Here is a 115,343-nt window from a genome sequence, read left to right on the forward strand (position 1 = left end):
GTTCATTACGAGGATGAGGTCGGCTTCCCGAATGGTCGAGAGCCGGTGCGCGATGACGAAGCTGGTGCGGCCTTCCATGAGCGTGTTCATCGCACGCTGGATATGCGTCTCCGTCCGGGTATCGACGCTGCTCGTCGCTTCGTCGAGGATGAGAATGGCCGGATCGGCGAGGATGGCCCGAGCGATCGTGAGCAGCTGCTTCTGGCCTTGCGAGATGTTGCTGGCTTCCTCGTTCAGCACGGTGTCATAGCCATCGGGCAGCGTGCGGATGAAATGATCGGCGTACGCCGCCCGCGCCGCCCGCACGATATCCTCCTCGGTCGCGCCGGCTCGGCCATAGGCGATATTATCGCGGATCGTGCCGTTGAACAGCCACGTGTCCTGCAGCACCATGCCGAACAGGCTGCGCAGGTCGCCGCGCTTCAGCTGCGTAATATCGACGCCGTCGATCGTGATGCGGCCGCCGCTTAGCTCGTAGAACCGCATGAGCAGATTGATGAGCGTCGTCTTGCCGGCGCCGGTCGGGCCTACGATAGCGATCGTCTGGCCGGATCGGACGTCGATGTTCATGTCCTCGATGAGCGGCGCGTCCTCCTTATAGCCGAACCTGACGTGCTCGAAGCGCACGTTGCCATGCGGCACCAGCGCGCCTGCCGCCGCGCCCTGAACCGCCGATGCGCCTGCGGAGGCTCTGTGCGACGCGATGGCAATAGCATCCGCGGCTTCCGGGATCTCTTCCGTCTCGTCGAGCAACTCGAATACCCGCTCGGCCGATGCGATCGTGGATTGAATAATATTGGCGATCTGAGCCGTCTGCGTAATAGGCTGCGTGAACTGGCGCGAATACGAGATGAACGCTTGGACGTCGCCGATCGTAATCCGCTGGTGCAGCACGAGCAGGCCGCCGGCGACGCTGACGAGCACGTAGCCGATATTGCCGATGACGCCCATGATGGGCATGATCATGCCGGAGACGAATTGCGCCCGCCAGCCGGATTGGTACAGCCGCTCGTTCACGCCGTCGAATTTCGCGACGGACTTGCGCTCGTAGCCGAACGCCTTGACGACCGGATGGCCGGTGTACATTTCCTCGACATGCCCGTTCAACTCGCCAAGCGCGGCCTGCTGGCCTTTGAAATACGTCTGCGACTTGCCCGCGATCGCCTTGATCGCGATGAAGCTGAGCGGCAGCGTCACGATGGTAATCAGCGTGAGCAGCGGGCTGATGGTCAGCATCATGATGATGACGCCGACGAGCGTGACGATCGAGGTGATGAACTGGGTCAAGCTCTGCTGCAGCGTGCTGCTAATGTTGTCGACGTCGTTCACGGCCCGGCTCAGAATCTCGCCGTGCGTGCGGGAGTCGTAGAACTTGAGCGGCAAGCGCTCCAGCTTCTCGTTCACGTCCTTGCGCAGGCCGGCGACCGTCCGCTGGGCGACGCCGGCCATGACGTACTGCTGAATATAGCTGAACAAGGCGCTGATGACGTAAAGGACAGCCAGCACGAGCAGAATATCCGCGATATAGCCGTAATCGACGGCCGCGCCGGGCACGCCTTTGATTTTGCCCATCAAGCCTTCGAACAGCTCGGTCGTCGCCTTGCCCATAATTTTCGGGCCGAGAATGGAGAACACGGTGCTGAGCACGGCCGTCAGCAAGACGACCAAGAGTCTGCCGCGATAGGGCTTCAGGTAGCCGATCAGGCGGCGCAGCGTTTCTTTGAAATTCTTCGCCTTCTGGACCGGCATGCCCATGCCGGCCGGGCCGCCGCGGCCGGGTCCGAAGCCGAAGCTGCCGGGGCCCATGCCGCCTTGTGGTGGTTTGCCGGCGCCGCGCGGACCGCCGGGTCCGGGCGCGCCGCCGCGTTGTTGTTCACTCATGCGATCTCCTCCTCGGACAGCTGCGACAAGACGATCTCGCGGTACACTTCGCAATCCGCGAACAGCTCGCGGTGCGTACCGATACCGGCGATCCTGCCCTCGTCGAGCACGATAATCTGGTCGGCGTCCATGACGGTGCTCACCCGCTGCGCGACGATGATCAGCGTTGCGTCCGTCGTCTCGGTCTTCAGCGCCGCCCGCAGCTTCGCGTCCGTCTTGAAGTCGAGCGCGGAGAAGCTGTCGTCGAACAGGTAGATGGACGGCCTTCGGACGAGCGCGCGGGCGATGGAGAGCCGCTGCTTCTGGCCGCCGGAGACGTTCGTGCCGCCTTGGGCGAGGTGCGAATCGTAGCCTTCCGGCATGGAGCCGATGAAGTCGGCCGCTTGGGCGACGGCGGCCGCATGACGGATCTCCTCGTCCGTGGCGTCCTCCTTGCCGAAGCGAATGTTCTCCGCGATCGTGCCTGTGAAGAGCAGCGCCTTCTGCGGGACGAGGCCGATCGTATCGCGAAGCTGCTCCTGCGAGAGGCGGCGTACGTCCTCGCCGCCGATGCGCACGGTGCCTTCGGACGCATCATAGAAGCGCGGGATCAGGTGAATCAGCGTCGACTTACCAGAGCCGGTGCCGCCGATGATCGCCGTGACCTTGCCAGGCTCGGCCGTGAACGTAAGGCCCGAGAGCGCGGGCACTTCGGCGCCGGGGTAGTAGAAGGTGACGTTGTCGAACGCGACCGTACCGGCTTGTGCAGGCAGCGGCCGGGGGGCACTCGTATCTTGAATCGCCGGCTGCATGTCGAGCACCTCCTGGATGCGCGCGGCGGAAGCCGAAGCGCGCGGCACCATGACGAACATCATCGAGGCGAAGATCAGCGCGAACATGATTTGCCACGCATATTGAATGAAGGCGATCAGATCGCCGACGGCGATGCCCTCCGCCTCGATGCGCTTGCCGCCGTACCAGATAATCGCGATGCTGGCGAGGTTCATGACGAGCATCATGATCGGCATCAGGCCGGCCATCAGCCGGTTGACCGCGATGGACGTCTGCGTCAAATCTTCGTTCGCCGCATTGAACCGCTGCTGTTCGTGCTTGGTGCGGTTAAAGGAGCGGATGACGCGGATGCCGGTCAGGTTCTCGCGGAGCACCAGATTCAGCTTGTCGATCTTCGTCTGCATCGATTTGAACAGCGGGATGCTGCGCATGACGACGAGGAGGATAATAATCGCCAGTACCGGCACGACGCTGACGATGACGAGGGATAGCTTCACGTCCTTGGACATTGCCATGATGATGCCGCCGATACACATGAGCGGTGCCATGACCATGACGCGCATCAACATCGTCAGCACCATCTGCACTTGCGTAATATCGTTCGTCGTTCGCGTAATGAGCGACGCGGTGCCGATTTTGTCGAACTCGTTCAACGAGAATTGCTCGACGTGCGCGAAGACGCGACTGCGCAGATCGCGGCCGAAGGCGCCGGCGGACTTAGCCGACAGATAGCTGGCGCCGACCGCGCAGACGCCGCCGAGCGCGGCGATCAGGAGCATGAGCGCGCCGATTCGCCAGATATAGCCCGTGTCGCCGGTCACCACCCCGCGGTCGACGATGTCGGCCATAAGCGTCGGGAGATACAGGTCGGACAACGTTTGGAGAAACACGAGGACGAGCGTGAAAATAACGGCCGTGCGGTAAGGCTTCATGAAACGGAATAGCTTCAACATGGCGCTGCATTCACCTTCATTCGGATGGTTTGGGATCTGTGGCGCCGCCTGCGCAGAAGGGAGCATCCGTCTCTGCCGCGGCTTGCGCGCTGTAGTACTGAAAGACGTCTTCGAGCAGATCGACAAGCTGCCGCGTGCGATCATGGCCGAGATGCTGCATGAGCCCCTCGAGTCTGTGGTGCATCGCTTGATGGGCAAGCTCGGTCACGCGTTCGCCTTCGCCGGTCAGCGTAATGCGGACGGCCCGGCGGTCGGTCGGGTCGGCGGTGCGCGCCAGCGCCCCTCGCGCCACGAGCAAATTGACCATCTGAGTCACCGAGGGTGTGGTGATTCGCATATGTTGGCTGATCTCGGATGGCTTCAGGCCCCTGGGGTTGTCCTGCTGACAGCGCCGGACGCAGAACAGCAGCATCGTCTCGCCGGGAGTGTACCCCTCGATGGCGTGCTGACCTCGCCAATTGATATGGCGGAGCTGCCGGAATGCCCGGGTGAGGGCTAGGGCGTTCGCGTCGTTCTCGGCATTCATGGGCATCATTCCTTTGCGGGGGATATAGGGTGAACGACTCTCTTACACCGCGCGGTCGTTTGCGTATTGTTCACCTTATATCGATGTGTTATTTAGTTAGGTAACCTAATTATATATTTCTAAAATTGTTGGCGTCAATCGGTCCCGGGACGGACGCGCATCGCGTTCGAATCCGCCTTATGCCGGAGATGATTGCTTCTTAGGAATGAGACGCGCCGCGTCGCAAAGGGAGGATGACAGCCGTCTCGCCCAGGATTCGTGGAACTCCCTATTTATAATCTCCCGGAAAATTGTGTATTATAGTAGGATAGAAATTTAAGCCGGAAGGATTGGTCGCTGTGGAGAACAAGACATCATCTTCGAATTTTATCAAGAACATCGTCGAAGCCGACTTGAAGTCCGGCAAGGTGAGCGAGATCGTGACCCGTTTCCCGCCGGAGCCGAACGGCTACCTGCATATCGGGCACGCCAAATCGATCTGCCTGAACTTCGAGCTTGCCGATGAGTATAAAGGCCGGACGAACCTGCGGTTCGACGATACGAACCCGGTCAAGGAAGATACCGAATACGTGAATGCGATCCAGGAGGACGTGCGCTGGCTCGGCTATGAGTGGGATGAGCTGCGTTTCGCTTCCGATTATTTCGAGGAAATGTACGAGCGTGCCGTTCTGCTGATCAAGAAAGGCAAAGCGTACGTGTGCGACCTGTCGGCGGAGCAAATCCGCGAAACCCGCGGCACGCTGACCGAGCCTGGCAAAAACAGCCCGTACCGCGACCGCAGCGTGGAGGAGAACCTCGATTTGTTCGCCCGCATGCGCGCCGGGGAGTTCAAGGACGGCGAGCGCGTTCTTCGCGCGAAGATCGACATGGCGTCGCCGAATATCACCCTTCGGGACCCCGTGCTGTACCGGATCGCGCACGCGCATCATCACCGCACGGGCGACGCGTGGTGCATCTATCCCATGTACGACTACGCGCATCCGCTCGGCGACGCGATCGAAGGCGTGACGCATTCGATCTGTACGCTGGAGTTCGAGGATCATCGTCCGCTGTACGATTGGGCGATCCAAGAATGCGAGATGGAAGCGACGCCGCATCAATACGAATTCGCCCGGCTCAATGTGACGAATACGATCATGAGCAAACGCTACCTGAAGTCGCTCGTCGACGAGGGCGTCGTGGACGGCTGGGACGATCCGCGCATGCCGACGGTCAGCGGTCTGCGCCGCAAAGGCTTCACGGCGGAAGCCATCCGCGCGTTCTGCCGCGAGATCGGCGTGGCGCGGGCGTACAGCGTCGTGGATGAACGGATGCTGGAGCATTTCATCCGCGAAGACCTGAAGCTGAAGGCGCTGCGGACGATGGCGGTGCTGCAGCCGCTGAAGGTGGTCATCACGAACTATCCGGAAGGCCAAGTCGAGATGCTCGAGGCGGAGAACAACGCCGAGAACGAAGCGATGGGCACGCGCCAAATTCCGTTCTCCCGCGAGATCTACATCGAGCGCGACGACTTCATGGAGAATCCGCCGGCCAAGTATTTCCGCCTGTTCCCAGGCAACGAAGTGCGTCTGAAGCATGCGTACTTCATCACGTGCCAAGAAGTGATCAAGGACGCGGATGGCAATGTGATCGAGCTGCGCTGCACGTATGATCCGCAGACGAAGAGCGGATCGGGCTTCACGGGCCGCAAGGTCAAAGGGACAATCCACTGGGTGGAGGCGTCGCAGGCGATCAATGCGCAGTTCCGGCTGTTCGAGCCGCTGCTGGTCGACGGGGAGAACGACGACCGTCCGTTCCTGGAGCGTCTGAATCCGAATTCGCTTGAGGTGCTGGAAGGGTTCGTCGAGCCGAACATGAAGGAAGCGCAAGGTCAGGACAAATTCCAATTCTTCCGCCACGGCTACTTCAACGTCGATCCGAAGCTGTCGGGCGAAGGCGGCATCGTCTTCAACCGCATCGTGTCGCTGAAGAGCTCGTTCGATCCGGCGAAAGGATAACGACAACGAAAAGGTACGGCCAGTTGGCCGTACCTTTTCTGCTAGCGGTGGCGTCGGTCGTTGGCGCATCGCGCGAGTTTGACCGCCGACGTACGATCGAGCACCGCGCCGCCGCGCCACGCCGGAAGGCTTGCGCGGTTCAAACCCGGACCTAGGCCGGATTGCCGCCGTTCACGGCGAATACCTGCTCGACTGTCGCGATCGCCAAGTCCAAATCCTCGCGGCTGATCGTCAGCGGCGGGGCGAAACGGATCGTATGCTCATGCGTCTCTTTGCACAGCAAGCCGAGCGCCATGAGCTGCTCGCAATACGGGCGGGCCGCGACGCGCAGCTCCAGGCCGATGAACAGGCCGCGGCCGCGAACCTGGGCGATGTCCGGGTGAACGATGGCGGCGAGTCGCTCCAGCATGTAGGCGCCCAGCGTTCGTGACCGCTCGGCCAGTCGATCGTCTTCGGTGACGGCCAATGCGGCGAGCGCGACCGCGCAGGCGAGCGGATTGCCGCCGAAGGTGGAGCCGTGCGAGCCGGGTTCGAACAAGCCGAGCGTCTCGGGACCGCCAACGACGGCGGAGACGGGGAGCACGCCGCCTCCGAGCGCTTTGCCCAGCACGATCAGGTCGGGCTCGACGCCTTCGTGATCGCACGCGAACCGGTAACCCGTGCGACCGAAGCCGGTTTGGATCTCGTCGGCGATCAGGAGCACGCGCTGTCGCGTACAGATGTCACGCACTGCGCGCAGGTAGCCGTCCGGTGGAATGATGATGCCGGACTCGCCCTGGATCGGCTCGATCAGCACGGCGGCCGTATTCGGACCGATGGCGCGCTCGATCGCTTCGGCGTCTCCGTAGGGAACGAGCTTGAAGCCCGGCGTGAACGGCCCGAAGTGCGCTTGGTATTCGGGGCTTGCGGAGAAGGACGTGACGGTAATCGTCCGTCCATGGAAGTTACCGTCGCAGACGATGATTTCCGCTTCGCCGTCCGGCACGCCTTTCACTCGGTAAGCCCAGCGGCGGGCAGTCTTCAGGGCGGTCTCTACCGCCTCGGCGCCGCTGTTCATGATGAGCGCGAGCGGTTTGCCGGTGTAGCGGGCAAGCCGCTCGCACAGGGCGGCGAACGGTTCGCTATGGAAGGCGCGCGAGGTCAACGTGACGAGATCGGCCTGCGCCTTCAGCGCAGCGATAATGCGAGGATGCCGGTGGCCGGCGTTCAAGGCCGAATAGGCGCTGAGCATATCCAGATACCGGCTGCCTTCGGGGTCGGTTACCCAGGCCCCCTCGGCTTCGGCGATCACGATCGGCAGCGGGTGATAGTTGCGCGCGCTATAACGTTCCGCCTGCGCGATGGTAAGGCTGGAGCGGCTTGGCGCGCTCCCGGTCGAATCGGAATGAGAAGCATGATCGGACAATGGCAACTCCTCCTTTCCTTGTATGCATATGCGAGGGCGGGAGGTGCGCATGAATCGGTGGAGAGGGGTTTGATGCGTAAATGGAGGAGAAGATTGGCTTGGGAGGAAGCGGGCTTATATTAGCGGGCGGGTTAAGCACGCGGATGGGAACGGATAAAGCGGCGCTTGCGATCAGCGGGAAGCCGCTGCTCGTCCGGCTGGCGGAGGGCATGGCGGAAGAAGGCTTGCGTCCAATCGCGGTGTCCGTCGCGGATGAAGAGCGCGAAGCGGTCTATCGGGCCTTGCTGCAAGACAGTCCCGCCGCACGCCATGTGCATTACGTTCGGGATGCTTATCCGGGGAGCGGCCCGCTCGCAGGTCTGCATGCCGGCCTATCGAGCTTGCCGTCCGGCTATACGTTCGTGCTGGCCTGCGATATGCCGGTACTATCCGAGTCGCTGCTGCGCCGGATGGAGGCGGAGGTTGCCCGGCGGGAGCGGAGCGGCGAAGCGGGGCCGGACGTCGTGCTGGCGCCAGGGCAGCCGTTCCACGCCCTTTACCATACGCGCGTCGCGGCGCGAATCGAGCAGGTGCTGATCGCTGGCGACTTTCGGGTCATGAAGATGCTCGGGGATCTCGAGACGCTCGAAGTAGGCATCGCGGATGAAGAAACAGCGGCTTTCCTGAATCTGAATACGCCGGAAGCGTTCGGTGCTTACGTGGCCCAATTCGAGAATGGAAGACGGGCATGACAGGGTTGCCAATTATTACATACATCTGGTAGAGGGTTGGCAGGTAGACAGCTCCCAGTCCTCGTGATATAAAAGTATCAGGACTATTTACCTAAACTAACCTAACCGCATACCGAACTTGAGAAAAGCAAACTGCGTGAAAACGCACGACGCAAAGCTATAGGGGCTAATGGTTGAACCGATGCCTGCCAGCTGCCGCTTTGAGGATTAACGCGAAACCTTGAAGCCCAGGGGTTTCCTGCACTTCGCGCCAATCCTCTTAACCGGGAGCTGATCATTGTGTCCACCTCGTTGTTGTTTCCCGTCCTCAATCAATTGCTTCCCTTTCTATTTATCTTCTATATGGCGGTCGAAATTTTCGCCCGTAATCCAGGCAATCGTCTTCACTTGGTCACTTCCGCTTTATTCTTTTTTGTGGGTGTTGTCTTTCTAGGCGACTTTCTATTCGCCGCGCTGCCGTACGAGACGGCATACGAAGCGCTGCGGTTCATGAAGTTCCCGGCCGTCTTCCTAACGATGAGCGCGGCGCTGTATTTCTTTGTCATGATTAGCAAGCTTGGCATCAGCAGGCTATGGATGCACGTAATTTGCATGTTTCCCGCAATCGGGCTTATTCCGCTTGTGACTGACCCGTCGGCGGTAGCGGTAGGGCAGAGGGGTGCGGAGCGGACGGAGTTGTTCAGCGGGCCGTTCATGGCCGTCGAGGTCGTGCTCGTCTGTTATTGCTTGCTCGGTTCGTACTTCCTGCTCGTGCGGGCGGGGCGGCGAATGGCGGGGAAGAATTGGATGCAGAAGGAAAGGCAACGCATTCGGATCATCCTCGCGGGCTGTCTGTTGGTCGGGCTGCTGCTGGGCGGTGGGCTGCTGATCGGCGCTATGTTCGCGCGAGACGGGGAACGCATCTTCGATTTCGTCTCCTCGTACGGCGTGCTTGTCTGGGTATTCGCGATTCGGCATTCCATGATGAAATACGATCTGCTCTCCTTCGCGGGCAAGCGGTACGAGTTGGTGTTCGAGCTCTCGCCGAACGGTACCGTCGTGCTTGACGAGAAGGGGGCCGTCGTCGAAGCGAACAGCGCGTTTCGCAAGCTTGCGGGCGTGACGGACAACGAGCCGATCGAGGGGGTGTGTCTCTCGCGGCTTTTCGGCGTTAACCAAGCGTTTTTGGCGGCATACCGGCAATCGTTTCGCACCCAGACGCCCCTTGCGATGGAGCTTGCGATCATCAACAAAGCCGGGCGGGTCTTGGATGTCGAGTTAATTGGCGAATTCATGGAAATGGAAGAAGAGCAGCTCGCGTTCTTCATCGTGATCGATATGACCGAACGGAAGAGCGCCGAACGAATGCTGGCCAGACTGGCGTACGAGGATAAGCTCACCGGGCTCGGCAACAGCCGCAAGTTCTATCAGATGATCGAGGAAGAGCTGACGCGAGGGTTTGCGGAAGGGGACAGGCTTGCGCTCCTGTTGATCGACCTGGACCAGTTCAAGTGGATTAACGATACGCTCGGTCATAGCGCGGGAGACAGGCTGCTCCAACAGGTTGCGGACCGGCTGCGGGCGTCGCTTCCTTCCGGGGCGAGCGCTTACCGGCTGGGCGGCGACGAATTCGCCATCCTGCTTCCTACGGGAGTCGATGACGCGGATGCGACCGGTTATGCGGGGCGGTTGCTGACGATGCTCGCGGAGCCGATGCAGCTGCGCGGCAGCTTCTATACCGCATCGGCAAGCTTGGGCATCGTTATTGCCCCGGACGACGGACGGGAGGTCGAGATGCTCATTCGCCAAGCGGATACGGCGATGTATGCGGCCAAACAAGGCGGCCGCAATCGATATCATCGGTGCACGCCTGAGCTCAACGCGAATGCGCAGGAGCAGATGAAGCTCATTCATGGGTTGGCGGCGGCGCTGGAGCTTGCGCAGTTCGAGCTGCACTACCAGCCTCAGATGGATGCGCGGACGGGGAAGACGGTCAGCTTGGAGGCGCTCTTAAGCTGGTGCTCGCCGGAGCTTGGCCGGGTTGCGCCTGCCAAGTTCCTGCCGCTTGCCGAGGAGAGCGGCGCGATCATCCCGATTGGCAATTGGGTGCTGGAGGAAGTGGTGAGGCAGATCCGCGCGTGGCTGGATAAAGGGTGCGCCGGTTCGGGGATCACCGTGACCGTTAATATTTCGGCGCAGCAGCTGCGAGAATCCGGATTCGTAGAACGAATCGCATCGCTGCTTGAGCGTTACGACGTGCCGGCGCAGGCGCTTCGGCTGGAGATTACCGAAAGCACGATGATTACCGACATGAGACTGACGCAGCAGGTGTGCAAGGCGCTGATGGAACGGGGGATAACGCTCGGCATCGACGATGTGGGTTCCGGCTATTCCTCGCTCAGCATGCTGAATCGCTTCCCGTACCAGTATATTAAGCTGCACCACTCTCTGATCCAAGGCATTACGCAGAGCCGGGAGGATTATATCATTGTCCGCATGCTGGTCGAGATGGCGCGACAGCTCTGCAAGGACGTGATTGCCGAGGGCGTCGAGTCGGAGGAGCAGCTCGAGCTGCTGATCGATCTTGGATGCCGGGAGATGCAGGGGTATCATATCGGCGTGCCGATGAACGCTGCGGATATCGTCTATTATTTGAAGGGGAGCGGCGATCAGATGGCGCCGCCTGCCATATCATAAGAAGAAGCGCTTGAGCCGTCCGATCCTCCGGACAGATCAAGCGCTTCTTTGATTATCCGCGGCCGCGTGATTATGGCGTTATCGCGGCTGCGAGCGGGGAATCGGAGAGTGGCTGAGCTATTGGCGGCGCGGCGCTCGCGCTGGACGACGACGAAGCTGCGCTGGTATCAGCCGTGGTGCCCCACCAATCAACGGCGTCCAGCCACTCGAACGGTTCAATCGCGTCGAAAGCTTCCATAAGCGCGTCCCTCCTTAAGATGCGATGCTTGAGGCTTGGGTTGTGGCGCGAGCCTTGCCGTCATTGTCCAGGAACGATCGCTTCCAAGAGCCTTGGATGATGAAGATGAGCGCGACGCAAGCGAGCGCGATGCCGCTGACGATCAGGAAGCCAGGGCCGTAGGAACCGGTCGATTCCTTAAGCGAACCGAGAATCTTCGGCAGGAAGTAACCGCCGAGACCGCCAGCTGCGCCGACGATGCCCGTCACGATGCCGATCTCGTTCTGGAATCGCTGCGGGACGAGCTGGAAGACGGAGCCGTTGCCCATGCCGAGCGCCATCATGCCGGCGAACAGCAATACCGTGACGATGCCAAGGCTTGGTAGCGTGGAGATGCAAGCTAGCATGATGCCCGCGAATCCGTACAGCAGCAGAAGCATCCGGATGCCGCCGAGCTTGTCGGCCAGCCAGCCTCCGACGGGCCGGAAGAAGCTGCCCGCGATGACGCAGATCGTCGTGAAATCGGCCGCTCTTACCGGATCGAGGCCGTACTGCGTATTGAAGAAGATCGTCAGGTAGTTCGAGAGGCCGACGAACCCGCCGAACGTGACGCTATACAGAATGCAGAACATCCACGTGTCGCGCTGCTTCAGCACGGCGCCGTAATCCGAGAGCTTGCGCGGCGCGGGCTGATTCGGGCTATCCTTGGCCAGCAGCGAGAAGACGATGAAGACGATCGCGATCGGAATAAGCGCTAAGCCGAAGACGATCTCCCAGCTGCCGAAATGCTGAGCCAGACGGTTGGCGAACAGCGTCGTGAACACCGTGCCGCTATTGCCGGCGCCGGCAATACCCATGGCGAGACCTTGATATTGCGGCGGATACCAACGGCTGGCGAGCGGCAGGGCGGCGGCGAAGGAGGCGCCGGCGACGCCAAGCAGCAGCGCGACGATATACAGTTGGCTGAGCGAATTGACGAACAGCCAGCCCCAGACGAGCGGCACCATGGTGAGAATCATGCCGATTTGGCCGGTGCGCTTCGGGCCGATGACGTCCGTGAAATAGCCGAGCACGAGGCGGAGAATCGAGCCGCCAAGGATCGGCAGCGCGACGAGATTCGCTTTCTGCGCCGCATCCATCGGATAGTCGTTCATGATGATGACGGCTAGCGGGCCGAGCAGCACCCAAATCATGAAGCTGGTGTCAAAGTACAAAAACGCGCTGAGCAGTGACGGGGTATGCCCGCTCTTTAAGAAACTTTTTCGATCTGCCATTCGAATCTCTCCTCTCGACATGTGGGACTCCTATCCCGCGTGCATGGTCCTGCTGCCCCTTGATTTCTCTGTTTGGGTTCTTAAGCTGCATGGGATGAAAAAAAGCCGCATGACAGCCTTGGGGGCTGCAATGCGGCTTCGTTGCCGGACGGCTTTGCACAGCGTTGTGCGAAGCTCGATTCATTTCATCTGAATCACATCGTTGTGTTCATAGTTGAATTATAGGTGTGCTAAAACGACATGTCAACTATTCTCACATAATTTTTTGTGGAAATATTCTAATGATTATCGCCCGTGGAGGATGACTGGGGAGATTGATTGTTGAATATTCATAAAAAAGCGAAGGTTTTCGGTAAGCATCAGCAGAATTTCACAATAACTTTGCTGGAATAGACGGATTGAGTATGGATAATCAGGGTAGACAGGCTTAAGAAAAGCAGCGATGTTGTCATGAAAGATAACGTAACAGGCTTGAAATTAATGAAAAATAACGATGGAAAGCCGTTTATGTGAATAGTTCACAATGAAAACACGGGCGTATCATGTTAATATTGTTGACATGTCATAAAGGCGGGCTTATACTCAGATTAATTGAGGGGCAATCGTCCATGCAGGGCGGTACGGGCTGGCTTAATACCTATTTGCGTATAAGAAAAATTGATAGCCGCGCTTCTTGCCTGCCTAAGATTCAGGTGCAATAATGGGGTCACTGGAGCGAGCGTTTGATATGAGTGCATAACAGAGATATATCTTGGGGTCGTTGGTACGCGGGCGGCTTGCCGTCTGCCGGCCAGGCGATGATCGAGATGGATGAGGAGGGGCTTCCAATGTCCAAGCTGGATGGGGTGACGATCGCCGTCACCGGACCGCGCAAGGCAGATGAGATTAGCCGGATGATCGAGAAGTTTGGCGGGCGCGCGGTGATCAGGCCGACGCAGGGTACGGTCTTCCTGGATGATACCCGGATCGAAGGGCAGTTGGAACGATTGATCGACCAGCCGCCCGATTGGCTTATTTTGACGACGGGCGTGGGAACGGAAGCGCTGCTGCAGGCGGCCGAGGGGCTGGGCAAGCGGGATGCATTCGTTGGTATGCTCGGCAGAACGCGAATAGCCGCACGGGGGTACAAGACGGTGAACGTGCTGAGGAAGCTGGGGCTGGCGCCGCTGGTCAAGGATGATGACGGAACGACGGCGGGGCTGCTGCGCGGAATGGAGCCGTATGATCTGACGGGCGCATCGGTTGCGCTGCAATTATATGGTGATCCTGCTCCGAAGATTATCGGTCAGCTGATCGAACGCGGGGCAAACTGCGAGGAGATTCTACCCTATCGCCATATCCCGCCTGAAGGTGATGGCGTTCAAGCCTTTATTGAAGAGATTATATCGGGCGGCGTCGACGCGGTTGCGGCCACCAGCACCCCGCAGGTCCGTTATTTGATGCAGAAGGCGGGTGAGCTGGGGCGGCTTGAAGCGGTGAAGGCGGCTTTCGAGGGCCCGGTGCTGGCTGTGGCTGTCGGCAAAGTAACGGCGGAAGCATTCGTGGAGGAAGGTATCTTGAGGGTGCTCTATCCGGAGGAAGAACGAATGGGCAGCATGGTTGTCGCGATGAGCAAACATTTCGGTCGACAGGCATCCGAGGAATCGGCTGGCTAAAGCGGCAAGGGGGAAGCGTCATGTTCGGAAAAGTATACCTGACGGGAGCGGGACCGGGTGATCCTAAGCTCATCACGATTCGGGGACTGGAGACGATCCGCGAGGCCGACGTGATCATTTACGATCGGCTCATCGCGGAGGACTTGCTGAAGGAAGCTCGGGCTGACGCGGAGCTGCTTTACGTAGGCAAAGCATCAGGCCACCATACCCTTAAGCAGGAAGCGATCAACGCGCTCATTGCCGACCGCGCCATGCGGGGGTTGACCGTGACTCGGTTGAAAGGCGGCGATCCGTTCGTGTTCGGCCGCGGCGGCGAGGAGGCTCTTCATCTGGTGGAGCTCGGCATTGAATTCGAAGTGGTGCCGGGCATCTCTTCCAGTATCGCCGCGCCGGCTTATGCGGGCATTCCGGTCACCCACCGGACGCTCGCCGCGTCGTTCGCGGTCATTACCGGTCACGAGTCCGCCGAGAAGGAACGGGCGAGCGTGGACTGGTCTTGGGCAGCCGGCGCGGAGACGCTGGTCATTCTTATGGGGCTCTCGGCGCTTCCGCAGATCGTGGAGCGCCTCATGGCGCACGGCAAGCCGGGAGAGACGCCAATCGCGTTAATCCATAGCGGTACGCGCAAAGCGCAGCAGGTTGTGGTCAGTACGCTGGCTGCCGTCACGAACGACCCGGAAGCGAAGGCGCTGAAGAGTCCGGTCGCGATCGTCGTCGGTCCGGTCGTCCATATGCGCGATCAGCTGGCCTGGCGTAAGGTGGAGGCGGCGATCGGTTGAGGTTTGCGTAGGTATTAGAGTTATGATTTCGAACAAACACGGTTCTCGTAGAGGGCCGTGTTTGTTGTTTTTTATTTCTTGTGGCGTTGGGGCATATATAAAGGGACGGATTGTCAAACTTGGATACAAGGGGTGAGGTGCTCATGCGATAAAACACATAATTATTCACTGCATCGTATAACTTTACGAAAATCCGCCTTGAAATTACAAACTGTGACAAAAATCAGAGACAAAATTAACAGTTAATACCAATAATAATCTGATAATTATTAACTTTCTGTTACTTTGGGGCTAATTACTAAAAAAAATATATTGCTCTCAGTTGGACGAAAGTGTAATATATATCAGTAAGCGTTTGCAGTTAATTCGCACAATTTAGTGGTATAAAATGTCAGTTCTGTCTATCATAAGGCAGAAAAAACCTGACATAGCAATGACATATTAATCCATTAAATGGGATTTTAGGTCGAAAGAAATGAGAATTTCTGAGATTCTATTGTCATATCTATGTAAGGCTGATATAATTCCACGTATAACTCGTGAGAGAGGTGTAAGGTTGATGAAAGCAAAGCTAACACTGCTGCTCGTACTCGTTGTAGCAACGGTTGCTATCTTGTCCGGTTGCGGTAACAACAACGGCGGCAACGCTGGCGGCAACACTGCCGGCGGCAACGCAGGCGAAGCAAGCAACAGCGGGGGCGCTGACCAAGTATTCCGCATGAACCTGGGCGCGGAGCCGCCAACGCTTGATCCAGCTCTGATGCAGGACCAAGTATCGTCGACGGTTATGTCCGGTCTGTTCGAAGGTTTGACTCGCATGGAGAACGGCGAAGCCGTTAACGCTATGGCGGAAGATATCCAAGTAAGCGAAGATGGTCTGAAGTACACGTTCAAGATCCGTCCGGACGCAAAATGGTCCAACGGCGACGCGGTAACCGCGCACGACTTCGAGTACTCCTGGAAGCGTACGCTGGATCCGAACCTGAACCCACCAGCTCCATACGCTTACCAACTGTACTACATCAAGAACGCAGAAGAATATAACACGAACAAAGGTGCGACGGTCGATCAAGTCGGCGTCAAAGCGATCGACGACTCGACGCTTGAAGTCGAACTGAAGAACCCGACGCCTTACTTCAAAAGCCTGCTTTCCTTCTACACGTACTATCCGGTGAACAAAGCTGTCGTATCGGCTAATCCGGCTTGGGCGGCAGAAGCGGCTACTTATGTATCCAATGGTCCTTTCAAACTCGCTTCGTGGTCGCACAGCGACTCCATCGATCTGGTGCCGTTCGAGAACTACTACGGCAAAGGCGACATCAAGCTTTCGAAAGTACACTTCGTTATGATCTCCGACGCTAGCACGGAGTCCAACATGTACGATACGGAAGAACTCGACTGGTCCGGTAAGCCGACTGGCGCTATCCCGGTTGAGCAGCTCGCTATGCTGATTCAAGAGAAGAACCCTGAGCTGGTATCCCAGCCTCAGGCGAGCACGTACTACTACAACTTCAACAACACGAAGAAGCCTTTCAACAACGTGAAGGTTCGTAAGGCACTTGCTATGGCGATCGACCGTAAGGCGATCGTCGAGAAAGTCACCAAAGGCAACGAAGTGCCGGCATTCGGCTTCGTGCCGCCGGGCATCCACGGCGTAAACGGCGACTTCCGCGACGAAGTCACGACAGAATACTTCAAAGAAGATCCGGTTGAAGCGAAGAAGCTTCTGGCCGAAGGTCTTGCTGAAGAAGGCATGACGGCTATGCCGCAATTCGAACTGTCCTACAATGAAGGCGGCGTGCACAAGCCGGTAGCCGAAGCAATCGCTGACATGTGGAACAAGAACCTTGGCATTACGGTTAAGACTCAAACGGTAGAGTGGAAAGTCTTCCTGCAAAACCGTACTTCCCTTGCTTACGACGTGGCACGCGCTGGTTGGGGCGCCGACTACAACGATCCGATGACGTACATCGACATGTGGATCACGGGCGGCGGCAACAACGACACGGGCTTCAGCAATGCGGAGTATGACAAGCTCGTTAAAGAAGCTTACGCGAATAGCGACCAGAAGACTCGCGTAGACGCAATGGCGAAAGCCGAGAAAATCCTGATCGGCGACAACATGGCGATCATGCCAATCTTCTACTCGTCCGTCAATACGCTGGTTAAGCCTTACGTGAAGAACGTAACGATTGACTACAAAGGCGATATCGACTACACGAGAGCTTACATCGAGAAATAAATAGAAGGAACCGATCCTTCTTCGAACAAGTTAGTGGAAATACGTAGGTGACGTCGTATGACATTGCCTACGTATTTCTACGTTTCATAATCTGAATGGGAGGTGGTGGATCATGTTCCGTTATGTGCTAAGAAAGTCGGTCAATATCGTACTTTCGCTGTTCGTCCTGGCTACGGCAACATTCTTCCTCATGAAGGCGATTCCGGGAGACCCGTTCATGCAGGAGAAGAACGTTCCGGCGGCCGTGCGCGAGAACTTGATCAGATATTATGGGTTTGATAAGCCGCTCTGGCATCAATACCTCATTTACTTGAAGAACCTGCTTCATCTAGACTTAGGGATGTCCATGAGACAACAGTACCAGAGCGTCGTCGACATTATTTCACGTTCGTTCAAATACTCCATGCAGCTCGGTCTTGTCGCAATCGTCGTTTCGGTTATCGTCGGTATCGCAGTCGGCCTGATCGCCGCGCTGTACAACCGCAAGCTGATCGACCGCATTATCATGCTGTTTGCAACGATCGGCATCGCCGTGCCGAACTTTGTATTGGCGACAATGGCGCAGTATTACTTTGCGAACAAGCTTCGCTGGTTCCACGTAGCCGGTTTACATGGCCCAATGGATTACGTCCTGCCGACGCTGGCGCTTTCCGTGCTTCCGATTGCCTTTATCGCGCGATTGACCCGTTCGACGATGATCGAGGTGTTATCCGCGGACTATATCCGCACCGCGAAGGCCAAAGGTCTTGGCTCGCTGACGATTCTGATCCGCCATGCGCTGCGCAACGGTCTGCTTCCGGTCGTGTCGTACGTGGGTCCAATGACGGCCAATATTATTACCGGTTCCGTCGTCGTCGAATCTATTTTTGGAATCGCCGGCCTTGGGAAATTTTTCACAGACAGCGTCTCGAACCGCGATTATACGCTGATTATGGGCATTACGCTGTTCTACGCCGCCATTCTTATGTTATCTCGTTTCATAACGGATATCGCTTACGCTCTAATTGATCCGCGCATTAAAATTTCCAAAAAAGGAGGCTGAGGCCATGCAAACGACAAACATGGATGCGAACAAAGGGAACATCGATCCCGCCAAATTCGCCAAACTCGAGAAAAAGCCCAAGGACGTCGTCGAGTCCGGTTCCAAGAGTCGCTCTGCTGGTCAAGAGATTCTGTACCGCCTCTACACGAACAGCTGGGCAATGGTTTCATTAGGAATTTTGGTCATTATTATATTTTTCGCGGTTTTCGGTCCGGGTATGACCGAGCACAACTATTACTCCAACAACTTGGATTCTCAGAACCTCGGTCCATCCAGCGAACACTGGTTTGGCACGGATGGTCTTGGGCGCGATATTTGGGCCCGCGCTTGGATGGGAGCGAGAATCTCGCTTACCGTCGGTCTCGTTGCCGCATTGGCGGATTTGCTGATTGGCGTTTTGATGGGCGGCATGATGGGGTATTTCGGCGGCAAGGTCGACGAAGTCCTTAACCGCTTCTCCGAAGTCCTCTATGCGATTCCTTACCTGCTGGTCGTTATTCTGGTCAGCGTCGTCATGGGATCTAACATGTGGACAATCATTTTGGCGATGACAATAACCGGATGGATCAACATGTCGTGGATCGTCCGTGGACAAATTATGCAGCTTAAAAATCAGGAGTACGTGCTTGCGGCCCGTTCGATGGGCGCTGGCGGATTTCATATCGTGCTCCGCCATCTGATTCCGAATTCCCTGGGCCCGATCATCGTGACGTTGACGCTGTCGGTACCGTCGGCGATCTTCGCCGAAGCATTCCTTAGCTTCCTCGGCCTTGGCGTGCAATCGCCGGCCGCATCGTGGGGCGTTATGATCAACGATGCGATGAAGACGTGGAAGTACTTCCCGTGGCAGCTGCTCTTCCCGGCAGGCTTGCTCACGATTACGATGCTTGCGTTTAACATTTTCGGCGACGGCCTGCGCGATGCATTCGATCCGAAAATGAAGGTGTAACGGAGGTGACGGACATGAGTAAACAAGATACGGTATTATCCGTGAAAGACCTCGAGGTCGTGTTCAACACCCGCGGGGGCATCGTTCAAGCGGTCCGCAACGTCACGTTCGATCTAAAGCGCGGCGAAGCGCTTGCGATCGTCGGCGAATCCGGCTCCGGCAAGAGCGTCTCGGCCCAGACGATCATGCGTCTGATTCCGACCCCGCCCGGCAAGATCAAGAGCGGCTCGATCGTCTTTAACGGACAAGACATCTTGAAGATGTCGGAGAGGGAGATGGAGGCGGTTCGCGGCAAGGAGATCGGGATGATCTTCCAGGACCCGATGACCTCGCTGAACCCGACGATCACGATCGGCAAGCAAATTACCGAGGTGCTTATCAAGCACCAGAAGATGAATAGACAGCAAGCGAAGGAACGCGCGATCGAGATGCTGCGCCTGGTCGGTCTGCCGAACCCGGAGCAGCGCTTCTCGCAGTATCCGCACGAATTCTCCGGCGGCATGCGCCAGCGCGCGATGATCGCGGTCTCCTTGGCTTGCGACCCAACGCTGCTGATCGCGGACGAGCCGACAACTGCGCTCGACGTGACGATCCAAGCGCAAATTTTGGAGCTCATGAAAGATCTCCAGAAGCGTCTGGGCACGTCGATTATTATGATTACGCATGACCTTGGCATCGTAGCCGACATGTGCGACCGCGTCATCGTCATGTATGCGGGCAAAGTCGTCGAAGAAGGCACGAAAGAAGAGATTTTCAAAAATCCGAAGCATCCGTACACGCGCGGCTTGCTTCGTTCGCTCCCGCGTCTGGACCAGCCGAAGGACGAGCCGCTCATTCCGATCGACGGCACGCCGCCGAATATGATGCACCCGCCTATCGGCTGCGCGTTCTGCGACCGCTGCGGGGATGCCATGAAAATTTGCGCCGAGCAGGATGCGGAGATTGTGCGTCATAGCGACACGCACGCTTCGCGCTGCTGGCTGAACCACGTGGAATAGAAAGGAGGGCAACGCAAGATGAGCAAATCCAAGTCTGATGCACTTATCCAAATTGATGGCTTGAAGAAATATTTCAACGTCGGCGGCGGTACGCTGAAGGCGGTCAACGACTTGTCGCTGAGCATTCGCCAAGGCGAGACGCTCGGCGTCGTAGGCGAGTCCGGCTGCGGCAAATCGACCGCGGGCCGCACGATTCTCCGGTTATATGAGCCGACGGCCGGGTCCGTCATGTTCAATGGCGAGAACATCTACAAGATGAGCGGCTCCAAGCTGAAGGCGGCGCGCCGCAACATGCAGATGGTGTTCCAAGACCCGTACGCATCGCTGAACCCGCGCTGGTCCGTTGAAAGTATTATTGCCGAACCGCTGAAACTTCATAATCTGGCGGGGAGCCGCAAGGAGCTCCGCTACAAAATCGAGCAGCTGCTTGACGTCGTCGGCCTGAAGCCAGAGCATGCGGACCGTTATCCGCATGAATTCTCCGGCGGTCAGCGTCAGCGGATCGGGATCGCGCGCGCCCTCGCGGTCGATCCGAGCTTCATCGTGTGCGACGAGCCGATCTCCGCGCTCGACGTCTCGATCCAGGCGCAGGTCGTCAACCTGCTGAAGGATCTGCAGCGCGACAAAGGCCTGACGTATATGTTCATCGCGCATGACCTGGCGATGGTCAAGCATATCTCCGACCGTGTGGCGGTTATGTACTTGGGCAAGATGGTCGAGCTGGCCGACGCGGAAGAGCTGTACGCCGACGCGCGCCATCCGTACACGCAGGCGCTGCTCTCGTCGATTCCGATTCCGGATCCCGACGTGGAAGCGAAGAAAGAGCGCATCGTGCTCAAAGGCGACATTCCGAGCCCGGTCAATCCGCCGAGCGGCTGCCCGTTCCGTACGCGCTGCCCGGCTGCAACCGAGCGCTGCGCCTCCGAGGTGCCGGCGCTGCGCGAAGTGAAGCCGAACCACTTTGCGGCTTGCCATTACGCGTAAGTTGAATCGAGAAGTCTAGTCCATTAAGACGCCGTCCCTACCAGGGGCGGCGTTTTTGCATGATCGCGGGAATGGGCAGGTTAAGGGAATAATTCAGGATTGACGCCAACACGCTCGCGTGGTATCTTTAATACCAAGTAATTTGGTGTGAATTATTGGAATAAGGTGGTGCGGATGAAATGAATCATTCCATTACGATTCAAAGCGGCGATGTGCAGCTCTCCGGCGTTCTGCAATATCCCGATCTTCATAGAGAAACGCGCGGCACGCGCAAATACCCGATCGTCGTCATCTGCCATGGCTTCATCGGCAATCGGATGGGCACGGACCGGCTGTTCGTCGAAGCGGCTGAGCGGCTGACAGCGCAAGGCTATCTCGTCCTTCGGTTCGACTACGGCGGGTGCGGCGAGAGCACGGGAGACTACGGCAGCGGCGGCTTGGACGTCTTAATCGACCAGACCCGGACGGTGCTCGATTACGTCTCCGGCCTTGATTTGGTCGATCTGGACCGCATCATTCTGCTTGGGCATAGCTTGGGCGGGGCGGTCGCCGTCCTGACAGCGGCCCGCGACGCGCGGGTCAAATCGCTCGTCATGTGGGCGCCTGTCGCGCATCCGTACATGGATATCCGCAACATTATCGGCACGAAGGCGATTGAGGAAATCGAGCTCACGGGCAAAAGCGATCATATGCACTATGAGCTGACGAAGCGGTTTACCGATTCGCTGGCCGAGTATCAGCCTCTAACGGAGCTGCGCGGTTATTCGGGCGATGTGCTGATCGTGCACGGCACGGCGGATACGGTCATCCCGGTCGATTATTGCTTCTTGTATCAGAAAATGTTCTGGCTGCGCAAGGAAGGCAGCTGCGACAAAGAGGTTATTTTGCAGGCGGATCACACCTTCTCTTCGAAGGCGGCGCGCGATCAGACCTTCGATATTACGCTTCGCTGGATCGACGCCTTGGGCAAACGGCGTTCGGATTGGAGCTTGTGGACGATTTAACTAGAATGCGTGCGGGCATCCCCCCATATCCCTTGTGCAGGCTGATGAAGCTGCGCAGGGGATTTTTGTGTCGCTGCACGGTTCGCGCATTGGCAGAGAGGAGAAGTGGGGCTGTTCGGGGAATAGATGATTAGCCGTTAGGAAAGGGGATATTCAGATGCAGATGGTGGAGTTCGAGGAAGAGCGTCATTTGACGAAGGTGCATGATATCTATAACTATTACGTGGCGAATACGACGATTTCGTTCCATACCGAGGCGGTCACGCGCGAGGCGATGCGGGCGAACGTGCGTAATCCGAGTCCGCGCTACAAGACGTATGTCATCGAGGTCGAAGGTGAGATCGCCGGCTACGCCTTATTCACGCAGCATAAGAACAAGCAGGCGTACGACGTCACCGCGGAAGTGACGGTCTATCTGGCGCCTGAGCAGGTGGGCAAGCGCATCGGGCCCGCCGCCGTCGCGTTCCTTGAAGAAGAAGCGCGCCGAATCGGCTTCCATACGCTGGTGGCGACGATCTGCACGGAGAATGAGCGCAGCATCCGGTTGTTCGAGCGGCTTGGCTACGAGAAATGCGCGCATTTCCGGGAAATCGGGTACAAGTTCGGACGCTGGCTCGACATTGCGAGCTATCAGAAGGTGCTGGGCAAGGAGGCGTGAGCCGCACGACCAAAGCGGAGGTAAGCAACTTTTGGGAGACGTTCTTCGTCCACATACATACAGGCGAAGGCTTCGGCCGAGCGGCGGCACGTATGAACGAAAGGCCGCATCGCCGACAATGAAGCTAACGATGAGGACGGGAGCGATGCCGAACATGCGCGAACGAATGAGAAGAACGGCGGCTGCAGCCTCGGCGCTGCTGCTGGCGTCGGCTATAGCCGGATGTGCGAGTGGTGAACGGCAGGCGGGGGAGACGATCGGCAAGGGCACGAATGAAGCGGTTCATGCAACGAATGGGACGGCTGACAGCAACGAGCAGGGCGCGGCGCAGCCAGGGACGGATACGGGCGGCCAGCCGTCGGCGGATGCGGGCGGAGCAGCGCAGGACGGAGCGTCGAACCAAGCGGCGACCAACGTTGGACCTGGCGATGGTCCGGCGCCGAATTCCTCTGGCGTGTCTCCAGGTGCCGCCGAGGCTGCGTCTGAGGGCAATCTGGCGGATACGGCGCTGCTGCGGCAGATTGCCGAGATGACGCTGGCGGAGCGCATCGGACAGCTGATCGTAGCCGGCGTGGACGGGACGGCGGCGGATGCGGGCGCGCAGCGGATGATCCGGGAGCAGCATGTGGGCGGCGTTATTTTCTACAAGGATAATCTGGCTTCGGCGGAGAGCGTCATCCGATACGTCAATCAGCTGAAGGCGTGGAATGCCGGCGGCGCTGCGCCTCTCCTGCTGTCGGTCGATCAAGAGGGCGGGAAAGTAAGTCGGCTGCCGGAGCTCAAGAAGCTCCCCAATGCCCGTGTCATAGGCGATGCGGGAGATGCGCGTCTAGCAGAGGATGTCGGCGAGATTCTGGCGCGCGCGTGTGCCCAGCTCGGACTGAACGTCGACTTCGCGCCTGTACTCGATATCAACAGCAACCCGGCGAATCCGGTGATTGGCGCGCGCGCGTTCGGCAGCGGCGAGAAGGTCGTGACGGAGATGGGACTCGCGACCATGAAAGGCATACGCTCGCAGGGCGTCATTCCCGTCGTGAAGCATTTTCCGGGACATGGCGACACGGCGGTCGACTCGCATCTGGATTTGCCTGTGGTGAATAAAGGACTGGACGAGCTAAAGGCCTTCGAGTGGAAGCCGTTCGAGGCGGCGATTCGAGAAGGTGCCGGGGCGGTCATGGTCGCGCATATTCTGTTCCCCAAGGTCGATCCGGACTATCCGGCTTCGTTGTCGAAGACGATCGTCACCGATCAGCTGCGCGGAATGCTCGGCTTCAAGGGGGTCGTCATCACCGACGATCTGACGATGGGCGCGATCGCCGACCACTACGGGATGGGCGAAGCGGCCGTACTGTCCGTGAAGGCCGGCGCGGATCTGGTGCTGATCGCCCATAAGTATGGCAACGTCGATAAGGCGATCGCCGCGATCACGGCGAGCGTCAAGCGGGGCGAGCTGACGGAAGCCCGGCTGAACGAGAGCGTGCTGCGGGTGCTGCGGCTGAAGTCGGCGGGGAAGCTTAGCGACGAGGCGATCGGGAAGCCGCAGCTTGCGCCCGTGAACGAAGCGATCGCGGAGGTGCTCGCGCAGGCAACTTCAGGGTAAGTGTCATGGTTCAACGGAAGAAGGATAGAGAGGGAGATTGGCTGCTCACGGACCGGAAGGGGTGAGCGGTCCTTTTCTTGTTGCTTGCCGAAGGGAACCGAGCGCGCGGCGATCCGGCCGGGACGAAGCCATATATTTCAACGGCGGATTTAGTAGGAAAATGTCAAGCCTTGTCGAATAAGTCAAGAGCGCCGCGAGAAGCGTGCCTTGCAGCAGCTTAGGGGCTGCTTAAGGAGAAGCTGCGCCAGACTGGATAGATCGGAGCCTAACACCATGAATCGGCTGATTAACCGGCGTTCGCGTCCGAATACATTGGGAAGTAAATTTCGCAGGCAGACCATGCTGCTCGTCCTGTCGGTCGCCATCACGTGCCTGGCGGTTTTTTCTTATATCGAATATGACCATCATAAAGAAAAAGCGCTCGACCAGTTGAACCAAACGGTCATGCTGGAGCAGGCGTTCATCGAGAAGTGGCTCGCCGAACGTATGGTGGATATCCATATTCTCGCCCATGCCCGATCGGCCCGATCGTTAGATGAGAACGCGATGCGCGCGGATATTCAGCAGGTGCTGGCCGGGCATAAGGAATTCAGTTATATCACGTATGTGAACAAAGACGGCATCGGCGACATGCATGGCCAAACGACGAATTTGACCGACCGCGAGTATTATCAGGAGGGCAAGCTGCTGAAGGAGACGATCTCCGGCACGCTGGTGTCCAAATACAACGGCAAGCCCGTGATCATTTTCGCCTCGCCGATTACGGATGCGAACAGTGCATTCGCCGGCCTGATCACCGGCGCGGTCGAATTGGCCACGATCGAAGGACTAATGAAACAATTCCAATACGGCGCGGACAGCGAGTCGTATTTGATCGCGCTGGACGGGACGATGATCACCGGCACGCGCGTTGCCCATGGCGAGGCGATGGAGACGCCGTTGACGAGGGCGGCCACGATAGGGAATACGCTTGCCGAGTCCTATTCGAATTACCGCGGGAGCGAGGTCTACGGGGCGTATGCATGGGTCAACAACGGACGGTGGCTGATCGTCGCGGAGACAGGCACCGAGGTTGTCTTGAAGTCGATCTACGCGCAGCTGCTCATGACGGCGCTCATCATTCTGCTGGCGCTTCTAGCCGCCGCTTATATTTCTACTCGCATGGCCGCGCATCTGAGCCGGCCTATCGAGGAACTGCTGCGCGGCGTCCGCGGCATTCAGAACGGTCAGTACGGCTATCGGATCGACGCCGGCGCGATGAAAGATTCCACCGTCGAGCTGGACGAGCTGCTGCAGGTGTATAACGGCATGTCGGCCGCGCTCGGGCAGACGGTCGAGAAGCTGCAGGTCGAGCAGGCGTTCGCGGATTCCGTGCTGAACACGGCCGCTTCGTTCATTATCGTGCTCGATCACGAAGGGCGGGTCGTCCGGTTCAACCAAGCCTGCGAGACGCTGAGCGGTCACACGGCGGACGAGGTCCGGGGCCGGCCCCTTCACGAGCTGCAGTCGCTGCCGAAAGAACGGGAGGATATCCGTCTGCACATGGAGCAAATGGCGCGCACGGGAGAGATTATCCCGCATTTCGAGCAGCGGTGGGAAGCATGGGACGGACGCATCCATTGGGTGGCGTGGTCGAACGCGACGATGAAGGACGCCTCCGGACGCGTGCGGTTCGTGATCACCACGGGCATCGATATTACCGAGCAGCGTCGCGCGCAGCGCGAGCTGGCCAAGAACGAAGAACGGTTCCGCTCGATTGTCAACTCCATCGACGAGACCATTGCGATCTTCGACGAAGACATGCGGGTGAGCGGCATGTTCGGCCGTACGGTTCAAGAACTGCGCAGTCCGGTCGAGTCCTACCTGGGCAAAACCTTGGACGAACTCCTGCCCAGCGAGGCGGCGGAACCGCATAAGGAAGCGCTTCGCCGGGCTCTCGAGGGCGAGCCATCCGTGCAAGAATGGTCGATGCCGACGGCAGGCAGGGGGATGCGCTATTACATTACCTCTTACTCGCCGTTCATCCAGACGGACGGTCGCGTGACCGGCATCGTCTCGGTCAGCCGCGAGGTGACCGAATTCAAACGGGTTCAGGAGGCGTACGGAAAGTCGGAGGCGTGGCTGAAAAACATTCTGGAGAGCATCACCGACACGTTCGCGGTCGTCGACCGGGATTGGCGCTTCACGTACGTCAATCAGGAGGCCGAACGCTATCTGGGGCGCACGGCCGAGCAGCTGACCGGGCAGGTGTTATGGGAGCTTTATCCGGGCATCGCGGATTCGACCTTCGGCGCGGCTTACCGCAAAGCGATGGCCGAGCAGGTCAAAGTGTCGTTTGAGGAATATTCGGCGTTGTTCGGCGCCTGGTTCGAAGCGAATATTTATCCGTCCAAAGAAGGGCTTACCGTCTACCTGCGCAACGTCAACGAGCGCAAGGCGCTGGAGCAGACGGTGGAGGAGGCCAAGGACCGGCTCGATACGATCATCGGAACGGTCCCTAACGGCATTCTCGTGTTCAACGAAACCGGCGCCATTACGCTGGCGAACCATATGGCCGAGCAAATGCTGGGCATTCAGGTCGGAGGCGGTGCGGAGGCGGCGAGCTTCTGTCTGTGGAACTTGGCCGATCGCGGAGGCGTCCGGTTCGGCGAGGAGGGACCGCCGTTCCTGCGCGTCATGCGCGACGGCAAGCCGATGAACAACCTGGAGCTGACCATTCACCATGGCGAGAAGGGGCCGATCATCGTCTCCTGCAATGCGGCCCCGTTCAAGAACAAGGAAGGCGAAGTGAACGGCGTGCTCGTCTCCTTAACGGACATCACGAAGCGGGTGAACAGCGAGACGGAGCTGCAGAAGGCGAATGATTCGCTCGTGCGTCTCTCCTCGATGGACGGGCTGACGGGCGTATATAACCGCCGGTACTTCGATGCCCAGACGGAGACGGAGTGGGCCAAGCGGGGCGCGGCGGAGAGCGGATTCGCAATCGCGCTGCTGGATATCGACTGTTTCAAAATGTACAACGATAACTACGGCCATCAAGGCGGCGATGCGGTGCTCAAGCGAGTGGCACAGCTCGTGGAGGACATGCTGGCCGTACCGGGCGGCTTCGTCGCCCGGTACGGCGGCGAGGAGTTCGCTTGCGTCATGCCGGGGGCGACGGAGCATCAAGCGCTCGAGCAGGCCGAAGCGATCCGCGCCCGCGTGGAAGCCTCCCGCATTCCGCATGCCAAATCGACGGTCAGCCGGTATGTCACGGTGAGCATGGGCGTTGCCGCAGGAGAAGCGGAGAGCTGGACAGAGCTCGTGGCGGCTGCTGACCTGGCGTTGTACGAAGCCAAGCGCACGCGCAACAGCGTCGCGGCGGGCGGAGCGCACGGTTTGTAGGCGAATGCCGCCGTAAGCAAGAAGAGGAAGACCCTGAAGTACGGCGGATCGCCGCGTGCTTCAGGGTCTTCCTTGCGCGGGTGCGCTTATTCGGGGAGGGCGGCAATCATGCCGCTGCGGGTAACTTGCCGGACATGGGGGGTTAGCTTCTGAAGTAGCTCGTCGATGCGCCGAGGTTCGCCGGACGTCTGGAGCAGAAGCGCGGCTGGGGATACGGAGACGAGCTCGCAGCACCCGCAGGCGCTAAGTTCCTGAACGCGCGATATCGATTCTTCGCAGGCTTCCAGGCGAATGAGCGCGAGTTCCCGCTGGATGGCGTCTTGGGAAGGAAGCTGCGCGATGTCCAGCACGTCGATCAGCTTATCGAGCTGATACGCGATCTGGCCGGCCGAGGCATGGACGCCCTGGGCGGTCTGCAGCGTGATGCGGGCGAAGCCGCGGCGTTCGCTGCCGCCGACCGCGATGCTGTCGATGTTGATGCCCCGGCGGCTTAATAGCGTGCAGACGCGCTGCAGGACGCCTGGACTGTCGACGGCGAGCAGGGAGAACAGCATGCCGTCCTCCGCATGCCGCCGATCCGGGGGTTGGCCCGTGGATAGCGGAGCGGGATTCATGGCGTCTTCCCTCCTTTCGGTTCGAGGATGCCGGGCACCTCGGTAATCATATCCGTCAGCGAACCGCCTGCTCGGATCATCGGCAGCACAAGCTCCTCCGGGTCGATCCAGAAGTCGAGCAGGACGGGGCCGTCGTGGGCGAGCGCCTCCTGCCAGACGCGCTCGGCTTGCGCCTTGTCCGAGGCGCGATAGCCCTTGACGCCGTAAGCCTCCGCAAGCTTCACGAAATCGGGGCTGCCGGACAGATCGATGTGGCTGTGGCGGCCTTCGTAGATGACTTCCTGCCATTGACGGATCATGCCGAGCGTGCGGTTGTTGAGCACGACGATCTTGATCGGGAGGCGGTGGAGGCTGCAGACGGCCAGCTCCTGGGCGCACATCTGGATGCCGCCGTCGCCGTTGACGGAGACGACGAGCGCGTCCGGCCGTGCGATCTGCGCGCCGATCGCGGAGGGCAGTCCGAAGCCCATCGTGCCCAACCCGCCGGAGGTCAGGAAGGAGCGCGGATGCTCGTACGCGCAGAATTGCGCGGCCCACATCTGATGCTGGCCGACGTCGGTCGTGACGATTCGCCTGTCGGCTTCGGTGCGGTTGATCAGCCCCACGACGAATTGAGGCTTCAGTCGAGCAGGGTCATCGTCGTCGTAGCGGAGCGGCTCTTCCTCGTTCAGCTGCCGAAGGCTCGCCAGCCAGGGCTCGTAGGCAGCGGGGGAGAAGCTGTCGCTATGGCGAAGCAGCATGGCGAGCACGGCGCTAACGTCGGCTTGGACCGATAGCCGCGCAGGGAGGATTTTGCCGATCTCCGCCGCGTCGATATCGACGTGGATGATGGCGGCGTCGGGCGCGAAGCCGGACAGCTTCATCGTGACGCGGTCGTCGAAGCGGGCGCCGAGCGCGAGCAGACAGTCTGTCGCGATCAGCGCGCGGTTGGCGGCGACGCTGCCATGCATGCCGGGGAAGCCGATCCAGCACGGGTGGCTGGCCGGGAGGCCGCCGAGCCCCATCAGCGTCGTGACGACTGGAATGCCGGCCGCTTCGGCGAAGGCGGCCAGCGCCTCCGACGCCTCGCCGTGCACGATGCCGCCGCCGGCGAGAATGACGGGGCGGCGCGCTTCGGCGAGCTTGGCGGCAATCGCCTCGACCGTCGCGCCGTCCGGTTCCCCGGGCAAGCGGTAGCCTGGGAGATCGACCTCATCGGGGAAGACGAAGTGCGCCACCTGTGCGGAGACATCCTTCGGGATATCGATCAGCACGGGGCCTTTGCGTCCGGTGGATGCGAGACGGAAGGCTTTGCGCACGGTTGCCGCGATATCCGAGGCCTGACGGACGAAGAAGCTGTGTTTGGTGACCGGCATCGTCATGCCGACGATATCGGCTTCTTGGAACGCGTCGGTCCCGATCTGGTCGGTCGGGACGTTGCCCGTAATCACGACGAGCGGGACCGAGTCCATGTAAGCGGTGGCGATGCCGGTCACCAGATTGGCTGCGCCCGGGCCAGACGTGGCCAGACAGACGCCGGTGCGGCCGCTGGCTCGCGCATAACCGTCCGCGGCGTGGATGGCGCCTTGCTCATGCCGCGCTAGCACATGGCGGAACTGCTCATTGCCATGCATCGCGTCATAGATATAGAGCACCGCGCCGCCCGGATAACCGAAGACGCATTCCACGCCTTCGAGCAGGAGCGAGCGCAGCAGGATTTCGGAGCCGCTGAGCGGCCCGGGCGTCTTCAGCCGTTCAAGGGCTGCGGCGTCGCCGGCCAGAAATTCAGTATAAAGGGAATGCATGATCGCAGATCCTCCGTTCGTTCGTAAGCTAATGGCGGGTTCCCTCTAGCATACAGGCCGCGGGGGCGGGCCGGGCAGTGTACCCTAGTATCGAAAAGACTACACGCCGGTATCGGTCTGTAGTATACTGTGACGAAAATCCGGTAGAAGGTGATGGCATGCGAGGAGAAAGCGGCAAGGCGTTGACGTGGGGGGATTCGTTGGCGGACTGGGAGACGCGGCTGCTGGTCGGCCGCCAGCGCGAAACAGACGCATTCCGGGCATTCTTGCGCGGCGGGAACGACCTCGGCGGCTTGCGCATGCTGAACGTGACCGGCGCGGCCGGCATGGGCAAGACGCGTCTGCTCGCCGCGTGGCGGACGGTCGCGGAGGCCGAAGGCGCGCGCTGGCTTCGCGCCGATGCCGGAGAGCACGCCGTGGCGGACGATTGGCTGCGGCAGCTGCTGCGGGCGCTGGAAGCGGCGCTGCCGGAGGACGCGGCGCGGCGCGGCCTGGCCGAAGCCCGAAGCGTCGGAACGGAAGCGCTCATGGAGCGGGCGCTGGCGCTGCTCGCGAAGCTGTGCGAAGAGGACGCGCGCGCGGCTGCGGTCTTGCTGGCGATCGACTCTTATGAAGCGGGAGGTGCATTGGATCGGTGGCTCCGCGATACGATGCTTCCCCGCCTGCCGGCGCGTCTGCTCGTAGTGTCGGCCAGCAGACAGCCGATCCGGTTGTTCGCGCGGGAGCCGGGATGGGGGCGATTATTAGGTACGCTTACGCTTCGCAACCTGTCAGAAGGCGACGTTCGGCTATTCGCGCAGCGGCTCGGGCTGAGCGGGGAACGCGGCGAACGGCTTTGGCTCGCGTCCAGGGGCCATCCGCTTACGATGGCGCTCGCCGCGGAGAGCACGCTCCGGCACGGCGAGGCCGATCCTCCGGCGGGAGCCGCCGAGCTGCTGGAGCGGGCCGTGCAGGAATGGATGGCCGAACTGCCGGACGAAGAGACGCGCGAAGGGTTGATGAACGCCGCGCTGATGCGCTCGTTCCAGCGGGAAAGCTTGTCCGCCGCGATGGGGCGGCAGATCGGATGGTTCGCCTTCGAGCGGCTGACGGGAAGCTGGGCGGCGGAGCGCGCAAGCTGCGGCTGGACGATCCAGCCGCAGCTGAAGGAAGCGCTGCGCGCCTTGTACAAGCGGACGACTCCCCTGCAATATGAGGAAGCGAGGGTGCGTGCGGCCGCCTACGTATTGGAAGTGCTGCGCGAACGCGGAAGCGGAGGCGAGGGCGCGGCGGGCCGCAGCGGAGAAGCGATGTCGGAGCTGCTCTATTATGCGGAGCACCCGATCCTGCGGGCGCATTATCATGCGGGAGAGTCTTCCACTTACCGCTGGGTGGACCTCGAAGAGCGTCTGCTGCCGCTGGCCGCCGCCTATCTCGAACGCCGGCGCGAAGGCGCGGCGGCGCAAGCGGTCGCCTGCGCCGATCCGGCAAGCGGCGGCGTGTTCCGCTATGCGCTGTCGGCCGAGCAAAGCGTGCTGCGCCTTGCGGGCATCGGCGCAGAGGAGCTGCGTGATCCGCGAGCGGTCCGCAAGCTGCTGCTGACGGAGACGGGCGAAGCCACGGGATTGGCCATCATCTGGCCGATCTCGCCGGCAACGGAGAGCCTGCTGCGCGGCAGTCCCTTTACCGCCGCTTACATGAAGTCGAGGACGTCCGGCGATCTGGAAGAGTTGTATAACGGGCGGAGCGCCTTCATCCGCACGATCGACGTGGCGGAACTGGCGGATGACGGACTGCGCCACGCGTCTTTCCGGATGCTGCTTGACTGCCTGTACGCCTACACGACGATTGCCGCGTCGCCGCCTCCGCTGGCGTTCTATACAGACAGCCATCGCAGCGTCGGGTTCGAGAAGGTAGCCGATGCCCGGCATGGGGCTTACGGGGCGGAGCATGGGCTGGCGGATGTCTACGAGCTGCGGCTCGCGGGAGAGGAGTTCGTTCGCTATGCTTCCCGCATGATCGGCCTCCCTGCCGAGCGGGTCGCCGTCTCCCGCGCTGAGGCCGCGGCCGCGGAGCCGGCGAACGGGCCCTTCGCCCTGCCGGCCCCGCAAGAGCCGCTCACGGAGCGGGAACGGCAAGTGGCGCTGTTGTTGGCAGAGGGGAGGACGCTCGCGGAGATTGCCGGCTCGGTTTTCGTCAGCGTCGTCACGGTCAAGAAGCACGTCGGCGCGATCTACCGCAAATACGGCGTCTCGAACCGGGCGCAGTTCATGGGCGTTCTACTCCAACGAACCTAAAAAAGCCTGCAAGGGCAGGCGGCGTATAGCCGCGCTGCACCTTGCAGGCTTGCTTGTTGTTGAATCAAAACGTAAAGCGTGTCCCCCAAAGCGGACGAAAGCGAAGGTCGGATGGGTGATAGACTGATGTCTTCGATACTGACATTAGAACCCGCTGAAGCTTTGTCCGCCCGGACAAAAGCGTGCCCAGTTCGAAGCAACCCGCCCACCGCGAACAAACGCATCCCCGCGAAGAGGGTGTCCAGAGGGCGAAGTCCTTTGGTTCCCCTCCGCTGGAGGGCAATGCCGTCAGGTTAAGCCCGTCAAGACGGTGGAGGAGACTGCTTAAGCCATCCGCGCCTGCAATAACGACGCCACTGTCGTTATTGCTCGTCCGCAGGCCATCCGCGCCTGCAAATAGCGACGAATACATCCTTCATTGCAGGCGCGCGCATATTTCACCCGAACGTTTCCCCTTAACCTGACAGCATTGCGCTGGAGGGGGAAGGGGCGAGGGTAAGGGCGAAGCCTTTTTACAATCTCCCTTTCTCGGCCAGCATGAAGATCGTCAGCACGAACATCGCGTGCGACCAGGTGAGCGGCACGACCCAAGCGGTCTCGCCCGTCGCTTTGTCCACTTGCTCCGGCAGCAGGCCGGTATGCGTGCGGTGGTCCATCGCCCAGCGCAGATGTTTCTTTGCTTCGTCGTATTGGCCGTTCGCGATCCGGTAGTGGGCCAGCCAGAGCGTCGTCAGCACCCAAGGGTTGCCGCCCGCGTACGTGTCATCCTCGTAGCGCTTGATGCCGCCTACGCCCGGCATCGTCAGCTCGCGCTCCACGACGTCGGCCGTCTTCTGCATCCGCGCATCTTCCGGCGCCACGGCGCCGAATGGCACGGAGATGCCGAGAAGGCTGATGTCGATGACCGGATCGTGCTGCACATGATGCGTCACGTAGCCTTTAGCGGTCGTCTTCGTGAACACTTGCTCGCCGCGCTCGGCCGCCTCGTGGTACACGTGCGGATAGACGGTGAGTTTAAGCGCGCGGTAGAAGCTGTCGCGTGCTTCATTGAAGCCGTGATCGGAAAGTCCGGCCGACACCTGGCTCGCCGCAGCCGACCATTCGGAGGCGAGATCAGCCTTGCCTTGGAGTTCCGCGAACGACGCCGCAGCGCTCAGCCCGCCGAATACGGCAGCGGCCGAATACGTGTGTTCCGCCTCGCGCTCTTCCCACAGATCGCGGCTCGGACGCGGAAGGCCCGTCTCCGGATCGAGGGTCGTGACGAGGAACGCGGCGCCCTTGGCGACCGCCGGCCATACGCGATCGGCGAAGTCGCGGGAACCGGTATGCTTATAATGCTCCCACATGCCCCAGATCAGCGATGCGCCTTCGTCCAGCTGGATCCCCCAGGATGGCGCCAGGCTGCCGTCGTGGAAGTGGCGCTGCTGCCAGGAGCCGTCCGGATCCTGCGCGGTGAGCGCCCAATCGTAGAACCGGTCGGTCAGGCTGCCGAGGCCCGCTTTGTCCAGCGCGGTCGTGATGAACGCCGCGTCGCGTCCCCAGCAGTAGGAATAGCCGCCGCAACGGGTGAAGTTCTCGTCGAACTCCGGCGCCGCGACGATGCTGCCCGTCTTCTCGTCGGACATCAGCTTGAACATGAGCAGGGAACGGACGTACAGGTCTTTGATCTCCGGGTCGTCGGTCGGGCAAGGCGTGGCCGCGGCGACGAATTCATGCCAATATTGCGAGGTCTCGGCGAACCACTCGTTGGAAGGCTTGGATTTCGCTTTCGCAAGCGCCGCGAGCGATTCGAAGCGGTCGTTGCCTGCCGCGATATAGACCGGAATGGTAACCGAAGCGCCCGGCGCCAGATCTGCTACTTTCCAGCTGAGGCTGCCGTCGGTCGTCATTTCGATCACGCTGCCGCGCAGCGCGCCGGTGTCGGCCGCTTCCCACGCGAAGCCCGCCTGGAAACCTGTGCAAACGTTTGAACTACCGATTGAAAAAAAATACCGGTGACGGTAATGGACGATCGCGTCAGCCTCTTCATCGAAGAAGACGGTGTTGTATAGCTTGTTCTCGGTGATGTTGAATGACGAGTAGAACATGAACTGGAACGAAACCGGCTCGTCGCCCGTGTTCGTGAACGTATAATCGCGCACGTGAAAATCTTCGCCCGGTACGGCATAATCGACCGTGACCGCCGTTACCGGCAGCGAGCGGTGGCTCGCCGTCACGCGGAAAATATTCGTGTCTTGCACGTAGGCCGCTTCGTGCGTCCAGCCGTAGTCCGGCTCATCGAACCACGACGTGCCGCCCAGCCCGTTCTCGAAGAACAGGCCGCTGCGAATTTTGTCCACATGCTGCGGGAAGTCGATGTTCGGCCACCATAGACGGTACATGCGGCCGGTATTGCCGAGAGAAGCGAGGAAGCGGGAATTGCCCGTAATCGCGTCGATCAGGTAAGGTTTGTCGTTAATCAACAGAACTCACGTCCTTCTGGTATTAGGTTGAATGGAAGATTCGCGCACGATCAGCCGGTGCGGAATGACGATTTGGTTCTGCGGCAGCGGCTCGTCATGGACGGCGCGCAGCAGCGAGTGCGTCGCGGTGTAGCCCAGCTGGTACGTGCCGATGTCGATCGAGCTGATCGGCGTCGAAGCCAGCTCCGAGAGCGGGATGTTGTTGAAGCTGACCAGGCTCATGTCGCCTGGAACGCTGTAGCCAAGCTCGGTCAATCCGCGCAGGACGCCGAAGGCGAGCAAGTCGTCGAACACGACGAGCGCGGTCGGGCGCTCGGGCAGGCTCATGAAGAAGGACATCGCCCGGAAGCCGCTCTCCTGCAGAACGTCACCTTCGACGATCCACTCCAGCCGGCTCTCGAGGCCGGCTTCTTTAAGCGCCTGCAAGTAGCCGATCTGCCGGTCTTGCGAGACGACCAGATTCGGCGGGCCGCTGACGAAGCCGATCCGCTCGTGCCCTTGCGCGACGAAATGGTTCGTTGCTTCGTAGGCGGCCTGCACGTTGTTGTTGTCTATAGATATGATGTCCGGAAACTCTTCGCTTCGGCCGATTAGCACGAATGGAAAGTTATGCTGCTTCAGAAACTCGATGACGGGGTCGTTCTTGCGGGAGGAGAGCAAAATCAAACCGTCGACGCGGCCTCCGCGCACCAGGCGCGAAATCGTCTCCAGTTCGTCATGATCCGACGTGACCGTCGTCATGAGCATGTCATAGCCGGCTTTCGTCGCTTGCGTCACGATCCCTCGGATGAGCTCGCCGAAGAAGAAGTTCAAAAACAACTCTTCAGCCGGCCGAGGAAGCAGAATGCCGAGCGTCTGGGTCGTTTTCGACACAAGGCTCTTGGCCATTATGTTCGGATGATAGCCAAGCTCGTCCATGATCTCTTTAACCTTGCGCGCCGTCTCCGTGCTGATTCTCGGGTTGCCCGAGACGACCCTGGAGACGGTGGAAGGCGAGACGCCTGCGATTTTAGCCACATCTTTGATGGTTACCATAGTATTAATCCCCCGTTAGTGCAAACGTGTGCACAAGGTAGTCCTCTAATATATTTATGTTAAACGAGCATGAAGAAGATGTAAATAGTGAAAATGGCTGCAGCGACTTTCATGCAAAATTGTGATTTTCTTCGAAAAAGAGAGGAAAACGAAGCATTTCAAAGAACGTTCCGAGATTTTTCGCCCAGACGATACGTGCAAACGTTTTCCCAAAAACGAGTGCGTGTTGTATGATAACAGCATCGGTAAAACGCTTTCTTCCATAGGTTTCTCGCTGAAAACGATTTCCGAAGACTTTTTTGTCGAAAAATGCACAAACGTTTGCACAGCTTGTGCATGTTCCGAGGCCTGCTGCGGTAGAGCTTTTATCCTCTTTACGATCTGCCACTTAACCGAGGTTTATTCCCCCGGTGTCCTCCAATCGGCAGATTTGTAAATTGTGTAATGGTTCGGCAGTTTTTCGGGGACGCTACGGAGGAAGCCTTAAGACATGAGGCGGCCTAGGGAGACAAGCAACTTTCCGGCGCATGCGCGCCGGGCCAAAGAGAACAGCATTCGAAAGGGGTTTCTTCAATGAAAAAAGGCATCGCTCTGGTCAGCGTGCTGGCCATGTCGCTGACGCTGGCTGCATGCGGCGGTACGAACAACGAAGGTACGAACAACACGGGCACCAACGCTGGCACGACGAACGAAGGAACGAACGCGGGCGGCACGAACAATGCGGGCGGAGAGACGGCTGCGGAGCTCGTACCGGAAGAAGGCGCGTCGCTGCTCGTATGGGAAGCGAAAGAAGAGCGTCCTTTCGTAGAGCAAATGGCAAAAGAATTTAAAGAAAAATATAACGTTGACGTGCGCATTGAAGAAGTTGGCGCGGGCGACCAAGTCACGAAGCTGACGACAGACGGCCCTGCGGGCATCGGCGCTGACGTCGTATTGTTCCCGCACGACAACCTCGGCCGCGCGGTATCCGCAGGTCTGGTTCTGCCGAACGATACGTACGCAGAGCAAGCGAAAGCCGAGAACGCCGAGAATGCGGTATCGGCCGTTACCTATGACGGTGTGCTCTACGGCTACCCTCGCTCGGTCGAGACATACGCGATGTTCTACAACAAAGATCTGATCGCGACGCCTCCGACAACGTTCGACGAAGTGAAAGCATTCGCGAAAACGTTCAACGATCCAAAAGCGAATAAATACGCGTTCATGTGGGATATCGGCAACTTCTACTTCAGCTATCCGTTCCTGGCTACTACGGGCGGTTATGTGTTCGGCGGCGGCGGTCAAGACAAAGCCGACATCGGCCTGAACAACGCTGGCGCAGTTGAAGGCGCTACATACTTCAAAACGCTGAAAGACGAAGTGCTGCCGCTGAAATCCGGCGACGTGAACTACGACATCAAGAAAGGTCTGTTCACAGGCGGAACGCTTGCGATGAACATCGACGGTCCTTGGGCGATCGGCGACCTGAAGAAATCCGGCATCAACTTTGGCGCTGCGCCAATCCCTAGCATCAACGGCAAGCAATCCGTCTCGTTCTCGGGCGTTAAAGCTTGGTATGTCAACACGTTCACGAAATACCCGAACGCAGCGAAACTGTTCGCGCGTTACGCTTCGACGAAGGAAGCGCAACTTGCCGACTTCAAACTGACCGGCGCGATCCCTGCGAACAACGAAGCTTCTTCGGACCCGGCGGTTTCCGGCGATGAGCTGATCAAAGCATTCGTCGAGCAGTTCAAGAACTCGCAGCCAATGCCATCCATCCCAGAGATGGGCAACGTCTGGACGCCAATCGGCGCGGCGCTCTCCGACATCTGGAACGAGGGCAAAGATCCGAAAACATCGCTTGATAACGCGGTGAAGCAAATCCAAGACGCGAACGCTGCACAAGGTAGCTAATCCGTCCGTTCCGCTGACAACCATACTAAATAACACGCTGCCCGCCCCTCGTTCTCGAGGGGCGGGTGACGTGACATAAAGAGAAAACTGACAACAACGGGAAAGGAGCTGGGAGGGATGCATAGGCATCGTAACACGGCAACGGTATTATCCGTCCTGTCCATGGGACTCGGACAACTCTACAACCGCCAGTTCTTGAAGGGACTTCTCCTGCTGCTCGTCGAAGCCGCGGGCTTACTGTATTTTCTGCCGCGTCTTGGGGAAGCGATCTGGGGCGTCGTTACATTGGGCGACAAACCGCTTCATATGGAGAAAATCGGGGGCAAAATGGTCCCGGTGGCGGATCACTCGATCCAACTGCTCATCAACGGCTTGATCGTCTTGCTCATTCTAGGTATTTTTATTTGGATTTATATTTCCAACGTCAGGGATGCGTACCGAACCGGTAAGCACCGCGATGACGGCGGCACTCCCGCATCGTTCAAGGACACTATGCATTTCACGCTCGATAAGCGGTTCCCGCAGCTGCTCTTGACGCTGCCGGGCATCTCGATTCTGTTCTTGACGATCATGCCGATCATCATGGCGATCCTGCTGGCATTTACAAACTACTCGGCTCCTAACCACATTCCGCCGGCTAAGCTTGTCGATTGGGTCGGATTCCAGACGTTCATCGATTTAATCAGACTGAAGACGTGGAGCCACACGTTCTACGGCGTCTTCACCTGGACGGTCATCTGGGCGATTATCGCTACGGTTACGACGTACTTCGGCGGCTTGCTCGTCGCGCTTCTGATCGACCAGAAGGATATTAAGTTCAAAGGGCTGTGGCGCACGATCTTCATCGTGCCTTACGCGATTCCGCAGCTGATCTCGCTCCTGGTCATGCGCAACTTGTTCAACGGCCAGTTCGGTCCGATTAATCAATACCTCGGCTACTTCGGTCTTGGCGGTCTGCCGTGGCTGACGGATCCATTCTGGGCGAAAGTCACCGTCATTCTCGTCAACATGTGGGTCGGTATTCCGGTCTCCATGGTGCTCATCCTGGGCGTCTTGACCGCGATTCCGAAAGACCTGTACGAGGCGGCCGACGTGGACGGCGCGACGCCGTTCCAGAAGCTGCGCATTATCACGCTGCCGTTCGTTCTTTTTGCGACGGCACCGGTATTGATTATGCAGTTTGCGGGCAACATCAACAACTTCAACGTTATTTTCTTGCTGACGAACGGCGATCCGGTCAAAGGCGACTATCAATACGCGGGCGCAACGGACCTGCTCGTCACGTGGCTGTATAAGCTGACGCTCAACCAGAGCAAATTCAACATGGCATCGGCAATCGGGATTATTATCTTCCTGGTCGTGGCATCCCTGTCCATCTGGAGCTACCGCCGTTCCAAATCGTACAAAGAGGAGGACATGATTCAATGAGCCAGAAATCTCGCGGCGTCTTCCGCTTAACGTTGTCCTATATCATCATTTTGTTCTTGGCGGTGTGCGCGCTGTATCCGGCGGTGTGGGTGCTTTTCTCCTCCCTGCGTCCGGGCAGCTCGCTGTTCGCGCCGACGTTCTTCCCTGAGAATCCGACGTTCGATCACTTCCGGGAATTGTTCACGAACCCGAGCTTCCAATACGGTACGTGGTACTTGAACACGCTGAAGATCGCGACCGTCACGATGATTCTCTCGACGCTCTTGACGACGATCAGCATGTACGCGCTGTCGCGCTTCCGCTTCAAGGGGCGGAAGAACATTCTTACTCTGATGCTTATTCTGGGGATGTTCCCGAGCTTCATGAGCATGGTCGCGGTGTATATCCTGCTGCTTCAGCTTAACTTGCTGGATACGCACACGGCGCTGATCCTGGTGTACTCGTCCGGTTCCGTACTGGGCGGCTTTATCGTCAAAGGCTTCTACGACACGATTCCGCGCAGCTTGGATGAAGCGGCACGGATCGACGGCGCGAGCCACTTTACGATTTTCTGGCGCATTATGCTGCCGCTGTCGCGTCCGATGCTGACGTACATCGCGCTGACGACGTTCACCGGCGCATGGGTCGACTTCATCTTCGCCCGCCTCGTGCTCCGCAGCAAAGAGAACTGGACGCTCGCGGTCGGCATGTGGGATATGGTCGCCAACTTCCAGAATTCGAACTTCACGATGTTCGCCGCCGGCGCGGTGCTCATCGCCATTCCGATCATGATTCTGTTCGCCTTCCTGCAGAAGTTCCTCGTTCAAGGACTTACGGCAGGGGCATCGAAAGGATGATCTTCATATGCGCGTGAAAGGCACTTCCGCACGCGCTTGGATCGGGGCTGCGCTTGGCGCAGCCCTGCTTCTTGCGGCGGTCGGCTGTACGTCGAATAACAACGCGGGTAACGCCGGAGACGGCAATCAGGCAAGCGAGAGCGCGAATACAGGCCAGAATGCGGCGAAGAACGGTCAAGCTGCGGTGAAGACGGCTTCGATCGACGAGCAGCCGTCGACCGTCTGGTACGAACTGTTCGTCCGCTCGTTCTACGATACGAACGGCGATGGCATCGGCGATTTGAACGGCGTGACGCAGAAGCTGGATTACTTGAAGGACCTCGGCGTGGAAGGCATTTGGCTGATGCCGATCAACGCTTCGCCGAGCTATCACGGCTATGATGTGACGGACTACTATAGCGTCAACCCGCAATATGGCACGATGGACGATATGAAGAAGATGCTGGACGAAGCGCACAAGCGCGGCATCAAGGTCATCATGGACCTGGTCGTCAATCACACGAGCAAAGAGCACCCGTGGTTCAAGGAAGCCGCGGCCGATCCGAACAGCAAGTACCGCAGCTGGTACACGTTCAAGGACGCTTCCGGGCAATTGCCAGGCGACGGCGCGACAGGCGGCAACCCGTGGCATTCCTCCGGCGGCTACAAGTACCTGGGCGTCTTCTGGGAAGGCATGCCGGATCTGAACTTCGACGAGCCGGCGGTGCGGGCGGAGATGATCAAGGCCGGCCAGTTCTGGCTCGACCAAGGACTTGACGGCTTCCGTCTGGACGCGGCCAAACATATCTATGGCGACTTCAAATCGACGATCAATACGCCGGACGTCCAGAAGAAAAACCAGGCGTGGTGGCAAGAATTCCGCGCAGGCTTGAACGAGAAAAAGAAGGACGCTTATCTCGTAGGCGAAGTATGGGATTCTCCGGTTATCGTCGCGCCGTATTTGGATAAAGCGCTCGACTCCGGCTTCAACTTCGACTTGGCGACGAAGCTGCTCTCCGCGGCCGACACCGAGACGAACCCCGACGTGGCGTTCTCGCTCGATCGGGTGTACGGCATGTACGAGCAATCGTCGGGCGGCACGTTCGTCGACGCGACGTTCCTGGCCAACCACGACCAGAACCGGGCGATGAGCGTGCTGAAGGGCAACCTCGACCATGCCAAAATGGCCGCGGCGCTGCAGTTCACGCTGCCGGGCAACCCGTTCATCTACTATGGCGAGGAAATCGGCATGCAGGGGATGAAGCCCGACGAAGCGATTCGCGAGCCGATGCCGTGGTACGCGGCGAAGGAAGGCGGCGAAGGCCAGACGAAGTGGGAGGCTTCCCGCTACTGGAAGGAAGGCGCGAACGTCGAGACGCAGCTGAAGGACGAGAACTCGCTGCTCGCCTTCTACAAAGAGCTCATCGCATGGCGCAAGGAGCTGCCGGCGCTTCGTAACGGCGGCATCAAGGAATACAAGATCGACAATCCGCAGATCGGCTCGTACCTCCGCGTCACGGCGGACGATCAGGTGCTTGTCGTGCATAACATGAGCGGCACCGAGCAGAAGGTCCAATTGACCGAAGGCGAGTTCGCGGAGATCGCGAAGCAGAGCAAGGAAGGCGCCACGCTGGACGGCGCCGCGCTCGTGCTGCCGGCTTACAGCACGGTCGTGCTGCATTAGAGAGAAACTTGATCGGCGAGCGGTCATGCTCTGGAAGATAAGTCCCCCGAATTGGCGGCTGCCGCGGATTCGGGGGACTTTTTTGTTTGCGCGCGGACCGTTCGCCGAGCGGGCCAAGCGCCACAGGCATGTTTCAGGATGCGGACAATACCTTTATAAGAGAAGGAAGGGGCTAACGCGGCGTTCGCTGAGGAGAGGACGATAACGCTTCAGATAGGGGCGAAGGATCATGAGCTGGTACATCCATTTGACATATAAGCGAAAGGAGACGGACACCATGACGAAATCGAATCGGAACGAGGAGGATATCCAAGCGCAGAAGAGAGACGTCGAGGCGGCAGCGGGGACAGGGCGACGCGACCATCCAGAGCAGTATCCGACCGATAACCCGAGTTTGTTCGACATGTGGGAGAGCGAGCGCAACGTCGATCCGATCCCGGTCGAAGAGCTGAACATCGGGGTGAAGGACGAGCGCCGCAAGACGCATACGAAGGATGAGTCGTCCAGTCCGGACAAGTATCATTCCGGCTTCAAGCAGTAATCTCCGCGCCGCCTGCGCAATCAAGAAGACGCCTCCCGGTGGCGAATGCCAGCTGGGAGGCGTCTTCGTCTTGCGTCGGAGGAGCTGGGGCTCCCTACTCGGTTGCCGTTACTCGGTCCATGTAGGATTCATCGATAATGGCCTTCGGATTGTTCTTCCAATATGTATAAGCGGCATAACCCTTCTCGCCCGCCAGCTTAAAGGCGGCAATCGGCGCGAATCGGCTCTTGGTCTTGTCCAGACGATAGGTGACGAAGGCGTACTCCTTCGTATTCTCGGTGTATTCGACGTTCTGGAACTGGCCGTCGACGCCGGTCGGACGGATGGCGTGGCTAATGCCGTAGCTAAGTCCAAGCACCTTCTTCAGCTTGCCGTTCACCATTGTGAAGATGTTGTAGCTGGAGACCGGACCGCTCTCGCAAGTCGAGAAGACAAGCAGGTTCGGCTTAGCCTTGATCGTGTACACGAACGAATACTTGCCTGTCAGCGGGAAGCTGCCGGGATCGATGATTTCGGCCTTCGACGCGCCTTTCTTGAAATACGCGATGCGGTACTGGTTCATGTACAGGTTGGTGCCTTGCGCGGGGCATGTGGCGGGCTTGGTCTTGATGTTCGTCTCTTTGCCGATCGGATAAACGAACACGTTGTACGTGAGCGAGCCTTCGGTCTGCAAGGTCGAATACCGGCTCTTCTTGGTGTAAGTCGCGACAAGCTTGTCGTACGCGGATACCGCCTTGGTTGCGGCTTCCGCGGGGACGGACAGCCCGAGCATAACAATGAGACAGAGCAGACCCCAAGTCGTCAGCTTTTTCATATCCCTCTCCCTTATCCCATAAGACTTTTACATAATTCGCCATTATTCTTCATTATACCAATATTTCGGGACTGAAGAAATGGGAGGGGAGTAATAAATAAGGACAGCCCCAGGCAATTGGAATGCCCGGGGCTGTCCTTATACTGTCAGGTTAGAGGGGCTGCGCCCTTTTGAGCCCGCTTTGGTTGCTCCCTCCCCCTTCCCCCTCCGCTGAGGGGAACCAGAGGACTTTGCATATGCTTTCGAAGTCGTTTTCCATTCGGAAAACGTTTACCTCTGGACTCCCTCTTCGTGCTGACTACGTGGGTTGTGGTCGGCGGTTAGGCTTGAGCGGGGCACGCTTTTGTCCTGACGGACAAAGCTTCAGTGGGGGTCAAGTCCTTCCACAGACATAAGCGCGGGTAGAGGTTACGGCTATCTAAGCGTCCAGCAGCTGCAGAACGGTGAAGCCGTATTCCGGCAGCGAGAGCGTCACTTCTTTGTTAACTACGCTCACGGTCTCGCCCGTGAAGGCGTTGCGCCATGTGCCGGTCTGCGCTGCAGCCTTGACCGTACGGGAGCGGCCGCCCGCGTTCATCGCGATGATGAAGCGGTCGGATGCCGCTTCGCCTATGCGCTCGTAGACGATGGCCGCATCGCGCGCTTCCGCGTGCAGGAAGCGGATATCCATGGAGCGGAGCGACTGGTGATCCTTGCGCAGCGCAATGAGCGTGCGGTAGAAGCGGAGCAGCTCGCCGTTCTGATCGGCCTCATCCCACACCATGCATTTGCGGCAGTCCGGATCGTGGCCGCCGGTCATGCCGACCTCGTCGCCGTAGTAGATGCACGGCGTGCCCGGGTAGGTGAGCTGGAACAGCGCAGCCAGCTTCATCCGGCGCTCGTCGCCGCTGCACAGCGTCAGCAGGCGAGCCGTGTCATGGCTGTCTAGCAGGTTGAACGCCACTTCGCCGACTTGTTGCGGATACGCGCCCAGCTGCTTGCCGATCGCATTGGCGAAGCCGGCGCCGTCGATTTTGCCGTAAGCGGCGTAATCGAGCACCGCGTTCGTGAACGGGTAGTTCATGACCGCGTCGAACTGGTCGCCCTGCAGCCACATCATGGAGTCGTGCCAGATCTCGCCGAGAATGTACGCATCCTTATTAACGGATTTGACTGTCTGACGGAATTCGCGCCAGAACTGGTGGTCGACCTCATTGGCGACGTCCAGGCGCCAGCCGTCGATGCCGATCTCCTCGATCCAGTATTTCGCCGCGCCGAGCAGGTACTTCTTCACGTCTTCGTTCTCCGTGTTCAGCTTCGGCATGATCGGCTCGAACGCGAACGTGTCGTACGTCGGAATGCCATTCTCGACGCGCAGCGGCCAGTCGCGCACGTAGAACCAGTCGGCGTATTCCGACTGCGCGCCTTTCTCTTTCACGTCGAGGAACGGACCGAACGTCGCGCCCGCATGGTTGAAGACGGCGTCGAGAAGGACGCGGATGCCGCGCTTGTGGCACGCATCGACGAGTTCCTTCACCTTCTCGTTGGTGCCGAAATGCTTGTCGACGCGCATGTAATCCTGCGTATCGTATTTGTGATTCGTCGTCGCCTCGAAGATCGGACAGAAGTAGATCGCGTTAATGCCGAGGTCGGACAGGTAATCGAGATGATCGATAACCCCTTGCAGGTCGCCGCCGAAGAAATTGCTCGGCGTCGGCTTGCCGCCCCACGGCTCGACGTTCGCCGGATCGTTGGACGGATCGCCGTTGGCGAAGCGTTCCGGGAAGATTTGATAGAAGACGGCGTCCTTCACCCATGCTGGCGGCTCGAACACGTCGATCGGGTTGATGAACGGATAGTCGAACGCCTCGAGCGAATGGGCCGGCTGGTTCTTCTCGAATCCTTTCTCGGTCATCCACAGCTTCTTCGTGCCTTTCTCCAGTTGGAAGAAATAGCGCAGACGGCGATAAGGCGGCTTCACGGCTGCTTCCCAGTAATCGAACAGCTCATCCGAGGCGAAAATGCGCATCGGCACTTTGCGGACGGTCGTGTCCCAAGCGTATTTGTCGCCGGCGACGGCAACGACGCGATCCATGTCGCCTCGCTTCGTACGGATGCGGACGTGGATCGTCTCGCGGTCGTAGGCGTACGACCAGTTTTGTTTCGGACGGTGGTAAATGGCTTCGAGCTGCATGTCTATTCACGCTCCTAATCGGTTCGGTGGGGCCTATGCGATGACGCGAGGCGAAACGGCTGTGGCCGTCTTTTAGCGGCGCGCGCGAGTTTCGTTCCGGTGACATAGAGGCTGAAGTATAAGCGTGAAACTTATACTCTCCTATATGGCAAAAAAGGTACAACCTCATATCGGAATAAGAGGTTGTACCTTAGGGTAGCATGGCCTTTAAGTTATGTTTTTATTATAGCATGCCAAGCGCGGTGGTCAAACGGGGAGAGCGGACAAAAGTTTGTGCGATTTTGCCCTGACGCGCCGGAAGTGCGGCAGGGCTCGGACGTTGACAGGGGGGGACTGCGACGTTACAATCATGTGAGACTAACGATCGTTAGGCAGATTCGCCGGGCGTTGCGATAGGCCTAGGGGGCTGCCAATGAACGGCGGATTGGCACACAAGCGTTAATATGGGGGATTCGCATGACGGCTAACAGAATCAAGCAAGCGGCGATGACGCTGTTTACCGAGTCGGGATACGAGGGCGCGTCGTTGTCGGAGATCGCGAAGCTCGTCGGCATCAAGACGCCGTCGATCTACGCGCATTTCGAATCGAAGGAGCAGCTGTTCTTGTCGCTGCTGACGGACGTGATCGAAGAGGAGCGGGGCCGCTTCGCGGCTTTGGTCGCGAATACGGAGGGAATTGCGCCGATCGAGAGGGTGCGCGCCGCATTCGGGTTCTTCAGCGATGCGGACGCGACGAAGGCGCAATCGTTCCTGAAGCGGGCGATCATGGTGCCGCCGCGGCATCTGCGCGACCGGATCCGCTCGGATTTCGCGGCGTACGAGCAATTCCTCGATGAACGGCTGGCCGCGCTGTTCCGGGCCTGCTTGAAGGAAGGGACGGCGGAGGCGGGCGACGTACGAACGCTTACGGCGCTGTTCTACGGCCTTGTCGACGGCTTGATCGTGGAGCAGGAAGCCTATGAAGAGGCGGTCTACCGGGAGCGGCAGCAGATGCTCTGGGCATGGTTCCGGAACGCTTTATTGGGCAGGTAAGCGCTGGCGTTCAGGAACGGTTGACAGCGACGGCTCGCCCTCGAATACGGCCCGCTATGCGCGGCGAGGAGAGTGCGGAAGAAGGCGGGGTTGCACTGCGGCGGAGAGACTTTGCGAGTGCGAGGGACTCCCGCGGTTGCCTCGTGGAGGATAAGGAGGATTACGATGGGTTGGATTTACGTATTTATCGGCGGCTTGTTCGAGATTGGCTGGGCCTACGGCCTGCGGGCATCGGAAGGATTCACGAAGCCGATTCCGAGCGCGCTTACTGTCATTACGCTTGCAATCAGCTTCTATTTGTTCGCCAAGGCGATGCGCATGCTGGAGATCGGCACCGCATACGCGGTCTATACCGGCATTGGCACGGCGGGCACGGCCATTATCGGCATGCTCGTGCTGGGCGAGCCGGCGGATGCGCTGCGCATCTTTTTCGTCGCGCTGCTGGTGGGCGGCATTATTGGCATTAAGCTCATTTCGGATGACGACAAGCCGTCGGGCGAGGAAGCGACGAAGCCGGCAAGCGCCCGGGAAAGCGGCGGGCAGGCTGATCTATAAGGCTTTGGACGTGAAGTGACGCGAGGAGAGTGAGCCTGCCGGGATGATTACAGTGCCGGGGAGCGCTATGGATGGACGACGGCGCAGAACGGTGCGCGTTCGCGAATAGAGGATAAGGAAGGGATCGAGATGGCGTGGGTGTTTTTGCTGCTGTCCGGACTAAGCGAGATGAGCGGCGTGACGTTCATGAAGCTGTCGGAGGGCTTTAGGAAGTGGAAAGGGACGGCCGGGGCGATCGTGTCGGGGATTTTCAGCTTCTATTTCTTGTCGCTGGCGCTGCGAGAGATTCCGATCAGCACGGCATACGGCGTGTGGACCGGGATTGGCTCGGCGGGGAGCGTGCTGCTTGGCATGATGCTGTTCGGCGAATCGCGTGATCGGCGGAAATTGTTATTTATCGCGATGATTATCGCGGGCGTGGCGGGACTTCGGATCGTTGGCGGCGGGCATTAGACCGGGCGCCGGCGGTCTTTCTTTTTGACTGGAAGCCCCTTACAATGGAGGCAGGATAACAGAAGGAGCGCACCGTCAAGTGAGCGAGAAACGCGATTGGGAACGAGAGAAGAATGGCGAAGATCAGGGTCGGAGTGGCGTAAGTCCCAATAAGCCCGAGTGGGATCGTGGCGATCGGTTCGAGGCGCACGATAAGACCGATCGGGATCGGGATATGATGAAAGGGCACGACGATGCGGCAGATGGGGAGGAGCTGAAGCGGTTCATCGAGCGGGACTTGCTGCCGGAGCTGGAACTGGCTAGCGTTAATCCGACAGAGCCGATCGTCGTACGCAAGCAGCCTTCGTCGTGGATCCGGTTGGGCGCGGGTAACTACGCGGGCGTCTTTACGCATCCGAAGCTTGCCGACTGGGTCGTGAAGGTGTACGCGCCGGGGCGCGAAGGATTCGAAGCGGAGACGGAGGTATACCGCCGGCTCGGGGAACATCCTGCGTTTGCCAGCTGCAAGCTGTCCGCCGAAGCGGGCGGCCACCGCTACCTGGTGCTCAAGCGGCTGCGGGGCAAGACGCTGTACCAGTGCATGCTCGACTGCACGCGGATCGCGCCGCGCGTCATCGCCGATATCGACGAGGCGCTCGACTACGCGAGAAGCAAGGGGCTCTACCCGCACGACGTCCACGGCAAGAATGTCATGCAGCACGAGGGACGCGGCATCGTCGTCGACGTCTCCGATTTTCTGAAGACGGAGCCCTGCCGGATGTGGGACGACTTGAAGAATGCCTATCACCGCGTATACGTGCCGTATCTCTCCAAACTGCCGTTCCCGATACCGGAATGGATGATGGATGGCGTGCGCAAAGGCTACCGGCTGTTCCGGGGCAATCGAAAGCAGCGGTAGGGACCACGCCTTGTGACGGCAATCGTGGGCTGCATCCAAGCTATAGGTGTGCCGCATGGGTGGCGATTCGCAATCGAGGGGCAGCCGATGGGTGCCCCTCGTCCCTCTTATGAATCCCATACGACTGGGACCGGCTTCAGGCTTGCGCAGCCCGGCTGATTGCTTGGACCAGCTTGACCGGCGGGTAGGCGCCGGACAGCGCGAAGCGGCCGCCGAAGATAAACAGGGGACCGCCTTGGATACCGAGCCGAGCTGCCCTAGTCATGTCCGCGGCGACGATATCTTCGCCTTCCCCGCGCTTCAGCGCCTCCAGCACGTCGGCTGCCTCAGCTTCAGCCAACGCGGCGATCGCCTCGATCTCCCCGATTGCCGCAATGTCGCGGCCTTCCTCGAAGACGGCTCGGAACAAGGCGTCGATGGCCTTGGGCTTGAGCGGCTCTGGCAGCAGCGCGACGAACCGATGTGCCAGACGCGTATTCGGCATCCGTGTCATGAGGTCGAAGCGCAGCGATAAGCCCGCGGCCGCACCGGCTGCCGCGACCTGGCTTAGCGCCTGCGCCGCCTCGCCGTGCGCCGCATGGCGGAAAGGCATGCCTTCCGGCGGAAGCTTGGGATCAAGCTGATAGGCGCGGTACGTGAGGCGGACCGGCTCGCCGCCTTGCGCGTGCCAGCGGTCGATCGCGCCCGTGAGATTGTGGTAGCCGATACGGCACCAAGGGCAGAATAAATCATAATAGAACTCAATAAGCATGGGATCTCCTTCGCGGCTCGCATGGCGCGGGCGGCGGATTGGCACGCGGCGCGCGCGTCCGTATCGGACGAGCCTATGGCTCCATGCTAAGGCAGCGGCTGATCGACCGCAAGATCAGAATGCGGCGAAATGGGTACATCTATTCTAGAATCAACACGCGGCGAACCCGGAGGAGGTGCATCCGCATTATGATACGGATCGGGCTATGCGGATGGGGCGACCATCCGACGCTATATAAAGACGCGAAAGAGAAAAACAAGCTGGCCGCCTACGCGAACTGGTTCCCGGCGGTGGAAGTCGACAGCTCCTTCTATGCCGTACAAGCGCCGAAGCTAGCCGAGAAGTGGGTGTCGGAGACACACGCGGACTTTCGTTTCATCGTCAAAGCCTATCAGGGCATGACCGGTCACGCCCGGGGCGGGGCGAATAGGCCGTTCGAGAGCGAGGAGGCGATGTACAAGGCGTTTCGCGAATCGATCGAGCCGATCCGGGCGGCCGGCAAGCTGGACGCGGTGCTTTTTCAATATCCGCCGTGGTTTGCGTGCACCCGGTTCCACGTGGAAGAGCTGCGGGCGGCCAAGCGCAGAATGGAGGACATTCCATGCGCCCTGGAGTTCCGCAATCAAAGCTGGTATGCGCCCGGTAACCGGGAGCGGACCATCGCGTTCACGAAGCGTGAAGGCTGGATTCATACCGTATGCGACGAGCCGCAAGCCGGCGAAGGTTCTGTGCCGATCGTGGAGGCGGTAACCGACGAGGGGCTGGCGCTCGTCCGGCTGCACGGCCGCAACGTCTCCGGTTGGAATAGCGCGGGACAGCCCAATTGGCGAGATGTTCGGTACTTGTACCGGTACAGCGAACAGGAGCTGACGGAATGGGCGGAGCGCATCGTCAAGCTTGAGCGGGAAGCACGTCAGGTGGTCGTCCTGTTCAACAACAATTCCGGCGGGGATGCCGCGGACAATGGGCTTGAGCTGATGCGTATGCTGGGCCAGACGCCGCCGCGCGGGAGCTTCGAGCGTCCTGCCGATCCGCAGCCGGAACCTGTTGAACAGCTCGATCTGTTTGATTTGACGTGAGCGTGGTAAGGTAAGGTAGGCTTGTTGCAAACCGATCAGCTGGCGTGCCATGAATAGGCGAAACAAGCTTTCCGTACAATAAGGAAGACCCGCGTTGACAAACTCAACTGTAACTGATATTATTACAGTATAAAGCGGGGTGGCCGTAGCAGATGAACAGCGAATTTACGATAGCCGTGCACAGTCTTGTTTATTTGGCTTATTTGCCGGAGCGGATGGCGCCGAGTGAAGTGATTGCCGAGAACGTGGCGACGAACCCGGCGCGCATTCGCAAGGTGATGAGCCATCTGCGCAAGGGCGGGTACGTCGATACGCGCGAAGGCGCGGGCGGCGGATACCGGCTGACGCTTGATCCCGCTGTTGTTTCGCTGGCCGATATTTACCGGCTGATGGCGCAGGGCTCCGTTATCCCGAGCTGGTGCTCGGGCGATCCGGATTCCGATTGCGTGGTCGGTTCGAATATGCGTTCGGTCATGGATGGCATATTTTGCACGGCGGAGAAGCAGCTTGAGAGTTATTTCGGCGGCATTACGATCGCGGACGTGCTTGGGCGGATCAAAGTGTGCAAGTAATGTTTTTTCGGCAGGGCGGGTTCCTTCGACTTGACCGCCAGCTTGGCGCGAAGAAGGTTCCCTGTTTATACAAGAACCCCATATTCGTTGGAGAGGATGATTGACAATGGCAGTAGCATTGACAAAAGATACGTTCAACCAAAGCATCGAGAGCGGCGTAACGCTCGTAGACTTCTGGGCGCCATGGTGCGGTCCTTGCAAAATGCAGCTCCCGATCGTAGAAGAGCTGTCCACTGAACTGTCCGGCACGGCGACGATCGCAAAAATCAACGTCGACGAAGAGCCTGAGCTCGCTTCCCAATTCGGCGTTATGAGCATTCCGACGCTGATCCTGTTCAAAGACGGCCAGCCGGTCGACAAAATGGTCGGTCTGCAGTCGAAAGACTCCCTGAAAAACAAAATCCAAGGCCAACTGTAAGAAGGTCTTGATCGCCAAACGGACGGCTGCCGTTCGTTTTGGTCCGAACCCGATGGGGCATATGCTCCGTCGGGTTTTTGCGTTCGGCGGGCGTTTCGCGGGAGGCGGGAGAGGCTCACGCCGACACGAGCCGAACGCTGCCGGTCGCGCTGGCGGGCGTTTGGTCCATTCGTGAGGCCGGCGTAAAATACATTGACCGTGTTGTTTGATTGCGTTATATTCTATTAAAACCACATAAATAGTCATTATTCAAAGTAAATGGTCAATGGAGGCGTCGCGAATGGGAAAGACGATCGTGCTGGTGCTGGATGGGCTGCGCTATGATGTCATGCGGTCATCGATGGGGTATTTGAATCATTTGGTAGAGAAAGGGCAGGCAGCGGTCTATAAGGTCAAATCCGAGCTGCCCAGCCTGTCGCGGCCGCTCTATGAGGTGCTGCTGACCGGCACGCCTGCGCACGTGAACGGGATCGTCTCGAATGCTGTCGCACGTCTATCGAATCAGGAAAGTTTGTTCCATCTTGCGCGGCAACGCGGGCTGACGACGGCGGCCGCTGCCTACCACTGGGTCAGCGAGTTGTATCAGAAAGCGCCTTTTGAGGCGTCCGACCGCATTCAGCTGAATACGGACAGGCCGATTCAGCACGGCATGTTTTATTACGACGACCGGTATCCGGATTCGCATTTGATCGCGGACGCGGAATTTTTAAGGACGTCGTTCGATCCGGATTTGCTGTATATCCATACGATGAACGTCGACGACGCCGGGCACAAATTCACGTCGGATTCGCCGCAGTACCGCGGGGAGGCGCTTCGTCTGGATGGGACGCTGGCGATGGTGCTGCCGGCATGGATCGCGGCGGGCTACAACATCGTCATTACGGCCGACCATGGCATGAACGCGGACGGACATCACGGCGGAACGGGCGAGGCGGAGCGCGATGTTGGCTTGATCGGCATTGGCGAGGCGTTTATACCGGGCGAATATACCGACCATTACGTGCCGCAGCTGGCGGTCGCGCCGCTGATTTGCCGATTGCTCGACATGCCGCCGTCGTCGGCCATGACGAACGTCTCCTTCCCGGGGCTGCGGGTGGAAACGCCAGCGAGATAGTTGTTATTGCGCGGCGCAGGACAGGATTATTTCCCGGAAAATGATGAGTCGTGTCGATCGTGGGACGAGCTGCGTTATTTCAAGGGATGAGGGAAAGTTGCATAGGGTTGAGCCGTATCGCCAAGGGGGGATGCGGCTCATTTATTTGCTTGCATGGGGACGGCCAATGCGAGTGAGATAAAGGCTAACAGTTGGAGTTGCCAGGGAAGGCGGCGTGTTGGCGAGCTAGAGCGTTATAACGGGACACGAGGCGAGGAAAGTCGCGCGATTGTGATTGGAGTGTCGATAGCGAGCGCGCGGGGCGGCGGAAGTCATGCGATAGTGACTTGAGGATCGTTAATGGGTGCGCTGGGTGGAAGGGCGCGTGATGATGCTAGCTGCCCGGCGGCCATCCCTCTTTTTTAAACGAAATTTAACTTCCCATTCGCCCGGCGATTTCCTATGATGAGGGCACGATAAGGCTGACCCGGCGAGCCGGTCTTCCTTCTACTTCATATGAAAAGCTGGTGATGCGCGACATGCGAAGCGTGCTCTATATAGAAGACGATCTCGAAATCGGACGCTGGACGAAAGGCGATTTGGAAACGCGCGGTTATCAGGTGACGTGGCTCACGTCGGGCGAAGGCGCGGCGGAGCAGGTGCGCGAGGCGGATATTGTGGTGCTCGACGTCATGCTCCCGGGACTCGACGGCTTCACGGTCGGGCAGCGGCTGAAGCGAGAGGCGCCAGACGTGCCGATTCTGATGCTGTCCGCTCGCAGTTCGGTCGACGACAAGCTGCAGGGGCTGCAGTTCGCCGACGATTATTTGACGAAGCCGTTCCATCCGGAGGAGCTGGCCGCGAGGCTCGAGGTGCTGCTGCGCCGCTTCGGCCGGGACGAGGAGCGCGATATCCGCATCGGCCATCTGGCGATCGATCCCGCTCAGCCGTCGGTAGTCGATACCCGCAGCGGGGAGGAGATCGCGCTGACCGCCAAGCAGCTGCAAATTCTGCTGTATTTCCTCAAGCACCCGAACCAGATCGTTACGAAAGAGCAAATCTACGAGGCCGTATGGGGCGAGCCGTATATCGAAGGCGACAAAACGGTCATGGTGCACATCCGCTACCTGCGGGAGAAAATCGAGATCGATCCCGGCGCGCCGATGATCATTGAGACGATTCGCGGCTTGGGCTACCGGGTGAAGCGATGAAGATCTTCCGCTTCTTCAAGCTCAAGGATTCGCTTCTCTCCAAATACGTGCTCATCATTCTATGCGCGATGATTCTGCTGCCTATGATGCTGCCGGTCGTCTCGCTTCTGACCTATTTGCCGCTGCAGTGGCGGGAGCGCGTCGGGATCGCGGACGAGCGCTACCGGGACGCCCAAGGGATGGAGAAGATGTGGCATGCGGAAGCCGCAAAGCTGGGCGGCGCGAGCGAGCCCGCCATCGCGGCCGCCCTGCGCGATATTCAGGCGCGCTATCCGAAGGCGGCGGTCTTCCGCGTCGACGCGCAGGGGCGAACCGGGTTTCAGCTCCCCGAGAACCCGGATCGCCCGGACGTGTGGACGACGGCCTATACGGTTGCATTCATGAAAGAGCGCTTCTACGGCGATCCGTATACGATCATCGCGTTCGTCGGAGAGGGACAGGATCAGGGCTTCATCGGCTTCGAGCTGCCGCGAAGCGCGATGCTGCCGAGCGGAGCAGCTTCGCCGTACGGGTCGGCCTGGATCGGCCTCTCGGTCGTGCTCGGCGGCGCCATGCTCATCTTGGCGCTATTCCTCTTCATCTCGCTGCTCTTCTTCTCCCGCATTCGGCGGCGGCTCGTGCGGCTGCAAGCGGCGATGACGGATCCGGCGGCGGCGGGCGGCATTCCCGCGCAGGTCGTCGTGCTGAATGGCGACGAGATCGGCCGGCTGGAGCAGGCGTTCAACGACATGGTCGCGAAGCTGGCGGCGAGCCGTGCCCGCGAGGCCGAGGAGGATGCGCTGCGCCGTGAACTCATCGCGAAGCTGTCGCACGATCTTCGCACGCCGCTGACGGCGATCCGAAGTCATGCGTATAGCTTGCAGGCCGAGCAGCTGAGCGAACGCGGCGCGGAGTCCGTTGCTTTCATCGAGAGCAAGACCGGGTACCTGGGCCAGCTGATCGAGAATCTGTTCTCGTATTCCCTGCTCTCCGCGGGCAAATATCCGTACCGTCCGGAGCGAGTCGATATCGTTCGGCTGGCGCGCACCTTCTTCATTGGCTGGTACCCGGTGTTCGAGCAGGCGGGCTTCGAGATCGACTTGGAGCTGCCGGAAGAAACTATCTACTGGAAGATCGACCCGCAGTGGCTCGGGCGCGTGCTCGATAATTACTGCCAGAACGCGCTGCGCCATGCCCGCAGCGGGCGGTACGTCCGGTTCGCGCTTCATCCGGAGGCCGGGGGCCGCCTCGTCATCGAAGACCATGGTCCGGGGATGAGCGGCAGCTCGCCCGAGCGGGGCGCGGGCCTCGGGTTGTCTATCGCCGCGCTAATGTTGAAGGAGATGGAGCTGCGGAGCGACGTGCGCACTGGAGAGACAGGCACGTGCATCACGATCGCGCCGCATTTTTTAAACGAAGCTTAAACGGGGCGGGCATGTTCCTTTAACCTAGCTTCGCTATGATGAATAGCGAGGTGAAGAACATGAACGAATGGATATTGCAAACGAACGGGCTGACGAAAAAGCTGGGCGGCAAAGCCGTCGTGAACGACGTCAGCATGCGCATCCGGCAGGGCGACATATATGGCTTCTTAGGTCCGAACGGCGCGGGCAAAACGACGACGATCCGCATGCTGCTCGGCTTGGCGAAGCCGACGCAAGGGAGCGTGCACATATTCGGCAAGGAATTGAAGCGGGAGCGGATGGCGATCCTGCGCAAGGTCGGCTCGCTGGTGGAATACCCGTCGTATTACGGACATTTGACCGCGTACGATAATCTGGAGGCGCTTCGCCGCATCCTGGACGTGCCGAGACAGCGGATCGACGAGGTGCTCGCGATCGTCCGACTGACGAAGGAAGCGCGTCGGGCGGTGAAAGGCTACTCGCTCGGCATGAAGCAGCGGCTGGGGATCGCCGCCGCGCTGCTCGGGCAGCCGGACCTGCTCATTCTCGATGAACCGACGAACGGCTTGGACCCGGCGGGCATACTCGAGATCCGCGAGCTGATCAAAAGCATGCCTCAGGCGCATGGCGTCACGATTCTCGTCTCCAGCCACCTGCTGTCCGAGATCGATCAGATGGCGAGCCGCGTCGGCATTATCGCGAAGGGGCGGATGATATTCCAGGACGAGATCGGCATGCTTCGCCAGCGGTCGCAAGCCCGCATCCGCTTCAGCGTCAGCGAGCCGGAGTCGGCGTGGAAGCTGCTGCTGGCGAGCGGCTATCATGCCGATTGGGACCGCAGCCAGTTAAGCGCGGAAGCTGGCGACGACCGCGCGGTGGCAGCCATGGTGGCCAAGCTGGTGGAACATGACTTCGCGGTGTACCGGGTGGAAGAGGAGAGCGCGTCGCTGGAGCGCATCTTCCTGGACATGACCGGCGGGGAGGGGAGTCTCTGATGCTCGCGCGCATCCTCTCCGCGGAGTTCCTGAAGATCCGCGGCAAAATGCTCTGGTTCCTCGCGGTGCTCGGCCCGCTTGGCGTGGTGGGGCTGCAGGGATTGAACTACGGCCTCCGCTACGATTATCTGATGAATTTGTACAAAGACGATCTGTGGGGCGGGCTGATTAGCGACGTGAGCATCCTCACGCTGCCGACCCTATTCATCGGCCTTGCGATTCTCGCGTCGATGGCGGCGGGGATCGAGCACCAGACGAATGCGTGGAAGCAGACGCTGGCGCTGCCGGTGCCGAAGACCGCCGTGTTCGCGGCGAAGGCGCTGCTCAACGTCCTGCTGCTCTTCGTCTCCAGCACCTTGCTCCTCGTCATGACGATCGCGCTCGGGGCAGTGCTTGGGTTCGATCTGGCCAATATCCCTTACCAGGACATGCTGCAGACATTCTACTATCCGTTCGTCGCCGCCCTGCCCTTCATGGTGCTCCAGGTGTGGCTCAGCGTGACGCTGGCGAACCAGGCGGTGCCGCTGACGGTCGGCATTATCGGCATGATCGTGGCGATGTTCGGCACGCGCTTCGACGATTGGGTGCCCTACAAATGGCCGCATCTGCTCAACGCCGCCGGCGAGCCGCTCTATTCCGTCTTGGCCGGCGCGGCGCTCGGCGTCGTGCTGCTGCTCGCCGGGATGGCGCAGTTCGCCCGAAAGGACGTGAGCTAGCATGATACGGTTATTGCGATCGGAATGGATGAAGCTAAGAAGAACGATCATTTGGGTCGTGGCGGCGGCGAGTCCGCTGCTCGCCGGCGTGGTCGGCTATGCCGGCACGAGAGGACCGGATGGCGAAGGCGCGGAATGGATGACCGCGCTGGCCTTGATGGCTGCGCTGCATGCGTTGCTGTTCTTGCCGCTGCTCACGGGCATATACGCGGCGCTGCTGTGCCGCTTCGAGCACGCGGGCGGCGGCTGGAAGCAGCTGCTGGCGCTGCCGGCGTCGCGCACGCAGCTGTTCGCGGTCAAGTATATGTACGTCATGTTCCTGCTGCTGCTGACGCAGCTGCTCTTCCTGGCGGCGCTGCTGGGCGTCGGCGCGGCGCTGGGCTTCCCGGGTCCGGTGCCGTGGCTAGCGATCCTCCGCTCGGTCGGCGGCGGCTGGGTGGCGTGCCTGCCGCTGGCGGCGCTGCAGCTCGGCGTCTCGACCGCGCTGCCGAGCTTCGCCGCGCCGCTGGCGGTCAACGTCGTGCTGACGATGCCGAACCTGCTCGTCATGAACTCCTCGACCTACGGCCCGTATTATCCATGGGCGCAGCCGCTGCTGGCGATGATCCCGATGGAGGACCACGGCATGGCGGCGATCAACTTGTCGCCGACGACGTTGTTCGGCGTCATTCTGGGCAGCTTCGTCGTATTTCTGACAGCGGGCTGGGCTTACTTTATGCGCAAGCCGGTTTGAGGGCGAGGGGCGGATTGCCTTCTAGAATGGCGGGTGGCCCAGAGGGCGCCATTCTAGAAGGCAGGGAAGGCACGAGCGCGGCACGACGGGCGCAGCGTGCCTTTTTTCGCATCCAGACTTTTCGCTCGACGGCATCCTACCGTTACGACAAGTCTTGCCCTTCGCTCCCTGCTTTGGTAAGGTCAGGGCAGAGAAGTCACGATGAAGGAGGAAGCGGGCATGAAGCTGGACCGTCTGCTGGCCATCACCATGCTGCTGATGAATCGCCGCAGAGTGAGCGCCAAGGAGCTGTCGGAGCGGTTCGAAGTATCGCTGCGCACGGTCTACCGGGATTTGGAGACGATCAATCAGGCGGGGATTCCGGTCATCTCGTACGCGGGAGCGTCTGGCGGCTATGAAATTATGGACCAGTACCGGCTCGAACGGCAGTTCCTGTCGATGGAGGAGCTGCAGTCGATCATTATCGCCCTGCGAGGCATCCGCTCGTCGATGGAGGAGCAGGATATTTCGTCTCTGCTGGACAAGGTCGGGGCGCTCGTAGCCAAGTCGGAGCGTGGCGCCGCGGGACTCATGAGCGAGCAGGTCGTCATCGACATGAATCCGTGGCAGGGCGGGGCAGCAGTGAAGGAGCTGCTGGCGAGGCTCAAGGAAGCGATCCGGGAGACGCGGGTGCTCCGGTTCGTCTACACGAGCGGGCGCGGGGAAGAGTCGGAGCGGATCTGCGAACCGCTCGGCGTCGTGCTCAAGGGCTACTCCTGGTATTTGTACGGCTACTGTCGGCTGCGGCAAGATTACCGTATTTTCAGGCTGAGCCGGATCGAACGGCTGACGATGCTCGAGCAGCGCTTTGAACGCCGCGAGTCGGTGCCAGCGGAGATTACGTACGACCGGATCGGAACCGGCGGCGAACCGGAGCCGCATATTAACCTGCTGCTTCGCTACCAGCCGAGAGCCAAGGCGAGGGTGATGGATTATTACGAACCGGACCAAATCACGGTCGAGCCCGAGGGCACGCTGCTCGTCGCCGCGACCCAGCCGGAGGAGCCATGGCTGTACGGCATGCTGCTGGCAAGCGGGACGGACGTGCAAGTACTGGAGCCGGATCATGTGGCCAGGGAGCTTGCGGCTCGCGCGCGGGCGATCGTGTCGCTCTACGAGCGGGATTCCAAGCTGGCGGAGTCAAAGGGGAAGACATAGGGGAGAGACAGCGGGCAATATGTTGTACAGCCGCTTGCGTAGTGTGTCTGGTTGCGAAATTTGTGAGGACAGGCTCGAAACGCTGCCATACTGTTGTCAGTTGTAGTTGGGTATGCTTTTGTCGTGTAGGCGATAGTCGCCGCAACTACGGGCAATAGCGGGGAGGAATTTCCTTATGTTTACTTCAATCGCAAGTTTCGAGGCCGGCTGGATTCACGAATCGAAAGCGACGCAGCGGGTCATGGACGCGCTGACCGACGATTCGCTGGGTCAAGCGGTCACGCCGCTGAACCGAACGCTCGGCCAATTGGCTTGGCATATCGCGTCGACGCAGCACGAGATGCTCACCCGCACGGGGCTGGAATTCCCGGCAGCTTGTCACGGGGAGAAGGCGCCGGCCTCGGCGAAGGCGATCGCCGATGCTTACCGCGTGTCGAGCGCGGCGCTGCTGGATGCGATCAAAGCGCAATGGAACGATGATAAGCTGCATGAGACGGCCGACATGTACGGCGACCAATGGCGGAACGGCATGACGCTTCACATCCTCATCATGCACGAGGTGCATCACCGCGGGCAAATGACGGTGCTGATGCGGCAGGCGGGGCTGCGCGTGCCGGATCTGTACGGCCCGACGCGCGAGGACTGGATCGAGTGGGGCCAGGAGCCGGCGCTGTAGTCCAGTAAGGTAACCATGGAGCATGCGGCGAAGAGGCCGGGCAAGCGAGCCCGGCTTTTTGGCGTGCTTGGCGGCGCGTTCGAGAGGCTCGGCGCGTTCGGATGCATAGTGTATCGTCGGCGAGTCCGAGACGGCTCGCTGTGACAGGTTTTTCGGCAATGACTAGGATCAACGGCGACGAGCCATTCGGCGGAGCTAAGCTCCGCCGTACGTCGACCGCAGCGAGTCCCGCTTCTGTCGCCCCGCAACTGGACATTTACCGCGCGGTTAATTCATTTTCGGCGATCCGTTTATCTTTTGGTTTGCGTCTACTTATAATAGATGTAATAGCTGGGGAGAGGGAGGCGGAATATACGGTGGGGAACTGGCTCGCGGGGATTCGAAAAGGGTACGGGCGCAAGCTTGCGCGGCTGCACGCCTGGAACGGCTGGCTCGTCGTGCTGCTCGCGCTGAGCGGCCTGGTTTTGTTCGGCGGCTTCTGGCGCGGCGTGCTGGGCGAAGGGCGTGTATGGGTGCGCTGGCTGCACATTGGAGCGGGGATCGCTTCGCTTGCGCCGGTGCTCTACTACTTGCTGCTGGCGGGCAAGCATTGGAAGCAGCTGCGGGGCAAATTCGCCCAGAAGGCGAACGTCATCGTCGTGCTGGCGCTGCTGCTGGGCTGGCTGATGTCGGGCCTTGCGTTATGGCAGTTCCGCCTCGTCGGCCCATTCTGGTCGAACGCGGCGCTGGCCGTGCACGATCTGCTGACGTGGATCGGACTGCCGTATATCATCTACCATTCGATTACGCGGACCAAGTGGCTGAAGGAGCCACACCGGCGAACAGTCAAAATCGATGGCGGCGCGGCTCCGGCGAGCGCGGGACTCCACCCCGCTGCCGGGCCGCAGGCGCTCCTGACGCGGCGCGCGTTCATCCGGACGGCGATCGGCGCCGGGCTCGCGATCACGCTCGGCCCTTCGTTCCTCCGCTGGGCGGGCGGCATCCTCGGCTCCGGCGCCGCCAATACGGAGGAGCTGATCCGCAAGGACGCGAACCGGCTGTCGCCGGCGCCGCAGCCGCTCCCCGATTCGCTCACGCCGATCGGAGGCGGGAGCAAGGGCAGCTTCCGCGTCTACACGGTGACGCCGATCCCTTCCTTCGACAACGCGACGTGGTCGCTCGTCGTCGATGGGCTGGTCGACAAGCCGCTCGCCTGGAATTGGGAGCGATTCGTCCAGCTGAAGCGGACGGTGCAGGTGAGCGATTTTCACTGCGTGACGGGCTGGTCGGTCTATTCCAATACGTGGGAGGGCATTCCGCTGAAGGAGCTGCTCCGCCTAGCCGGCGTAAGGTCTTCCGCGCGCACCGTCAAGCTGTATTCCGGCGATGGCGTATACACAGACTCCTTGACGCTTGAGCAGGCTGCGATGGACGACGTGATGGTGGCGGTGCTGCACGACGGCAAGCCGATTCCGAGCGACCTTGGCGGACCGGTGCGGCTGATCGTGCCGAAGATGTACGCGTACAAATCGGTCAAGTGGCTGAACCGCATCGAGCTGATCGACACCGATCATACCGGCTATTGGGAAGAGCGGGGGTATGCGAAGGACGCTTGGGTGTAGCGGCAGCGTTGTTAACGGGAAAAGCGAAAAACCTCCAACGCTCGTACACGGTACGGGATTGGAGGTTTTTGGCGCATAGTTATTTATCGGTTTTGTTCTTCGTCGTTTGGAAGTTCGTCACGGACTTGGCGTCTTCGATCGTGTCGTTCACGAATGCCATGTCCTGATTTTTGGCGGTCATGTTCGTGGTGCCTTTATAATTGCCGGCATGCGTTTTGTTCTCCATGCTCTCACCTCCCGTAGTCTTGGCAGCGATAGTATGTCCGGAGCGCATGCCGGACATTCGCCCGCATGACTCCCAGGCGCCCGTGCGCCTTTCCATCGCAGGCCGCTTCGGGTATAATGTCCAAAGAACTGTATTTCGTGAGCTGAGGTGTCTATATAATGGGTTTGAAAGCAGGTATCGTCGGACTGCCGAACGTCGGCAAATCCACGTTGTTTAACGCAATTACGCAGGCGGGCGCGGAGTCCGCGAACTATCCGTTCTGCACGATCGATCCGAACGTCGGGGTCGTCGAAGTGCCGGATCCGCGTTTGGACAAACTGACCGAGATGGTAACGCCGAACCGCACCGTGCCGACGGCGTTCGAATTCATCGATATCGCCGGCATCGTGAAAGGCGCGAGCAAAGGCGAAGGCTTGGGCAACAAATTCCTCGCCCACATCCGCGAAGTGGACGCGATCGTGCAGGTCGTGCGCTGCTTCCAGGACGAGAACATTACCCACGTGGCGGGCAAAGTCGATCCGATCTCGGATATTCAGACGATCAATCTCGAGCTGATTCTGGCCGACGTGGAATCGGTCGAGAAGCGTATTGACCGCAGCCGCAAGAACATGAAGGGCGGCGACAAGAAATACGCGCAAGAGGTCGAAGTGCTTGAGCGGATTAAAGAAGCGCTGTACAACGACCAGCCGGCGCGCAGCGTCGAGCTGACCGACGACGAGAAGCTGCTCGTGCGCGAGCTGCACCTGCTGACGATGAAGCCGATTCTGTACGCGGCGAACGTGAGCGAGAGCGAGGCGGCGAATGCCGACGAGAACCCGTTCGTGAAGCTCGTGCGCGAGTACGCGGCAACCGAAGGCGCGGAAGTCGTGCCGATCAGCGCAAAGGTGGAGTCGGAGATCGCGGAGCTTGAAGGCGAAGACAAGGAGATGTTCCTTGAAGAGCTCGGCCTGGAAGAGTCCGGCCTGAACCGTCTCATCCGCGCGGCTTACAAGCTGCTCGGCCTGTACACGTACTTCACGGCGGGCGTGCAGGAAGTGCGCGCATGGACGATCCGTCAAGGGATGAAGGCGCCGCAGGCGGCAGGCGTCATCCACACCGATTTCGAACGCGGCTTCATTCGCGCCGAAGTCGTGGCGTATGACGATCTGGTTGCGGCCGGTTCCATGAACGCGGCGAAGGAGAAAGGCCAGCTCCGCCTCGAAGGCAAGGAGTATGTCGTGCAAGATGGCGACGTCATGCACTTCCGTTTCAACGTTTAGCCGAAGGAAGGACCCGGGATGCCGGGTCCTTCGGCGTGTGTGCGGACAAGGATGGCGCCGTGTATATATGGCGTGCGAACGGAGCAGGCTTGGAGCGAGCCGATAGTATGCGGCGTTGGACGCCGTGACGGCCAGCGATCCGATCCGATTCGGGCGTGCGAGAGCGTGGTGCACGTTCACGTGGCGCGGGGGTTGGTAGCGCGATGGATTTTATTACTCGCATGCCTTCCTAATGAGGGCTCAAGCGCCCAGAATTCGCACATTTATGGAGCGGGCTGCGTTATGTTATACTATTAGATACGACACTAACGAAATTATACGATTTAGGGGTGAATGCACGTGTTAGACCGTTTGCAAGCAGTCGCCGACCGGTACGAGAAATTGAGCGAGCTGTTGTGCGATCCCGATATAGCGAGCGATCCGAAGCGTCTGCGCGACTTCTCGAAAGAGCAGTCCGATCTGCAGCCTTCGTACGAGGCGTACACGGAATACAAGCAAGTGCTCGAGCAGCTGAACGATGCCAAGGTCATGCAGGGCGAGAAGCTGGACGACGAGATGCGCGAGATGGTGAAGATGGAGATCGACGAGCTGACTACGCGCAAAGACGAGCTCGAAGAGCATATCCGCGTGCTCATGCTGCCGAAGGATCCGAATGACGACAAGAACGTCATCGTCGAGATTCGCGGCGCGGCGGGCGGCGACGAAGCGGCCTTGTTCGCTTACGAGCTGTACCGGATGTATTCCAAGTTCGCCGACTCCCAAGGCTGGCGCGTCGAGCTCATGGAGTTCAGCGAGAGCGACCTGGGCGGCTTCAAGGAAGTTATTTTCATGGTTGCCGGCAAGGGCGCGTACAGCAAGCTGAAGTTCGAGAGCGGCGCGCACCGCGTACAGCGGATTCCGGTGACGGAATCCGGCGGCCGCATCCATACGTCCACATCGACAGTAGCGGTTATGCCGGAGGTCGAAGAGGTGGAAGTCGAGATCCTCGACAAAGACATCCGTATCGACACGTTCTGCTCGAGCGGCGCCGGCGGACAATCCGTCAACACGACGAAGTCCGCGGTTCGCGTGCTTCACGTGCCGACGGGCATTATGGCGACGTGCCAGGACGGCAAATCGCAGAACGAGAACAAAGCGAAGGCGCTGCAAGTCTTGCGCGCGCGCATCTATGACATCCGCCGCCAAGAGGAAGAGGCGAAATACGCGGGCGAGCGCAAGAGCAAAGTCGGCACGGGCGACCGCAGCGAGCGGATCCGCACGTACAACTTCCCGCAAAGCCGCGTTACCGATCACCGCATCGGCCTTACGCTCCACAAGCTGGATTCGGTCATGAACGGCGACTTGGACGAAGTGATCAATGCGCTGACGCTGACCGCGCAGACGGAATTGCTGGAGAAAGAAAACCTCGCGTAAGACAATGGAAGGCTGCCGTCCCGAAGAGGGCGGCAGCTTTTGTTTTGGCGCGGCGCGGGCGATGAGTTGGACCGCCGGTGTGTGACGTGTGACCGCGCACCGCGTGACCACAATGCAAAGCCTTTCGATGCCCGCGATCGGCGCTGGAAGGCGCGAGCGGTGCGGAACAAGAAGGGGCGATCTAAGCGACATTGAAATCGGGCCTCCCCGCGCCAGTCTTGCGCGGAAGAGTCGGTTAGGGTTTGGCGGTTGGAAGAGGGCGAGATCGATACATAGCCGAAAGGCGGAAGGATGTGCGGTGGACATGACGACTACGGGATCGACGGGGTACGGAGGCGGAAGCGCCCCGAATGAAACGATCGGCGCGCGGATCGTCGCGGCTGTGCGGCTGCTGGCGGAGCAGGGCATCGGCGAGCCGCGCGAGAACGCGGAACGGCTCATGATGCATCTGCTTGGCGCAGACCGCGCCCGGCTGCTGATGGATTGGGGCGAGCCGCTGCCGGCGGACAGCGCCGAAGCTTGGCGGGCGCTCGTGGCGCGCAAGGCGGCAGGCGAACCGCTGCAGTATATCGTCGGCGAGCAGTGGTTCTATGGCTTGCCGTATGCGGTGACGCCAGCGGTGCTCATTCCTCGCCCGGAGACGGAGCTGCTCGTCGAGGCGGTGCTGGAAGCCGCCGATCGGCTATGGCCGGGGGCTGCGGAGGCAGATGCCGCGCTGACTGGGCCGGCAGCCGATTCGCCGGTCGCCGCCGTCAACGGAGCGGCGGCGGAGAAGGCGGCCAGCCCGGCGGCGCGGGGGACGGCCGCCGGGCTGGGGGCGCATGGCGCCCTTGAAGCGGCCGCGGCGCCGGATCTGGCGGGCGCGGCGCAGGAAGCCGCGTCCGGCGCAGGGGAAGCGGCGCCGGGCAGCTTCGCTCGCGGCGCGGTGCCGACGGTGCTGGACGTCGGCACCGGCAGCGGCGCCATCGCCGTGACGCTGGCAGCGCTGCGTCCGGCGTGGCGGGTGTTCGCGTCCGACCTGTCGCCGGACGCGCTAGAAGTCGCCCGCGCGAACGCGGCGCGCCACGGCGCGGCGCCGCGCATGCGCTTCGCGCAGGGCGACCTGCTCGCGCCGTTCCTGGCGCGGCGCGAGGAAGAGGCGGGCGCAGCCGGCGGCGACGGGCTCGCCGGCCTGCGGATCGACGTCCTCGTGTCCAACCCGCCGTATATCCCGGCGCGGGACATCGAGGACTTACAGACGGAAGTGCGCGACTACGAGCCGCGCCTGGCGCTCGATGGCGGCGAGGACGGGTTGAATCCGTACCGCGCGATCGTGGCGCAGCTGCCCAAGCTGGCGGCGCTGCCGCGGATCGTAGCCTTCGAACTGGGGATGGGGCAGGCGGACGCGGTCGCGGACATGCTTCGCGGGTTGGGCGCCTGGTCGGATATTCGCATCATCCGGGATTATGGCGGCATTGACCGCCATGTCATTGCCGTCGCCCCTTAATTTGACTTCCTGGTATGCCGCTCCCCGCCTCTTTGCGAAGACGCGGGGGCGGCTTTTTTTGTTTCGTTTTCGTTGTTGTTTCGTTTTCGCTGTGGTTAACCCTCGCATGGCGGCTTGTTCCCGTCCGCTGTTCGAGGTCCCCTTTTGCGCCGCGTCGCGTTCTCCTTCAACTTTCCCTCCGCCGATTTTCGCGCTTCGCTTGTTTTCGCGTTTCGCTTATCTTCGCGCTTCGCTTATTTTCGTACTTCATTATTTCTCTTACTTTGCTTTTACTCGTACTTCGTTTATTTCTTTTACTTCGCTTGTTTTCACGCATCCCCGGGTTGCGGGCCTTCGTTCGCCCTCGCGCCCGCTACTCTCATTGATAACTTGTATACGATGGCGCAATTATGGCAACTATCCAACTATAAACCATGGGTCGGAGGCGCTAATGGCGATAACGGTTATTACGGGCATATCCATGCTTTGCCTTCTCACCATACCGGTCATCGTGCGGCGCGTGCATCCGTTCGAGGCGTTCCTGGTGTGGGGCTGGGTACTATTCATGCATAGCAATTATATGTGGCTGATCGGCATGAACGGGGAGCTCTTCGCCCTGCCGAAACTGATGCGGGCGGTCGTCAGCCATGCGCTGGCCGTTCAAACTATTATGCCGGCCATCGTCCTGCTGGGTATACGCTACGGAACCGATGCCGCAAGCGGCCGTGCCAAGCATCCGCCGCTGCTTGCCGCTGCCTTGGTCGCCTTGTTGGCCGGCTTCGAGCAGCTTGAAGTACTACTGGGTATTGTTGATCTGAAGGCGAAGTGGCGTTTTGGCTACTCGCTGGGGTATTGGTGCGTCTTTGTCTTGTCCGCTTATGGGGTGTGGCGGGGCGTGCGGAGGCTGGCGCGGAAGGAAGTCGGGCTATGAGACTGGATTGGCCGGGGCAGTTCGACGCGAACGAATGGTTTCTGCTGCTTTCTCTATTGGCGGTCGGCGGGTTCTCTCTATGGCTGCCGCGCCGGTTTCCGATGATCGTTACCGTCCTGTTGTATGCGATGGGGCCCATCATGGCGATGAATGCCGACTTTCTGCTGGGCGTGCCGCCGATCGACGTCTACAACATTAACGATTCGGGCCGATACGAGGTGTTCGATCTGATGTTCTATCTCGTTTATGCGCCGTACTCGTACTTGTTTCTGTATTTCTTCAACAAATGGCGCGTGCGCGGGCTGGCGGTTTGCTTGTTCGTGCTCGCGTTCTCCGCGCTGGGCGTCGGTTATGAGCAGATTGCGAATTGGTGTCACGTCTTCCACTATAAGAATTGGAACCTGGGCTACTCCTTCGCGATCTACGTTTTCGTTCAAACGCTGTATCTGTGCCTCGCATGGGGAATTCGGCAAATTTACGAACATACGAAGCGCGACAACGCGCCGGAGTGGCCATGAAACGAACAAAAAAACCTCCGCGCCCCAATCGGCATGCGATCGAAGTCTGTCTCCGTCTGAAAGGAGGGACTCGGGGCGCGCCATCAGTGAGGTGCGGGGGTTTGTTTTATTTTGGATCAACCTTTGTAGCTATCCTGCCAACGCAGCAGCCGTGCTTCCAGCGCCTTGACGATGGAATCCGAGAGCTTGCCGACGAGGGCGAAAATCGTGATGCCGACGAACACGATATCCGTTTGCATGAACGAGCGCGCGTCGTTGATCATGTAGCCGATGCCGGTATCGGCACCCAGGAGTTCGGCGACGACAAGGCACATCCACGCGAGACTGAGCGACAGCCGGATGCCGAGGAGAATGTTCGGCAGCGCAGCCGGCAGCACGAGGCGGACCATCTGGCGAAGACGCGTGAACTCCAGCACCCGGGCGACGTCGAACAGCTTCGCGTCGACGGTGCGAACGCCGAGGAAGGTGTTGACGTACAACGGGAAGAACGCGCCGAGTGCAATGAGCAGCACCTTCGACAGCTCGCCGAAGCCGAACCACATGATGAACAGCGGCGTAATGGCCAGAAGCGGGACGGTTCGCAGCATCTGGACGGTCGGGTTGACCGTCTCCTCGAAGCGACGGTACATGCCGACCAGCATGCCGAGGATCAGGCCGCAGCTGGCGCCGAGCGCGAAGCCGAGCCCGGCCCGCACGATGCTGACGCGCAGATGATGAGGCAGCTCCCCGGAGCGCGTCAATTCAACGTATTGATGGAGAATGAGCCATGGAGAGGAGAACAGCTGCTTCGAGATGAGGCCCGTCGCGCTGAACAGCTGCCATAGGGCGATGATAAGCACGGGCAGGATGGCCCCCCGGATGAAAATGCCCCACTTGCCTCCGGCTTTGCGCCGCGCGGCGGCGGCGCGAGGGGCGGAAGCGATGTTGCCTTGGGCGGTTATTGGTGCTGCCATGAAATTCACGTTCCTTTCGTTTACCGCCGCGCCGGCTTGCCCGCCGGGATCGCTTTCTCGCGGTTGAGGTCACGTTATCGTCAAATGCTGTACGCTTCTTGCTCTTCGTGATGCTCGAGCTTCTCCAGCACGAGCGTCCGCAGTTCGGTGAACGACCGGCCGGTCCGCTTGCGCGGATAAGGGAGGTCGATCGGCACGATCGCTTTGATGCGGCCGGGCCGCGCGTCCATGACGACGACGCGGGTGGAGAGGAAGACGGCTTCGTCGATGTCGTGCGTCACGAGCACCATCGAGGTCCGGTTCGTCTGCCAAATATCGAGCAGCGCTTCCTGCAGATGGCCTCGGGTAAAGGCGTCCAGCGCGCCGAACGGTTCGTCGAGCAGCAGCACCTCCGGCTTGCGGAGCAGCGCCCGCGCGATCGCCACGCGCTGGGACATGCCGCCCGACAGCTGGCGCGGATAGGCTTTCTCGAATCCGCCAAGCTTGACGAGCTTGATTAATTCATCGACTCTGCGGCGAACGTCCGGGTCACGCAGCGATAGGTCGGCGGCGATGTTGTTCTCGACATTCAGCCACGGGAACAGCCGGTGCTCCTGAAAAATAAACCCTTTCTCCTGCGACGGCTTCGTCACCGCCTTGCCCTTGAGCAGCACCTCGCCCTGAAAATCCTGGTCCAGGCCGGCGATGATTTTCAGCAGCGTGCTTTTGCCGCAGCCGCTTGGTCCGATAATCGTCGTGAAATCGCCGTCATGCACCGTCAAATCCAGCGTGTCGAGCACATGGGTCGCGCCTTGCTCGCCGTGAAAGGTTTTGCTGACGCCGTTAATCGCCAGTACGGGTCCTGTCGTCATAAGCCAAATTCACTCCTTCGCCCTCGCATATGAGCATAAAAAAAGAGACCGGCAGCATGAAAAACGCGCTGCCGAATCTCTAGGTAGACTAGTCGATTCGCCCGTCACAGACTGACTCATCCGTTACGTTGTGCCTTATCTTAGCATTGAGCCTGGATCGCCGTCAATACCCGACTAAACAGGTGGGATAATTAATTTTATGGCCGTCGGGATGGAAATCGGAAGCGAAGCTCTGGTAAGATAACGGGGATTCAACGTCTTACGGCGACAGGAGGAACATATGCCACGAAATACGGAACGAGACCAGCAGCAGCGCGAGGAGAGGCGGAAGCAAATTCTCGACGCCGCAGCCCGCGTGTTCGCCCGCCGGGGCGTCCTGACGAAGATGGCCGACATCGCGGCGGGAGCCGGGATGAGCCACGGGCATTTATACAACCATTTCGCCTCGAAAGAGGAAATATTGCTGGCCGTCATCGAACGGGGACAGCTGATGTACGGGAAGATCTTGCGAAGGGCGCTCGCCATGACCGGCACCGCCGCGGACAAATTCCGCTATATCGCGGTTCACTCGCTGCCCGGCGTGGGCGACCCCGATATTTATCTGGTGCTGCTGCAAGCGGTGTTCACGGACGTGCTGACCGGCGAGGAGAAGCGGGTGATTCTGGAGCGGGCCGGGCAGAATCTGGCGCTGCTCATTCAGCTGATCGAGGAAGGCCAGCAGGACGGCACGGTCATGGCAGGCGATCCGGTTCAGCTGGCGACGCTGTTCGGCACGCTGATCCAGAATTTGATGCTGCTGGAGATGCGGGGGTACGCGCCGGCAACGCCTGAGACGATCTCGCTGCTGTTGACGATGCTCTCTCCCAAGCTGGAGGCGGAGGCAGAGGCGGCTTGTGTTTTAGGCCCGTGGAAAAAAGAGGGTTGACAGTGCGAGCTACCCCCTGCTACGATTTGTTCACGCCACAAGCTGAACGGAAAGTCACCCTGTAAGTGCTGCTTGAGGCCCCATACGTTACCGATCGCATCGGAATCGACTGGACGACCAGAGATTCGGCCGCAAGGGCTGAAATCTGCGCGTGGAGTCTTTTTTTTATATTCAAATCCGATTATTCAGGTAAGTATTTAATTAATTGTGAAGGGGCGCTGAACCATGAGCGTTACGACGACAACTTATTTATCCCGCGATTATCTCCCGGTTCGGGAATTCCGTGCCGGTGCCCGCAATCTGCAGCGATTGCCGGAAGGCGTGGAGGAACAGCCGTATACGCTGTTCACGCTGAAGCCGCTCGGCCCGATTATCGGCGCGGAGATCGAAGGCGTCGACCTTGGCCAGCCCGTGGGGCCGGAGCTTAAAGCCGAGCTGCACCGCGCGTTCTTGGAGTGGAAGGTGCTCTTCTTCCGCAACCAGACGATCGACAGCACGCAGCAGTTGGCGTTCGCCAAGCTGTGGGGCGAACTGGAGAAACATCCGTTCCTTCCGAGGGGCAGCGCGGAGGAAGTGACCCGCTTCGAGAAGGGCGCGGATATGACGGGCAACGAGAACGTGTGGCACACCGACGTTACGTGGCGTCTCGAGCCGGCGCTCGGCTCGGTGCTGCGGCTGTCCGAAGTACCGCCGCATGGCGGCGATACGCTGTGGGCCGATATGGCGGCGGCGTACGACAATTTGCCGGAGGACGTGAAGCGGCGGATCGACGGGTTGAGCGCGATCCACGATTTCACCCCGAGCTTCGGCCGCCGTATGACGCCGGAGATTCTCGCGGCGAAGCAGGAAGAATTCCCGGCGGCGGAGCACCCGGTCGTCCGCACGCATCCGGAGACGGGCCGCAAGACGCTGTTCGTCAACGCGGCGTTCACCGTGCGCATCGTGGGGCTTGAGCCGGAAGAGAGCGAGCAGCTGCTGAACTACTTGTTCCGCCAAGCGCAAATTCCGGAGTACCAAGTGCGCTTCCATTGGGAAGCCAACTCGGTGGCGTTCTGGGATAACCGCGCGACGCAGCATTACGCGGTATCCGATTACTTCCCGCACCGCCGCGTAGCCGAGAGGATCTCGATCGCGGGCGACCGTCCTTACTGATCGGGAGGGGCAAAACGTAAGCGCATGCTTCCGAAGCGAGATTTGCTCGATGTATTAGCTAGGGAGCATGTTCACACGCAAAACTTAGGCTTATGCTTCCGATGCGAATTTTGCTCGAAGCTTGAAGCAGATACAAAGAAGTAATCTCACGCAAAACTTAAAGTTTATGCTTCCGAAGCGAATTTTGCTCGAGGCGAAATCAGAGAAGCTTACTCAATCGCAAAATTTTTAGGGGGTCTCATCCAATGAAAAGGTTCACGTTATCTATGGCGGCGATCATGCTGGTGTTTGTGCTGGTGCTGACCGGCTGCGGGTCATCGAATAAAGCCGCGGACGCAGGCGGCTCGTCCAACGCGCAAGCCGCAAGCGGCGATGCGGAGAAGAAGGAGGCGGACGATCAAGCGACTGAGGCCGCCGCCAAGCCTTCCGGCGAGAAGGTGAAGGTCAACATCGCCATTAACGGCGGATTGAATCCGCTCATCATCGCACAAGAGAAAGGCTGGCTGGACGAAGCGTTCGGCAAGCTGAACGCGGAGATTGCCTGGAGCAAGTTCACCAGCGGCCCGCCGCTCTTGGAATCGCTCGTCGCCGGACGCGTGGACCTCTCTTTCTTGGGTGACGGCGCCGCGATCACCGGGGTTTCGAACAAGCTGCCGTTCCGCGTCGTCGGCCTCATCACCGAAGGTGAACGACTGAACAGCGTGCTCGTTCCCGCGGACAGCGCGATCGCGAAGGTGGAGGATCTGAAGGGCAAGACCGTCGGTCTGGCCAAAGGCACGACCTCGCACGTCTACCTGATCAAGGTGTTGACTGCGCACGGGCTGAAGCAGGAAGACGTCAAGTTGATCAACCTGCAATTCGACGACGCCCAAGCGGCATTCGAAGCGGGCAAGCTGGACGCCTGGGTCAGCATCGACCCGTACGTAACGATGAACGTGGCGCAGAAGAAGGCCAAGGCGCTGGATGCGGGCATCGCCGTGCAGGCGCCGGTCTCGATGATCGCCCATACTGAATTCGCGAAGGATCATCCGGAGATCATCGTGGAGTATCTGAAACAATACAAGCAAGCGCTGGACTGGCAATATGCCAATTTGGACGAAGCAGTCGCTATTTACGAGAAGCTGACTAAGATCCCGGCGCCGATTTTGAAGCAGGTTCTGGAGAACAGCCAGACCGGATTGTCCGCGTATACGCAGAAGGCGCTCGACGCGCAGCAAGCTTCGGCGGACATTTTGCTCGAGAACAAGTTCCTGAAGCAGCCGACGACGTTCAAAGACGCGGTGGACGATTCGTTCGTGAACGAAGCGCTCAAATAGCGGCCCGTCCCGCACCTGAAGCATCTCCGGCAAACGCCATACCCATATTCGGCGGCCATCCGCCCAAGGAGGAAGAAGGGAATGAGTGAAATCGTGAAGAGCCAAGCGGTAGAGTTGGAAGTCGTGCCCGTCGCGGGCCGAATCGGCGCGGAGATCCGCGGCGTGGAGTTGTCCGCGGATCTAGCCCCGGAGGTCATTGAAGCGATCGAGGAAGCGCTGCTCGCCCATAAGGTGCTGTTCTTCCGCGGTCAGCATCAGCTGGACGATGCCGGCCAGGAAGCGTTCGCCAAGCGGCTCGGCGACCTCTACGCGCATCCGACCGTTCCGGTGAAGGCGGGCACGAGCGCCGTCCTCGAGCTCAACTCCGAGCATGGCGGCCGGGCGAACTCCTGGCACACGGACGTGACGTTCGTCGAGGCGTATCCGAAGGCGTCCATTCTTCGCGGCGTCGTCATTCCGCCGGCGGGCGGGGACACGGTATGGGCCAATACGGCGGCGGCCTACGACGATTTGACGCCTGAGCTGCAGGAGCTTGCGAACGGGCTGCGCGCCGTGCACTCCAACGCGTACGACTACGCGGCCGTCATTCGCCGCGAGGTAACGGCGGAGGACATTCGCAAGCACCGGGCGGTATTCGCCTCGACGGTGTACGAGACGGAGCATCCGGTCGTTCGCGTCCATCCGCAGACGGGCGAGCGCCATCTGCTGCTCGGGCACTTCGTGAAACGGATCTCCGGCCTCAAGTCGGCGGATTCCGAGCGCATTCTGGCCATTCTGCAGGAGCATGTGACGCGCTTGGAAAACACGGTCCGTTGGCGTTGGGCGGCAGGCGACGTCGTCATCTGGGATAACCGCGCGACTCAGCACTACGCCGTGAACGATTACGGCACCGCGCATCGCGTTGTCCGCCGCGTCACGATCGCCGGCGACGTGCCGGTCGGCATCGACGGCCGCCGCAGCGTCTCGCTGCTGCCGCTGCCGGAGGAGAATGCGGAGGAAGCCGTGTAACGCGGGTGCCAGAATAACAAAAGCTCGGACAATTCGGCATATAGCCGGTAATTGTCCGAGCTTTTTATTGTGGACGGGAGATGTAGTACCCTATTTTCGGTCTCTGGCCCCGCGTATTATTTCCCCGCCCGCAGCAGCGCCTCGATCTCGCTCGCGATCTCTGCTTGCAGCCGATCGCGGTTCTCCCACGTTACCGGCAGCACGCGCACGCCGGGCAGCGCTTTGAGCGCATCCGCATCCGCGTCGCTCTCCTCCATAATGCTGCCGAGCAGGATGCCGGGCTCCGGGCTCGCGATCAACCCTTGGATGAACGGAAGGAACTCCGGATCGCTCATTTGCATGCGGCCGATCTCGTCCGCCACGACGATTTTACCGCTATCCTTGGCCTCGGTCAGCGACCGTCGTACTTCCTCGTTGAACCACCCGGCACGTACGCCGTAGCGGCCGACCCGGTGCGGGCCGTTCAGCCCGACGTGCGCAAGCGGCAGCGTGCCGCCGCCAAGCAGCACGCACGTGAATCCCATCCGCTCGGACGCGTCGCGGATTTCCTCTGTGTAGAAGCCGCCAAAGTGCTCGGCGCCTACCGTATCGATGATTCGCTTCAGCAGCGTCGTTTTCCCCATCTGAGACTTGCCCGTTAGCAGTAACGTATGCATGATGCACGCCTCCCCGGTATCATAATCGGCATCCGGCCGTGAACTGGATGGTACCATTCTATGACAAACCGCGAATGCCTAACTCTATTATTTAACCGCTAAAGTATTTTGCGCAACACCCTGATTTTGGGAAACGGGCCGGACAACCCTTGTCACGCGGGTTTTTTGACGTACACGGGCCTCTCGTCCATCCTCTCGAAATTTCATAGAACCGCTAGGTTTAAGCGCGAGATTCCCGGACATACTGGGGATATAACGTTCCGGGACGCAAGCCAAGTGCACCGACGGGTGCCGCGAAGGAGCTTGTGTATATGATCCGCACTTATACCCGTTTTCCTTATAAAAAATCCTACGGTTACCTGTTCGTCATTCTCGCGATTTTGTTCATGAGCTGGGAGAGCCAGCGCGCCGATGCGGCCATTGCCGGCGGCGATATTCCCGAGGAATCCATTCGTCTGCGCATTCTCGCCAATTCCGACAGCGCGATCGATCAGGCGGTCAAACGCCATGTCCGCGACACGGTCGTTGAAGAGATGGGCCGCTGGGTGAACGCCCAGCATTCCATCGAGGAAGCGCGTCTGACGATTCATGCCCATATGTCCGATATCGAGCGCGTCGTGGCGGATGAGCTGCAAAGCCGCGGCTTCGACTACGGATTCAAGGCCGAGCTTGGCATCGTGCCGTTCCCGACTAAAATGTACGGCAGCAAAGTATATCCAGCCGGCGATTATGAAGCGCTCCGCATTACCCTTGGCAGCGGCGAAGGCCAGAACTGGTGGTGCGTGCTGTTCCCGCCGCTCTGTTTCGTGGACGCGGTCAGCGGCGAAGCAACGGCGGCTGCGGCAACGACGGTTGCAGCGGATGTACAAGAGGGCGGCGCGGCCGTCAAGGCGGGGAGCGAAGGCGCGAAGCCGGAAGCATCCGCGGCGAACGCGGACGCGCAGCAGGCGCCCGAGGTGAAGTTCTTCCTGTGGGAAGTGCTGGAGTCGATCTTCTCGTTCTTCAAAGGCTTGTTCGGTTAAGACGCTCTCTCGCATGATGATGAAGGCCCCGCCGGGCGAACGGCGGGGCCTTCATCTCTATCGTGCCTCCGGCGCTCGGTAGGCTTCCGGCTGGACAGGATATGGTATACTAGTAGGCAAACGATGAACGCGACAAAGGATTGAACGCATATGAACAGAACGATGGAATGGCGCGTCGACGCGCGCGCGCCGAGATCCGAGGAGCTGGCGGAGGCTGCCCGCCTGCTAAGGGAAGGGCAGACCGTCGCTTTCCCGACGGAGACGGTGTATGGCTTGGGGGCCGATGCGCGAAGCGACGAAGCGGTCGCCCGCATCTTCGAGGCGAAGGGACGGCCGTCGGACAACCCGCTGATCGTCCATATCGCGGACCGCGCGCAGCTTGGCGCGCTCGTGCTGCCTTGGGGCGAGCTGGCGGAGCGTCTCATGGACCGCTTCTGGCCCGGGCCGTTGACGCTTGTGCTGCCCGCCGCGCCGGGCGCGGTGTCGCCTCGCGTGACGGCCGGCTTGGATACGGTCGCGGTGCGGATGCCGTCTCACCCGGTGGCGCTGGCGCTGATCGCGGCGGCGGGCTGCCCGGTCGCGGCGCCGAGCGCGAACCGCTCCGGACGGCCGAGCCCGACGCTCGCCGCGCACGTAGCGGGCGATTTGGCCGGCCGCATCGCCGGCATCGTGGACGGCGGCGCGGCAGGCGTCGGCCTGGAGTCGACCGTCGTCGAGATCGACGGAGAGACGGTGCGCATTCTTCGCCCGGGCGGCGTCACGGCGGAGGAGCTTCGCGAGGTCGCTCCGCGCGTGGAGTACGATGCGGTCGCCGCGCCGGGCGCCGGGATGGAGGTATCGGTGAACGCAAGCGTTGGCATGAGTGCGGAAGCGGCAAGCGGGAGCCCGGCCATAGGTGGCGGCGAGAACTTGTCGACGGCCGTAAGCGATATCGCTTCGCCAGGGCCCGATTCCGCGCCGCGCCGCGGCTCCATGGCTGCGATCGAGCAGGCGCATGACCTTGCCGCTCGTCCGGGAGAGCCGCGCCGTACAAGCAGCGCCGCCGAACCAGCTTATGCTCAGGCAGCGCGCTCCGATCAGGCGGTTGGCCCGGCGCAGCCTCTGGGCCTATCCGCCGACGCCGCGTTGGCGCCGCGATCGCCCGGCATGAAATACGCGCACTACGCCCCTCGCGGCGCGATGGAGCTGGTGCAGGGCGAGGCGGATGCACGCCGCGCCTATATCCAGCGCGCAGCACATACCGCACGGTCGCGCGGCGATCGCACCGGCATCCTGACATTCGACGAGCACGCCGGCGGCTACGAAGCCGACGATGTCATTTCGCTTGGCAGCCTGTCGCGGCTGGATAATGCGGCGCAGGCGCTATATGCCGCCCTCCGGGAATTCGACGATCGGGGCACGCAGCGCATCTGGGCCGAAGCCGTCCCGGAGACGGGGATCGGCCACGCGCTCATGAACCGGCTCGTCAAGGCAGCAGGCCACCGGGTCGTCCACGCGTAGCGCCCTAGCCGAAATGATCATGTTTCGCCCCTTGTCCGCATATGATCTGAGGAGACTTGGACAGGGGGTATGACAATGATAGAGGCGAGCCTGCAGACCGGCCAACTGTTGACGCTTATCATCATGGCGGTGGCGCTCGGGATGGACGCATTTTCACTCGGAATCGGAATCGGGTTGAAAGGAATCCGACTGCTTGATATTGTAAAGTTAAGCGTCGTCATTGGGCTTTTTCATATCGTGATGCCGCTCCTGGGCATCTTCACGGGGCAATACGTCAGCACGCTGCTTGGTGACGTGGCCACGGTCGCGGCCGGCGGATTGCTGCTATTATTGGGCGGTCATATGATTTACAGCTCGCTTCGCGGGGATGACGTCCCGTCGTTCAACCATCGTTCGACATTTGGCCTGACGGTGTTCGCGCTGAGCGTCAGCATCGACTCGTTCTCGGTCGGCATTTCGCTTGGCATGTTCGCCGCCGACGTCGTGCTGACGGTGCTGCTGTTCGGCTTGGTCGGCGGGCTGATGTCGATTCTGGGGCTGCTGCTGGGACGCAAAGTGAGCAAGGGGCTGGGCGAGTACGGCGAGGCGCTGGGCGGAATTATTTTGTTTACCTTCGGCATCTTGTTTATACTGTAGGCAATGGCACGAACGAACGTATCGTGAAGGAAGAGCCGCTTGGGCGGCGCCGCTTCCGCATAACGAAGGAGGGGGACTTATGTTGAAACGGATTTTGTTTGTATGTACGGGCAACACATGCCGCTCCCCAATGGCGGAGGCGATGCTGCGCGAGCAGGCGCGCCTTCGCTCGCTGCCGATCGAGGTGCGTTCCGCGGGAGTATCGACGGTCGACGGCCTGCCGGTATCCGAACATGCGCGCGCGGTGCTGCGCAGCCGCAACATTCCCGATGACGGCAGTTCCACGGCGATCGGCGGGGACTCCGTGGAGTGGGCCGACTTGGTGCTCACGATGACGACCGGGCATAAGCGGCATCTGCTGCAGCGTTTCCCGAATGTGGTGGATAAGACGTTCACGCTGAAGGAATACACGCAGACCGACGATTCGGTCGTGGCGGATATCGCGGAGCTTGAGGCGCTGTATACCGAGTGGCACATGAAGCAGGCGCTCGGCGGGCAGCTGTCGCCGGAAGAGCGCAGCCGGCTGCTCGAGCTGGAGCGCCGCATCCCGGGCTTCGATATCGCCGACCCGTTCGGCGGCTCGCTCGAGATGTACCGGATTTGCGCGGACGAGATCGCGCAGTCGATGGACAAGCTGATCGCCAAATTGTACGGCGAGTCGCCGAAAGCGGATTGATTTTAAGCCCGCGATCAAGTATGATGAAAACAAATAACGGTTTCCGATGTGACTGGCGACGAAAGTGGATCAAACCACGGTGGAGCATCGGAATATACGGCCGGTCGCCTGGGCAAAGAGCATCGCGCGTTTTTTAGCGCGCCATGCTCTTTTTTCGTCTTTTGGGCGTTAATGGGGTATAATGGGACCAGTGTAATTCGACTATTTCCGCCATTATGCGGATCATGCGGGAGGTAACGTTCCTATGAAAATCGCTATTGGTGCCGATCACGCCGGCTACCGCTTGAAAGACGAAATCGTGCCGTTCCTGCAATCGCTTGGCCACGAGATCGAAGATTTGGGCTGCGATTGCAATCAATCCGTCGACTATCCGGACTATGCGGTACCGGTCGCGGAACGCGTGGCGCAAGGCAAAGCCGACCGCGGCATCTTGATTTGCGGCACGGGCATCGGCATGTCGATCGCGGCGAACAAGGTGCCGGACATTCGCTGTGCGCTCGTGCACGACATGTTCTCGGCGAAAGCAACCCGCGAGCACAACGACACGAACGTGCTGGCGCTTGGCGAACGCGTCGTGGGCCCGGGCCTTGCGCAAGAGATTGTGCGCATTTGGATCGAGACGCCGTTCTCCGGCGGCGAGCGTCACGTCGGACGGCTGAACAAAGTGAAACAGCTCGAAGCCGCGAACGTCATCCATCCGTAAGGAGGAACCAGCCATGAACGGACAAGAACGGCTGGCGGCGATCGAGCGGGACGTGCGGCAGGCGGTGCTGGAGCTGGCGGAAGCGGGCGGTCTGCGCCCCGGGCAGCTGCTCGTCGTCGGCACGAGCACGAGCGAAGTGATCGGGCAGCGGATCGGGACTTCCGGGACGCTTGCGACGGCCGAAGCGATCTTCCGCGGCGTCGAGGCGGCGCGGAAGAAGTACGGCTTCTACCCGGTCTATCAATGCTGCGAGCATCTGAACCGGGCGCTCGTACTCGAACGCGGGGCGGCAGAACGGTACGGGCTTGAGCTCGTCTCCGCGATTCCCGTGCCGAAGGCAGGCGGATCGATGGCGGCGTACGCGTACCGTACGCTGGACGACGCGGTGCTGGCGGAGACGGTGCAGGCGCATGCGGGCATCGACATCGGCGATACGTTCATCGGCATGCATCTGCGGCGCGTGGCCGTTCCGGCGCGCGGCTCGGTGAAGCGGATCGGCGAAGCTCACTTGACGATGGCCTACACGCGGCCGAAGCTGATCGGCGGCGAGCGGGCGGTGTATACGCGGGAGGCGGCCGGACTGGCCCCTGCCGCGAGCGACGAGGCAGTTGGCAAGACGCAATCGGATAATGGCATGTGCGACTGACATTTTGACTAGCTTCACGATATAGAGGAGGACACGTCCAATGGAAAATCTGCGCAAGCAAGACCCTGAAGTATTGAAAGCACTCGGCCTGGAGCTCCAGCGCCAGCGCGACAACATCGAGCTGATCGCATCCGAGAACATCGTCTCCGAGGCGGTGCTGGAAGCGGCGGGCACGGTATTGACGAACAAATACGCGGAAGGCTATCCGAGCAAACGCTACTACGGCGGCTGTGAGCACGTGGATATCGTCGAGGACATCGCCCGCGAACGCGCGAAAGAGATATTCGGCGCGGAGCACGCGAACGTACAGCCGCACTCCGGCGCGCAAGCGAACATGGCGGTGTATCTGGCAGCCCTCAAGCCTGGCGACACGGTATTGGGCATGAACCTGGCGCATGGCGGCCACTTGACGCATGGTTCCCCGGTCAACGCTTCCGGCTTGCTTTATAACTTCGTGGCATACGGCGTCGACGAGAACAGCTTCACGATCGATTATGAAGAAGTGCGCAAAGCAGCGTTCAAACACCGTCCTCGCCTGATCGTGGCTGGCGCTTCCGCGTACCCGCGCATCATCGATTTCGAGAAGCTCGGCCAAATTGCTAATGACGTAGGCGCGCTGTTCATGGTCGACATGGCGCACATCGCGGGTCTGGTCGCGGCGGGTCTGCACCCGAGCCCGGTTCCGCATGCGCATTTCGTGACGACCACGACGCATAAGACGCTTCGCGGACCGCGCGGCGGCATGATCCTGTGCCGTCAGCCATGGGCGGCGGCGATCGACAAAGCCGTGTTCCCGGGCTCCCAAGGCGGACCGCTCATGCACGTCATCGCGGCGAAAGCCGTGGCGTTCGGCGAAGCGCTGCAACCGTCGTTCAAGCAGTACGCGCAGAACGTCGTCGACAACGCGAAGGCGCTGTCCGAGGAGCTCGTCGCGCAAGGGCTGAACCTGGTGTCCGGCGGCACGGACAACCATCTGATGCTGATCGACCTGCGCAACCTGAACATTACGGGCAAGAAAGCCGAGCACGTGCTCGACTCTGTCCAAATCACGGTAAACAAGAACGCGATTCCGTTCGATCCGACGAGCCCGTTCGTTACGAGCGGCATCCGCATCGGTACGCCTGCGGCCACGTCGCGCGGCATGGACGTCAGCGCGATGAAGACGATCGCGCAAGTGATCGCGCTCGTGCTGAAGAACCCGGACGACGAAGCGACGCTCGAGAAGGCGCGCGGCATGGTGTCCGATCTGACGGCGCAATACCCGCTCTACCCAGGCATGACGTACTAATCGAATCGTTTGTTTACAGCCCCGATGCGTTCCTTGGCGAACGTGTCGGGGTTTTCTTTGTTGAATCATCAGCTTATCCGGAACGAATCGCTCATCGCCGCTATGTACGGTGCTAGCCGTTTCGCCTCGCTTTAACTTTACATAAAGTGGATGTGCTCCCAGATAGCCGCATGTTACAATGGCCCTATGACGACAAGAGGCAGGTGAACGCAATTCATGCCAACATTCTTTATTGTGATCCTAGTAATCGCGCTCGTAATTTCGTTCGTCTTTCGCTCGCAGAAAGGGGGCCCGCGTCCGCCGGCGGGTCGTGCGCGCTCCTCGTACGGTACGAGAGCGAAGCCATCGGCGCCGCGCGTCGGTCCGCCGCCGACGAACCTTGGGGTTCCGCAGGGACATCCCGCCTATCAGGCGGCGCTTCGGCTGGAGGCGGCTGTGCCGATAGGACTGGAGGCGCGCGTGAGGGACCGGGTGCAGAAGCGCGAGCCGGGTATGAACGAGCTGGAATGGCAGTGGCGCTGGTTCGAGCTGAAGCGGTATTTCCTCCTGTGCGGCGTGCTTCGCTCGGTCCCGATGTACAGCGAGAAGGTGGATGACGTCTGGCACGAGCTGCTCATGTTCACAAGAGAATACGATCAGTTCTGCGCCAGTTTCTGCGGATCGCTCATCCACCACGCCCCGCACGGCCCCGGAGGCCAGCCTGAGACAGGCGAGCGGGCCTGGTTCGATTGGGCTTATGGCGAGCTCTTCATCCCTTACGCCGCTAGCGAGCGGCTGTGGGGCACCTTCTACCGGACGCCGATGCCCGCCTCCCGCATGGATGAGTTCATCGAACTGCCGGAGGAGGAGCTGGCCGCGCGGCGGTTCAACCGGCGCGCGGGCGACACCTACGGCGATTTGCGAGACGTGATCGGCTATTTGATGCACAGAGGGCGCACGCTTTCGCATGAAGCGCGCCACGGTGCAAGCCATGGGATTCACGAGCGGCATCGCGATGGTCATCACGACCGACGCCACGACGGCTGGAGCGACACGACGATGATGACGACCGGCATCCTATCCGGCATGTTCTTCGCCTCGTCGCTTGCGCCGGACGACCAGTTCCAGCGGCAGATGGACGAAGCCCGTGAGCGCGAGGAGCAGAACGGCTCTTACGGCGGCGGTTATGCATGCGCCGGCAGCGGAGACGACCGCGACGGGAACGGATTCGGAGACGGAGACACGCGCGAGAGCGGCGGCTTCGGCGATGGAGGCGGAAGCGGCGACGACTCGGGCGGTGGTTATTCCGGAGGCGACAGCAGCGGTGGAGGTTCGTGGGGCAGCGACGGGGGCGGTAGCGACGGTGGCAGCAGTGGCGGCGGTTCGTCCTGCGGGGGTGGCTCCTCCTGCGGCTCGTCCTGTGGCGGAAGCAGTTAGAGCGAGCGACCGTTTACCTACCTGAACGTTCCGAATGGGATTTAATACGCGATCAACTAAAGTTCGCTCTCGACCGGGAGCGGACTTTTTCCTTTAATTACATGAAGCGCAGCCGCTGTTTCGAGCGTATTTGACAGGAGCAGCCCTGACACCAGAGGCATTTTCGGAAAAAATGGCGAACTTGTGCAATTCCTGCGCTTGTGGTGCTATAATATACAAGATTGAAAATGAAAACGCGTTACTGGGGGAAATTACCCGGCGCGGAAGCACCATCAGGAGGACGATATTTTGAGCAAATTAACCATTTGCGATCACCCGCTCATTCAGCATAAGCTGACCTACATTCGAGACAAGAATACCAACACCAAAGACTTCCGCGAGCTTGTGGACGAAGTCGCGACGATGATGGCTTATGAAATTACCCGTGACCTGCCGCTTGAGACGATTCCGGTCGAGACGCCGGTTACGACTGCGCAAGGGAAGGTTATCTCCGGGCGTATGCTCGGCCTGGTGCCGATTCTGCGCGCGGGTCTTGGCATGGTCGATGGCATGCTGCAGCTCATCCCTGGGGCGAAAGTGGGCCATATCGGGCTGTTCCGCGATCCGGAGACGTTGAAGCCGGTGGAGTACTATGTCAACCTGCCATCCGATTCGGCGGAGCGTCTGCTCATCGTGGTCGATCCGATGCTCGCGACCGGCGGTTCGGCGAACGCGGCGATCGAGACGCTCAAGAAGCGGGGCTGCCTGAATTTGAAGCTGATGTGCCTGATCGCGTCGCCGGAAGGCGTTAAGGCCGTGCAGGATGCGCATCCGGACGTGGATATTTATATCGCATCGTTGGACGAATGTCTGAATGACCACGGGTACATCGTGCCTGGATTGGGCGATGCCGGCGACCGTATGTACGGGACCAAATAATCCGTTTTATGGGAGTGACAGAGATTGGCTAAACTGAAAGTAATGACGATCTTCGGCACGCGTCCCGAGGCGGTCAAGATGGCGCCGCTGGTGCTTGAGCTTCAGAAGTACGAGGACGAGATTCAGTCGATCGTGTGCGTGACGGCTCAGCATCGCCAGATGCTCGACCAAGTGCTCGACTTTTTCGAGATCGTGCCGAATTACGATCTGAACGTGATGAAGGACCGCCAGACGCTAACCGAGACGACGGTGCGCGTGCTGGAGGGGCTCGACCCGGTGCTGCGCGAAGCGAAGCCGGATATCGTGCTCGTGCACGGCGATACGCAGACGACGTTCCTGGCGAGCTACGCCGCGTTCCTGCAGCAGATCCAGGTCGGCCACGTGGAAGCAGGCCTCCGGACGTGGAACAAGCTGTCCCCGTATCCAGAGGAGATGAACCGCCAGCTGGCCGGCGTGTTATCGGACGTACATTTCCCGCCGACGCAGTGGTCCGCGGACAACCTGCGCAAGGAGAACAAGCCGGAGTCGAGATTGTACGTCACGGGCAACACCGCGGCAGACGTCTTCCAATACACCGTCGACCCATCCTTCTCGCATCCGGTCCTTGATTGGGCAAAGGGCAAACGGATGATTCTGATGACGGCGCACCGTCGCGAGTCGCTCGGCGAACCTCACCGGAATATCTTCCGCGCGGTCAAGCGCATCGCCGACGAGTTCGAGGATGTGGCGATCGTCTACGCGGTGCATCCGAACCCCGCGGTGCGCGAGCCGGCGAACGAAGTGCTCGGCGATCACCCGCGTGTTCGCCTGATCGAGCCGCTGGACGTCTTCGAGTTCCATAACTTCTATCCGCATACGTACATGATCATGACCGATTCGGGCGGCATGCAGGAAGAAGCGCCGTCGTTTGGCGTGCCGACGCTCGTGCTGCGCGATACGACCGAGCGTCCGGAAGGGATCGAGGCCGGGACGCTGGAGCTCGTGGGCACGAACGAAGAAGTCGTCTATGAACGCGCCCGCGCGCTATTGACCGATGCCTCGCTGTACGAACGAATGAGCCAATCGGCCAATCCGTACGGCGACGGACAAGCCTCCGCGCGCATCGTGCAGGCGATTCTCCATCACTTCGGCCGCAGAGCCGAAAAACCGGATTCGTTCACAAAACGTTCATAGTTGGCGCGTTAAAGCGGTCAAGTGCTTGAAGTTCACAGCATACAGTGATGCTGTACGGTTTTGGAGAGGCGAAAACCCAGTGAAATCAAGGGTTTGAAGGGCTCAGTTCACGGAAAGTTTTATTTTATCTGAATTGACAAACCTTCTCAAGCTTCGATAAAATGTATGAGGATTGACAGGGGACAAACCATGAAACCAAAGAGCAGTGGGGATAACCCGTGGCGAGCACTCGCCTTGGTCGGCGCACTAGGCTTTGAAGTCGCAATCTGTACTTTGCTCGGCTTCTGGATCACCAAGTGGATCTTCGGAACGACGGGTTGGATGATCGCCGGTATTTTCACCGGTCTCGCCGCCGGCATTCTGGCTGCCGTTTGGCTGGTAAGGAAGGCGCTGGAGGGTTCAGATGAATGAAGTTTTACAGAAGGCAGCGCGAATCGCGGTTTACGTGATTTCGTTATCGCTGCTGGTATGGGCTTTTGCGCCGGAGTGGCGCGCCGTTGCGGCTGGCATTATGTTGGGTGTGTCGGCAAGTTTGATGAATGCGCTCTTATTACGTAGAAGAGTCGATTGGCTAGGCAAGGTGACGATCGAGCAAGGTCCGCGGAGAGTGGGGCTTGGCTTGGCCGGAAGACTTGCAACCGTGCTGCTTGCGGCGCTGATCGCACAACGCTACCCGGAGCATTTTCATTTGCCAACGACACTGTTCGCATGCTTCTTCATGCCCTTTGCAAGTTTGATATTCGCTTACATGCAAAGCAAGAGACAATCTTAGCGGAAAGGGGTGAAACACGGTATGCATTTATTCCCGGTCATTACCATCGGGGGAGTGGCGATTGACTTGTCGTCGATCATCGCCATAACGGTATCCGCGCTCATCACGCTGGTACTCGCAATGGTAGCGGTTCGGCGGTTGTCGGTCGATAATCCGTCCAAGATCCAGAACTTCCTGGAGTGGGTGGCTGAATTCGTTCACAACACGATCGCGAGCACGATGCCGATGAACAAGGTTAAGCCATTCATGTCGCTCGGTATGACGCTGATCATGTTTATTTTCATCTCCAACTTGCTCGGCCTTCCGTTCGGTATTGTGACGGAGACGCATCATGTCAATGAGACGTTCGGTATCACGCAAGAAGTGCTTGACGAGCACGGCGGCCATGCGGAGATCGCGTGGTGGAAATCGCCTACGGCGGACCTTTCCGTTACGGCTGGCCTTGCGCTCATCGTATTCGTTCTCGTAAACCTGCTGGGGCTTAAGATGAACACCAAAGGTTATCTGAAGTCGTACTTCCAGCCATTCTGGTTCTTCTTCCCGCTGAAGCTCATCGAGGAGATCGCGAAACCGCTTACGCTTGCGCTTCGTCTATACGCCAACATTTTCGCGGGCGAGGTTCTCATCGCCACGATTCTGATGCTCGGCGTCGTCGGTACGCCTTTCCTTATCGCTTGGCAGGGCTTCAGTTTGTTCGTCGGCGCGATTCAGGCGTTTTTGTTCACGATCTTGACGATGGTGTACATTTCCCACGCAATCGTCTCGCACGACGAAGAGCACGAGCATCATTAATGCAGCAGCAATAAGCTTCGTAACGGTTCGGACGATCGGCCGCACCCGGACGCGGAGATTATGGTATACCTATCAAATACTTAACTACCCTTGAGGAGGATTTCAAAAATGGAAGTATTGGCAGCAGCAATTGCAGTCGGTTTGGCAGCGCTTGGCGCAGGTATCGGTAACGGTCTGATCGTAAGCAAAACAGTAGAAGGCATCGCTCGTCAACCAGAGAACGCAGGCAAGCTTCAAACAACGATGTTCATCGGCGTAGGTATCGTCGAAGTCGTACCTATCATCGGCGTCGTTATCGGCTTCCTGGCTTTCTTTAGCTAATAGAAACAATGACGGAACGATGGCGGGGAAGGCCTTAGCCCTCCACGCCATCGTTTTGATTAAGAGGAATTCTGCGAACGGAAAGGAGTTGCAGCTATGGATTTGCATTGGACATCGACAGTCTACGCGATTGTGGCGTTCGTAATCCTGTACGCGCTGTTGAATAAGTTTGCGTTTGGTCCATTGTTCAGCATCATGGAGAAACGCCGTCAGCTCGTGTTGGAACAGATGAGCATGGCGGAGACCGCGCGCAAGCAAGCTTCCGCTCAGATGGAAGAGCAGAAGCAAGCGCTGCAAGAAGCGCGCAAAGAGGCTTACGAGATCATCGAGAAAGCCAGAGCGACAAGCTCGAAGCAAGCCGACGATATCGTTCAAGCCGCGAAGAACGAAGCGAACCGCCTGAAGGACGAAGCGGTGCGCGACATCGAGAGCGAGAAGGACAAGGCGATCGCTTCGCTGCGCGGCCAAGTGGCCGGCATGTCCGTCATGATCGCCTCCAAAATCATCGAGAAACAAATCGACGAGAAGTCGCAAGAGGAACTCGTTGATCAATACCTGAAAGAGGTTGGAAGCAAATGAGCCGGGCGACTGTCGTAGCGAAACGCTATGCGCAAGCGCTGTACGAGGTAGCTGCGCAGCAGAACATCGTCGCCGAAGTTCTCGACCAGCTGGGTCTCGTTGTGAAAACCTTGAAGAGCGATGCGGATATCGAGAAGTTTCTTTCCTTCCCGAGCATCGAGCAGAACGTCAAAATCGAGCTGATCCGCAAAGCATTCGCCGATCAAGTCTCGGCTACGCTTCTGAATACGCTGGAGATGGTCATCGCCAAAGGGCGTCAGGATCTCCTTGGTCATATTTATACAAGTTATGTCAAAATCGCCGGCGAAGGCCTCGGCCAAGCGCAAGCTACCGTGTATACGGCTAAGCTGCTGACGGCGGAAGAGCTCAAGAATGTGGAAGCAACATTCGGCGCGCTTGCAGGCAAACGCATCGTGGCCGATCAAGTGGTCGAACCTTCTTTGCTCGGCGGCGTGCAAGTTCGTATCGGCGACCGTCTGTACGACGGCAGCCTGTCCGGCAAGCTGGCGCGTCTTGAGAAATCGTTGAAAAGTCAAGCACTGTAGATAGGGGTGAGCGGAATTGAGTATCAGACCTGATGAAATCAGCACGCTGATTAAGCAACAGATCGAACAATATAAATCCGAGATTCAAGTCGTGGATGTCGGTACGGTCATCCAAGTCGGTGACGGTATCGCTCGCGTGCACGGCCTCGAGAACGCCATGGCCGGCGAGCTGCTCGAATTCGCGAACGGCGTTGTAGGCATGGCCCTCAACCTCGAGGAAAGCAACGTCGGTGTCGTTATCATGGGACCTTACACGGGTATCCGCGAAGGCGACCAAGTTAAACGCACGGGCCGCATCATGGAAGTACCGGTCGGCGAAGCGCTGCTCGGCCGCGTCGTGAACGCGCTGGGCGAACCGGTTGACGGCAACGGTCCGATCAACACGACGAACTTCCGTCCGATCGAATCGCCGGCACCAGGCGTAATGGCTCGTAAATCGGTCCATGAGCCTATGCAAACGGGCATCAAAGCGATCGATGCGATGATTCCAATCGGCCGCGGCCAACGGGAATTGATCATCGGCGACCGCCAAACAGGCAAAACGCAAATCGCGATCGACACGATCGTGAACCAAAAAGGCAACGACGTTATTTGTATCTATGTCGCGATCGGCCAAAAGCAATCGACGGTTCGTACCGTAGTTGAGTCCCTGCGTAAGCAAGGCGCGCTTGATTACACGATCGTCGTTACGGCGAGCGCTTCCGAGCCGTCCCCGCTCCTTTACATCGCGCCTTACACGGGCTGCTCGATGGGCGAGTACTTCATGTACAACGGCAAACACGTTCTGGTTATCTATGATGACCTTTCCAAACAAGCGGCAGCATACCGCGAGCTTTCCTTGCTGCTCCGCCGTCCTCCGGGTCGTGAAGCTTATCCGGGTGACGTATTCTACCTGCACTCCCGTCTGCTGGAGCGCGCTGCGAAGCTCAACGATGAGCTCGGCGGCGGTTCCCTGACAGCACTTCCCTTCATCGAGACGCAAGCGGGCGACATCTCCGCGTACATCCCGACGAACGTTATCTCCATCACGGACGGCCAGATCTTCCTGGAATCCGACCTGTTCTACTCGGGCCAACGTCCGGCGGTTAACGTCGGTAACTCCGTATCCCGCGTAGGTAGCTCGGCGCAAATCAAAGCGATGAAGAAAGTTGCGGGCACGCTGAAGCTTGACCTGGCGCAATACCGCGAACTCGCGGCATTCGCCCAATTCGGCTCCGATCTCGATAAAGTAACGCAATCCCGCTTGAACCGCGGCGAGCGTACGCTTGAAATTCTGAAGCAGGGCGTTAACCAACCGCTTCCCGTAGAACGTCAAGTCGTCTCCCTCTTCACGGTAACAAGAGGACATGTGGACGATATCCCGGTACAAGACGTCCGCCGCTTCGAAGCCGAGTTCCTGGCTTACGTCGATGCGAACAAACCGGAAATCTTCACATCCATCCGCGATACGAAAGACCTGACCTCCGATAACGAGAAAGTGCTCGTCGATGCGATCGCCGCATTCAAGAGAGGCTTCTCCACATCGGTATAATAAACGCGTCTAATGTGCCGGGGTTGTCCTTTGCGAAGGGCAAGCCCGGTAATAAGGTGGTGACAACGATTGGCTAAAGGAATGCGCGAAATTAAACGCCAGATCAAGAGCAAACAGAATACGAAGCAGATTACGAAGGCGATGGAGATGGTAGCGGCAGCGAAGCTGAGACGTTCGCAGGACGCGGCGCTCGCGGCAAGACCGTACACGGAGAAAATCCGTGAGGTTGTAGCCTCGATCGCATCCGGCGGCGGTTCCATCAAGCATCCGATGCTGGAGACCCGCGAAGTCAAACGCACAGCTTACCTCGTCATCACTTCGGACCGTGGTCTTGCTGGCGGCTATAACGTCAACGTGCTTCGCAAAGTGTCGACTGCATTACGTGAGAATCACAAGTCGGCCAGCGAGTACTCGCTTTTCGTCATCGGACGCAAAGGCCGTGATTTCTTCAACAGACGCGGTGTGCCGATTGCGGAAGAAGTGACAGGATTATCCGATTCGCCGAGTTTCTCCGATATTAAGTCGATTGCTGCAGCCGCAGTACAGGGCTTTGAGGCCGGGAAATACGACGAACTCTATATCGTTTATAACCAGTTCCACAATGCCATTACGCAAACGCCGGTTCTGAAGAAGCTCCTTCCGCTAAGCGACATCGAATCTTCCGGTTCGAAGGCGTCTTACGAGTATGAGCCAACACCGGAAGAAGTGCTTAACGTGTTGCTTCCCAAATACGCGGAGACGGTCATCTATAGCGCGATTTTGGAAGGCAAAGCGAGCGAGTTCGGCGCGCGTATGACGGCAATGGGCAATGCGACGAAGAATGCGACGAAGATGATTGCAGGCTTGACACTGACGTACAACCGTGCGCGTCAAGCGGCGATTACCCAGGAAATCGCGGAGATCGTCGGCGGAGCGAACGCACAGCAATAACCGAAGGTTTGGCCCGCGAAGCCAATCCGACTTTTAGGAGGGACACACATGAGCAACGGGCGCGTTGTCCAGGTTACAGGTCCAGTTGTCGATATTGCATTCGACAACGGCCATTTGCCGGACATCCTTAATGCGATAAGAATCGAGAAGAAAGCTCAAAATGCTAGCGAACGCGATATTCAGCTTACAGTCGAAGTGGCCACTCACCTCGGCGACAATATGGTTCGCTGCGTAGCAATGTCTTCCACGGACGGTCTCGTCCGCGGTACGGAAGCAATCGATACAGGCAAGCCAATCACGGTACCGGTCGGTCCAGCAACACTGGGTCGCGTATTTAACGTACTGGGCGAGCCAATCGACAACAATGGCGACGTCGATCGTTCGATCGCGAACCCAATCCACCGTCAGGCCCCAGTATTCGAAGAGCTGTCGACGCAACAAGAGATCCTGGAAACAGGCATTAAAGTTATCGACTTGATGGCGCCTTACTCCAAAGGCGGTAAAATCGGTCTGTTCGGCGGCGCGGGCGTTGGTAAAACCGTAACGATGCAGGAATTGATCCATAACATCGCACAAGAGCACGGCGGTATCTCCGTATTCGCCGGCGTTGGCGAGCGTACTCGTGAAGGTAACGACCTTTACCACGAGATGAGCGACTCCGGCGTTATCTCCAAGACGGCGATGGTATTCGGTCAGATGAACGAGCCACCGGGCGCACGTCTTCGCGTAGCCTTGACGGGTCTGACGATGGCTGAGTATTTCCGTGATGAAGAAGGCCGCGACGTACTTCTGTTCGTCGACAATATCTTCCGCTTCACGCAAGCAGGTTCCGAAGTATCCGCCCTCCTCGGCCGTATGCCATCTGCCGTAGGTTACCAGCCGACGCTGGCAACTGAGATGGGTCAGCTGCAAGAGCGGATCACCTCGACCAAAAAAGGTTCCGTTACGTCGATTCAAGCGATCTACGTACCAGCGGATGACTATACTGACCCGGCTCCGGCAACGGCGTTCGCCCACTTGGACGCAACGACGAACCTGGAGCGTAACATCGCCGCCATGGGTATCTTCCCGGCCGTTGATCCGCTTGCTTCGTCCTCGCGGATTCTGGCACCGGAAATCCTCGGCGATGAGCACTACCAAGTCGCGCAAGGCGTTAAGAAGCTTCTTCAACGTTACAAAGAGCTTCAAGACATCATCGCGATTCTCGGTATGGACGAGTTGTCCGAAGAAGACAAACAAGTCGTTCACCGCGCGCGTCGCGTGCAATTGTTCCTGTCGCAGCCGCTGCACGTTGCCGAAGCGTTCAACGGTATGCCGGGCGTATACGTACCGGTTAAAGACACGGTACGCAGCTTCAAAGAGATTCTCGAAGGTAAGCATGACGATCTTCCAGAACCGGCATTCCACAACGTCGGATCGATTGAAGGCGCAGTCGAAAAAGCGAAGAAACTCGCTCAAGGGCTGTAATAAGCCGCTGATGGAGGTATCCGCATGAGCACCTTTACATTGGAAATCGTAACGCCTGAGCGTAAGGTCTACGCTGAGGACGTCAACATGGTCATCGTGAAAGGCACGGAGGGCGAGCTGGGTATTCTGGCGAACCACGTTCCGATGGTAACGCCGCTGCGCATTTCCTCGATTACGATCAAGAAAGACCGTTCGGAGCAAATCATCGCCGTTAGCGGCGGGTTTGTCGAAGTACGCAAAGATAAAGTCGTTATTCTGGCCGAGAGCGCCGAGCTCCCTGAGAGCATCGACGAGGCTCGTGCGCAAGCCGCGAAGAAACGCGCGGAGCAGCGCCTAGCCGGCAAAGCCGACGAGTACGACTTCCGCCGCGCGGAGCTTGCGCTCCAACGCGCCATGAACCGTCTGGCTGTGAAGCAACGCGGTTAAGGAACGGAACAGGAACGCCGTTGTGTCCTTATGTGTAATGCATAGGGAGGCAGCGGCGTTTTTTTTGTAGAAAATTTGTTTGTAATAGAAGAAACAACCGCAACTTTTTATATGGTAGCAACGTATAAATATGGTAGATATAAATAGTTGTTGGAAGATAGACTTTTAGTGATTAAAGATTGTATAGGGAAATGAGAACAGCCGTAAGATTCGGAAGTATGAAGATTTATGAATAGTTAAATAAAGAGAAAGAAAACGATACACCAAAAATAGCAGTTAGTATATAATTTACATATATATGGATTTTGGTAGCCGTGAAAGGGGTGTTTAGTAGGTTCGCATGCATAAATAACTGTATCTTTGACTTCAATATCAATAGAGTTGATATTGAACAAAGTGGGAACAATTTCCGATACAATTCGTCACAATTCCGCATAATACCTTTACAAACTCTTTCATTATTCACGATTATCTAGTAGTATATATACAGTATTCACACTGCGGAGTAAAAAGATAACATTCCTTTGGGATTATTGGGAGTGGTTAAGCTGGGAGCGCTACTTGAGGAAATAGACGTTAGTACGGAATATAACGTCAATAGGTCTAGAGATTTAAGGGTAACGACGGGACAAGAAGTGGAGTTATCCATCATACTTCCGGCGTGGAATGAAGCGCCCCGAATCGGACGGACGTTAGATCAGATCTTTATTGACTTACCTAAGCGTAATGTGGAAATTCTCGTGGTTGATGATGGAAGCACAGATACGACGGTCGAGGTTGTGAAGAGTTGGCAGCTTAAGCATCCGAATCGTAAGGTTCGTTTGATTGAGAAGCCGCATACCGGCAAGGGAGGAACGATAGTTGCCGGTATTCATGAATCTACAGGCATTTTTGTGGGCCTGCTTGATGCGGATCTAGACATAAAACCAAGTCAGTTGTGGAAAGTGTTTGAGATTGCAGGGCGGGAAGAATTGGATATTGTTGTTGGCGCCAAACAAGAGCTCCCGTGGGAGCAGCGAGGAGCGAATCCGCTGCGTCGCTTGCTAAGTTCAAGTTTCTCGGCCATGAATTATATCTTCTTACGGTTACCCGTTAAGGATACTCAGACAGGGTGCAAGGTATTTCGGGGTGAATGGATCCGTTCGGTTGTAAGTCTTGTAAAGGCCCAAGGTTATTTGTTTGATGTTGAGATTCTGGGAATGGCTAGTCACGATCGTCTCCAGATGAAAGAAGTTGCGGTGGCGATTGAAAGATCGGACAAGCCTAATCGGATTGGTTTAAAGAGCGTTTTGGGTGCGGCAGTAGAATGGTGCAGAGTTGTTTATTACGTGAAGAGCTACTCTTCTCACTTTAAGAAGAAGAAAACAGTCATCGATGCTGGTGAGATTGGAGTAAGTACGCATGCGTCTATTGATGCTTAGTTGGCGTGGACCTCATCATCCAAGAGCTGGCGGAGCAGAAGTGTACACCGAGCAACTACTCGAAGGACTAGTGCAGCGAGGTCACGAAGTTTCCTGGTATTCAGCTGCTCATGAGCGAGATATGCCTCAGGTCTATAAGGGAATACGATTGCTATACGGTGCAGAAGGTATGAAGGTATACATAACAGGTAATCGTTTTACTCGAAAGTCAACTGATTTTGATGTTATTATTGATCAGATTAATACCTTTGGTTTTTTGACGCCTTGGAGCGCTAAGACAAAACATGTTTCGCTTATCCATCAACTGGCGGATGATGTTTGGGATTACGAAACAAAACCGCCAGTGAGTCAGATAGGTAAGTTTTTAGAGAAACAGTTGCTTGCTAAATATAGAAAGACCCCTTACATTACCATATCCCAAAGTACGCAAGAAGATCTTGTGAGACTAGGGTGGGAAGGGGCACATGCGATTGTTAGCAATGGCGTAGAAGTAGGCATGCCTACCGAGAAGTCTGCTAATCCCTCTATCGTCTTTCTGGCAAGGTTCAAAGCGCAAGCCAAGAGGCTCGATCATGCTTTTCGCGCCTTTCTAGAGGTTCAAAAAAAGTATCCAGAAGCTGAGTTCTGGGTGATAGGGCGCGGTGACCCGCCAGAATACCTTAAAGACAAGCGAGGCGTAAAGGTCTATAATAATACTTCCGACCACGAAAGAGACCTCTTGCTTGCTCAGGCCTGGTTGTGTATCGCGACATCTGTCCGTGAAGGGTGGGGCAGGATGGTCCTAGAGTCAGCGGCATATGGTACCGCCTCGGTGGTATACAATGTTCCTGGATTACGTGATGCGGTTGTACACAACGAAACGGGGCTCGTCGTGAATCCCAATGTTGACGACATGCATCAAGCTATTACATTTCTGTTCGATAATCCTGATAAACTCAGAGAATATTCTGCGAACGCTTATGCAAAGGCGAAAGAATATACTTGGGAATCTTCGATTGATCGAATGGAAAACTTCCTAACGGATGTATTAACATTGAGTTAATAGATCAAAATTTTTGAAAGGAGAGTCTCAATGAAAAAGTCTCTCAAAAAACATCTAATCATGGGTATTGCTACTACTACCATTCTTGGCGCGGCAGTAGCAAATGCCAACAGCCTTAATTCGTTTGTTACCGGAACAGTGGGCAGCAGCGAGTCGCCAGGCTCGAGTGCAAGCCAAGCTCCAGGAACAAGCGAAGCACCAGGAGCAAGTACAAGTCAAGCTCCAGGTCCAGGTCAAAGCGAAGCGCCAGGAACAAGTAAACCATCGGATGGTATTGGTGGATACTTCCCGCCTGTAGTAAGCACGACATCGCCAGCTAAAATCTCTAGCGATGGTGCTACGGTAACAGGTACTTTCGGTGCCGCAGGCGCTGAAATCACACTTGCTGGCGGAAAAATCAGCATTAAAATTCCAGCAGGTGCAGTTGCTTCTGACCGTACTATTACGGTAACATCCGTAAAAGCTGAGGATCTTAAGACAAAACTGCCGAACTCTTTTGTATTTGGCGGACTTGCCATTTCCGTAGAGTTGAGCGGAGAGGATCTTCTTCTTCAGCCGGCTACTGTAACGCTGAATGATGCTGAAGCTATTAAGAAATTGGATCCGAAGCGCCTCTCTTACTTTAAAGAAGAGAACGGTAGCTGGTTGTTCCGCGGTGTTATCGTAGATGCCGAGAAAGGCACTGCATCTTTCAACACCAACAGCTTTAGTACGTATGCATTGCTCTCGAACGGTAAAGTATTCTCGGACGAGCAATCGGCTAAATGGGCAGCTGACTACATAAGCGTAGCGCTTGGTGGTAACTTCATCAATGGTTATGTTGATGGAACGTTTAAGCCTAATAACACGATTACGCGTTCTGAATTCGTACAAGTAATCGTTGGAGCGCTTGGCCTTTCCGAGAAAGCTAGCACCGCAACTTTCGCCGATGTTCCAGCAACTGCTTGGTATAACAAAGCGCTTGGTACAGCGATCGAAAACAAACTTGTTCAAGGTGTAGCTGCTAACAAGTTTGCTCCTGAAGCAAAAATCTCTCGTGAAGAGGTAGCAACAATCTTGGGTCGTGCCTTTGAGTTGAAAGCAACACAAACAACTACGGGTTCGGAATTCAAGGATTTTGCTAAAACTCATGAGTGGGCAGTGAAGGGTGTAAATGCAGCTCTTCAAGCAGGCGTCATCTCCGGCTATCAAGACAAAACATTGAAACCGCAAAATTCAATCTCGCGTGCTGAAGCAGTAACGATGATCGTACGCGCACTTGATAATATCGGCAAGGTTTCCGTGAAATAATTTATACTTAAAATAACATGCAAGCATAGAGAGATGTGAAATTTCTCTATGCTTGTTCTATTACATGTAAAGGTGGAGCTACATTGAAGGCCTGGTATTCTAGCTACACTGGTAAAGTTTTGACTAATAATCGTTTTGTATATGGCATCGTAATTATTACGTTGTTTTTAATATCTCTATCTGCCTTATGGAGAGGCGGATATGTTGTAGGTGGAGATATTTGGCCTGGAGCTTTGATGCCGGATAGCTATATCTATAATGAGGCATCAAGTTTGTGGGGCTATTTTTTTAGCGGGGTAGGATCTCCACAATTTTCACCAACGAACTTCACATGGGCTGTATTCGGAAAGGTATTCACCGCTATCGGGTTTTCTGGCGTGTTCGTAAATTATTTGCTTCTTACGTGCTTATTAATTTGGCAAGGGGTTGCCGGGGCGTATTTCGCTCGTGCAATCGTGCCTGGTGCGATTATCCCAGCACTGATCGTTGGTTTAGGTATTCCTATTTCTTTATATAATATGATTACGTTTATTAATCCAATCGGGGCGTTTTCAATAGGTTACTTTGCATTCACCGCTGGGTTAATTCTTCGGAATGGGCGAATCTCTCAAAGTAACTGGGTTAAATGGGGCCTTAAACTTGGAATTGCAAGCTTTGGTCTAATTATTATTGCTGGTACCCCGCCGATGGCCGTCGTATGGGTTGTCTGGGTAGCTGCATTTTTAGGATATCAGTTATATAAGAATAAAGGCAATCGGAAATACAGCCTAAGAAGCCTTGGCATTGCTGTGGTGCTCTCTATTGGTTTTAATTTATGGTGGGCCTACGCTGCTTATGTGACATTATATCTAGGCGGGGATGCGGTAGAGCAAACCTTTGATGGTCCGTTAGAATACACATGGGTACATGGGAACGCAAGTATTATTAACCTTTTGAGTATGCAGGCATATTGGAGTTGGCCAATGAGCGGATATTATCCGTTTAGTTATAAATATGTAACAGGAATTTTGAAATATTCTCTATACGTACCTGTTTTGTTTGCATTAATCGGGGCTATTTATAGTCCGCTAAAGAAGAAAAAGTACATTTTGTTGAGCATCCTAGTTATTTCTCTCTTCATTGCTAAGGGGACTCATGCTCCATTCGGCAATATCAACGCATTTATGTATGAGCACCTACCATTCTATTGGTTATTGCGAGATCCGCAAGTAGAAATGAATATCATCCTGTACTTAAGCCTATATACATTAGCTGGGCTAGGTGCGCAAGAATTATATAAAGCAGCTGAGCGTTTATTCACACAAATGAAGATTCAATTTAATCGACTCAAACGCGTGTTAGTGATGGTGTGTTTGACTTTAATCGTTATGATGAATGGCTATTCGTTTGTAAACGGCGAATTTCTACCAGAGACTAAAGATACTGGTGCGTTCACCACAATCGTTGACGTACCTGAGTACTGGTTGGAAACTGCCGATTTCCTGAACGCGCAAGAGGCAGAGGGAAGCGTGCTGATGCTTCCTAATAATGATTTCTATCAGATGCCCTTCGACTGGGGATATTATGGTGTCGACGATCTTGGGGTGACTCTCTTTAAGCATCCCATCGTAACGCTGCAGCCGGTATCGGATGTTTATTTGGGAGGCTCCCATTCGTACCGCACCTTATTAGGAGAGCTGTTATACCAAATATCGAGAGAACCGGAAAAAGATATTTCTCCCTATCTGGATATGCTCGGTGTAAAGTGGATTGTGTTCCGAGGAGATGTCATAACCAACCTGGCGAATAGAAATATTTTATCCCCCGAGTTCATGACGAATTTCTTAAATAAGCAGACAAATATAACAAAAGTTAAAGAGTTCGAAAAGCTCTCGGTCTATGAGGTTAAAACGCATAAAAATAATATTGTTTTCTATGATGGGATAGGAAACTGGGGAGATCAATCTAGCGCATTTAATGGCGTATCAACAGGCCAGATTTCTTCTGTAATGCCTTGGTTGGTCAATGATTGGGATGATACAGTGGACTCGCAAGGTGGCGCAGTGAAATCCACATTCGACAAAGATATCCGAGTTAGCTTAGAACAAGAAACAAATGTAAATATATCGCCTAGAACCTTGCAGGTGCGGTTGAAACGGTTAGACGCAAGAAACTTGGAACTGAAACTTCTGGGTCCTATTACGATAATCAATGGGCAGAAGACGGAATGGAGCATAACCAAGCCAATAATATTACCGGAAGATAGAACAGATATGATTGCATTAAATATCAATGGGCAGCAAAAGTTCGCACTTGCCAATAATCTAGTTAAGGGTAAGGAATACGACTTAGGCACCATCGGCATTCGAGAAGGACAAACAGCGATAGAGGTGGAATGGTTCTCGAGTATTGGGGGACCGATATTAAATTCAACCTGGAGTGGATTGGAAGACTGTAATGTTACTGATTTCAAATCTAGAGAACAAGCGCAATTAAACAAGAAAATTGAGAGTGATGGGACGCTCGTTCTGGAAGCTAAGAGTCATGCGTCTTGCGTTTCAAAAACAATCAATGCTGCTAGCAGTAACGCGGATATATTCGTCACAGGCCGATATCAGTATATCGCAGGCGAAGCTCCCGCTATCAAAATGACCGCAGACGGAAAGATTCTTGAAACCGTTACGCTGAAAAAGGGAGAAGGCTATCAGGATTGGACCAAATGGATGAAAGGTCAGAGCCTCGAGTCTCTTCGTTTATATGCAATGTCATTAGGTAATGATGAATCGCTCACCATCAATAAATTCAAGGACTTCAATGCTTGGAGTATCCGGTCATTCGCTAAACAGACGATAAATATACAATCCAACGATGAAATTAAGAATGTTCGTACTCTGGAATTGTCTGCACGCAGCAAGGCCGAGAACTTATTGTCCACAGAATTAGGGCAAAAACATCCGATTTCATATTTTGAGACAGTAAAGGATAGGTTGACCCTTGAAAACGTCTCTGGTCAATATGTTCAAATCACAGGATCTTTGACAGGGGATTTAGCTAAAGCCCACCCGATTGTTCTGTTCAAAAACAAAAACGGTCAACAGATCTGGCAAAGTAACATCGATTATAATGGACAAAGCTATAAGTTAAACGAAACAGCTTTTATTCCGGAGACCGAACAATTGGTAGCGGTTGAGATTTTGAGCGAGAATAAAGATGAACCGGTTAATCTGGAGAACTTTTCGATTCAAAGCTGGCCTGCCGGGAAGGCGGATATTACCTATTTAACCAAGGATTTAAAAGATGTGACTCAAACGAACGAATCCAGTAGCCGAACCGAATTTACCGGCGTTGTACCGGAAGGTTCCAAGCTTCTAGTTATTAAGGATACGTTTCATCCGAATTGGTCGGCCACAGTCAATAACAAGAAGGCAAGCTGGAAACACGTTAAAGTGGGAGACTTACTAAATGGTTGGATCATCCCCGAGGAAGACTGGGGTAAGTCTTACACGATAAGCTTCACACTCAACGAGTGGTTTGTTCGATTCAAGTACCTTGGACTCTGTACGGCACTATTAAGCGTCATTGCTTTGTGGTTTTATAGCGTCAGAATGAACAAAAAGCAGGGTGACTCGGTTTGAATTTCTCATGGATGCAGTTGAAAAAATACTATCAGTACTATGTAGTGTTTCTTGTATTAACATTAGTTTCAGCTTCTATTTTTTGGTTTGATGCTTATATAGCTGGTGGGGATGTATACCCTTCGGGTTTCATTCCGGATAATCAAGAATTAGACAAATCATTGTCGCTTTGGGGGACTTTCGTTAATGGGTTCGGAAGTCCCCAGTTTTCTTCCAATATGTTTATACAAGCATTATGGGGGAAGATTGTTGGGGGTTTGGGTTTTAGCGGGTATGCCGTGCAATACTTGTTTTATACGACCCTGCTGATTTGGCAAGGATGGGCTACCGTTTATTTTATGCGTGCGTTCTTCCCGGAGCGTAACTACGCACCGATTTTTGCTGCAATCGCGATGCCGCTTTCATTATTCAACGCGATTACTTTTATTAATCCGATTATGGCGTTTGCATTAGGATACGCCCCGTGGATTGCGGGTTTGTTAGTTCATCATTTGAGACAGCCGCAATCCGCCATGAAGTTTGGGATCCAGATTGGGTTTACAAGTCTAGGTTTATTTTTAATTTCAGCAAATCCGCCATCTGCCGTTTTTTTTGTATTATGGACTTTGCTGTGGCTTGCCGTCTGTTGGTATAGATGGAGACAGATTCACAAGGTGTGGCGTGGGATAGTACTTGGAATTGTGTTAGCTGTTCTATTGAATTGCTGGTGGGCTTATGCGGCCTATATTACATTGTATGGTAGTCCAGGAACAGTGGAACAAACGTTTAAAGGTCCATTGGACTATCAGTTTGTTCACCAAAACGCTAGTATTATTAATCTCTTGTCATTTCAGGGGATATGGAATTGGCCACGGCAGGAGTATTATCCGTGGGCTAAGATGTATTACACGAATATCCTTATGTATGCGTCACTTTACGTGCCAGTATTGTTTGCACTCTATGCTTTCTTTTTTAGTGCGCAAAAGAAAAGAAAGCTGGTTCTACTCGGAATCTTGGGGCTATCGCTATTCATGGCAAAAGGGCTCCATGCTCCTTTTAGTCAAGTCAACGGCTGGATGTATACGCATATCCCGTTATTTTGGCTATTCAGAGATCCACAAGTACAGTTCAATATCCCCATCTATTTATCGATTTTTGCATTGGCAGCATTATCGGTCGATGAATGGACAGTGGCAATCAAGCAGTGGGCAAGTCGGGTTGCTCGGCCTCTTATTCTTAAATCCGTTATACCGGCAGGTGCTGGTTTGATGTTGCTATTCTGCCTTGCGCTTAATGGAGGAGCCCTCATATCTGGAGCATTTTTATCGATTAACGACAAAGGGGCAGTGAAACTCCCTGGTTATTGGGAAGACATAGCACAAGCCATCAATGCGTCTGACGATCATGCGCGCGTGCTTCTTCTGCCAAATAATGATTTTTACCAAATGGGCTATGATTGGGGCTATTATGGAATTGATTACGTTGCGCAGTCTCTAATCCATAAGCCTGTTTTGTTATTAGAACCACAAGTTGATGTGTATCTCGGCGGGTCAGCAGGATACATGCGACAGGTTCAGCAGCTATATAAAGTTTTGAAAGAAAATCAATCAGGGGATATAACGCCTTTACTCGAAAAAATGGGCATCAAGTGGCTGATACTCCGACATGATATAACAACAGAAAGTATAGGTCGGAACTTCATTCCACCTGAACAATTAAGTAGCCTATTGCAAGGTCAGAAAGGTATCAAGAAAGTAGGTACTTTCGAAAAGCTAGATTTGTATGAGATACAGCAGGACGTTCAAGTGGTTGACGCTTATGATGGCTACGGGAATTGGATCACGGAGAAGAAGGGGATAGATGTAAGCACGGCATACGGGAAATTTGCGCTAACGCCGTGGTTGCAAAACGCGGAGGATGCAATTATCCACGGATTCCAAGATGAAGTCGAAGGAATTCAGGGGAACCGAGAAGTTTCAGCTAATACCGCAATCTCCTTAATACCTAGAACATTCGAGCTCTTTACTAGAGTAGAGCAAGATAGAATCGTCGTCACTGCTGAAAGCCTGGCTATACAAATTGGGGATCGCCCTTTCAAATGGGAAAGTCATGTAAACTTCCAGATGCCTGAAAAAGCGAGTAGTTTAAAAGTAAGTATTGGAGATAAAATATACCAACTTGATGAACATCAATTGGTACAAAAGAATGTGAGAATTGGGAGTTATAGCGTCAATACGGAAAATATGCTGCTTCCCGTAAAGCTTCATGCTGAGAATGATAGTACTGGAACACAAGAGCAAACATTGCAATTGTATCCGGTAACACAACTTTCACGAACGAATGAAGCCATTTTATATCCAGAAAAGCAAGTGCGAACCTCCATCGCTTTGACAAACTGGGGTGAACTCTTCGATGCGAATGCGGTTAAAGCGCTGAATAAAGAGGAAGCCGGGTTGGTAGCTGAGAGAGAAAATGAAAATACGCTAATGCTGAAGGCAACGGAGAATGCGGCTGGAATCGGGTTGCAATTACCGGATGTTAGTGATAGCTATATCCATATTTCGCTCAAAGCTCAATCGATGGAAGGTTCGAAACCATTAATTCGATTAATTAATAACGAAAGTGGTATGGTCATTTGGGAAAGTAAGCTTCAAACGATACGTGATTGGCAAACGATCGAACAGGAAATTTACGTTGGTAGCAAACAATCCAATTTGTCGTTGTATTTCTATGCGTTCGCAGAACAATCCGTACCAACCAGTATCGCTTATAAAGATATCAGGGTGGATCAAGAAACAGGTGCAACAGGATCGGTACTTGCTCTAAACGGGGAATCGCCAAATCGTCTGCCCATGAAGACGGATAAATTAGACGAAACCTTGACGATTGAGGTGCCAAAGGCCTCCAAACTCGTTGTCTACAAGACCTCGTATCATGACGGATGGAAATTGAAATCCTCCTCAGGCGAGACTCTTGAGTGGGAGCATGTACTAGTTGATGGGTATATGAACGGCTGGATTGTTCCGAAGAATAATGATCATAAGACGATCACAATAGAGTTTGCGCCAAGCAAGACTTTCAATTTCCTCAAGTCCCTTGCGGTTGTTATCTTCATCCTTTCTTTGTTGACCGCGGGATGGCTTCTTTATCTGAGAATTAAAAAGCATCGGGAGGAAAGACGAACGTGATTTTCATCGCTTTTATAGCCGACAGTTTTATTGTCGATGGGGATGTTTTCTCTGGTGGTGCGGAGCAGCACATGTATGAGTTAATTAAACAGGCTCAAGAAGAGGGAGCCAAGGTAAGGGTTTATCAGCCAGCTGCGGATAATGCGAGTTACATGGTGAATGGCATTGAAATCCAAAATATTCAATGTCATCGCAAGGCCATTTGGAAGAAAGGCAGCGAACAAGCTAAGCGAGATGGGTGTTCGCATATTCACTACAACTATTTACACTTTGCAATCCCGTCTAAAACTCAAGTTGTCACAGCAACGGATCATGGGGTTTGGTGGGATATCCCATTTATCGGTAAATACTCAAAATGGTACCCTTTGAATAAGCTGGCTTCGATATACCTTCCAATCTGGCGAAAAAAATCGAAATGGCAAACGATGAGAAGAATTAAAAATTGCCAAGCCATTATCGCAGGCGACTCTACGCTCATGAGGATTGTGCAAAGCGATCTTACGGAATATAGGACAAGAATTCATGTGTCGGGCAACTTCTGCAATCTAAAACAGGAAGTTGATTCCGCGACGATGAATGTTCAAAATCAGCAGATCGAGCAGGCGAAGCGGGATAATAGGCTAATTATTCTTGTGCCTCGGAATCTCTCTCTGGTCAGAGGTGGAGCTTGGCTTGCTGATTTGGTGCGCCGTGTATCTTCCCTTACGAATGGCAATTGTCTATTCGTTGTAACCGGGCGGTTTATTTTTCAGACGGGTAGGGAGCAAGTTTATCAGTCGGCATTCCAGGAACAGATGAAAGATATCGAGGATCAGTTAATTGTCCTCGGGGGGACTCCTCATAAAAAAATGCAAGGGCTATATCAGAGCAGCGATATTGTATTAATTCCGACGTATGCGGCGGAGGGTGGTTCTTTGTCTGCTATCGAAGGGGCCACTTATGGTAAACCCGTAGTTGCTACTAACGTCGGTGGCCTAAACGATGTTGTGGTTAATGGTGTTACCGGATTAGTGACGGAGGCCAGCGTCGATGGCATGGCAGAGGCAATTGTGCGGTTGTACAAGGATGAACGTGAGCGAGAAGAAATGGGCAATAACGGAAAAGTTTATAGTAAACGTTATTCGTTAGAGCGATGGAAAAAAGAAATTCGTCCGTTCACCCTTAAAGCCGGGTGGATTGAACGTCATTCAACAGAATAAGGATGGATTACTACGAAAGCTCTTGAAAAAAGAAAATTTAAGTGGAACTTGAGTTGGTTAATTCAAAATTTCGGCCTCGTATTATTAAGTGGCATGGCTGGGATGTCGGGATATGTCTACAATCTAATTGTCACCAATGTATGGGATGCCTCCTTCTTAAGTCAGATACTTGGGCTTATCGGCGTATTCTCTTTGTTTATTCTGCCGGCTTCTCTTGTTATCTTACCAGCTGCAAGATGGTCCATCCAAACACCTGGGTGGCAGAGGAAATCGAGACCGATTCAGATCGTGTTTCTTTCAGCCGGCACGATATTGGCAGTGGCTATGTACTTGACTAGATCGCTGTGGGAGCATCTTGTCTTCATTCCAGATGGGTGGTTCATGCCATTGTTGTTATGGATTGTTCCTTCATATTTATTATCTTTTAATACTGGCTTATTAATGGGGCAGCGTGCCTACTGGTCAATGGGCTTTGTATCTGCGATTCCTCAAATCGGACGTCCGCTCTTATTAGCGATCGCTTTACTGTTGGGGATGTCCGGCAGTCCGATGGTTGCATTATGGGTTCTTGTCGCTGCAGTATGGTTGGGAACGGTCTACGGTTCCGTCCGTATTGCTCAACTACATCATCGGCAAGAGTCAGCAGTTAGTTTGCCAGTCTCGCTTGGAGCGACGGGGATGTCCTCTTTGGTGGTAAATATTTGGCTGACCTGGGACATAGCCGTTGCGTATTTGGTACTTGAACCGGAGCAAATGGCAGTGTATAGCATTGTGTCGTCGTTGGGAAAAATGCCATTCTATCTGGCAAGCCATGTCGCTAATATGGGGATTAACGAAAGTGCAGTTAAAGGTATAAAAGTCTTTAAAGTCAACTTTCTTATTCTCTTAATTGGGATCGTTTGTTCACTAGGGGCTGTCATTTGTGGGGATTTTCTCATGGGGATGTTTAAGGTATCGACAGATATTAGTGTGTTTATCTGGTACCTTATAGCGAACACGGTATTAGCGATGGTTTACTTTATAATAGGCATCGAAGCGCAAAGCGGCCGGCATATGTGGATAAGCACCGGTGTTTGCGCGGCAGTCTGGACGGCTTACAGCTTGGCGAGGAAACCGGACCTGAATGAGTTGATTATCGCATTATTTGTGGCGTTACTTCTGTCATTAGTATTAACAATAGCTTTAGTACGAGGAGTCCAGAGGTTGGACGTTATTCGCTTGCTCAAGAATAAACAGGATGTGAAACAATGAAGTTGTTACTGTTATCGGGAGGCTCGGGTAAAAGGCTTTGGCCCTTATCAAACGATTCGCGATCAAAGCAGTTCCTAAAAGTATTGCAAAATAGTCAAGGTGAGCTCGAGTCTATGGTGCAGCGAGTTTGGCGGCAAATCACGGCGGGCGATCTTCATCATTCTTCTTACATTGCAACTAGCTTAAGTCAGGTTGATATCCTTCGCAATCAAATAGGTCTGGAGCCTTCCTATATCGTAGAGCCGGAGAGGAGAGACACTTTCCCGGCAATTGCGCTATCCGCTGTATATTTATACGACAAATGCAATGTCTCGGCGGATGAATCGCTTTGCGTTCTTCCTGTAGACCCCTTTGTTGAGGATGTTTTTTTTGAAAATGTAGTCCTCCTTGATCGTATATTACAGGCTAATGGCGCGGATATCGCGCTTATTGGGGTCGAGCCTTCTCATCCTTCGGAGAAATATGGTTATATCGTGCCAGATGACCAACTGTTTGAGTATGGTGAGAGTAGATTCTACAAAGTGAATAAATTTGTTGAAAAACCAGAAGAGAGCAACGCTGCAAAGATGATTTCTCAAGGGGCGCTTTGGAATTGTGGCGTGTTTGCATTCCGGCTGGGCTTTCTGTTGGCCGTCATTGAACGAATGGGGCTGCCGCTTCAATACGACGAATTTTTGAAACAGTATGCTACCTTGCCTAAGAAGAGCTTTGACTATGAGGTGTTGGAGAAAGCAAGCAATATTGCAGTCATGCCATATAAAGGACAGTGGAAGGACCTTGGCACGTGGAATACACTTACGGAAGAAATGAGTTCAAACTCGATTGGCAATTCTATACTTGCCGGTGTTCATCATAACACGCATGTCATCAATGAACTTGATATTCCCGTAACGGTTCTAGGTACATCTGATATTATTGTCGCTGCCAGCCCGGATGGGATTCTCGTTGCGGACAAGAGCATCAGTCATCGGGTTAAAGATTGGGTCGGCGAGTTAGGCGGACATCCGATGTATGTGGAGAAGGGCTGGGGATGGTATAAAGTCGTTGATTACCGGGAAGGCGACAATAAACTGCGAGTATTGACTAAAAGAGTGTTTGTTGGGAAGGGCTATCAAATGGTTGACTCTGTGTATGACGGTTGGTCGCGGAATATTACGGTAATTAGTGGAAAAGGGAGTACGAGCCAAAATGGTGTCACCAGAATTATTCAAGCGGGAGACCATTTCACACTGGCTGCTAATGAAAGATTCGACCTTCTTGCTATTGATTCGGTAGAGATGATCGTGACCTTAACTTCACACCTTGAGGTTGAGAAGCTCGTTAAGGGATACAGATAAACGATAAAAGCCTTAGTTCGTAATCGACGTACTAAGGCTTTTGAATTTGTAAGGTATACGTAGACAAACTTTGAATAGGTTATCTAGAGAAAAATGCTTCGTCATGAAGAAGGTTAAATACAATACGTGGAAGTATCTGTTATAATGTGAGTAATTTAGTGAAGCCATCGACTTACAGACGGAGGCGATAGCATGGAGAAGTACATCAACAATTACGTGATTGTGACGATCTTCATTCTGCTGGGCATCCTGCTTCCCGTTGCGGCATTGACCGCGGGGCGCATTCTGCGTCCGCATAAGCCGACCAACGAAAAAGAGACGACGTATGAAAGCGGGAATGAGCCGGTCGGCGAAGGGCAAGTCCGTTTTAATGTGCGTTACTATTTGTTTGCGCTTATGTTTGTCGTGTTTGATGTAGAAACCGTTTTCTTGTATCCGTGGGCCGTTGCGTATAAGCAGTTGGGCCTTTTTGTGCTGGTGGAGATGGCAATCTTCGCGGGGCTGCTGCTCGTGGGCCTGCTGTATGCCTGGAGAAAGAAGGTGCTCAAATGGAATTCGATTTAGCGTCTATTTCCCCGGAGGAGCGCCGGGAGCTGGAGCGCAATGTGTTCGTCGGCACGTTGGAACAGCTGAAGGCTTGGGCGCGCAGCAACTCGCTGTGGCCCCTGACGTTCGGACTCGCTTGCTGCGCAATCGAAATGATGGGTACCGGCGCCTCGCACTATGATTTGGACCGATTCGGCGTCATGTTCCGCACCTCGCCAAGGCAGTCCGATGTCATGATCGTCGCAGGAACGGTGACGAAGAAAATGGGCCCGCTGCTGCGTCGGTTATACGATCAAATGCCGGAGCCCAAATGGGTGATCGCGATGGGCTCCTGCGCCACGGCGGGCGGTCCCTACGTGAAGTCGTACGCCGTGATGAAGGGCGTCGATCAGATCGTGCCAGTCGACGTCTACATACCCGGCTGTCCGCCGAATCCCGCCGCGCTCATCTATGGCATTAACAAGCTGCAGGAGAAAATCCGCTATGAAGCCAAGACCGGAAAGCGGGTGACGAACCGGTGAGCGAGGAAGAAAAGAAAGGTTCAAATGATGGTTTGCCCGAAACGGGCACGGGTCCGGGGAGCAACAATTCAAACGATGGGGATACCGCACCGGCAGACCCCGAGCGCGAAGCGAAGCTAAAAGCGGCAGCAGAGGCTCGCGCGGCGCGAGCGGCGGCCAAAGCAGCAGCAGAAGGCGGGGCCGGCAGCGCCTCCACACCAGCCGACCCCGAACGCGAAGCCAAGCTGCAAGCGGCAGCAGAGGCCCGTGCGGCGCGAGCGGCGGCCAAAGCAGCAGCAGAAGGCGGAATGCCGTCATCGAGCGCAGCCGCCAACGCCGAGCCGGAGCAACCAGCCGCGCCATCTCAGAGGCAGCCTGAGCTCGATGAACTGGCGGCACTCATCCGGGAAGCGGTTGGCGCGGACGCCATCGAGTCACCCTATCTGAATGAACTAAACGGCGACCTGCCAACCATCGTCATTCAAGCCGATCGCCTGCTCGCCGCGGCGCACGCCTTAAAGTCCTCCTCGACCCTTAACTTCAACTACCTGCGCAATGTATCGGGGGTGGATTACGAAACGCATCTGGAGGTCGTCTACCACCTCGTCTCGCTCGCGAGCGGACGCGAAGCGACCATCAAGGTCAAAGCCGATCGCAACCAGCCGATCGTGCCGTCCGTTACGCCGGTGTGGGCGACCGCCAACTGGAACGAGCGGGAGATCTACGACCTGCTTGGCATTCATTTCACCGGCCATCCGGATCTTCGCCGCATCATGATGCCGGACGACTGGGAAGGGCATCCGCTCCGCAAAGACTATGCGCCACTTGATCCGGAGGTGTGACAAGCCGTGATACGTACCGAAGAACTGCTGCTCAACGTCGGTCCCCAGCATCCGAGCACGCATGGAGTGTTTCGGATTATCGTCAAGCTCGACGGTGAGGTCATCACCGAGGCAACGCCGGTCATGGGGTATTTGCACCGGGGCACGGAGAAGCTGGCGGAGGAGCTTACCTATACGCAAATCATCCCATACACCGACAGGATGGACTACGTCTCCGCCATGACGAACAACTATGTGCTCTGCCATGCGGTGGAGACGATGATGGGCCTTGAGGTGCCGGAACGCGCCGAGTTTCTGCGGCTGATCGTCATGGAGCTGCAGCGCGTCGCCAGTCACCTCGTCTGGTGGGGGACGTACCTGCTCGATATCGGGGCGATGAGTCCTTTCCTCTATGCGTTCCGCGACCGGGAGACGATCGTCAATCTGTTCAACGAGCTGTGCGGCGCACGGTTAACCTACAATTATATGCGGGTTGGCGGGGTCAAATGGGATGCGACGGATGCATGGCTGGATCAGGTTCGGGACTTCATTCCGTACATGGAGCAGAAGCTCGTTGAATACGACCATCTGGTCAGCGGGAACGAAATTTTCCTGGCGCGCATCCGGGGCGTGGGCCGATACGACGCTGCGACCGCGATCGACTACGGCCTCTCAGGCGCCAATCTGCGCTGTACCGGAGTCAACTGGGACCTCCGCAGGGCAAAGCCGTACAGCCTGTACGACCGCTTCGAGTTCGACGTCCCGGTCGGCCGCAATGGCGATTGCCATGACCGTTACTTCATTCGGCTGGAGGAGATCCGCCAGTCGCTGCGCATCCTGAGGCAGGCGCTCGCGCAATGCCCGTCCGGGGGCGAGACGATGGGCAAAGTGCCGCGCGTCATTCGGCCGCCAGCTGGAGAAGTGTACGTCGGCATCGAGTCGCCGCGGGGCGAGATCGGCTGCCACATCGTGTCCAAAGGCAAGCAGGAGCCGTACCGGCTCAAGTTTCGCCGTCCGTCGTTCGTGAATCTGCAGATTTTGCCGAAGCTGCTGGTGGGCGAGACGATGACGAACCTCATTACCATTTTGGGCGGAATCGATATCGTCGTCGGGGAGGTGGACTGCTGATGGGCGGCTTGCTGGACGAAACGCTGACGTGGGGCAACGCGTTCGTGTTTCTGCTATGGGGCGTCGTGCTGCTCGTGCTGGTGCTGGGCTTCGTCACGTACGCCATCTACTTTGAGCGCAAAATCCTCGGCTGGATGCAGCTGCGGATCGGTCCGAACCGGGTCGGCCCGCTCGGGCTGCTGCAGACGGTCGCGGATATTTTGAAGCTGCTGATCAAGGAGGATACGATCCCGCGGAGGGCGGACCGGGTGCTGTTCATGCTGGCCCCTGCGCTCGCGTACGTGCCGGCCTTCGGCGTGCTGGCGGTCATCCCGTACACGCAGGATCTGTATTTCGCGGACATTAACGTGGGGCTGCTCTATTACGTGGCATTGTCCGGCATCACGACGGTCGCCATCGTGCTCGGCGGCTGGGCGTCGAACAACAAATACGCGCTGCTCGGCGGTATGCGTTCGGCGGCCCAAATGATCAGCTACGAGGTGCCGCTCGTCATTTCGGTCGTCGGCGTCATTATGGTGTCGGGGACGATGAATCTGCGCGCGATCGCGGAGCAGCAGGGCGACTGGTTCTGGCAGTGGAACTTCCTCCCGCAAATCATCGGCTTCGTCGTCTTCGTCATCGCCGCCGTCTCCGAGCTGAATCGGACGCCGTTCGATCTGCCAGAGGCGGAGTCCGAGCTCGTGGCGGGGTATCACGTCGAATACAGCGGATTTCGCTTCGCGTTCTTCATGCTGACGGAGTATGTGTACGTGTACGCGATTGCGGCGCTCACGACGGTGCTGTTCCTCGGGGGCTGGCGTGCGCCGCTCGCGTTCTTGGATTTCGTGCCGGGGATCATCTGGTTTTTGCTCAAATTCGCGCTGGTCGTCTTCTTCCTCATCTGGCTCAGAGGCACGATGCCGCGCATTCGCGTCGATCAGCTGATGGGGCTCGGATGGAAGGTGCTGCTGCCGCTGGCGATATTGAACGTGTTCGTGACGGCCGTGTATCTCGAGCTGTTCGTCAAATAACACCGATGGAAGCCGACAAGAAGGGGGCACGCCCATGAAAGGCCTATTGAAAGGACTCGGCGTCACGTTCAAAGCGATGACGAAGCCGAAGGTGACGGTCGCATATCCCGACGAGCCGCTTGTCATGCCGGACCGGTTCCGGGGCATCCAGCATTTCATTCCGGAGCTTTGCATCGTCTGCAATCAATGCGCGCGCGTCTGTCCGACCGACTGCATTACGCTGACGGGCAAGCCGAATCCGGACCCGGAGAAGAAGGGGAAGGTTATCGACACGTTCGATATTAATTTCGAAATTTGCATTCTGTGCGATCTGTGCACCGAGGTCTGTCCGACCGAAGCAATCGTGATGACGAATAACTTCGAGCTGGCCGCCTACAGCCGGGACGATCTGTTCAAAGACCGGCGGTGGCTGGAGGAGAACAACAAGAACGTGCGCCAGGACAACAACAACATCGGGGCGCCTCAGGCGGGCAAAGGGGGCGCGAAGTAAGCGATGGGTAGCGTAGAGTTAACGGGCGAATTCGTGGCCTTCTTCGTATTCGCGGTCATGATCATCTCCGGCGCGGTGTTCATGATCAGTCTCACGAAAGTGGTCCATATGGTGCTTGCGCTGCTCGCGGCGTTCGTGGGCGTGGCGGGACTATTCGTGCTGCTGGATGCCGAGTTTCTCGCGTTCGTCCAGGTGCTGATCTACGCGGGGGCGGTGGCGATTCTGATGATCTTCGGCATTATGATGACGAACCATCAAGAGGAGGAGACGGCAACGACGAGGCGCGCGTGGCATGAAGGATTGGCGGCGGTGGGCGCGCTTGCGCTGTTCGGACTGATATTCTTCGCGATCCGCGCTTCGGAGATGCCCGCGGTACAGCCGCTTGCGGCTGGCGAAGACAATGCGCTGGCGATCGGCAAATTGCTGTTCTCGAACTATGTCATTCCGTTCGAGTTGGTCTCGGTGCTGCTCACCGTTGCCTTCATCGGATCGATCGTGTTGGCCAAGAAGGAGGCGGAGTAACGGTGGAAGTGTGCGTGTATGTAAAGCGGCCAGCGCTGCCCGCCGGTACTGCAGCGCCGGATGAGGAGGGATGCGCATGCTCGCTTCTTATCTGACCATTGCGGCGATCTTGTTCTGCGTCGGGTTGTACGGCGTGCTGGCCAAGCGCAATGCCGTCGTGGTGCTGCTGTCGATCGAGCTGATGCTGAACGCGGCGAATGTGAATCTCGTCGCCTTCTCCAAGTACGGGGCTGTTCCGTCGCTCTCGGGCCAACTGTTCGCGCTCTTCTCGATTGCGGTCGGCGCCGCCGAAGCGGCGGTGGGCATCGCCATTCTGATCGCGCTGTACCGGGCGCGCGGCACGGTTAACATGGATGACTATGACGAGATGAGGGGGTAGGCGCGATGGATACGATTTTTACGCAGCTGGGCTGGCTCGTGCCATTGTTCCCGCTTGCGGCCTTCCTCATCCTGACGGCTTTGGGACGCGGATCCCGGACGCTGGCGCCTTGGATCGGCACGATTGCGTCCTTGGGCGCTTTCGTGCTGTCGCTGCTCATCTGGACCGAGCGGCTGGGGAGCGAACCCCAGGATTATAGCGACGGGTTCCGCTGGTTGTCTGCCGGCGGGCTGCAGCTGACGTTGGGGTTCGAAATTACGAATTTGACGTCGCTGATGCTGCTGGTCGTCACCTCTGTCAGCGTGCTCGTCAATCTTTATTCGGCAGGCTATATGAAGGAAGATGAGCGGACGACGGTCTACTTTGGCTATGTCGCGCTGTTCACCTTCTCGATGCTGGGTCTGGTGCTGGCCGACAATCTGCTGGGGCTCTACGTGTTCTGGGAGCTGGTCGGCGTCTGCTCCTTCCTGCTCGTGGGCTTCTGGTTCACGAAGCCGGCGGCGCGGGCTGCGGCCAAGAAAGCGTTCATCGTCACGCGGATCGGCGACGCGGGGCTGCTGCTCGGCATCATCTTGCTGTATTGGCAAATGCCTAGCCACGCTCTGGACTTCGCGAGCATCCAGAATGCGTTTCAAAGCCATGGCGGCGCCATCGAAGCCGGGATGACGACGCTCATTGCGCTGCTCATCTTCGTCGGCGCGGTGGGCAAATCCGGCCAATTCCCGCTCCATGTCTGGCTGCCGGATGCGATGGAGGGGCCAACGCCGATCAGCGCGCTCATCCATGCGGCGACGATGGTCGCGGCCGGGGTCTATCTGATCGCGCGAACATTCGATATTTTCGAAGCGTCCCAAGCGGCGATGGATACGGTGGCGTACATCGGCGGCTTCACGGCGATCTTCGCGGCGACGATCGCGGTCGCCCAGCAGGATATCAAGCGCATCCTGGCCTATTCCACGGTCAGCCAGCTTGGCTATATGATGATGGCGCTCGGGCTGGGATCGCTGACCGGGGGTATCTTCCATTTGGTGACGCACGCGTTCTTCAAAGCGCTGCTGTTCCTCGGAGCGGGCAGCGTCATTCACGCCGTCCACACGCAGGATATCCGGCGGATGGGCGGAATATGGCGGCGCATGCGGGTAACGTCGATAACCTTCGGCATAGGGGCTCTGGCGCTCTCGGGAATTCCGCCCTTCTCCGGCTTCTGGTCCAAGGATGCGATTCTGCACACGGCGCTTCAGGAGAAGCCGCTGCTGTTCGTGCTGGGACTGGCCGCCGCATTCTTGACCGCGTTCTACATGTCCCGGCTCTTCTTCTCCGTCTTCACGGGCCGGGCGCGCAGTCAGTACGGCGACGTGCGGGAGTCGCCTTGGACGATGACGCTGCCGCTCCTCGTGCTGGCGGTTCCCGCGGTGCTGGCCGGACTCATCGAGACGCCATGGAACAATACGTTCGGACACTGGCTCTCCGGCGGTACGGAGACGACGCACACGGGCGGCGGACTGGTCATGGTCGTCTCAGCGGCAGCAGGCGTGCTCGGCATCTATATCGGCTGGTTGGCTTACGCGAAAGGGGCAATCAACCGCGAGTCGTTCACGGCTCGCGTGCCGTGGCTGGGGCGGCTGCTCGGCGAGGGCTACTATATCGATAAACTGTACAGTATCGTATTTGTCCAAGGCGTGCGCGGGTTAGGCCGTGCGTTCGCGGCGATCGACGATTACGTCATCGGCGGCGCGGTCCGGCTGATTGGCGGGGCAGCGCTGCTGCTCGGACGCGGCGGGACGCGCCTACATAACGGCCAAGTGCAAACGTACGGATTGATTACGTTGTTCGGCCTTCTGGTCATGATCGTGTCCATTGCCGGAAGGAGGTGGTGGTAGTGCTGGAGGATGTGCCGATTCTATCGCTGATTACGTTCTCGCCGCTGCTCGGCCTGCTCGTGCTGCTTTTTCTTCCGAAGCAGAAGGCTAGATGGCTGAAAGCGACCGCGATCACCGCGACTCTCGTTCCGCTTGTGCTTGCCTTGTGGCTCTACGCGGACTTTAGTGCTCGTTCGCCCGAAGCTACCTCCGTGTACGGCGAAACCGCTACTTGGGTGGATGTCTCGCTGAATAAGGAATCGGTCGGCGACGTGGCATCGTATTCGTTCAAGCTGGCGTACCAAATGGACATCGACGGATTATCGCTGCCCCTTGTGCTGCTGACGACGATCGTGGCCGCGATGGCCGCGCTCGCTTCGGTGCATATCAAGAAACGGTGGAAGGCGTTCTACTTCTGGTTTTTGCTGCTCGAGGTCGGGATGCTTGGCGTGTTCATGGCGCGGGATTTGTTCTTATTCTTCATCTTCTTCGAGCTGACGCTTATTCCGATGTTTTTCCTGATCGGCATCTGGGGATTCTTCGGGCGGGAGAAGGCGGCAAGCCGGTTCCTGATCTATAACGGGCTAGGCTCGGCGATTATGCTGGTGGCGTTCCTGCTGCTGACGGTCACGGCCGGCTTCCATCAGCTTGATGCGGGGAGCGGGCAAGGCTATCGGCTTGAATACAGCGGAAGCTACGCGGTGCTGCAGGAGAGCTTCTCGAATCCCGACTCATTCATTAACAAAGGGGCTCCGGACGCCGGCGGCGATACCGCGGTGACGGTCGCGCAGAACCCGTTCTATCTGTCCGAGGCGATGCGGTGGACGATCTTCCTCCTGCTGCTCGTCGCCTTCGGGATCAAGCTGCCGATCGCGCCTTTCCACACATGGATGCTGCGCGTGCATGCCGAAGCGCCGCCTTCGGTCGTCATGATCCATTCGGGCGTGCTCCTGAAAATGGGTGCCTACGGGCTGCTGCGCTTTGGCCTCTTCTTATTCCCTGCGCAGGCGAGCGAGGCGGCGGTCGCGATTGCCGTGCTGGGCGCGGTGAACGTGCTGTATGGAGCCTTGCTTGCTATCGCGCAGAAGGATTTCAAGCTGGTGCTCGCCTACTCCTCGATCAGCCATATGGGGATCGTGCTGCTTGGGATGGCTGCTCTCAATGAGATCGGGTTGGAAGGCGCGGCCGTTCAAATGGTATCGCACGGCTTAATCTCCGCCCTGCTCTTCTTGATCGTGGGTAGTCTGCAGGAGAGGACAGAGACGACGGAGCTGAAGCAGCTGGGCGGTCTAGCCCGAACGATGCCGTTCATCGGCGGTGTGCTGCTCGCGGCAGGCATGGCGTCGCTTGGCTTGCCGGGACTGTCCGGGTTCATTGGGGAGTTCCTGTCACTGCTTGGCCTGTTCGACACGCAGCCGGTTATTACCGCGATTGCCGTGCTGGGTATCGTGCTCGCGGCGGTCTATGTGCTGCGCGCCGTGCTGGCGATCACGTATGGACCGTCTCCGGAGCGATTCGCGTCCTTGCGCGATGCCAGGCTGGTCGAAGCAGTGCCGATGATCGTGCTGCTCGCGCTGATCATACTGGTTGGGGTCTACCCGGCCATCCTGACCGATCCGATGAAGCATGGCTTCGACACGCTCATTCAACTGCTTCCGGGAGGTGAAGCGTCGTGATCTATCAAGGGAATGCGCCGGACGTCGGCGTCTTCACATGGAGCGAGGCGCTCTATTTGGCACCGGAAGGATTATTGATCGTCGTCGCGCTGGCGTTAATCCTGCTCGACTTGGCCCTTCCGGGTACGTCAGGCAGGAACAAGTTAGGCTGGGTCACGCTTGCGGGGCTGCTCGGATCCGGAGGACTCGTCGTGTGGCGCATGCTGGAGATGGCGGCCGTGCGGGCAGATGGGATGCACGGAAGCGGCGTGATCCGGGTACTCGCGGACAGCTACCGGATCGATCATTTTGCCAGTGCGCTCAAGCTGGTCTTCCTGCTCGCCGCCGCGCTGGTCGTGCTGATGAGCCTGGGGACGATGAAGCGGGAGGAGACGCCGAATCGGGGCGAGTATTACTACTTGCTGCTGCCTGCCGTCGCCGGCGCGATGATCATGGCGTCCTCGGGCGATCTTGTGACGCTGTATATCGGGCTGGAGCTGCTGAGCGTGACGACATACGTCCTCGTCGGTATGCGTAAGAAGGGGGCGAAGTCCGCGGAGGCCGCGTTCAAATACGTCGTGACCGGCGGTCTGTCCTCCGCGTTTATTCTGTTCGGGATGTCGTACTTGTACGGCGTTGGCGGGTCGACGAACATTGGCGCAATCGCGAACGTGCTGCAGACGCAGGGCATCGCCGGCTTGTCGCCGCTGCTGGCCGTAGGTCTGTTCATGCTGGTCGCCGGGTTCGGTATCAAAATCGCGGCAGCTCCATTCCACGCCTGGGCGCCGGATGTCGTCGAAGGGGCATCGCCCCCAGTTGCCGCGTTCTTAGCGGTCGTCTCGAAGGGCGCGGCGCTCGCCGCCGTCTTTCGCATCGTGTACAACATCGTCTTCTTCGTCGACTCGCCCGATGGCGACATTGCGGGCGATACGTTCCTGCTGCTGCTCGTGCTAGCGGCCGCCTCCATGCTAGTCGGGACGTTGACGGCACTGCGCCAGCGCAAATTGAAGCGGCTGCTTGCGCTATCGGGAGTCGCGAATGCCGGCTACTTACTCGTACCGCTCGGCATCTCGTTGAAAGGCATGCACGCTTCGAATTTCGGCGAACTGATCTTCTATCTGCTAGCCTATACCCTTATGACAATCGGCGCTTTCACCGTTGTCGCGACGGTGACGCAAGCGGTGGGCAATGCAACCTTCGGCAGCTTCGCCGGGTTGTATCACCGGGCGCCTTGGACAGCCGCGGCGATGCTCGTGCTGCTGCTCTCGCTGGCGGGACTGCCGCTCACCGGCGGCTTCTTCGGCAAGGTGTTCATCTTGTTCGGCGCGGCGCAGTCGGGCGCATATTGGCTGGTCGCCATTATGGCGGCCAGCAGCGTCATCTCGTATTACTTCTACTTCGCGATCGCCAGGCAGATGTTCTTGCGCAGCGAGGGCGAAGATACCCGCATTCCCGTATCAGGGGTGACGGGGGCGGTCATATGGATCT

The 115,343-nt window shown here is 57.6% G+C and carries 102 protein-coding genes and 2 riboswitches (2 of these 104 cut by a window edge); of the genes, 84 read left to right on the forward strand and 18 right to left on the reverse strand.

The features are described from left to right. The 3 genes in view from ACFFSY_RS13100 to ACFFSY_RS13110 are tightly spaced (at most 16 nt apart) and all read right to left on the reverse strand, a layout consistent with a single transcriptional unit that may run on beyond the window. On the reverse strand, positions 1–1,881 hold the 5' portion of the coding sequence (locus ACFFSY_RS13100) for an ABC transporter ATP-binding protein (RefSeq protein WP_377494539.1). Its footprint begins 120 nt before the window's first position; 1,881 of the gene's 2,001 nt are visible here — the first part of the coding sequence; it begins with the start codon at positions 1,879–1,881; the stop codon falls past the left edge of the window. Next, positions 1,878–3,605: an ABC transporter ATP-binding protein gene (locus ACFFSY_RS13105; RefSeq protein ID WP_377494541.1), complete on the reverse strand. Its 1,728-nt coding sequence runs from the start codon at positions 3,603–3,605 to the stop codon at positions 1,878–1,880. The genes ACFFSY_RS13100 and ACFFSY_RS13105 overlap by 4 nt, the downstream gene beginning before the upstream one ends. 16 nt (positions 3,606–3,621) lie before the next feature. Further along, positions 3,622–4,140: a MarR family winged helix-turn-helix transcriptional regulator gene (locus ACFFSY_RS13110; RefSeq protein WP_377494543.1), complete on the reverse strand. Its 519-nt coding sequence runs from the start codon at positions 4,138–4,140 to the stop codon at positions 3,622–3,624. A gap of 329 nt (positions 4,141–4,469) precedes the next feature. Here ACFFSY_RS13110 and ACFFSY_RS13115 point away from each other — a divergent pair, with 329 nt between their 5' ends. Next, a complete protein-coding gene (locus tag ACFFSY_RS13115) occupies positions 4,470–6,128 on the forward strand; it encodes a glutamine--tRNA ligase/YqeY domain fusion protein (RefSeq protein ID WP_377494545.1) in 1,659 nt (552 codons plus the stop codon). Between the two features lie 151 nt (positions 6,129–6,279). On the opposite strand, the gene rocD is transcribed toward ACFFSY_RS13115, so the two are convergent. After that, on the reverse strand, positions 6,280–7,470 hold the full coding sequence (gene rocD / locus ACFFSY_RS13120; RefSeq protein ID WP_377494959.1) for an ornithine--oxo-acid transaminase: 1,191 nt from the start codon (positions 7,468–7,470) through the stop codon (positions 6,280–6,282). A 143-nt stretch (positions 7,471–7,613) separates the two neighbouring features. On the opposite strand from rocD, the gene mobA reads away from it, so the two are divergent. Further along, positions 7,614–8,264, forward strand: a complete 651-nt coding sequence (gene mobA, locus ACFFSY_RS13125) for a molybdenum cofactor guanylyltransferase (RefSeq protein WP_377494547.1) — start codon at positions 7,614–7,616, stop codon at positions 8,262–8,264. 116 nt (positions 8,265–8,380) lie between these two features. Further along, positions 8,381–8,464, forward strand: a riboswitch (cyclic di-GMP riboswitch). A 79-nt stretch (positions 8,465–8,543) separates the two neighbouring features. Continuing rightward, positions 8,544–10,940 carry a putative bifunctional diguanylate cyclase/phosphodiesterase gene (locus tag ACFFSY_RS13130; RefSeq protein WP_377494549.1) on the forward strand — a complete coding sequence of 799 codons (2,397 nt, stop codon included), beginning with the start codon at positions 8,544–8,546 and terminating at the stop codon, positions 10,938–10,940. Between the two features lie 70 nt (positions 10,941–11,010). Here the strand turns inward: ACFFSY_RS13130 and ACFFSY_RS13135 are convergent, their stop codons facing one another. Both ACFFSY_RS13135 and ACFFSY_RS13140 read right to left on the reverse strand, forming a co-directional pair. Beyond that, positions 11,011–11,178, reverse strand: coding sequence for a hypothetical protein (locus tag ACFFSY_RS13135; protein WP_377494551.1), 168 nt, complete (start codon positions 11,176–11,178; stop codon positions 11,011–11,013). A 14-nt stretch (positions 11,179–11,192) separates the two neighbouring features. Further along, positions 11,193–12,431 carry a nitrate/nitrite transporter gene (locus tag ACFFSY_RS13140; RefSeq protein ID WP_377494553.1) on the reverse strand — a complete coding sequence of 413 codons (1,239 nt, stop codon included), beginning with the start codon at positions 12,429–12,431 and terminating at the stop codon, positions 11,193–11,195. 827 nt (positions 12,432–13,258) lie between these two features. Here ACFFSY_RS13140 and ACFFSY_RS13145 point away from each other — a divergent pair. The 11 genes from ACFFSY_RS13145 (at position 13,259) to ACFFSY_RS13195 (ending at position 27,726) form a co-directional block, all read left to right on the forward strand. Next, positions 13,259–14,086 (forward strand): uroporphyrinogen-III synthase, encoded by an 828-nt coding sequence (locus ACFFSY_RS13145; RefSeq protein ID WP_377494555.1) that lies wholly within the window; start codon positions 13,259–13,261, stop codon positions 14,084–14,086. A gap of 20 nt (positions 14,087–14,106) precedes the next feature. Then, on the forward strand, positions 14,107–14,865 hold the full coding sequence (gene cobA, locus ACFFSY_RS13150) for a uroporphyrinogen-III C-methyltransferase (RefSeq protein WP_377494557.1): 759 nt from the start codon (positions 14,107–14,109) through the stop codon (positions 14,863–14,865). Positions 14,866–15,424: 559 nt separating this feature from the next. After that, the gene (locus ACFFSY_RS13155; protein WP_377494559.1) at positions 15,425–17,107 is read left to right on the forward strand and encodes a peptide ABC transporter substrate-binding protein; all 1,683 of its coding nucleotides are present in this window, start codon (positions 15,425–15,427) and stop codon (positions 17,105–17,107) included. A gap of 112 nt (positions 17,108–17,219) precedes the next feature. Next, complete coding sequence (locus ACFFSY_RS13160) at positions 17,220–18,149, forward strand: ABC transporter permease (RefSeq protein WP_377494561.1); 930 nt, start codon at positions 17,220–17,222, stop codon at positions 18,147–18,149. Positions 18,150–18,153: 4 nt separating this feature from the next. Continuing rightward, entirely contained in the window at positions 18,154–19,098 is a 945-nt protein-coding gene (locus tag ACFFSY_RS13165) for an ABC transporter permease (RefSeq protein ID WP_377494563.1), read from the forward strand. 14 nt (positions 19,099–19,112) lie between these two features. Continuing rightward, entirely contained in the window at positions 19,113–20,096 is a 984-nt protein-coding gene (locus tag ACFFSY_RS13170) for an ABC transporter ATP-binding protein (protein ID WP_377494565.1), read from the forward strand. Between the two features lie 18 nt (positions 20,097–20,114). Next, positions 20,115–21,080 carry an ABC transporter ATP-binding protein gene (locus ACFFSY_RS13175; protein ID WP_377494567.1) on the forward strand — a complete coding sequence of 322 codons (966 nt, stop codon included), beginning with the start codon at positions 20,115–20,117 and terminating at the stop codon, positions 21,078–21,080. 179 nt (positions 21,081–21,259) lie between these two features. After that, a complete protein-coding gene (locus ACFFSY_RS13180; RefSeq protein ID WP_377494569.1) occupies positions 21,260–22,084 on the forward strand; it encodes an alpha/beta hydrolase family protein in 825 nt (274 codons plus the stop codon). Positions 22,085–22,241: 157 nt separating this feature from the next. Next, positions 22,242–22,742, forward strand: coding sequence for a GNAT family N-acetyltransferase (locus tag ACFFSY_RS13185; RefSeq protein ID WP_377494571.1), 501 nt, complete (start codon positions 22,242–22,244; stop codon positions 22,740–22,742). A gap of 154 nt (positions 22,743–22,896) precedes the next feature. Continuing rightward, a complete protein-coding gene (gene nagZ, locus ACFFSY_RS13190) occupies positions 22,897–24,342 on the forward strand; it encodes a beta-N-acetylhexosaminidase (RefSeq protein WP_377494573.1) in 1,446 nt (481 codons plus the stop codon). A 273-nt stretch (positions 24,343–24,615) separates the two neighbouring features. Then, positions 24,616–27,726, forward strand: a complete 3,111-nt coding sequence (locus tag ACFFSY_RS13195; protein ID WP_377494575.1) for a PAS domain-containing protein — start codon at positions 24,616–24,618, stop codon at positions 27,724–27,726. An 86-nt stretch (positions 27,727–27,812) separates the two neighbouring features. Here the strand turns inward: ACFFSY_RS13195 and ilvN are convergent, their stop codons facing one another. Together ilvN and ilvB are read right to left on the reverse strand one after the other, a co-directional pair. Next, positions 27,813–28,340, reverse strand: coding sequence for an acetolactate synthase small subunit (gene ilvN, locus ACFFSY_RS13200; RefSeq protein WP_377494577.1), 528 nt, complete (start codon positions 28,338–28,340; stop codon positions 27,813–27,815). Beyond that, positions 28,337–30,124, reverse strand: a complete 1,788-nt coding sequence (gene ilvB, locus ACFFSY_RS13205) for a biosynthetic-type acetolactate synthase large subunit (RefSeq protein ID WP_377494579.1) — start codon at positions 30,122–30,124, stop codon at positions 28,337–28,339. Before ilvB ends, ilvN begins: the two co-directional genes overlap by 4 nt. 158 nt (positions 30,125–30,282) lie before the next feature. On the opposite strand from ilvB, the gene ACFFSY_RS13210 reads away from it, so the two are divergent. Continuing rightward, the gene (locus ACFFSY_RS13210) at positions 30,283–32,400 is read left to right on the forward strand and encodes an AAA family ATPase (RefSeq protein WP_377494581.1); all 2,118 of its coding nucleotides are present in this window, start codon (positions 30,283–30,285) and stop codon (positions 32,398–32,400) included. Positions 32,401–32,912: 512 nt separating this feature from the next. Here the strand turns inward: ACFFSY_RS13210 and ACFFSY_RS13215 are convergent. The 3 genes from ACFFSY_RS13215 to ACFFSY_RS13225 all read right to left on the reverse strand — a co-directional run bounded on the left by ACFFSY_RS13215 (position 32,913) and on the right by ACFFSY_RS13225 (position 36,285). Then, a complete protein-coding gene (locus ACFFSY_RS13215; protein ID WP_377494583.1) occupies positions 32,913–34,862 on the reverse strand; it encodes a glycoside hydrolase family 15 protein in 1,950 nt (649 codons plus the stop codon). Positions 34,863–34,868: 6 nt separating this feature from the next. Further along, positions 34,869–35,897: a LacI family DNA-binding transcriptional regulator gene (locus ACFFSY_RS13220; protein ID WP_377494585.1), complete on the reverse strand. Its 1,029-nt coding sequence runs from the start codon at positions 35,895–35,897 to the stop codon at positions 34,869–34,871. 109 nt (positions 35,898–36,006) lie between these two features. Next, positions 36,007–36,285 (reverse strand): hypothetical protein, encoded by a 279-nt coding sequence (locus tag ACFFSY_RS13225; RefSeq protein WP_377494587.1) that lies wholly within the window; start codon positions 36,283–36,285, stop codon positions 36,007–36,009. A gap of 185 nt (positions 36,286–36,470) precedes the next feature. Between ACFFSY_RS13225 and ACFFSY_RS13230 the strand changes: the two genes are divergently transcribed. The 5 genes from ACFFSY_RS13230 to ACFFSY_RS13250 all read left to right on the forward strand — a co-directional run bounded on the left by ACFFSY_RS13230 (position 36,471) and on the right by ACFFSY_RS13250 (position 42,261). Continuing rightward, the gene (locus ACFFSY_RS13230; protein ID WP_377494589.1) at positions 36,471–37,793 is read left to right on the forward strand and encodes a sugar ABC transporter substrate-binding protein; all 1,323 of its coding nucleotides are present in this window, start codon (positions 36,471–36,473) and stop codon (positions 37,791–37,793) included. 117 nt (positions 37,794–37,910) lie between these two features. Continuing rightward, the gene (locus ACFFSY_RS13235) at positions 37,911–39,221 is read left to right on the forward strand and encodes a carbohydrate ABC transporter permease (RefSeq protein ID WP_377494591.1); all 1,311 of its coding nucleotides are present in this window, start codon (positions 37,911–37,913) and stop codon (positions 39,219–39,221) included. Further along, entirely contained in the window at positions 39,218–40,057 is an 840-nt protein-coding gene (locus ACFFSY_RS13240) for a sugar ABC transporter permease (protein WP_377494593.1), read from the forward strand. The genes ACFFSY_RS13235 and ACFFSY_RS13240 overlap by 4 nt, the downstream gene beginning before the upstream one ends. A 7-nt stretch (positions 40,058–40,064) precedes the next feature. Next, positions 40,065–41,720: an alpha-amylase family glycosyl hydrolase gene (locus ACFFSY_RS13245; protein ID WP_377494595.1), complete on the forward strand. Its 1,656-nt coding sequence runs from the start codon at positions 40,065–40,067 to the stop codon at positions 41,718–41,720. Between the two features lie 277 nt (positions 41,721–41,997). After that, the gene (locus tag ACFFSY_RS13250) at positions 41,998–42,261 is read left to right on the forward strand and encodes a YczO family protein (protein WP_377494597.1); all 264 of its coding nucleotides are present in this window, start codon (positions 41,998–42,000) and stop codon (positions 42,259–42,261) included. Between the two features lie 94 nt (positions 42,262–42,355). Here ACFFSY_RS13250 and ACFFSY_RS13255 read toward each other — a convergent pair whose 3' ends face one another. Together ACFFSY_RS13255 and ACFFSY_RS13260 are read right to left on the reverse strand one after the other, a co-directional pair. Beyond that, entirely contained in the window at positions 42,356–43,075 is a 720-nt protein-coding gene (locus ACFFSY_RS13255; RefSeq protein WP_377494599.1) for a hypothetical protein, read from the reverse strand. Between the two features lie 418 nt (positions 43,076–43,493). Next, on the reverse strand, positions 43,494–45,248 hold the full coding sequence (locus ACFFSY_RS13260) for an alpha-glycosidase (protein ID WP_377494601.1): 1,755 nt from the start codon (positions 45,246–45,248) through the stop codon (positions 43,494–43,496). Positions 45,249–45,704: 456 nt separating this feature from the next. Here ACFFSY_RS13260 and ACFFSY_RS13265 point away from each other — a divergent pair, with 456 nt between their 5' ends. The 4 genes from ACFFSY_RS13265 to ACFFSY_RS13280 all read left to right on the forward strand — a co-directional run bounded on the left by ACFFSY_RS13265 (position 45,705) and on the right by ACFFSY_RS13280 (position 48,186). Continuing rightward, the gene (locus tag ACFFSY_RS13265; protein ID WP_377494603.1) at positions 45,705–46,280 is read left to right on the forward strand and encodes a TetR/AcrR family transcriptional regulator; all 576 of its coding nucleotides are present in this window, start codon (positions 45,705–45,707) and stop codon (positions 46,278–46,280) included. Between the two features lie 165 nt (positions 46,281–46,445). Next, positions 46,446–46,835, forward strand: a complete 390-nt coding sequence (locus ACFFSY_RS13270; protein WP_377494605.1) for a DMT family transporter — start codon at positions 46,446–46,448, stop codon at positions 46,833–46,835. Between the two features lie 129 nt (positions 46,836–46,964). Beyond that, positions 46,965–47,288: a DMT family transporter gene (locus ACFFSY_RS13275; RefSeq protein WP_377494607.1), complete on the forward strand. Its 324-nt coding sequence runs from the start codon at positions 46,965–46,967 to the stop codon at positions 47,286–47,288. A 79-nt stretch (positions 47,289–47,367) separates the two neighbouring features. Then, a complete protein-coding gene (locus ACFFSY_RS13280; RefSeq protein ID WP_377494609.1) occupies positions 47,368–48,186 on the forward strand; it encodes a serine/threonine-protein kinase in 819 nt (272 codons plus the stop codon). A 136-nt stretch (positions 48,187–48,322) separates the two neighbouring features. On the opposite strand, the gene ACFFSY_RS13285 is transcribed toward ACFFSY_RS13280, so the two are convergent. Then, complete coding sequence (locus ACFFSY_RS13285) at positions 48,323–48,937, reverse strand: DsbA family protein (protein WP_377494611.1); 615 nt, start codon at positions 48,935–48,937, stop codon at positions 48,323–48,325. Positions 48,938–49,125: 188 nt separating this feature from the next. Here ACFFSY_RS13285 and ACFFSY_RS13290 point away from each other — a divergent pair, with 188 nt between their 5' ends. From ACFFSY_RS13290 to ACFFSY_RS13345, 12 genes are all read left to right on the forward strand, one after another. Then, a complete protein-coding gene (locus ACFFSY_RS13290) occupies positions 49,126–50,016 on the forward strand; it encodes a DUF72 domain-containing protein (protein ID WP_377494613.1) in 891 nt (296 codons plus the stop codon). A 152-nt stretch (positions 50,017–50,168) separates the two neighbouring features. Continuing rightward, positions 50,169–50,588, forward strand: a complete 420-nt coding sequence (locus ACFFSY_RS13295) for an RrF2 family transcriptional regulator (RefSeq protein ID WP_377494615.1) — start codon at positions 50,169–50,171, stop codon at positions 50,586–50,588. A 106-nt stretch (positions 50,589–50,694) separates the two neighbouring features. Further along, positions 50,695–51,006 (forward strand): thioredoxin, encoded by a 312-nt coding sequence (gene trxA / locus ACFFSY_RS13300; RefSeq protein WP_148929530.1) that lies wholly within the window; start codon positions 50,695–50,697, stop codon positions 51,004–51,006. Positions 51,007–51,286: 280 nt separating this feature from the next. Then, on the forward strand, positions 51,287–52,120 hold the full coding sequence (locus ACFFSY_RS13305) for an alkaline phosphatase family protein (RefSeq protein WP_377494617.1): 834 nt from the start codon (positions 51,287–51,289) through the stop codon (positions 52,118–52,120). Between the two features lie 518 nt (positions 52,121–52,638). Then, on the forward strand, positions 52,639–53,310 hold the full coding sequence (locus ACFFSY_RS13310) for a response regulator transcription factor (RefSeq protein WP_377494619.1): 672 nt from the start codon (positions 52,639–52,641) through the stop codon (positions 53,308–53,310). Next, complete coding sequence (locus ACFFSY_RS13315) at positions 53,307–54,713, forward strand: sensor histidine kinase (RefSeq protein WP_377494621.1); 1,407 nt, start codon at positions 53,307–53,309, stop codon at positions 54,711–54,713. The genes ACFFSY_RS13310 and ACFFSY_RS13315 overlap by 4 nt, the downstream gene beginning before the upstream one ends. Before the next feature lie 59 nt (positions 54,714–54,772). Next, positions 54,773–55,687, forward strand: a complete 915-nt coding sequence (locus ACFFSY_RS13320) for an ABC transporter ATP-binding protein (protein WP_377494623.1) — start codon at positions 54,773–54,775, stop codon at positions 55,685–55,687. Beyond that, positions 55,687–56,403, forward strand: a complete 717-nt coding sequence (locus ACFFSY_RS13325; RefSeq protein ID WP_377494625.1) for an ABC transporter permease — start codon at positions 55,687–55,689, stop codon at positions 56,401–56,403. The genes ACFFSY_RS13320 and ACFFSY_RS13325 overlap by 1 nt, the downstream gene beginning before the upstream one ends. Before the next feature lies 1 nt (position 56,404). Then, the gene (locus tag ACFFSY_RS13330; RefSeq protein WP_377494627.1) at positions 56,405–57,136 is read left to right on the forward strand and encodes an ABC transporter permease; all 732 of its coding nucleotides are present in this window, start codon (positions 56,405–56,407) and stop codon (positions 57,134–57,136) included. Positions 57,137–57,355: 219 nt separating this feature from the next. Next, positions 57,356–58,333, forward strand: a complete 978-nt coding sequence (locus ACFFSY_RS13335) for a helix-turn-helix transcriptional regulator (protein WP_377494629.1) — start codon at positions 57,356–57,358, stop codon at positions 58,331–58,333. 175 nt (positions 58,334–58,508) lie between these two features. Beyond that, positions 58,509–59,009, forward strand: a complete 501-nt coding sequence (locus ACFFSY_RS13340; protein WP_377494631.1) for a DinB family protein — start codon at positions 58,509–58,511, stop codon at positions 59,007–59,009. Between the two features lie 356 nt (positions 59,010–59,365). Further along, a complete protein-coding gene (locus tag ACFFSY_RS13345) occupies positions 59,366–60,610 on the forward strand; it encodes a molybdopterin-dependent oxidoreductase (RefSeq protein WP_377494633.1) in 1,245 nt (414 codons plus the stop codon). Positions 60,611–60,689: 79 nt separating this feature from the next. Here the strand turns inward: ACFFSY_RS13345 and ACFFSY_RS13350 are convergent, their stop codons facing one another. Further along, positions 60,690–60,836, reverse strand: coding sequence for a hypothetical protein (locus ACFFSY_RS13350; protein WP_187434190.1), 147 nt, complete (start codon positions 60,834–60,836; stop codon positions 60,690–60,692). 158 nt (positions 60,837–60,994) lie between these two features. On the opposite strand from ACFFSY_RS13350, the gene ychF reads away from it, so the two are divergent. The 5 genes from ychF to ACFFSY_RS13375 all read left to right on the forward strand — a co-directional run bounded on the left by ychF (position 60,995) and on the right by ACFFSY_RS13375 (position 66,422). After that, complete coding sequence (gene ychF, locus ACFFSY_RS13355) at positions 60,995–62,095, forward strand: redox-regulated ATPase YchF (RefSeq protein WP_377494636.1); 1,101 nt, start codon at positions 60,995–60,997, stop codon at positions 62,093–62,095. A gap of 339 nt (positions 62,096–62,434) precedes the next feature. Continuing rightward, on the forward strand, positions 62,435–63,508 hold the full coding sequence (prfA, locus tag ACFFSY_RS13360; RefSeq protein WP_377494639.1) for a peptide chain release factor 1: 1,074 nt from the start codon (positions 62,435–62,437) through the stop codon (positions 63,506–63,508). Between the two features lie 304 nt (positions 63,509–63,812). After that, positions 63,813–64,994 (forward strand): N5-glutamine methyltransferase family protein, encoded by a 1,182-nt coding sequence (locus ACFFSY_RS13365; protein ID WP_377494641.1) that lies wholly within the window; start codon positions 63,813–63,815, stop codon positions 64,992–64,994. Positions 64,995–65,424: 430 nt separating this feature from the next. After that, positions 65,425–65,904, forward strand: a complete 480-nt coding sequence (locus ACFFSY_RS13370) for a hypothetical protein (protein WP_377494642.1) — start codon at positions 65,425–65,427, stop codon at positions 65,902–65,904. Then, entirely contained in the window at positions 65,901–66,422 is a 522-nt protein-coding gene (locus tag ACFFSY_RS13375; protein ID WP_377494644.1) for a hypothetical protein, read from the forward strand. The genes ACFFSY_RS13370 and ACFFSY_RS13375 overlap by 4 nt, the downstream gene beginning before the upstream one ends. Before the next feature lie 116 nt (positions 66,423–66,538). Here ACFFSY_RS13375 and ACFFSY_RS13380 read toward each other — a convergent pair whose 3' ends face one another. Continuing rightward, positions 66,539–67,375 (reverse strand): ABC transporter permease, encoded by an 837-nt coding sequence (locus ACFFSY_RS13380; protein ID WP_377494646.1) that lies wholly within the window; start codon positions 67,373–67,375, stop codon positions 66,539–66,541. 80 nt (positions 67,376–67,455) lie between these two features. Continuing rightward, positions 67,456–68,226 (reverse strand): ABC transporter ATP-binding protein, encoded by a 771-nt coding sequence (locus ACFFSY_RS13385; RefSeq protein WP_377494648.1) that lies wholly within the window; start codon positions 68,224–68,226, stop codon positions 67,456–67,458. A gap of 280 nt (positions 68,227–68,506) precedes the next feature. Here ACFFSY_RS13385 and ACFFSY_RS13390 point away from each other — a divergent pair, with 280 nt between their 5' ends. The 4 genes from ACFFSY_RS13390 to ACFFSY_RS13405 all read left to right on the forward strand — a co-directional run bounded on the left by ACFFSY_RS13390 (position 68,507) and on the right by ACFFSY_RS13405 (position 72,627). Then, positions 68,507–69,151, forward strand: coding sequence for a TetR/AcrR family transcriptional regulator (locus tag ACFFSY_RS13390; RefSeq protein ID WP_377494651.1), 645 nt, complete (start codon positions 68,507–68,509; stop codon positions 69,149–69,151). Between the two features lie 225 nt (positions 69,152–69,376). After that, entirely contained in the window at positions 69,377–70,303 is a 927-nt protein-coding gene (locus ACFFSY_RS13395; protein ID WP_377494654.1) for a TauD/TfdA dioxygenase family protein, read from the forward strand. A 245-nt stretch (positions 70,304–70,548) separates the two neighbouring features. Then, positions 70,549–71,619: an aliphatic sulfonate ABC transporter substrate-binding protein gene (locus ACFFSY_RS13400; RefSeq protein ID WP_377494656.1), complete on the forward strand. Its 1,071-nt coding sequence runs from the start codon at positions 70,549–70,551 to the stop codon at positions 71,617–71,619. An 81-nt stretch (positions 71,620–71,700) separates the two neighbouring features. Further along, a complete protein-coding gene (locus ACFFSY_RS13405; protein ID WP_377494658.1) occupies positions 71,701–72,627 on the forward strand; it encodes a TauD/TfdA dioxygenase family protein in 927 nt (308 codons plus the stop codon). Between the two features lie 116 nt (positions 72,628–72,743). Here the strand turns inward: ACFFSY_RS13405 and ACFFSY_RS13410 are convergent, their stop codons facing one another. Further along, positions 72,744–73,283: a nucleoside-triphosphatase gene (locus tag ACFFSY_RS13410; protein WP_377494660.1), complete on the reverse strand. Its 540-nt coding sequence runs from the start codon at positions 73,281–73,283 to the stop codon at positions 72,744–72,746. 311 nt (positions 73,284–73,594) lie between these two features. On the opposite strand from ACFFSY_RS13410, the gene spoIIR reads away from it, so the two are divergent. The 39 genes from spoIIR to ACFFSY_RS13605 all read left to right on the forward strand — a co-directional run. Beyond that, a complete protein-coding gene (gene spoIIR / locus ACFFSY_RS13415) occupies positions 73,595–74,305 on the forward strand; it encodes a stage II sporulation protein R (RefSeq protein WP_377494662.1) in 711 nt (236 codons plus the stop codon). Between the two features lie 150 nt (positions 74,306–74,455). Continuing rightward, positions 74,456–75,805: an L-threonylcarbamoyladenylate synthase gene (locus tag ACFFSY_RS13420; protein WP_377494664.1), complete on the forward strand. Its 1,350-nt coding sequence runs from the start codon at positions 74,456–74,458 to the stop codon at positions 75,803–75,805. A 75-nt stretch (positions 75,806–75,880) separates the two neighbouring features. After that, positions 75,881–76,441, forward strand: a complete 561-nt coding sequence (locus ACFFSY_RS13425) for a manganese efflux pump MntP (RefSeq protein WP_377494666.1) — start codon at positions 75,881–75,883, stop codon at positions 76,439–76,441. A gap of 82 nt (positions 76,442–76,523) precedes the next feature. Next, entirely contained in the window at positions 76,524–77,117 is a 594-nt protein-coding gene (locus ACFFSY_RS13430; RefSeq protein ID WP_377494961.1) for a low molecular weight protein arginine phosphatase, read from the forward strand. A gap of 38 nt (positions 77,118–77,155) precedes the next feature. Next, positions 77,156–77,238: riboswitch (ZMP/ZTP riboswitch) on the forward strand. 123 nt (positions 77,239–77,361) lie between these two features. Continuing rightward, positions 77,362–77,820, forward strand: a complete 459-nt coding sequence (rpiB, locus tag ACFFSY_RS13435) for a ribose 5-phosphate isomerase B (protein ID WP_377494669.1) — start codon at positions 77,362–77,364, stop codon at positions 77,818–77,820. Between the two features lie 13 nt (positions 77,821–77,833). Further along, positions 77,834–78,466, forward strand: a complete 633-nt coding sequence (locus tag ACFFSY_RS13440; RefSeq protein ID WP_377494671.1) for a TIGR01440 family protein — start codon at positions 77,834–77,836, stop codon at positions 78,464–78,466. Between the two features lie 40 nt (positions 78,467–78,506). Next, on the forward strand, positions 78,507–79,754 hold the full coding sequence (gene glyA / locus ACFFSY_RS13445) for a serine hydroxymethyltransferase (protein ID WP_377494673.1): 1,248 nt from the start codon (positions 78,507–78,509) through the stop codon (positions 79,752–79,754). A gap of 216 nt (positions 79,755–79,970) precedes the next feature. Next, entirely contained in the window at positions 79,971–81,170 is a 1,200-nt protein-coding gene (locus ACFFSY_RS13450) for a UCP032817 domain-containing protein (RefSeq protein ID WP_377494675.1), read from the forward strand. A gap of 288 nt (positions 81,171–81,458) precedes the next feature. After that, positions 81,459–82,088 (forward strand): uracil phosphoribosyltransferase, encoded by a 630-nt coding sequence (upp, locus tag ACFFSY_RS13455; protein WP_377494677.1) that lies wholly within the window; start codon positions 81,459–81,461, stop codon positions 82,086–82,088. Between the two features lie 24 nt (positions 82,089–82,112). Next, positions 82,113–83,261 (forward strand): non-hydrolyzing UDP-N-acetylglucosamine 2-epimerase, encoded by a 1,149-nt coding sequence (gene wecB, locus ACFFSY_RS13460; RefSeq protein WP_377494680.1) that lies wholly within the window; start codon positions 82,113–82,115, stop codon positions 83,259–83,261. Positions 83,262–83,450: 189 nt separating this feature from the next. After that, positions 83,451–83,672, forward strand: coding sequence for a hypothetical protein (locus ACFFSY_RS13465; RefSeq protein ID WP_377494682.1), 222 nt, complete (start codon positions 83,451–83,453; stop codon positions 83,670–83,672). Beyond that, positions 83,665–84,033 carry an ATP synthase subunit I gene (locus tag ACFFSY_RS13470; protein ID WP_377494685.1) on the forward strand — a complete coding sequence of 123 codons (369 nt, stop codon included), beginning with the start codon at positions 83,665–83,667 and terminating at the stop codon, positions 84,031–84,033. Before ACFFSY_RS13465 ends, ACFFSY_RS13470 begins: the two co-directional genes overlap by 8 nt. 21 nt (positions 84,034–84,054) lie before the next feature. Then, the gene (atpB, locus tag ACFFSY_RS13475; protein ID WP_377494687.1) at positions 84,055–84,825 is read left to right on the forward strand and encodes a F0F1 ATP synthase subunit A; all 771 of its coding nucleotides are present in this window, start codon (positions 84,055–84,057) and stop codon (positions 84,823–84,825) included. A gap of 108 nt (positions 84,826–84,933) precedes the next feature. Further along, on the forward strand, positions 84,934–85,146 hold the full coding sequence (atpE, locus tag ACFFSY_RS13480; RefSeq protein WP_377494689.1) for a F0F1 ATP synthase subunit C: 213 nt from the start codon (positions 84,934–84,936) through the stop codon (positions 85,144–85,146). Positions 85,147–85,242: 96 nt separating this feature from the next. After that, positions 85,243–85,725: a F0F1 ATP synthase subunit B gene (gene atpF / locus ACFFSY_RS13485; protein WP_377494691.1), complete on the forward strand. Its 483-nt coding sequence runs from the start codon at positions 85,243–85,245 to the stop codon at positions 85,723–85,725. Next, the gene (locus ACFFSY_RS13490) at positions 85,722–86,270 is read left to right on the forward strand and encodes a F0F1 ATP synthase subunit delta (protein ID WP_377494693.1); all 549 of its coding nucleotides are present in this window, start codon (positions 85,722–85,724) and stop codon (positions 86,268–86,270) included. Before atpF ends, ACFFSY_RS13490 begins: the two co-directional genes overlap by 4 nt. 16 nt (positions 86,271–86,286) lie before the next feature. Continuing rightward, complete coding sequence (gene atpA / locus ACFFSY_RS13495) at positions 86,287–87,801, forward strand: F0F1 ATP synthase subunit alpha (protein WP_377494695.1); 1,515 nt, start codon at positions 86,287–86,289, stop codon at positions 87,799–87,801. Positions 87,802–87,870: 69 nt separating this feature from the next. Next, complete coding sequence (atpG, locus tag ACFFSY_RS13500; protein WP_377494697.1) at positions 87,871–88,731, forward strand: ATP synthase F1 subunit gamma; 861 nt, start codon at positions 87,871–87,873, stop codon at positions 88,729–88,731. Between the two features lie 48 nt (positions 88,732–88,779). Then, positions 88,780–90,198: a F0F1 ATP synthase subunit beta gene (gene atpD, locus ACFFSY_RS13505; RefSeq protein WP_377494699.1), complete on the forward strand. Its 1,419-nt coding sequence runs from the start codon at positions 88,780–88,782 to the stop codon at positions 90,196–90,198. 24 nt (positions 90,199–90,222) lie between these two features. Continuing rightward, the gene (locus ACFFSY_RS13510) at positions 90,223–90,624 is read left to right on the forward strand and encodes a F0F1 ATP synthase subunit epsilon (RefSeq protein ID WP_377494701.1); all 402 of its coding nucleotides are present in this window, start codon (positions 90,223–90,225) and stop codon (positions 90,622–90,624) included. Positions 90,625–91,163: 539 nt separating this feature from the next. Further along, a complete protein-coding gene (locus ACFFSY_RS13515; protein WP_377494703.1) occupies positions 91,164–92,045 on the forward strand; it encodes a glycosyltransferase in 882 nt (293 codons plus the stop codon). Further along, on the forward strand, positions 92,026–93,087 hold the full coding sequence (locus tag ACFFSY_RS13520; protein ID WP_377494705.1) for a glycosyltransferase family 4 protein: 1,062 nt from the start codon (positions 92,026–92,028) through the stop codon (positions 93,085–93,087). The genes ACFFSY_RS13515 and ACFFSY_RS13520 overlap by 20 nt, the downstream gene beginning before the upstream one ends. 30 nt (positions 93,088–93,117) lie before the next feature. Continuing rightward, a complete protein-coding gene (locus tag ACFFSY_RS13525) occupies positions 93,118–94,377 on the forward strand; it encodes an S-layer homology domain-containing protein (protein ID WP_377494707.1) in 1,260 nt (419 codons plus the stop codon). Between the two features lie 83 nt (positions 94,378–94,460). Then, a complete protein-coding gene (locus ACFFSY_RS13530; RefSeq protein ID WP_377494709.1) occupies positions 94,461–97,991 on the forward strand; it encodes an alpha-(1->3)-arabinofuranosyltransferase domain-containing protein in 3,531 nt (1,176 codons plus the stop codon). Continuing rightward, positions 97,988–101,158 carry an alpha-(1->3)-arabinofuranosyltransferase domain-containing protein gene (locus ACFFSY_RS13535; RefSeq protein ID WP_377494711.1) on the forward strand — a complete coding sequence of 1,057 codons (3,171 nt, stop codon included), beginning with the start codon at positions 97,988–97,990 and terminating at the stop codon, positions 101,156–101,158. Before ACFFSY_RS13530 ends, ACFFSY_RS13535 begins: the two co-directional genes overlap by 4 nt. Then, positions 101,155–102,357: a glycosyltransferase family 4 protein gene (locus ACFFSY_RS13540; RefSeq protein ID WP_377494713.1), complete on the forward strand. Its 1,203-nt coding sequence runs from the start codon at positions 101,155–101,157 to the stop codon at positions 102,355–102,357. The genes ACFFSY_RS13535 and ACFFSY_RS13540 overlap by 4 nt, the downstream gene beginning before the upstream one ends. 48 nt (positions 102,358–102,405) lie before the next feature. Further along, the gene (locus ACFFSY_RS13545) at positions 102,406–103,608 is read left to right on the forward strand and encodes a hypothetical protein (protein WP_377494715.1); all 1,203 of its coding nucleotides are present in this window, start codon (positions 102,406–102,408) and stop codon (positions 103,606–103,608) included. Then, positions 103,605–104,945: a sugar phosphate nucleotidyltransferase gene (locus ACFFSY_RS13550; RefSeq protein WP_377494717.1), complete on the forward strand. Its 1,341-nt coding sequence runs from the start codon at positions 103,605–103,607 to the stop codon at positions 104,943–104,945. The genes ACFFSY_RS13545 and ACFFSY_RS13550 overlap by 4 nt, the downstream gene beginning before the upstream one ends. Before the next feature lie 192 nt (positions 104,946–105,137). Then, complete coding sequence (locus ACFFSY_RS13555) at positions 105,138–105,509, forward strand: NADH-quinone oxidoreductase subunit A (protein WP_148929589.1); 372 nt, start codon at positions 105,138–105,140, stop codon at positions 105,507–105,509. Continuing rightward, positions 105,494–106,012, forward strand: a complete 519-nt coding sequence (locus ACFFSY_RS13560) for a NuoB/complex I 20 kDa subunit family protein (protein ID WP_377494719.1) — start codon at positions 105,494–105,496, stop codon at positions 106,010–106,012. The genes ACFFSY_RS13555 and ACFFSY_RS13560 overlap by 16 nt, the downstream gene beginning before the upstream one ends. Beyond that, the gene (locus tag ACFFSY_RS13565) at positions 106,009–106,833 is read left to right on the forward strand and encodes an NADH-quinone oxidoreductase subunit C (protein WP_377494721.1); all 825 of its coding nucleotides are present in this window, start codon (positions 106,009–106,011) and stop codon (positions 106,831–106,833) included. The genes ACFFSY_RS13560 and ACFFSY_RS13565 overlap by 4 nt, the downstream gene beginning before the upstream one ends. A 6-nt stretch (positions 106,834–106,839) precedes the next feature. Continuing rightward, positions 106,840–107,940 carry an NADH-quinone oxidoreductase subunit D gene (locus ACFFSY_RS13570; RefSeq protein WP_377494723.1) on the forward strand — a complete coding sequence of 367 codons (1,101 nt, stop codon included), beginning with the start codon at positions 106,840–106,842 and terminating at the stop codon, positions 107,938–107,940. Next, complete coding sequence (gene nuoH, locus ACFFSY_RS13575; protein WP_377494725.1) at positions 107,940–108,950, forward strand: NADH-quinone oxidoreductase subunit NuoH; 1,011 nt, start codon at positions 107,940–107,942, stop codon at positions 108,948–108,950. Before ACFFSY_RS13570 ends, nuoH begins: the two co-directional genes overlap by 1 nt. Before the next feature lie 34 nt (positions 108,951–108,984). Then, on the forward strand, positions 108,985–109,440 hold the full coding sequence (gene nuoI / locus ACFFSY_RS13580) for an NADH-quinone oxidoreductase subunit NuoI (RefSeq protein ID WP_377494727.1): 456 nt from the start codon (positions 108,985–108,987) through the stop codon (positions 109,438–109,440). A gap of 3 nt (positions 109,441–109,443) precedes the next feature. After that, the gene (locus ACFFSY_RS13585) at positions 109,444–109,962 is read left to right on the forward strand and encodes an NADH-quinone oxidoreductase subunit J (RefSeq protein ID WP_377494729.1); all 519 of its coding nucleotides are present in this window, start codon (positions 109,444–109,446) and stop codon (positions 109,960–109,962) included. A gap of 76 nt (positions 109,963–110,038) precedes the next feature. Then, complete coding sequence (gene nuoK / locus ACFFSY_RS13590) at positions 110,039–110,341, forward strand: NADH-quinone oxidoreductase subunit NuoK (RefSeq protein WP_377494731.1); 303 nt, start codon at positions 110,039–110,041, stop codon at positions 110,339–110,341. A 5-nt stretch (positions 110,342–110,346) separates the two neighbouring features. Next, positions 110,347–112,221 (forward strand): NADH-quinone oxidoreductase subunit L, encoded by a 1,875-nt coding sequence (nuoL, locus tag ACFFSY_RS13595; protein WP_377494733.1) that lies wholly within the window; start codon positions 110,347–110,349, stop codon positions 112,219–112,221. Continuing rightward, positions 112,221–113,876 carry a complex I subunit 4 family protein gene (locus ACFFSY_RS13600; RefSeq protein ID WP_377494735.1) on the forward strand — a complete coding sequence of 552 codons (1,656 nt, stop codon included), beginning with the start codon at positions 112,221–112,223 and terminating at the stop codon, positions 113,874–113,876. Before nuoL ends, ACFFSY_RS13600 begins: the two co-directional genes overlap by 1 nt. Beyond that, on the forward strand, positions 113,873–115,343 hold the 5' portion of the coding sequence (locus ACFFSY_RS13605; RefSeq protein WP_377494737.1) for an NADH-quinone oxidoreductase subunit N. 98 nt of this gene lie beyond the right edge of the window; only the first 1,471 of its 1,569 coding nucleotides appear in the window; it begins with the start codon at positions 113,873–113,875; its stop codon lies off the right edge, out of view. The genes ACFFSY_RS13600 and ACFFSY_RS13605 overlap by 4 nt, the downstream gene beginning before the upstream one ends.

This window comes from Paenibacillus aurantiacus (assembly GCF_042431225.1).
In the GTDB taxonomy this organism is placed as follows: Bacteria; Bacillota; Bacilli; order Paenibacillales; family Paenibacillaceae; genus Paenibacillus_Z; species Paenibacillus_Z aurantiacus.

Excerpts from the sequence above, each read along its gene's own strand:
- ACFFSY_RS13295 (WP_377494615.1), top strand. The coding sequence starts at position 50,169 with ATGAACAGCGAATTTACGATAGCCGTGCACAGTCTTGTTTATTTGGCT.
- ACFFSY_RS13305 (WP_377494617.1), top strand. The coding sequence starts at position 51,287 with ATGGGAAAGACGATCGTGCTGGTGCTGGATGGGCTGCGCTATGATGTC.
- mobA (WP_377494547.1), top strand. The coding sequence starts at position 7,614 with ATGGAGGAGAAGATTGGCTTGGGAGGAAGCGGGCTTATATTAGCGGGC.
- ACFFSY_RS13400 (WP_377494656.1), top strand. The coding sequence starts at position 70,549 with ATGAAAAGGTTCACGTTATCTATGGCGGCGATCATGCTGGTGTTTGTG.
- nagZ (WP_377494573.1), top strand. The coding sequence starts at position 22,897 with ATGCGCGAACGAATGAGAAGAACGGCGGCTGCAGCCTCGGCGCTGCTG.
- ACFFSY_RS13390 (WP_377494651.1), top strand. The coding sequence starts at position 68,507 with ATGCCACGAAATACGGAACGAGACCAGCAGCAGCGCGAGGAGAGGCGG.
- ACFFSY_RS13155 (WP_377494559.1), top strand. The coding sequence starts at position 15,425 with ATGAAAGCAAAGCTAACACTGCTGCTCGTACTCGTTGTAGCAACGGTT.
- ACFFSY_RS13230 (WP_377494589.1), top strand. The coding sequence starts at position 36,471 with ATGAAAAAAGGCATCGCTCTGGTCAGCGTGCTGGCCATGTCGCTGACG.
- ACFFSY_RS13425 (WP_377494666.1), top strand. The coding sequence starts at position 75,881 with ATGATAGAGGCGAGCCTGCAGACCGGCCAACTGTTGACGCTTATCATC.
- ACFFSY_RS13370 (WP_377494642.1), top strand. The coding sequence starts at position 65,425 with ATGGCGATAACGGTTATTACGGGCATATCCATGCTTTGCCTTCTCACC.
- ACFFSY_RS13375 (WP_377494644.1), top strand. The coding sequence starts at position 65,901 with ATGAGACTGGATTGGCCGGGGCAGTTCGACGCGAACGAATGGTTTCTG.
- ACFFSY_RS13550 (WP_377494717.1), top strand. The coding sequence starts at position 103,605 with ATGAAGTTGTTACTGTTATCGGGAGGCTCGGGTAAAAGGCTTTGGCCC.
- ACFFSY_RS13110 (WP_377494543.1), bottom strand. The coding sequence starts at position 4,140 with ATGATGCCCATGAATGCCGAGAACGACGCGAACGCCCTAGCCCTCACC.
- ychF (WP_377494636.1), top strand. The coding sequence starts at position 60,995 with ATGGGTTTGAAAGCAGGTATCGTCGGACTGCCGAACGTCGGCAAATCC.
- ACFFSY_RS13145 (WP_377494555.1), top strand. The coding sequence starts at position 13,259 with ATGTCCAAGCTGGATGGGGTGACGATCGCCGTCACCGGACCGCGCAAG.
- nuoL (WP_377494733.1), top strand. The coding sequence starts at position 110,347 with ATGGATACGATTTTTACGCAGCTGGGCTGGCTCGTGCCATTGTTCCCG.
- atpF (WP_377494691.1), top strand. The coding sequence starts at position 85,243 with ATGGATTTGCATTGGACATCGACAGTCTACGCGATTGTGGCGTTCGTA.
- nuoI (WP_377494727.1), top strand. The coding sequence starts at position 108,985 with ATGAAAGGCCTATTGAAAGGACTCGGCGTCACGTTCAAAGCGATGACG.
- ACFFSY_RS13420 (WP_377494664.1), top strand. The coding sequence starts at position 74,456 with ATGAACAGAACGATGGAATGGCGCGTCGACGCGCGCGCGCCGAGATCC.
- ACFFSY_RS13470 (WP_377494685.1), top strand. The coding sequence starts at position 83,665 with ATGAATGAAGTTTTACAGAAGGCAGCGCGAATCGCGGTTTACGTGATT.
- ACFFSY_RS13165 (WP_377494563.1), top strand. The coding sequence starts at position 18,154 with ATGCAAACGACAAACATGGATGCGAACAAAGGGAACATCGATCCCGCC.
- ACFFSY_RS13525 (WP_377494707.1), top strand. The coding sequence starts at position 93,118 with ATGAAAAAGTCTCTCAAAAAACATCTAATCATGGGTATTGCTACTACT.
- glyA (WP_377494673.1), top strand. The coding sequence starts at position 78,507 with ATGGAAAATCTGCGCAAGCAAGACCCTGAAGTATTGAAAGCACTCGGC.
- ACFFSY_RS13160 (WP_377494561.1), top strand. The coding sequence starts at position 17,220 with ATGTTCCGTTATGTGCTAAGAAAGTCGGTCAATATCGTACTTTCGCTG.
- ACFFSY_RS13265 (WP_377494603.1), top strand. The coding sequence starts at position 45,705 with ATGACGGCTAACAGAATCAAGCAAGCGGCGATGACGCTGTTTACCGAG.
- ilvB (WP_377494579.1), bottom strand. The coding sequence starts at position 30,124 with ATGCATTCCCTTTATACTGAATTTCTGGCCGGCGACGCCGCAGCCCTT.
- ACFFSY_RS13260 (WP_377494601.1), bottom strand. The coding sequence starts at position 45,248 with ATGCAGCTCGAAGCCATTTACCACCGTCCGAAACAAAACTGGTCGTAC.
- ACFFSY_RS13195 (WP_377494575.1), top strand. The coding sequence starts at position 24,616 with ATGAATCGGCTGATTAACCGGCGTTCGCGTCCGAATACATTGGGAAGT.
- ACFFSY_RS13255 (WP_377494599.1), bottom strand. The coding sequence starts at position 43,075 with ATGAAAAAGCTGACGACTTGGGGTCTGCTCTGTCTCATTGTTATGCTC.
- ACFFSY_RS13285 (WP_377494611.1), bottom strand. The coding sequence starts at position 48,937 with ATGCTTATTGAGTTCTATTATGATTTATTCTGCCCTTGGTGCCGTATC.
- ilvN (WP_377494577.1), bottom strand. The coding sequence starts at position 28,340 with ATGAATCCCGCTCCGCTATCCACGGGCCAACCCCCGGATCGGCGGCAT.
- ACFFSY_RS13585 (WP_377494729.1), top strand. The coding sequence starts at position 109,444 with ATGGGTAGCGTAGAGTTAACGGGCGAATTCGTGGCCTTCTTCGTATTC.
- ACFFSY_RS13180 (WP_377494569.1), top strand. The coding sequence starts at position 21,260 with ATGAATCATTCCATTACGATTCAAAGCGGCGATGTGCAGCTCTCCGGC.
- atpE (WP_377494689.1), top strand. The coding sequence starts at position 84,934 with ATGGAAGTATTGGCAGCAGCAATTGCAGTCGGTTTGGCAGCGCTTGGC.
- ACFFSY_RS13320 (WP_377494623.1), top strand. The coding sequence starts at position 54,773 with ATGAACGAATGGATATTGCAAACGAACGGGCTGACGAAAAAGCTGGGC.
- nuoH (WP_377494725.1), top strand. The coding sequence starts at position 107,940 with ATGGGCGGCTTGCTGGACGAAACGCTGACGTGGGGCAACGCGTTCGTG.
- ACFFSY_RS13405 (WP_377494658.1), top strand. The coding sequence starts at position 71,701 with ATGAGTGAAATCGTGAAGAGCCAAGCGGTAGAGTTGGAAGTCGTGCCC.
- ACFFSY_RS13245 (WP_377494595.1), top strand. The coding sequence starts at position 40,065 with ATGCGCGTGAAAGGCACTTCCGCACGCGCTTGGATCGGGGCTGCGCTT.
- ACFFSY_RS13335 (WP_377494629.1), top strand. The coding sequence starts at position 57,356 with ATGAAGCTGGACCGTCTGCTGGCCATCACCATGCTGCTGATGAATCGC.
- ACFFSY_RS13315 (WP_377494621.1), top strand. The coding sequence starts at position 53,307 with ATGAAGATCTTCCGCTTCTTCAAGCTCAAGGATTCGCTTCTCTCCAAA.
- ACFFSY_RS13395 (WP_377494654.1), top strand. The coding sequence starts at position 69,377 with ATGAGCGTTACGACGACAACTTATTTATCCCGCGATTATCTCCCGGTT.
- ACFFSY_RS13385 (WP_377494648.1), bottom strand. The coding sequence starts at position 68,226 with ATGACGACAGGACCCGTACTGGCGATTAACGGCGTCAGCAAAACCTTT.
- ACFFSY_RS13520 (WP_377494705.1), top strand. The coding sequence starts at position 92,026 with ATGCGTCTATTGATGCTTAGTTGGCGTGGACCTCATCATCCAAGAGCT.
- ACFFSY_RS13465 (WP_377494682.1), top strand. The coding sequence starts at position 83,451 with ATGAAACCAAAGAGCAGTGGGGATAACCCGTGGCGAGCACTCGCCTTG.
- ACFFSY_RS13325 (WP_377494625.1), top strand. The coding sequence starts at position 55,687 with ATGCTCGCGCGCATCCTCTCCGCGGAGTTCCTGAAGATCCGCGGCAAA.
- ACFFSY_RS13170 (WP_377494565.1), top strand. The coding sequence starts at position 19,113 with ATGAGTAAACAAGATACGGTATTATCCGTGAAAGACCTCGAGGTCGTG.
- ACFFSY_RS13270 (WP_377494605.1), top strand. The coding sequence starts at position 46,446 with ATGGGTTGGATTTACGTATTTATCGGCGGCTTGTTCGAGATTGGCTGG.
- ACFFSY_RS13135 (WP_377494551.1), bottom strand. The coding sequence starts at position 11,178 with ATGGAAGCTTTCGACGCGATTGAACCGTTCGAGTGGCTGGACGCCGTT.
- ACFFSY_RS13410 (WP_377494660.1), bottom strand. The coding sequence starts at position 73,283 with ATGCATACGTTACTGCTAACGGGCAAGTCTCAGATGGGGAAAACGACG.
- ACFFSY_RS13560 (WP_377494719.1), top strand. The coding sequence starts at position 105,494 with ATGGAATTCGATTTAGCGTCTATTTCCCCGGAGGAGCGCCGGGAGCTG.
- ACFFSY_RS13490 (WP_377494693.1), top strand. The coding sequence starts at position 85,722 with ATGAGCCGGGCGACTGTCGTAGCGAAACGCTATGCGCAAGCGCTGTAC.
- ACFFSY_RS13340 (WP_377494631.1), top strand. The coding sequence starts at position 58,509 with ATGTTTACTTCAATCGCAAGTTTCGAGGCCGGCTGGATTCACGAATCG.
- ACFFSY_RS13290 (WP_377494613.1), top strand. The coding sequence starts at position 49,126 with ATGATACGGATCGGGCTATGCGGATGGGGCGACCATCCGACGCTATAT.
- atpB (WP_377494687.1), top strand. The coding sequence starts at position 84,055 with ATGCATTTATTCCCGGTCATTACCATCGGGGGAGTGGCGATTGACTTG.
- ACFFSY_RS13310 (WP_377494619.1), top strand. The coding sequence starts at position 52,639 with ATGCGAAGCGTGCTCTATATAGAAGACGATCTCGAAATCGGACGCTGG.
- ACFFSY_RS13235 (WP_377494591.1), top strand. The coding sequence starts at position 37,911 with ATGCATAGGCATCGTAACACGGCAACGGTATTATCCGTCCTGTCCATG.
- ACFFSY_RS13185 (WP_377494571.1), top strand. The coding sequence starts at position 22,242 with ATGCAGATGGTGGAGTTCGAGGAAGAGCGTCATTTGACGAAGGTGCAT.
- ACFFSY_RS13175 (WP_377494567.1), top strand. The coding sequence starts at position 20,115 with ATGAGCAAATCCAAGTCTGATGCACTTATCCAAATTGATGGCTTGAAG.
- cobA (WP_377494557.1), top strand. The coding sequence starts at position 14,107 with ATGTTCGGAAAAGTATACCTGACGGGAGCGGGACCGGGTGATCCTAAG.
- ACFFSY_RS13105 (WP_377494541.1), bottom strand. The coding sequence starts at position 3,605 with ATGTTGAAGCTATTCCGTTTCATGAAGCCTTACCGCACGGCCGTTATT.
- ACFFSY_RS13140 (WP_377494553.1), bottom strand. The coding sequence starts at position 12,431 with ATGGCAGATCGAAAAAGTTTCTTAAAGAGCGGGCATACCCCGTCACTG.
- atpD (WP_377494699.1), top strand. The coding sequence starts at position 88,780 with ATGAGCAACGGGCGCGTTGTCCAGGTTACAGGTCCAGTTGTCGATATT.
- ACFFSY_RS13210 (WP_377494581.1), top strand. The coding sequence starts at position 30,283 with ATGCGAGGAGAAAGCGGCAAGGCGTTGACGTGGGGGGATTCGTTGGCG.
- ACFFSY_RS13350 (WP_187434190.1), bottom strand. The coding sequence starts at position 60,836 with ATGGAGAACAAAACGCATGCCGGCAATTATAAAGGCACCACGAACATG.
- trxA (WP_148929530.1), top strand. The coding sequence starts at position 50,695 with ATGGCAGTAGCATTGACAAAAGATACGTTCAACCAAAGCATCGAGAGC.
- ACFFSY_RS13380 (WP_377494646.1), bottom strand. The coding sequence starts at position 67,375 with ATGGCAGCACCAATAACCGCCCAAGGCAACATCGCTTCCGCCCCTCGC.
- ACFFSY_RS13250 (WP_377494597.1), top strand. The coding sequence starts at position 41,998 with ATGACGAAATCGAATCGGAACGAGGAGGATATCCAAGCGCAGAAGAGA.
- ACFFSY_RS13555 (WP_148929589.1), top strand. The coding sequence starts at position 105,138 with ATGGAGAAGTACATCAACAATTACGTGATTGTGACGATCTTCATTCTG.
- ACFFSY_RS13450 (WP_377494675.1), top strand. The coding sequence starts at position 79,971 with ATGCCAACATTCTTTATTGTGATCCTAGTAATCGCGCTCGTAATTTCG.
- ACFFSY_RS13275 (WP_377494607.1), top strand. The coding sequence starts at position 46,965 with ATGGCGTGGGTGTTTTTGCTGCTGTCCGGACTAAGCGAGATGAGCGGC.
- ACFFSY_RS13365 (WP_377494641.1), top strand. The coding sequence starts at position 63,813 with ATGACGACTACGGGATCGACGGGGTACGGAGGCGGAAGCGCCCCGAAT.
- ACFFSY_RS13220 (WP_377494585.1), bottom strand. The coding sequence starts at position 35,897 with ATGGTAACCATCAAAGATGTGGCTAAAATCGCAGGCGTCTCGCCTTCC.
- ACFFSY_RS13440 (WP_377494671.1), top strand. The coding sequence starts at position 77,834 with ATGAACGGACAAGAACGGCTGGCGGCGATCGAGCGGGACGTGCGGCAG.
- ACFFSY_RS13240 (WP_377494593.1), top strand. The coding sequence starts at position 39,218 with ATGAGCCAGAAATCTCGCGGCGTCTTCCGCTTAACGTTGTCCTATATC.
- ACFFSY_RS13510 (WP_377494701.1), top strand. The coding sequence starts at position 90,223 with ATGAGCACCTTTACATTGGAAATCGTAACGCCTGAGCGTAAGGTCTAC.
- nuoK (WP_377494731.1), top strand. The coding sequence starts at position 110,039 with ATGCTCGCTTCTTATCTGACCATTGCGGCGATCTTGTTCTGCGTCGGG.
- spoIIR (WP_377494662.1), top strand. The coding sequence starts at position 73,595 with ATGATCCGCACTTATACCCGTTTTCCTTATAAAAAATCCTACGGTTAC.
- rpiB (WP_377494669.1), top strand. The coding sequence starts at position 77,362 with ATGAAAATCGCTATTGGTGCCGATCACGCCGGCTACCGCTTGAAAGAC.
- ACFFSY_RS13330 (WP_377494627.1), top strand. The coding sequence starts at position 56,405 with ATGATACGGTTATTGCGATCGGAATGGATGAAGCTAAGAAGAACGATC.